The sequence below is a fragment of the Ochrobactrum sp. 19YEA23 genome, from assembly GCF_029909865.1.
Classification (GTDB): Bacteria; Pseudomonadota; Alphaproteobacteria; order Rhizobiales; family Rhizobiaceae; genus Brucella; species Brucella gambitense.
In genome coordinates this window covers 228,375-343,717 of record NZ_JASAMQ010000001.1, presented here as the reverse complement: position 1 = coordinate 343,717, position 115,343 = coordinate 228,375, and the positions used below count along the sequence as shown (strand labels likewise).

Below are 115,343 nucleotides of genomic sequence, written 5' to 3'. Positions count from 1 at the left end.
CGGTCGAGAATTCGATTGCCGGCAATGCCTTCCGCCCGGGCGACGTGCTGCAAAGCCGCAAGGGACTGACCGTCGAAATCGGCAATACGGACGCCGAAGGCAGGCTGGTGCTGGCCGATGCTCTGGCGCTGGCCGACGAGGACGAGCCGGAACTGCTGATCGACATGGCGACCCTGACAGGTGCTGCGCGTGTGGCGCTCGGTCCGGACCTGCCGCCATTTTTCACGCATGATGACACCTTGGCCGAAGCCATCGCCGTCAAGGCCGAGGAAACTGCCGATCCGCTCTGGCGCTTGCCGCTCTGGCAGCCCTATGCGCAGAAACTGTCGTCACGCATTGCCGATATCAACAATGTCACCACGGACGGCTTCGCCGGAGCGGTGACGGCGGCATTGTTCCTCAGCCGTTTTGTCGAAAAGGCCAAGGCGCACGTGCATTTCGATATTTTCGGCTGGGTGCCGGTGGAAAAGCCAGCTTCGCCGGTCGGTGGTGAAGCGCAGGCCATCCGTGCACTCTACCTGCTGCTTAAGGAAAAATACGGGAAACAATAGGTCCGCGGGTTATCACCACAGTTGCAAATTCGTCAGGCCGTGGCGAAAGGAGTGATTTTCGAGTACCGGAGCGGAGCGTACTTCAACGTACGTGAGCACCGGAACGCAGACAAATTGCTCTTTGCAGTCCGGCATCACGAAGAATGCAACTGTAGTGATCAGTCGAAGACTTCACCGGGGTACACACCCCACAGGTCGGACTGTCTGATCCAGCCGCGCACGCCGCTGACATCCATACGGCACCACTGGCCGGTGCACTGGCGTACAGTGCCGACGACACCCGGTTCGATATCGGCGGCGACAGCTGCCGTATCGTTGGCATCGCGGCGCATGGTAATCATCTTGCTCTTGTCGTTCTTCAACCAGGGCGCGGTGATCGCCGTGCGCTTGCCGGACAGAAGCGACTGGTAGACCCAGCCTTCCGTGCCGTCAGCGTCGCGGATGCGCCGCCAGTTGTCATATTCCTGAATGATCTCGACCGGCAGCCCTGACTTCATGAATAGCCACGACACCGGATAGTCGCGCCCGGGGCCGATGCGCAGATTAACGCGTGCTGGCTTGAGGCTGACAAAGCGCGGTACAGGCAGACCGCTGGCGCCTGTCGCCGTGCCATTTGCACCTTCGGTTTCGGCTGCGTTCACACTGGTCGGCATCGCCACGAACAGGAGCGCCAAACAAGCCGCAAAAGCCACAAAAAGGCGCTTTACCCACATGCCCTTAGCCAAAAACCTCTGGGGAAGTACTCTATTCAACTGCGCCTCTCGCCGTCCTGTTCTTAACCCAAGACGACCATGCCTTTAGCGGAAGCGTAAAACAGCAGGAGCTGCCCGGCATCGTGACCGTCTTGTTTATCGGTCCTGTTTTTCTTTGTCTTTGCCCCGCCGCCTTGATAGAGATGAGCAGCCGAAGCAATATCCCATATTGCGCCTTCTTGGTTAAGGAGGTCTCAACATGAAGCTTCAGCATATAAGTTTGCCCGGAAACAGGCTCAAAAAACGGGGTGGAGATGTCGAACAAAAAGAAGCCGCTGGTCGTTCTTACGAGAAAACTGCCGGACCCGGTGGAAACCCGAATGCGGGAACTGTTCGATGCACGTCTCAACATAGACGATCACCGCATGAGCCAGCCGGAAATCATCGCCGCGCTGAAAGAAGCTGATGTTCTTGTGCCTTGCATCACGGATGTGATCGACGCTGCCGCCATCGAACAGGCGGGGCCAAATCTCAAGCTGATCGCCAATTTCGGCAATGGCGTCGACAATATCGATGTCGCAGCAGCCGCAAAGCGCGGCATCACCGTGACCAATACGCCCAATGTCCTGACCGAAGATACAGCCGATATGACGCTGGCGCTGCTGCTTTCAGCACCACGCCGCCTTGTCGAAGGCGCGAATGTGCTCAACGAGCGCGACGGCAAATGGCCGGGCTGGTCGCCGACTTGGATGCTCGGACGCCGCATCTGGGGCAAGCGCCTCGGCATCGTCGGCATGGGGCGCATCGGAACCGCCGTTGCTCGCCGCGCCAAAGCTTTCGGCCTGTCGATCCATTATCACAATCGTAAGCGCGTCAGCCCGCAGGTTGAGGAAGAGCTGGAAGCGACCTATTGGGACAGCCTCGACCAGATGCTGGCCCGCATGGACATTATCTCGGTCAATTGCCCTTCAACGCCCGCAACATTTCACCTGCTATCAGCCCGTCGCATCGCGCTGATGCAGCCGACGGCCTATCTGGTCAATACGGCGCGCGGTCAGATCATCGATGAAAACGCCCTGATCGATCTGATTGAGCAAGGCCGGATCGCCGGTGCGGGACTGGACGTGTTCGAGAACGAACCAGCCGTCAATCCGCGCCTGCTGGCACTTGCGGAAAAAGGCAAGGTCGTGCTGCTGCCGCATATGGGCTCCGCCACGATTGAAGGCCGCATCGATATGGGCGACAAGGTCATCATCAATATCAAGGCCTTCGTCGACGGGCACCGGACGCCGGACAGGGTTCTTCCCAATCGGGTTTAAATTCGGCTGTTCGTTTTTCCATCGATGAATTTCAGGACCGTGTGAGCGTAAAGCCGGGGATTTTCCACCGGCACGCCATGGCCGGAATCAGGCAGGATAATCAGTTCGGCACCGGGAATCTGGCTGGCGATGAATTCCGTATGTTCCCGCGTGATGGCCGTATCGTGATCGCCGATCACAATGGCCGTACGCACGGCGATCTGTGACAGATCTTCATCGGTATAGTTCGGCTCATTCGCCCAAAGCGCGTGAATTTCCTTGTCGATGCTTTCGTAATGGCGAAGCTCAGGGATCGGGCGTCCCTCGGCCCGCGCCTCGATATAGCCGGTATTGCCCTCCGGCGTGACATTGGCAGCCTGCGCGAAAAGGCTCTTCAACCGCTCAGGGTATCGCATGGCGATATCCAGCCCGATAATACCGCCATCGCTCCAGCCAACCAGATCGACCTTGTCGATATGCAGGAAATCGAGGAGCGCCACATAGTCGTCAGCCATCAGGCCGTAGGTGAGCGGTTCGTCGGTGCGGGTCGAGCGTCCCTGCCCGCGACTGTCGGCAACGATTACCGTATGATGACGGGCCAGGATCGGTAATTGCGCGTCCCAGACGTGTTGGTCGGAGAGACCGCCCGGCACCAGCAGGATCGGCGGCCCCTTGCCGACGATCCGGTAATACATTTCGATACCGTTGACCTCGGCAAACGCGGCAGGTGAAGCGGGAATGGTCACGCGCGCTATCCTTTCGGACGAAACCGCTGAAGGGATGAGAACAGCAAGACCAAGCACCACGGCCACGAAGCCTGCACTCTGAAATATCCTGTTTCCCGTCATCGGCCCGACCTTTCATGGACCTGTTTAATGCACTTGCAGCAGCGCAATCAGGGTCTGCGGATCAGCGTCGGCAGATCATAGAGATAAGCGATGCGCTTGATCGCATCCTGCAACGGTTCCAGCGTCACCGTCATGGTGTGGCCGCTGGCATGGATCAGCATGTCGGGCGAAGCATAGATCGCGACATGCCCCTTCCAGAACACAAGATCACCGCGCTGGAGATTGGAATAATCCGCATTCGGCTCCAGAACCGTGCCCAGTGCATTCTGCTGCATGTCGGAATCACGCAGAACCTTGCGGCCAGCCACCCACATGGAAAGCTGCACGAGACCGGAGCAATCGATGCCGAAGCCCGACGTGCCGCCCCACAGATACGGCGTGTGCAGCAGCGTTTCCGCCACTGCCACATAATCCGTGGCGTGTTGCCCGATAGGCACCAGATGGCTTGCGATCATCGCCTCGCCGCTTTCCAGCACGGCATATTGGGTGCCGCGCGTTTCAGCCGAACCCACGATCCGCACGCGAGAGCCAAGTGACAGCGCCTGCGTATGCGGGAAGCGCAAATCCGAGCCGGGATAAACAAAGGTTCGCGGCACGATGACCATATGCGTGGCATCGCCCTGCGGCTTCTCGATGAACGAGGCCGAGACATAGCCCGTATAGCCGTCACGTTCGGCCTGCACCCAGCACCAGCCGTCCATTTCCTCGAAGACGCGCACCGTGTCGCCATAAATGATCTGTGTCTGGGGTCCGCTGTCGGGGCGCGGCTCGCTGCGCAAATCCACGACCGGCGCAGTCACCTGCATCTCGGTTCCTGCTATAAAGCGGGCAGCGTCCACCTTGTCGGTCAGCCGCTCGTCAGCGAGATCGGCGCGATAGGCATTGAGGCGGCGGTCGAGCGTGGTCACATTGAGACTCATTGGCGGACACTCATAAAGGTAACTCTCTGGCTTTGGCGATCACCAGATCGCCCAGTCGTTCAACATAAAGCGCACCGGCGACTGTCCTCTTAACTAGCACATTTCGCCGGTCTTTTTCATCACGATGACGGGATAGAAGGTCGAGCGTGCCCATCGTATCGAGGGCGCGGGTGATCACCGGCTTCGTGACATCCAGTTTTGCCGCAAGCCCGCGCACCGTATGCGGCGGCGGCTCCAGATAGATCGTCAGAAGAATAGCTGTCTGCCGCGTCGTGAGATCGGGCATCTCATCGCGCACCTGCCCCAGCGACAGGGTCTTCAACAATGTCAGCGCCTGTATCGGCTTCAACTCTACCGGCATCCGTTATCCTGCAAGCAAAGGATTGTTTCGGAACCGTTTTATTCAATCCGCTTTTCATCGTTCTGGCAAGAACTTTATGGCAGCTAACAAAAAAGCGGCCGAAGCCGCTTTCTCAAAATCCTTTAAGGATCAATTCCTTACTGCGTCTTGCGACGAAGGCGGACGATAATATCGACATTGACGATTTCCATGCCTTCCGGCGCGTCCGGCATGTTGGCGACGGTCGGCTGACCACGCTCGCCATGCGGAATATCGAACACAACATTTTCCCCTTCGAGGAAGAAGTGCTGATGGTCCGAAATATTGGTGTCGAAATAGGTCTTGGAGCCTTCCACCGCGATGATGCGCAGCATTCCGGCTTCCGTAAACTGGTGCAACGTGTTGTAAACGGTGGCAAGAGACACCGGCACATCGGCCATGACCGCCTGTTCGTGGAGGTCTTCAGCGGACAGGTGGCGATCGCCTTGCGCAAAGATCATGCTCGCAAGCGCAACACGCTGGCGCGTCGGACGCAGACCTGCATCGCGGAGGCGTTCTTCCATAGAGACCGTCGAGTGGGTATGTGTAGACTGCATATTCACCGTTGGTTCCGTTACAAGCTTGTAGCAAATTCGTCAAAGATTGAACGGGCTGTTGCCCATTGCATACTGACATTGATATATGCCGTTGCGAAATAAGTATCAATAGGCTTGGAGTTTGCCCGTTTTTTCGGGAAAATCCATTGCATATTTTTATGGTCGCTAAGGTTTTGTACGGGAACCAGTCTGTGATAGGGGTGTTCCGACTTAACGACCAGAAAGAGATAGAGCGGTTTGGGCGTTTGCGCTAAAACCGTTCCAAATGACAACCGGGCCGGATTGCTGGCCGATATCGAATAAACCTCAAGGGAGGCGAAATGGCAGAACAGAAATCAAGCTACGGGTATGAAGAACTCCTCAGCTGCGGGCGCGGCGAGATGTTCGGCCCCGGCAATGCCCAGCTTCCCCTGCCTCCAATGCTGATGGTGCATCGCATCACCGATATTTCCGAAACCGGCGGCGAGTTCGGCAAGGGCTACATCCGCGCCGAATACGACGTGCGCCCCGATGACTGGTATTTCCCGTGCCATTTCCAGGGCAACCCGATCATGCCGGGCTGTCTCGGCCTCGACGGCATGTGGCAGCTGACCGGCTTCTTCCTTGGCTGGCTCGGTGAACCGGGCCGCGGCATGGCGCTTTCGACCGGCGAAGTGAAATTCAAGGGCATGGTGCGCCCGCACACCAAGCTTCTCGAATATGGCATCGACTTCAAGCGCGTCATGCGCGGACGTCTCGTGCTCGGCACCGCCGATGGCTGGCTCAAGGCCGATGGCGAAGTGATCTACAAGGCCACCGATCTGCGTGTCGGCCTTTCAAAGGACGGCGACGCTTAAACATCGCCTGAATTCACCATCATTCACGGGCGCGACGGCAAAAAATGAACAGTTTTCATGCGGCCGCGCTCAAAACATGCGAAGATCGCACCTATGTAACGGCGACGAGGCAGTCCTGACCCAATCGACTGCCGCTCGACGAGCAAGGGTGTAAAGGAGAACGCGATGCGGCGTGTGGTCGTAACGGGTATGGGGATCGTATCCTCGATTGGCAACAACACCGAAGAGGTGACGGCCTCGCTGCGCGAAGCCAAGTCCGGCATCTCGCGCGCTGAAGAATATGCCGAACTGGGTTTCCGCTGCCAGGTGCACGGCGCTCCGAAAATCGACGTCGAATCCCTCGTGGACCGTCGCGCCATGCGCTTCCACGGTCGCGGCACGGCCTGGAATCACATCGCCATGGATCAGGCGATCGCCGATGCAGGTCTTTCGGACGACGAAGTCTCCAACGACCGCACCGGCATCATCATGGGTTCGGGCGGTCCTTCGACCCGCACTATCGTCGATTCCGCCGACATCACCCGTGAAAAGGGCCCGAAGCGCGTCGGTCCATTCGCTGTACCGAAAGCCATGAGCTCCACGGCTTCCGCAACGCTGGCCACTTTCTTCAAGATCAAGGGCATCAACTATTCGATCTCGTCGGCCTGCGCGACATCCAACCATTGCATCGGCAATGCGTTCGAGATGATCCAGTATGGCAAACAGGACCGCATGTTTGCGGGCGGCTGCGAAGATCTCGACTGGACGCTCTCGGTGCTGTTCGACGCCATGGGCGCGATGGCCACGAAGTATAACGACACGCCTGCCACCGCATCGCGCGCCTATGACAAGAATCGCGACGGCTTCGTGATTGCAGGCGGCGCCGGTGTTCTGGTGCTGGAAGACCTCGAAACCGCGCTTGCGCGCGGCGCGAAGATCTACGGCGAAGTCGTCGGCTATGGCGCAACCTCCGACGGCTACGACATGGTCGCACCGTCCGGTGAAGGCGCGATCCGCTGCATGAAGATGGCGCTTTCGACCGTCAAGACCAAGATTGACTACATCAACCCGCACGCAACCTCGACGCCTGCTGGCGATGCGCCGGAAATCGACGCCATCCGTCAGGTGTTCGGCTCGGGCGACGCCTGCCCGCCAATTGCCGCGACCAAGTCGCTGACCGGCCATTCGCTGGGCGCAACGGGCGTGCAGGAAGCGATCTATTCGCTTTTGATGATGCACAACAATTTCATTTGCGAAAGCGCGCATATCGAAGAATTGGACCCTGCCTTCGCGGACATGCCTATCGTCCGCAAGCGCATCGATAATGCTCAGCTCAATACCGTGCTCTCCAACTCCTTCGGGTTTGGCGGCACCAATGCGACGCTGGTTTTCCAGCGCTACCAGAGCTGAGGGAGAGGGGAATATGGAAGGTTTGATGCAAGGAAAACGCGGCCTCATCATGGGGGTCGCGAATAATCATTCTCTGGCATGGGGCATCTCGAAGCAACTCGCCGCACAGGGTGCAGAACTGGCTTTCACCTATCAGGGCGATGCGCTGGGCAAGCGCGTGAAACCGCTGGCTGAACAGGTCGGCTCTGACCTCGTCCTGCCTTGCGATGTTGAAGACATTGCAACGGTCGACGCGGTTTTCGCTGAAATCGAGAAGAAGTGGGGCAAGCTCGATTTCATCGTTCACGCCATCGGTTTTTCCGACAAAACCGAACTGAAGGGCCGTTACGCAGACGTCACCACGCGCGATAATTTCAGCCGGACCATGGTGATTTCCGCCTACTCCTTCACGGAAATGGCACAACGCGCCGAAAAGCTCATGAAGGACGGTGGCTCGATCCTGACGCTGACCTATGGCGGCTCCACCCGAACCATCCCGAATTACAATGTCATGGGCGTTGCCAAGGCGGCTCTGGAAGCCATGGTTCGCTATCTGGCTGCCGATTACGGCCCGCAAGGCATCCGCGTCAACGCCATTTCGGCTGGCCCGGTGCGCACGCTGGCTGGTGCAGGCATCGGCGATGCACGCGCGATCTTCAGCTATCAGCGCCGCAATTCTCCGCTGCGCCGCACGGTCGATATCGACGATGTGGGTAAATCGGCTGTCTATCTGCTGTCCGACCTGTCGAGCGGCGTGACCGGCGAAGTCCATTATGTGGATTCAGGCTACAACATCGTTTCGATGCCGACACTGGAAGAGCTGAAAAGCTCTGACGCCGAACGCGGCGAATAGAGCATTTCCAGCAAAAGTGCGTAGCGGTTTTGCGTAGGATAATGCGTAAAAAAAAATAGATAGAGCGGCTCCGCGTTTCCATATTAAACGGAACCGCTCTAAGCATTCCGGAATTGAAAAAGCCGCCCTTCGGGGCGGCTTTTTTGTTTCACTTCTTCGCATCGAAGATTTTGAAACCGTCTGCTTCTTCGAGTGTCGTCACCGACTTGAACAGCCCCTTGAGCGTTACCTCATAGGGCAGCTGCCGGTTGGCGACCATCAGCAGGCGTCCGCCGGGTTTCAGACGTGACGCCGCCGCCGAGATGAAGCTCTGGCCAAGCGAAACATCGGTCACGCGCCCTTCGTGGAAGGGCGGATTCATGATGACCGTATCGTAGATACCGGTGACCTTCTCGCTGGTAATATCGAACCAGTTGAATGAAATCGGCACCGAAGCGCCCAGACGCTCCAGATTGCCGCGCGCGGCCTCCAGCGCCTCGTAATCCGCTTCGAACAGATCGATGGACTTGATGCGGTCGGCATATTTCAGGCTCTGCGCGGCGAGATAGCCCCAGCCTGCGCCAAAATCCGCAACATTGCCGAACACGATCTTTTCCATATGCGGGACCAGAAGCGCCGAGCCCTTGTCGATGGCGCCATGCGAGAACATGCCCGGTTCCGTGCGGAACACATCGTCGATGGCACTTTCGAGTGGGCGCAGAGCCGCGATGAAATCATCATCCAGATCGGCAGGGCGCTGAAGCCAGAACGAGACGGCGTGGTTCTTGGACATGCGGTCGCTGATTTCAGCGATATTGCCCACCCATTTGCGGAAACTGTCGACGCCGAGCTTCTTTTCACCGCAAACGACTATCCAGCCGCCGGGCTGAACACGCGCCAGAAGCTCGGAGAACCACGCCTCGTTGCGTCCACGGTGTTTTCCGAGCAGGAGTAGCCCGCCGTCAAAACGGCTCTCTGCGGCCAATCTCGGCTCTGCACGAAAGCCTTCTTTGCCGAGCGCCAGAAAATCGGGACGCCATGGCTGCAGGCAAGTCAGAACCTCTTTCCATTCCGGGTCGAGAAGCCGGTCGGCGGAAAGGCCGCAAGCGAGAAAGGATTGCCCCTCTTCGGGCATATCGAGAATGCCCTGCTCGAAGGGAAGGAAAAGTGTTTTTTGTGCCGGTGTCATCATGATCGTTCTTTACCCCGCAAGATCGCATCCGAAAAGACCGCACGATCCCGATCAATCTCGTGAAAAAACAAAAAAGCGCGCCCAGAGCGCGCTTTCCGGTTTCAAAGAAGATGCAAAGCTTATTCAGCGTCTGCTTCTGCCTTCTTTTCCTGGGCAACTTCCTTGCCGGTTTCCTGATCGACGACCTTCATCGACAGGCGAACCTTGCCGCGTTCGTCGAAGCCCATGAGCTTGACCCAGACCTTCTGGCCTTCCTTGACCACATCGGTGGTCTTGGCAACGCGGTCGGAAGCGAGCTGCGAGATGTGAACCAGACCGTCACGAGGGCCGAAGAAGTTTACGAAAGCGCCGAAGTCAGCGGTCTTGACGACCGTGCCTTCGTAGATTTCGCCGACTTCCGGCTCAGCAACAATCGAGTGGATCCACTTCTTGGCGGCTTCGATTTCCTTGCCGTTCGACGAAGCGATCTTCACCGTGCCGTCGTCTTCGATGTTGATCTTGGCGCCGGTCTTTTCCACGATTTCGCGGATGACCTTGCCGCCCGAACCAATAACATCACGGATCTTGTCGGTCGGGATGTTCATCACTTCGATGCGCGGAGCGAATTCGCCGAGTTCGTCACGCGACGTGGACAAAGCCTTCGCCATTTCGCCGAGAATGTGAACGCGACCGCCCTTGGCCTGTTCCAGAGCGACCTTCATGATCTCTTCGGTGATACCGTCGATCTTGATGTCCATCTGAAGTGCGGTGATGCCGTTGTCAGTACCGGCTACCTTGAAGTCCATGTCGCCGAGGTGATCTTCGTCGCCGAGGATGTCGGACAGGACAGCATAACGGTCGCCTTCCTTGATCAGGCCCATGGCGATACCGGCAACCGGACGTGCAAGCGGAACGCCTGCGTCCATCAGAGCCAGCGAGGTGCCGCAAACGGTCGCCATCGACGACGAACCGTTGGATTCGGTGATCTCGGAAACCGAACGGATCGTGTAAGGGAACTGGTCAGCAGCTGGCAGCATCGGGTGGATAGCGCGCCATGCGAGCTTGCCATGACCAACTTCACGACGGCCTGGCGAACCCATACGACCGGTTTCACCAACCGAATATGGCGGGAAGTTGTAATGCAGCATGAAGGATTCTTTGTACGTACCGGTCAGAGAATCGATCATCTGTTCGTCTTCGCCGGTGCCTAGCGTGGCAACAACGATTGCCTGCGTTTCACCGCGGGTGAACAGCGCCGAGCCGTGGGTGCGCGGCAGAAGGCCAACTTCCGAAACGATTGCGCGAACGGTCTTCAGGTCGCGGCCGTCAATGCGGCTGCCGGTGTCCAGAATGTTCCAGCGAACGATCTTGGCCTGCAGGTGCTTGAAAATGGTCGCGAACTGCTCAGGCGACATTTCCGGCTCTTCAACGCCTTCAGGGAAGAAGTGAGCCTTCGCCTTGGCCTTTGCAGCGTCAACAGCAACGTAACGAGCCTGCTTTTCGGTGATCTTGTATGCATCGCGCAGGTCGTTTTCGACAACAGCGAGCATCTTGGCTTCGAGGTCCGACAGGTCTTCCGGCTGGAAATCGCGTGGTTCCTTGGCAGCAACTTCAGCGAGCTTGATGATCGCATCGATGACCGGCTGGAAGCCCTTCTGGCCGAAAACAACAGCGCCGAGCATGACTTCTTCGGAAAGTTCCTGCGCTTCCGATTCAACCATCAGCACTGCGTCGGCAGTACCGGCAACAACCAGATCGAGCTTCGATTCCGGCATTTCGTCGATATTCGGGTTCAGGACGTATTCGCCGTTGATGTAGCCAACGCGCGCGCCGCCAATCGGGCCCATGAAAGGAACGCCGGAAATGGTCAGGGCTGCGGAAGCTGCAACCATCGACAGAATGTCGGGATTGTTTTCGAGATCGTGCTGAATAACAGTCAGAACAACCTGCGTGTCGTTCTTGTAGCCATCGACGAAGAGCGGGCGGATCGGACGGTCGATCAGGCGCGAAACGAGGGTTTCGTTTTCGCTCGGGCGACCTTCACGCTTGAAGAAACCGCCCGGGATCTTGCCGGCAGCGTAGGTCTTTTCCTGATAGTTGACGGTCAGCGGGAAGAAATCCTGACCCGGCTTTGGTTCCTTGGCAGAAACGACAGTCGCCAGAACGACGGTTTCGCCATAGGTTGCGAGAACTGCGCCGTCAGCCTGACGGGCGATCTTGCCGGTTTCGAGCGTGAGCGGACGACCGCCCCATTCGATTTCCACTTTGTGGGTATTGAACATATCTTGTCCTCATATGGAGACGCCGCGCAAAGCGCTAAGGCATCTCCCGGGTTGGCGGACAGGCCACGGGCAAGACAACGGGAAGCTCAGCCTGATAGTATGATCTTATCCGAAAACCGGTTCCCACTTTTCGGGATCATACTTGTCCCGGGTATTCTCTCATCCGAAAGTCTGCAACTTTTCAGGATCATACCCGCCGAACTACCTGCAATCCTGCCCCATGACTGGTCCAGGTCATGAGCCTTATGGCTCGTCATCGGCATGACGGAATGCACCTTGTGCGCCGTCTCATGCCAGTGGGCATTCGCCCGATACTCTCGCATTCTCTTCTGGAAAGCGGCTATCCGCTCTTCCTCAGAATGCTCAAATCAAACGGGCGACGCTTGTGACGTCGCCCGATTTACCGTTAGCGGCGCAGGCCGAGACGGCCGATCAGCGCCTGGTAGCGCGCTGCGTCCACGCCCTTGACATAGTCAAGAAGACGACGGCGCTGCGAAACCAGCTTCAGAAGGCCGCGACGCGAATGATTGTCATTCTTGTGGCCCTTGAAGTGTTCGGTGAGGTTGGCGATACGCTCGGAAAGAACGGCAACCTGAACTTCAGGAGAACCGGTGTCACCTTCCTTGGTGGCGTATTCCTTGATAAGTGCTTGCTTACGCTCAGCAGTAATCGACATCGTAAACCCTTTCTTGATGAGAGGAAAAACAGACGCCCAGGCCGGGATGTCGTCCAGCGCGGGCCAACTTACACGATCTGATCTGCATTTCTGCATGATCGCTGATGGGGCATATAGTGCAAAAACGGCAAGAATGCCAGCATCAAATATACCCCAGCAATTGCGAAGACTTTTTAGCACCACAGTTGCATTCTTCGTGATGCCGCGCTGCAAAGAGCAATTTTCTGTGTTCCGGTGCTCACGTACCTAAAAGTACGCTCCGCTCCGGTACTCGAAAATCACTCTTTTCGCCACGGCCTGACGAATTTGCAACTATGGTGTTAGTTAGCCGTGAAAACACGCTTCGGCTTGAACTGACCATGCTCGATATAGCCGATGGCGAGCAGCTTTCCGCGTGCTGTGACACAGGCTTCATCGGCTTCCAGCGGGGCATCGCGACCACGCAGGATAACCGGATTGCCGAGGCGAACGCGCTGTGCCTGTTCTTCGGTCAGCGGAATCTGCGGCAGGCAGTCGAGTGCTGCGCCCGTATCGATCACCAGAGCGTCGAGGCCGGAAAAATCGCGGCGCGGCGCAGTTTCAACCACGTTGCCATCCTCGTCCTTCGGCGGCAGTGGCGGCCAGACGGCTTCCAGTTCTGTCAGCGTGACAAAATCTTCTTCCGTGAACGGGGCGACTTCGATGCGGCGCAGTTCGGAAATATGGCCGAAGCAGCCAAGATCGCGGCCCATATCGCGCGCCAGCGAGCGCACATAGGTGCCCTTGGAGCACTCGACTTCGAATGACGTGCGGTTGTCGTCGTGGAATTCGACAATCTCCAGACGATCAATCTCGACTTCGCGCGCCGGAATTTCCACTGTTTCGCCTTCGCGGGCGAGATCATAGGCGCGTTCGCCGTCGATCTTGATGGCGGAGAACTGCGGCGGAATCTGCGAGATGAGGCCGGTATAGTTTGGCAGCAGGGCTTCGACGTCTTCACGCGACGGGCGCTTGTCAGAGGTCTTGGTCGCCTGACCTTCAAGATCGTCGGTCGAACGTTCTTCGCCCCAGGTCACTGTGAAACGATAAACCTTGGTTCCGTCCATGACATAAGGCACGGTCTTGGTGGCTTCACCCAGAGCAATCGGCAGCATGCCGGATGCGAGCGGGTCGAGCGTACCGGCATGGCCGGCCTTCTCGGCGTTGAACAGCCACTTGATCTTCGAGACCGCTTCGGTCGATCCCATACCTTTCGGCTTGTCGAAAATAACCCAACCGGAAACCGGACGGCCTTTTTTCTTACCCCGTCTTGCCATGCTTTATTCGTCTCCATTGCGGGAGGTTTTATCCTCGCCAGCGTCTTCATCGTCATGCGAAAGATCACGCGCCACTTCCGGCGAACGCAGAAGGGCGTCAATCTTCGAAAAATTGTCGAAACTCGTGTCGGAGCGGAAGCGGAACTCCGGCATATATTTCATCTGGCCAAGGACCGGCGCCATGCGACCGCGAATAAATTTCGCGTTTGCGGCCAATGCCTTGACGATGGATTGCGGATCAACATTGCCAAGCGGCATGATGTAACAAGTGGCGATCTTCAGGTCGGGCGACATGCGCACTTCCGAAACGGAAATGACGGTGCGCTCGATCAGATCGTCACGGATTTCTCCGCGTTGGAGCAACTGCGCCAATGCGTGGCGCACCTGTTCGCCAACGCGAAGCTGGCGCTGCGAAAGGCCGCCTGAGCCTTTTGGGTCCGGAGAACGTGCCATAGCTATATCCTCGATAAACAGCCATCAACCGGCGTCCAGTCTCTCAGACCGTCCGACCGCATGACTTGAAAATTATGGGCGTAACTTACCACAATTCAGATGGGAGTCAGACCCTCGGAACCGGGCAATAAAAAGCCGGACCGCCCATGTCGGGCGATCCGGCAAATAGTTGTTAGAGCGTGCGCGTAATATGTTCGACGCGGAACGCTTCGATCGTGTCGCCTGCGCGAATGTCGTCGTAGTTTTCGAACGCCATACCGCATTCCTGGCCCATCGGCACTTCCTGCACTTCGTCCTTGAAGCGCTTGAGCGTCTTGAGCTTGCCTTCGTGGATGACCACGTTGTCGCGGATGAGGCGAACGCCTGCACCACGTTCAACCTTGCCGTCGATAACACGGCAACCGGCAACCTTACCAACCTTGGTGATGTTGAAGACTTCAAGAATCTCAGCATTACCGATGAAGGTTTCACGACGTTCTGGCGACAGAAGACCCGACATCGCTGCTTTCACATCTTCGATCAGATCGTAGATGATGTTGTAGTAGCGGATTTCAGTGCCCTGCTGCTCGGCAGCGTCACGCGCCTGCTTGTTGGCACGAACGTTGAAGCCGATGATTGCTGCATTGGAGGCTTCAGCCAGCGACACGTCGCTTTCCGTGATACCACCTGCGCCCGAATGGACGATGCGTGCACGCACTTCGTCGGTGCCAAGCTTATCGAGAGCCGTAATGATTGCTTCGACCGAACCCTGCACGTCACCCTTGATGACGAGCGGGAATTCCTTCAGGCCATTCACCTGAAGCTGGCTCATCATCTGCTCAAGCGAGCCGCGCTGACCAGTCTGACGGGCAACAGCCTTATCGCGAGCAAGACGCTGGCGATAATCAGCAATTTCACGAGCCTTGGCTTCGTTGGCAACAACTGCGAAGCGATCGCCTGCCTGCGGCGTACCCTGGAGACCAAGGACTTCAACCGGCATTGCAGGTCCTGCTTCCTTGACGTGTTCGCCACGGTCGTTGACCAGAGCGCGCACGCGGCCCCATTCGTTACCAGCAGCGATAATATCGCCCGGATGCAGCGTACCCTTCTGAACCAGAACGGTTGCGACCGAACCACGGCCACGATCAAGCTGCGCTTCGATGACAACGCCTTCAGCCGTACGCTTCGGATCTGCCTTGAGATCAAGGATTTCAGCCTGCAACAGAACCGCTTCAAGCAGCTTGTCGAGGTTGATCTTGTTCTTGGCTGACACTTCGACGTCGAGCACTTCACCGCCCATGGATTCCACGAAGACATCGTGCTGCAGCAGGGCAGTACGAACCTTCTGCGGATCGGCAGATGGCTTGTCGATCTTGTTGATCGCAACGATGATCGGAACACCAGCCGCCTTGGCATGGTTGATCGATTCAATCGTCTGCGGCATCACGCTGTCGTCAGCGGCAACCACCAGAATGGCAATGTCGGTCGCCTGCGCACCACGGGCACGCATTGCGGTAAAGGCGGCGTGGCCCGGCGTATCGATGAAGGTGATCTTCTGGCCGTTCTGTTCGACCTGATAAGCACCGATATGCTGGGTGATACCACCTGCTTCGCCCGACACCACGTTGGCGTGACGGATCGCATCGAGAAGCGACGTCTTGCCGTGGTCTACGTGACCCATGATGGTCACGACCGGAGGACGCGAAACCAGCGCTGCCTGATCGTCCGCAACGTCAAAGATACCTTCTTCAACGTCCGATTCCGCAACGCGCTTGACGGTGTGGCCGAATTCTTCAGCAATCAGCTGCGCCATATCGGCATCGATCACGTCGCCCGGCTTCATCATCTGGCCCTGCTTCATCAGGTACTTGATGATATCGACCGAACGCTCCGTCATACGCTGTGCAAGTTCCTGAAGCGTGATGGTTTCAGGCACAGTCACTTCGCGAGAGATTTTCTCGCGGGTTTCCTGCATCTGCGAACGCTTGAACTTTTCCTGACGGCGACGCATGGCCGACAGCGAACGCGAACGACCTTCGTCTTCCAGATTGCTGGAGATCGTCAGCTTGCCACGACGGCGATCGTCTTCGGTCTTGACCACCTTCGGAGCGCGAGCGTCCGGCTTGGCGGGCGTGCCACGACGAGCAGCGGTTGGGCTGCTGCCACGACGATCGTCTTCATCGCCGGACTGGCCGGGCCTGCGAAGCTGGCTCTGCGGGAGCGGCTTGCCCGGTCCGGGAGCGGCCTCTGCAAGCGACGGAGCCGGACGCGGTGCACCCGACTGCGGACGATTGCCCTGCTGCGGACGGCCAGCGTGCTGCGGACGATTGCCCTGCGGCGCGCCACGCGAATCGTCGCGGCGTTCAGGACGCTCGGTGCGCTGCTCGCCACGTGCTTCCGGCTGTGGAACGCGCTTGGCAGCTTCTTCCTCGGCCTTGCGGCGTGCTTCGGCTTCAGCCTTGAGGCGTGCTTCTTCCTCTGCCTGACGGCGTGCGGATTCTTCACGCTCCTTGGCGCGGCGTGCATCTTCTTCGGCGCGGCGCTTGGCGTCTTCGACGGCACGCGCGCGTTCTTCAACTTCACGCACCTGCGCTTCTTCAAGCGCGCGGCGGCGTGCATCCATTTCGGAGCGCGACAGCGTGTTCAGCACCATGCCGGAGCGATCGGTCGGGCGCGGACGCGGTGCCTGCTGGTTGGGGCGCTGCTGCACGGGGCGCTGCTGTTGCTGCGCGACATGCGGCTTCGCCACCGGAGCAGCAGCAGCTGGCGCTGCGGGCGCCTTCGGCTGCGGCGTCGGCGCAGCGGGAGCAGCTACAACAGGCTTGGGAGCCGCTGCTTCCACTTCCGGCTTGTCGTCTGGCCGTGAGAACTTACGCTTCTTGGTTTCAACGACGACAGCCTTGGTGCGGCCGTGGCTGAAATTCTGGCGCACGGTGCTCTGCTCAACGCCTGGCCGCTTCATGGTCAGGGTCTTCTTGGGGGTGACGCCCAGCGTCTTGTCGTCGTTTGTGTTATCGCTCATTACGTTCCGTTTCCTTCGCGGCTCCGGCCGCTCTACTCGAGCATTATCCAACGCGACCCAGTCGGGTTGGATAATGCTCCAGTCATCCACTCAACGCATAATCCGGTATGAGGCCTGCCAGCCTCGGCAAGATTACGCTCTAATTCGAATCCGTTGCGCTTTCACCGCGATAGCGATGCAGCAATTGCGCCCGCTTTACGAACCCGACAGCCGCCTTTCCTTCAAGCACGGCTGCATGTATCACATTTCCGCCCCCAAATGCCAAATCCATTTCTTCTCCCGTAAAAAGGGTGAAGGCAGGGATTTCGGGACCGTCGAGATGCACCACGGCGCGCCGGGCCTGATCGAGCTTGCGCACGCCATCGGCTGCGGCTTCCTTCGCATGCAATACCATGGCGGCAGTGCCCGTGCGGATCGCCTGATCGACCTTGGTCGACCCCGTCACCACAGCACCGGCCTTGCGAGCCAAAGCGAGACTGCCCAGGGCGGATTTTGTCAGCAGCTGGTCCACCAGCGCGCCAAGATCATCCTGCGGCTTCACGCCTTCCTTCAGCGCCCGCGCAAAAAGCTTGCGCTTGATCGCCTCATCCACCAGACGGCGCTCGGCCTTGACCCAGCATCCCCTGCCCGGCAGGTTTCTTTTCAAGTCCGGCACGACGGAACCGTCTGGCCCTGCAACAAAGCGGATCATGTCATCGGCAGAACCGCTTTCGCGCGTGACGATACAGGTTCTGTCATTCATATCCTGCTCCACGCAAACTCCCGCTCTGCCGTATACGGACTTATACTCAACTTCAAAACTGGCAACGCTTCCGCCGCATTGTTCTCAAATCGGGCGGTTTGTTACCCCGCCGGACATATCGAATGCAACGCGTGGCGCTGTACCAGAGCCGGGGCCTCGCCACAACCCGAAACGTCGCGGAAAGCCCACTGAAACCCGATCTGCCTTACCGAATCTGGTAAATGAGACCCGTTTTCGGCATCACATCAATTGTTGGAGCGGTTTCAATTTCATTGAACCGCTCCCTTGTTTGTCTTTCCGCATCTCCGGGCGCAAAACCGCTTCGCACTTTTGCTGGAGATGCTCGAGGCCGCACAGCTTACTCCTGAATTGCTTCAGACGTAAGAACCCGTGCGGCCCCAGAACTTCTCAGCGCTTCTTACGAAGCAGCTTCTTCTTCACCGGCTTCAGCCTCGACTTCCGCTTCGGCTTCTTCCTGAGCGGCAGCTGCCAGCTCTTCTTCCGTGATCCAGCCAGCCTTGAGGCGGGCAGTCAGAATCATCTGTTCGGCATCGACGCGCGAAACATCGAAAGACGAGAGAATGCCGCTATGGGTGACGGTGTCGCCATCCTTGCGCTCACGCCAGCCGACGAGGTCATCGACAGCGTAACCGGCAAAGTCTTCGATCGACTTCACGCCGTCTTCACCGACAGCAACCAGCATGGCTGTGGTCAGGTTCGGCAGTTCGCGAAGTTCGTCTTCAACGCCCAGTTCCTTGCGGCGCGCATCCAGTTCACCTTCGAGGCGATCCAGATATTCACGAGCACGCTGCTGGATTTCAGAAGCCGTATCGTCATCGAAACCATCGATGGATGCAATTTCACCCGGCTCGACATAAGCCAGTTCTTCAATCGAGGCGAAGCCTTCGGAAGCAAGAACCTGACCGACCATTTCGTCGACGTCGAGGGCTTCCATGAACAGGTTCGAACGCTCGGTGAATTCCTTCTGACGACGTTCGGACTCTTCGTCCTCCGTCAGAATGTCGATGTCCCAACCGGTGAGCTGCGATGCGAGGCGGACATTCTGGCCGCGACGACCGATCGCTAGTGATAGTTGGTCATTCGGGACGACAACTTCAATACGTTCCGCATCTTCATCGAGAACAACCTTGGCAACTTCAGCAGGCTGAAGCGCGTTGACGATGAAGGAAGCCGCATCCGGCGACCACGGAATGATGTCGATCTTTTCGCCCTGAAGTTCGGCAACAACGGCCTGAACACGCGAACCGCGCATACCAACGCAGGCGCCGACCGGATCGATGGACGCATCGCGCGAAACAACGGCGATCTTGGCGCGCGAACCCGGATCACGGGCGACCGACTTGATCTCGATTATGCCGTCATAGATTTCCGGCACTTCCATGGTGAAGAGCTTCGCCATGAACTGCGGATGGGTGCGTGACAGGAAAATCTGCGGGCCACGCTGTTCACGACGCACGTCGTAAACATAGGCGCGGATACGGTCGCCATAACGGAAGGCTTCACGCGGGATCAGTTCGTCACGGCGCACAATGGCTTCGCCACGGCCCAGATCGACGATCACATTGCCGTATTCGACGCGCTTCACGGTGCCGTTGACGATTTCGCCAACGCGATCCTTGTATTCGTCATACTGGCGGTCACGCTCGGCTTCACGCACTTTCTGCACGATGACCTGCTTGGCCGACTGGGCAGCGATACGGCCGAAATCCATCGGCGGCAGCTGATCAGCGATGAAGTCGCCAATCTGCGCATCCGGGTTGCGGTCACGTGCGGTGAACAGCGAAATCTGCGTGGCGTAGTCTTCGACATTCTCGACCACTTCGAGCAGACGCTGAAGCTTGATCTCGCCGGACTTCGCATTGATGTCGGCGCGGATGTTGCTTTCCTGACCATAACGCGAACGCGCTGCCTTCTGGATCGCATCGGCCATGGCCGCAAGAACGATCTCGCGGTCAATCGACTTCTCGCGTGCGACCGCATCGGCGATCTGCAGAAGCTCCAGCCTGTTAGCACTGACTGCCATAGGTCTCTCCTTGGTGTCGCACCCGGCTTCTCCTTGCGCCGAATGCCTGAAACTTGTTTCGTCGGCTTATTTTTCGTCAGCCGTATCTTCTGTCGCCGCTTCTTCCGGCGCATCGCCCAGATCATCCCCGGGGATGCGGCCTTCGCGAAGGGCCTTGTCCTTGCGCAGCGCATCGCGGATCAGATCGTCGGTCAGGACCAGACGCGCATCCGAAATTACGTCGAAGGGAATGCGCACGACCGGTTCGTTGCCGTAAGACACCTGATCGCTTTCGATCACGACTGTCTCGGCATCGCCCAGCACTATACGACCGCGGAACTTCTTGCGGCCTTCATGCACGATGGAGGTTTCCACCTTGGCAATATGGCCCGCCCAATCGGCGAAATCCGACTTGCGCACCAGCGGACGGTCGATGCCCGGTGACGAGACTTCCAGATGATACTTGCCGCTGATCGGATCTTCGACATCAAGCACCGGCGCGACGGTGCGGCTGACCAGCTCACAATCGTCAACCGTCATCGTGCCGTCGGGGCGCTCGGCCATGATCTGCAAGGTCTGGCCGTTGAGACCGGAAAGACGCACGCGCACAAGACGATAGCCCAGCGTATTGAGCACCGGCTCAATAATGCCTGCCACTTTCGCGTCGATGCCCGTTTCGCGAATGATGCGCTCATCCACAGCCACTTCCGGCGTCTCTGCTTCGTTTGCCTGAACCTGTTCCGTCAACTCTAAACCTCTCAAAGGGGTCGAAAAACCTCTATTTCCTGGGTCTAAGTAACAAAAAAGAGCGGGACCGGACGGACCCACTCTTGTTCGTTCGACCAAGAATTTGAGAGTTATATACCAGCGGAAGCGGATTTTTTCAAGTCCCGCTTCCGTAGAGCATTTCCAGCAAAAATGCGCAGCAGTTTTGCGTAGGATAATGCTTAAAAACAGATAGATAGAGTGGTTCCACGATACAGCTTTGATCGGAACCGCTCTAGAAATTCAACGTCGGATAAATGTCAGATAGGCAGCCTTGCGGCCCTCGCGGAAGGCCTTTGCCTCATAACGCGTGCCCGGCCAGCCTTCATAGGCGTCATTCCAGTCCGACGGTCCTTCCGCCTGCCAGTCGAACGCATCGTGACGGCGGCAATGCTGTAGTGTCCAGTTCACATAATGCTCGATATCCGAAGCGAAGCGGAATTTCGCGCCAGGTTTCAAAACGCGGGCAAAGCGATCCAGATTGGCGTCACTGACAAAACGACGCTTCCAGTGGCGACGCTTGTGCCAAGGGTCAGGATAGAACAGGTCGATACCGGACAAAGAGGCATCCGGCAGCCAGTCGAGAACCGCTGTCGCATCCTCATCATAAAGCCGCATATTGGGACGCGGCTCCTGATCGAGCGCCGCCAGCATCTTGGCCATGCCATTGACGAAAGGCTCGACGCCGATGAAACCCGTCTGCGGATAGCGGCCCGTTTCATGATGCAGATGTTCGCCGCCGCCAAAGCCGATTTCCATACGCACGGCGTCAACCGCGATGGGGAACAGCGCGCGCAGATCCTGTGGGGCAGGCTTGGCGAGGTCGATCTTCAGCTCAGGCAGAAGTTCCTCGAACAGGTTCCGCTGATGGCTGCGCAGCGGCTTGCCGTGACGACGGCCAAAAAAGTTTCCGGCACCGCGCAGAGGATGGGTTTCTTCGGTCATGTTCTATCCGTCGGCCTGCAAAATGCAGCTTAACAACACAAACAGAGAGCGCGATTTGAAATCGCGCTCTCTGAAATTTGCCCGGACACATAACGCCAAGCGATCTGTGATGCAACTTTTGGTCTGGTTGTACGCCCAAAAGGACGCACAATGCTCCAAGATTTAAGCGACAGATGCCTTCAATGCCTTGGTAAGATCGGTCTTCTCCCAGGAGAAGGAACCGTCACGGCCCGGCTTGCGGCCGAAATGACCGTAAGACGAGGTCTTGGCATAGATCGGCTTGTTGAGATCGAGATGCTTGCGGATACCAGTCGGCGACAGGTCCATCACTTCGCGCAGCGCGTCTTCAACAGCGGCTTCAGCAACCTTGCCCGTGCCGTGTAGATCGACATAGACCGAAAGCGGCTGTGCAACGCCGATAGCGTAGGCAAGCTGGATCGTGCAGCGGTCGGCAAGATTTGCCGCCACGACATTCTTGGCCAGATAACGCGCAGCATATGCAGCCGAACGGTCGACCTTGGTCGTGTCCTTGCCGGAGAATGCGCCGCCGCCATGCGGAGCCGCGCCACCGTAAGTATCGACGATGATCTTGCGACCCGTCAGGCCTGCGTCGCCGTCCGGACCACCAATGACGAATTTGCCGGTCGGATTGATGTACCAGTTGCAGGTGGCTGCAATCGGGAGCTCGCCCAGCGCATCACGGATATAAGGCTCGACAACCGAGCGAACTTTCTTGGAATCCCAGCTGGCATCCAGATGCTGCGTCGAGAGCACGATCTGCGTGACTTCGGCAGCCTTGCCGTTCTCATAACGCACCGTAACCTGGCTCTTGGCGTCCGGGCCAAGCTTGCCCGCATCGCCTTCGCCCTTATGGCGTGCTTCGGACAGCTTTTCGAGAATCTTGTGCGAATAATAGATCGGTGCAGGCATCAGATCCGGGGTTTCGCGACAGGCATAGCCGAACATGATGCCCTGATCGCCAGCACCTTCTTCGCCCTGACGGTCGGCAGCATTGTCCACGCCCTGCGCGATATCGGCAGACTGCGGATGCAGAAGCACGTCGATCTTCACCGTCTTCCAGTGAAAGCCATCCTGTTCGTAGCCGATTTCGCGGATCGCCTTGCGCGCTGCCGAACGGAAGCGGGCAGGATTGATCAGCGGATGGCCAGCGGCATCCTTGGCGATCGAACCGTCCTTGTTCTTCTTCAGGAAAGTCTCCGGTACGCGGACTTCGCCGGCAATCACCACGCGATTGGTGGTGGCAAGCGTTTCGCAGGCAACACGGACAGACCACGGATCCACACCAGTGCGGCGGGCTTCCTTGTAGATCATGTCGACGATTTCATCGGAGATGCGGTCGCAAACCTTGTCCGGGTGTCCTTCAGACACAGATTCGCTGGTGAAGAGATAAGAACTGCGCGACACGGGTAACCCCTCTTGAAAATCCAACGGAGAACATCTCCGCCTAGGAAACACAGTAGCGCCCGGAACTTTCCGGGCGCGTCAAAGTGTTAGCGAAGTTAGGATCAAACCGTCAATGCATTTTCGTATCGCGACGGGGCGCAGCCGGAAAAATTCATTCCCAACACCGCGAAACCTACGTCAAAAGGGGAAAAAGGCGCATAAACCGCCGAAATACAGGGTGTAGCAGCGGCTGGCTTAGTCAGCGTCGGCTGCGAGTGACTTCACCAGATCGATGATTTTCCGGCGTACTTTCGGATCTGAAATCTTCGTGAACGCGCGGGTGAGCTGAACGCCTTCGTTGGAATTCAGGAAATCGACCACATAGGTTGCTTCATTGTCTTCTGCAAAACCTTCCTGACCGGCAGGGTTCGATCCCGGTGCGTCTTCAAAGAAAAAGGAAACCGGAACGTTGAGAATGGCAGAGATCGCCTGAAGGCGGCTGGCGCCGACGCGATTGGTGCCCTTCTCGTATTTTTGAATCTGCTGAAACGTGATGCCCAGATTCTCGCCGAGCTTTTCCTGACTGAGGCCCAGCATGTTGCGGCGGAGACGAATGCGGCTGCCGACATGTACGTCGATTGGGTTGGGCTTCTTTTTATTCTCAATCATACAGCTGTCACTCCTCGCGGCTGCGAGCTTTCATTCATGTACTGTTCATCTGAACAGGGATAACATCACGTTGTGGGAGGTAGTCTGACGAGCTTCGCACGATTTCGCACGTGGGAACCGTCACCGCGCCGGTATAACATCTTAACAAAATTGCCGTGTCAATGAAAACGCCTACGGAATGACACCCTGAAAGCTGCGTTGACAAAGAGTAAGGTTAACAGGATCGATATCGTCTGTTTCGATCCGGGGGCAGTGCCCCAAAATGGGGCACGAGCTGACGGTAGGGAAGCATCCACCACCCCAACGACGTCCAGCGCAAGACCTTCAGTGATTCGACCGTAGGAATCCGTCACCGCCGAAAGGCCGTTATTGGCCGCACGTATCAGCGGCAAGCCCTGCTCCACTGCACGAACCTGCGCCTGCCTGAAATGCTGGTAAGGCCCCGGCGTATCGCCATACCAGGCATCATTCGTAACATTGACGATAGCGTTGGGGACGATGGCATTGGGCGTACCGGCCTGCGAGCCCGAAAAACCGAGCTCGTCCGGGAAAATGGCTTCGTAGCAGACAAGCGGCAGAAAAGTCTGGCCCGGCTTGACGTTCAAAAGACGCCGCGAGGAACCGGCGGTAAAGCCGCCAGGCATTTCGACCACTTCCTGAAGTCCCAGACCGCGTAGAAAGCTTTCAAAAGGCAGATACTCCCCGAATGGAACAAGATGCACCTTGTCGGCGGCATCCGTAATCTCGCCCCGGTCATTGATCGTATAGATGGAATTATAATAACGCGGCTCGCCATTGCCCGCCGCCTTCTCCTCGCGCACAGCGCCAGTCAACAGCACCTGACCGTCCTGCAATGTAGTGCCGATTTGGGCCAGAGCTTCCGGGGTCGATGTCAGAATATACGGCACCGCAGTTTCGGGCCATATGACGACATCAGGCTTCGGCTTGCCGTCTGCGGGTGCCTCTGCCGTCAGCGCAATCAGCTTGTCGAAGATGGAGCGGCGTTCGGCATTGTCCCATTTCAGGCTTTGCGCGATGGAGGGCTGTACGATGCGGATATTGACCGCGCCCTTCTCATCGCCGACGGCGGGCGCGTGTGACAGGGTCCAAACGCCAAAGCCGACATGGGATGCGGCCAGAAGAATGGCCAGAACGATACCGCTCTTTGCCAAACGTCCACCGATCAGCAATGCGGGCGATGCAAAGATGAACACAGCCAGCGCGCTCATGCCGACAAGACCGACCACGGCGACCGATTGCATCAGCACCGGCACCGGCATGGCCGCATAGCCGATGGCATTCCACGGAAAACCGGTCAGCAGGAACGTGCGCAGCCATTCCGCAAGCGCAAAGCCAAAAGCGAGCGCAAAAATACGTCCCAGTCCGTCGGACCAGAAGATGCGCGCAACCATGGTCGCGAAGGCATAGAAAATCGCCAGAAAAGCGGGCAGGCCCAAAACCGCCAGCGGCAAGGCCCAGGCAAACTGGTCTGCATCGACCAGAAGCGCTGTCCCGATCCACCAGAGACCGGAGACGAAATAACCGAAGCCAAACCACCAGCCAACCATTGCGGCGGGCAGAACACGGCGGATCGGACCAGCATCGGCGCGCGCCAAAGCGCCGTCGATCAGCCAGACAAGGATTGGGAAGGAAACAAACCCGGCAATGAAGAGATCAAAAGGCGGCTGGGTCAGCGTCGCGAAGGCGCCACTCAAAAAAGCGGCCAGCGCACGACGCCAGCCGCTAGAAAGAATGATCCTGCCCGCAAGCCTTTCGATCATCAGGCCTCTTTGAAGGTTTCAGCGTCTTCGGCCGTGGCCGGTGACTGCTCTTCAGGCTTGGTGGTGACGACAGCGCGCTGCTGCCTGCGGCGGTCGGCAGCGGAAAGCGGCACAATGCGTACCTTCTTCACGCGGCGCGGATCGACTTCCAGCACATGGAACTCATAGCCCGGCACGGCCTGCACGACCTCACCACGGACAGGAATCCGGCCAAGAACCGAGAAGATCAGGCCGCCGACCGTGTCGACATCCTCGCCATGTTCGCCCACCTCGAAAGAGGGGCCAATCTTTGCCGCGAATTCATCCAGATCGGCGCGCGCGTCGACGACGAATACGCCATCTGCTTCTTCGGCGATCATGATTTCTTCGTCGTCATGCTCGTCTTCAATATCGCCGACAACCATTTCGACGATGTCTTCCAGAGAGACGAGACCGTCGGTGCCGCCATATTCGTCGATGACCAGCGCCATCTGGATATGGGTTGCCTGCATGCGGGCCATCAGACCACTTGCCATCATCGACGGCGGCACGAACAGCACCTTGCGCATGAGATTGAGTTCGCCAATCGTCTTGGTGAGATCGATGCGGCTCATATCGAATTTCGGCGGCGTTGCCGTCGCTGGCGTCTTGGCCGTCGTGCGGCGGCGCGTTTTCTGGCGCGCCTGACGCGTGATGAAATTCAGAACATCGCGGATATGGATCATGCCGCGCGGATCATCCAGCGTTTCGGCATAGACCGGCATACGGGAGTGACCGGATTCCTCGAAGAGTTCCAGCACTTCCCAGAGCGGCGTGGAAATTTCCACTGCCTCAACATCCGCACGCGGAATCATCACGTCTTCGACGCGGATTTCACGCAGGCGCAGGATGTTGTGCAGCATCGCCTTTTCTTCGGGCGAGAATGCGGAATCCTGTTCGCTCGTCGTACTGGACAGGGCATCGGCCAAATCTTCACGCAAGGAAGACTGCTGTCGCGAGCGGATAAAAGGGAAAATATTTGACAGAAGGGAGCGCTTTTCGGCCGCTACAGGCCGCTGCGTACTTTGCCCTTCGGCATCTTGGGTCTCGCTGCGATTCTCGCCAGCGGACGGAGGTTGTGAGGTTTGATCAGCCATGGTCAATCGTTGTTAATGGTCTCTTCGGATACAGCATAAGGGTCGGGGATGGCAATAGCATGAAGAATTTCGCGCTCGCGGCGCTCCATTTCTTCTGCTTCCTCGTCGGTTTCATGATCGTATCCCAAAAGATGCAGGAATCCATGCACGACAAGGTGTGAGAGGTGATGGTCGAGAGGTTTGCCTTCTTCAACCGCTTCACGCTCTACGGTTTCGCAAGCGATGACGATGTCGCCCAGCATCGGCCCCGGCTGCGCACCGGCCTTGACCGGGAAAGCAGGAAACGACAACACATTGGTGGGCTTGTCCTTGCCGCGCCATTCGGCGTTCAGCTCCTGAATAGACGCATCGTCGGTAAAGAGGATACTCAATTCACTGTCGGCATCCTTGAGGCCGAGATTGGCCCATGCCGCCTCGACAGACTTTTTGACAAGTCCTTCAAGTGTTGTTTCATCCGGCCAATTGCCGGCTTCGATTGTTATATCGATATGGATCGCGTTGTCTGACACGTTCTGCGGCGGCTTCCCCTAACAGCAAGCCGCTTCGTCCTTTCAGTTGTTCGAAAGCCGTCTGCCCCAAAAAGGCAGACAGCATGCTTTTTTACCACGCATTGTCCTACGCAAAACCGCTGCGCACTTTTGCTGGAAATGCTTCAAATCGTCATTCCGACGACCAATTACAAGTCCTTGGCCCCTATTCCGGACGGACCGGCTGCTGAACATGCGTTTTGGCATCGCGGTCATAGGCGTTGACGATTGCCGCAACCAGCGGATGTCGTACCACGTCTTTCTGGGTGAACCGCACCTTGATGACGCTTTCCACATCGTCCAGCACGCGAAGCGCTTCGACAAGCCCGGATTTCTGACCGGGTGGAAGATCGATCTGGCTTGGATCGCCCGTCACGATCATCCGCGATCCTTCACCAAGACGCGTCAGGAACATTTTCATCTGCATGGATGTCGTGTTCTGCGCTTCATCGAGGATCACCGCCGAATGGGCCAGCGTGCGCCCGCGCATGAAGGCCAGCGGCGCGATTTCGATGACGCCTGCGGTGATTGCACGCTCGACCTTGTCGGCGGGCATCATGTCGTAAAGCGCATCATAAAGCGGACGCAGGTAGGGATCGACCTTTTCCTTCATGTCACCCGGCAGAAAGCCCAGGCGCTCACCCGCTTCAACAGCCGGGCGGGAAAGGATGATCCGCTCCACCAGACCGCGTTCCAGCAGCATGGCTGCATGGGCGACGGCCAGATAGGTTTTGCCCGTACCGGCAGGACCGACACCGAACACCAGTTCGGAACGGTCGAGCGCCCGCATATAGGCGTCCTGCGTCGGCGTGCGCGCAAAGATCGTCTTCTTGCGCGTGGAAATCTGGGCAGCGGATAGCTTACCCTTGTTTTCCATCGTCGGCAGATCCAGCTGATCATCAGCCGCAATGGCCATGCGCAAGGCGCCATCGACATCCGATGCCGTCAGTTCATGACCTTTCTGCACGGTTTCATAAAGATGATCGAGCGTGCGGCGCGCCTGTTCGGTCGCGGTTGGTTCGCCCCGGATCGAGAGTTGGTTGCCCTTGGAGCGAACATCGACACCGAGTTTTTGCTCGATACGTGCCAGATTTTCGTCGAACTGACCGTAAAGCGCACTGGCCAGACGGTTGTTCTCGAAAGTGAGCACGATATGGGCCATATCCGAGGCCCCGGTAGTCGGGCTTTTTTGCGTTAGAGTGGTTGGCTTGGCAGGTCTCAGCTTTTCCGTGGCGCTCAACCGTATCTCCTCAAGAGTTCACGCATTGCAATCACAGTTCCGACGGGATCATCGGCCCGACAGGATTATCGGCGCGAGACTCAAGCGCCGAAACATCTGCCTGAACGGTATCATGCCTTCACGCCAGTTTTTGCGCAATAAGGCTATTGGTCCCAGTGGAGGTGATTTTCACATGAATAATTTCGCCGACCTGATCATTGTTGTCGTCGATGATCACCGGGAGGAGCCAGGGCGAACGTCCCACCATCTGTCCCGCCTGACGACCGGGCTTTTCCAACAGCACGTCCATCTCGCGACCGATCATGGATTCCTGGAACGCATATTGCTGTTCCGACAGCAAAGCCTGCAGGCGCTGGAGCCGCTCGTCCTTGACCGCCTCTTCCACATGATCGGACAGATCTGCGCCGGGCGTGCCGGGACGCGGCGAATATTTGAACGAATAGGCCTGCGCGTAATTGACGTCGCGCACCAGCTGCATCGTATCTTCGAAATCCTGATCGGTCTCGCCGGGGAAGCCGACGATGAAATCGCCCGACAGCGCCATATCCGGGCGCACTTCGCGGATGCGCTCGATCAGGCGCCGATATTCGTCCGCCTTGTGACGGCGGTTCATCGCCTTGAGAATACGGTCCGAACCGGACTGTACCGGAAGATGCAGATAAGGCATCAGCTGGCGCAGATCGCGATGCGCAGCGATCAGGCTGTCATCCATATCGCGCGGATGGCTGGTCGTGTAACGCAGGCGCGCCACACCCGGAATGCGTGCGAGACGGAACAATAATTCGCCCAGCCCCCATTCGCGGCCATCGTCGCCCTCGCCATGCCAGGCATTGACGTTCTGACCCAGCAGCGTCAGTTCCCGCACACCGCCATCGGCAAGGCGTTCGGCTTCCGCCACGATCTGCCTGACGCTGCGCGAGACTTCCGAGCCACGCGTATAGGGCACCACGCAGAAAGTGCAGAACTTGTCGCAACCTTCCTGCACCGTCAGAAAAGCGGAAACACCGCGCTTGCGGGTTTCTTCACGCTTCGGCGATGGCAGATGCTCGAACTTGTCTTCAAGCGCATATTCAGTCTCTACGACCTTTTCGCCGCCCCGAACGCGCGCCAGCGCATTGGGCAGGCGATGATAGGTCTGCGGTCCAATCACCAGATCGACATTCGGCGCACGGCGCAGAATTTCATGCCCTTCGGCTTGCGCCACGCAGCCCGCAACACCGATGGTCAGTTCCTTGCCATTGGCTTCGCGCGCGTCCTTCATCTTGCGCAGGCGTCCCAGCGCAGAATAGAGCTTCTCCGACGCTTTCTCGCGAATATGGCAGGTGTTCAACAGCACCAGATCGGCATCATCCGGCGTATCGGTCGCGACATAGCCTTCCGCTGCAAGGCTGTCGGCCATGCGCTGGCTGTCATACACATTCATCTGGCAGCCATAGGTTTTGACAAAAACCTTGCGTGCATTTGGACGCGCATCGGCGTGTTCTGTCGCTGGCACAATATCGGTGATGTTTTCGCTCATGCGGGGCTATCTACAGCTTTTGTCGCCGCATTGGAAGGTGACAAACTGATCGGCTTTTTCGCTATCGCATTTTCGGGCGCAAAGCCGCGCACTAATCGTCGGCAATCTCGCGGCCCAGAAGCGCACTTTGCAGAAGCGCCCTCACCCGACCTTCCATGGTGCGGGCCAGCATCTTGCGGTCTGTGGCCGCCGTGACAACCATCGGCTCGCCAAAGCGGATTTCAACATCAATGGCGCCTTCGCGCAGAATACCTTTCAGATGCGGCATCAACTCAACATCGCCCGGCCAGGATGCAATCGGGCGAAAGTAACGCCCCATGGCCATACCGTGCACGCCGGTATAGGCAATGGCGACCGGCTGGACCAGCACTTCCGGCACACCGGCTTCCTTGATTGCCGCATGGGCTGCGCCGAAGAGAGCGGTCTTGAACGGCAAGACCCGATTGCCATCGGATGTGGTGCCTTCGGGAAACAGCACCATCGCGTCTCCCTCGCTCATCCGGGTCGCAATTTCTGAGGTTTGTTCACCGGTTTTGCCGCGCCGCTCGCGTTCGACAAAAACGGTCCGCTGCAAAACAGCAAACATGCCGAAAATCGGCCAGTTGCGCACCTCGGACTTGGCGATGAAGGACACCTGCCCGACCGAGGACAGAACAACAATGTCGCTCCAGGATGTATGATTGGCGACCAGCAACAACGGGCGACCGCGATGCATTTCGCCAACTGTGCGCACCCGAAAGCCGAACAGTCGCGCAATCATCCGGTGGAACGTGTTGGGCAGGCTGCGTTTCCAACCGTTCTTGAGCTTGAGAAACACATATTGAACCGGGATCAGCGACAGGCTCAGCATGACCATGGCCGCAAGAACGAGAAAGACCCGGATCGCGCCGATCATTGCGGTCGCTTCAGTTCGCGCCGCAGAACGAGCGCTGCCGAGCGTCCATTCGCGGTTTCGTAATAGGCCGGACGATCGCCGACCTTCTGAAACCCGAGACGCCGGTACAGTGCCTGCGCAGCGACATTGGCTTCATCGACTTCAAGAAACAGCGTTTCCGCCCGTTCCTGATAGAGATAGCGCAACACCGCATCCATCAGCGCCCGGCCGACACCCTGCCGCTGTACGTCACGTGAAACCGCGATGGTGAGGATTTCCGCCTCACCGGCCACCAGCCGCGCCAGCACGAAACCGCAGGCGTCATTGGGCTTGCCTTCCGCGCGGGCGACAAAGCCGAAAACCGTATCCTGCGCGATCAGCGAGCGAAAATCGTCGGAACTCCAGCCATGATGAAAAGCGACGGCATGAATACGCTGGATCACATGGCTGTCCTGCGCGCTGAGCGCTTCCACTGAAACCTGTCGGCGTCCGAAGCGACCGAATGGCAAGCCCATCATCGGCTATTCTCCGGCCTGCCTACGCGGCAATGCAAACCCAACTTGCGGCTTGGCATCTGGGCCTCGCATATAAAGCGGCTTCGGCGCATCACCGGGTGTGCGCGTGGCTGCCAGACGGGCGAAAGTGGCAATAGCAGCGGTCGGTTCGACGGGACCGAGCGCAAACTTGTCACCCAAAGCCTCGTTGATTGATCGTGCTGCCGATCCGGCCAGTACGGTTTCGAGGGGCGCATTGCCTGCAAAAGCTTCCGCTTCTTCCCGCGACAGAACCGATGGCTTGGACAAGGCAGCGCCATTGGCGTCGAATGTCTGCGCATAAATCTCGCCGCGATGCGCGTCGAGCAGGATTGTCACCGGCTTCCCCGGCACTTGTGCAAGCGTCTCTTCAGCCAGCGCCTCGAATGCCGTGACGCCAATCGACGGACATTTGAGCGCCAGTGCAAAACCGCGCGCCGCCGAAACACCGATGCGAACGCCCGTGAAAGAACCGGGGCCGATGTTTACCGCCACACGGTCGATGTCTTTTATCGCGACGCCTGCTTCTGCCAACGCGCGCCCGACATAATCCATCAGCACTTCCGCATGCCCCTTGCCGATATTCTCGCTGACCTGAGCGAGAACGACATCACCGTCAGCGTCATAGACGGCTGCGGCGCAATAGGAGGCGGCGGTATCAAGGGCGAGTATCTTCATGCACTTCCGGGTAAATGAGAATTGGTCCCGCGACAAGCCTAACCGTAATGAGCCGACACCAAATCATTGTCAACGAGCAGCGGTTCTTGCGATTTTCGGCATTTCCTGCGGAACAAAATCCCCCGGCAGGCGTTATCTCGCCGGGTGCGGGAAGGTCTTGTTGTTGCCTTTGCGACAGCAAGTTTTGCTGCAATACGGGCCTTTTACAGATTTGACGGTGCCGTTTGTGCGTCCTTTCGACCGCTCCCACGCTGGCGATTTCCCCAATCGCTGCGAGCTGGCCAATCGCTCGCGCCTGATTGTGCAAAGGATATGAGGATAAAATGTCCAATAAGTCGACGCATGCAACCCGCAACGATCTTCCTTCCAATACCAAGACGACCATGATCGCGCTGTTGAATGAAAATCTGGCTGCGACCATTGATCTTGCGCTGATCACCAAGCAGGCGCATTGGAACCTCAAGGGCCCGCAATTTATCGCAGTGCACGAAATGCTCGACGGTTTCCGCACCGAACTCGACGATCATGTCGACACGATTGCAGAACGCGCGGTTCAGCTCGGCGGCACGGCTTATGGCACGTCCCAGATCGTCGTGAAGGAAACGAAACTGAAGCCGTATCCGACCGATATTTATGCGGTTCACGACCATCTGGGTGCACTGATTGAACGCTATGGCGATGTCGCCAACCTGTTGCGCAAATCAATCAAGGATGCGGATGACGCCGGCGACGACAACACAGCGGATATTTTCACTGCCGCATCGCGCTCGCTGGACAAGGCGCTTTGGTTCCTCGAAGCTCATGTGCAGGAAAAGAACTGAGGCTTAGCACTTTCACCGTCAAACAAAAGGCCGGGAGATTTCCCGGCCTCTTTAGTTTCTGCTGTCAGTTCTCAGTTCGCCCATTCGCCGCAGCGCATAACCGGCTCGCGGCTGTCATCGGCTTTAATACCATCGACATCGATTTCGCCAGAACCGATCATCCAGTCTATATGAATGAGGCTGGAATTGCCGCCCTGCGCCTTGATCTGTTCCGGCGTCAACTTGGCGCCATCAATGAAGCACTTGGAATAGCACTGACCGAGTGCAATATGGCTCGCAGCGTTTTCATCGAAAAGCGTGTTGTAGAACAGAAGGCCGCTTTGCGAGATCGGCGAGGAATGCGGCACCAGCGCCACTTCACCAAGCCTGCGCGCGCCTTCATCCGTATCGAGCACTTTCGACAGCACTTCTTCGCCGCGGGTCGCCTTGGCTTCGACGATACGGCCCGCCTCGAAACGCACTGCGATGTTTTCGATCAGCGTGCCCTGATGCGACAGAGGCTTGGTGCTGGCGACATAGCCATCGACACGCAATGCATGCGGCGTGGTAAACACCTCTTCCGTCGGAATATTCGGATTGCAGGTAATGCCGTTCTTGGCGGTCGACGCGCCGCCGTGCCACTCGTGACCATCAGCAAGTCCGACCGTCAGATCCGTGCCCGGGCCCTTGAAGTTCAGGGCGCTATAGGCCTTGCCGTTCAGGAAGCGTGTGCGGGTGCGAAGCGCTGCATTATGTGCAGCCCATGCGCCAATCGGATCTTCGACATCCACGCGCGAAGCGGCGAAGATGGCCTCCGCCAGCTTGCGGGTCGCCACCTCTTCCGGCTCATTCGGGAACATGAGCTGCGCCCATGCCGCATTCGGATAGGAAACGATGTTCCAGTTGATGTCGAAACCAGCGATCTTTTCCAGCGCCGGCTGATAGGCCTTGGAATTGGCGCGATTGGCGCGCGAAACCTTCGCGGCGTCCTGGCTGGATAAAAGCATCGGATTGTCGGCAGCAATTGCAAGACGCGCCGCACCTTCGGAATAAGCCTTGGCCATGCCCTCATAGAGCCAGGTCGAAGCACGGTCGAAGCTTGCATCCGGCGCATTTTCATAGCGGGCCAGCGCAATCTGGTCATCGGCGAAGAATGGCGTCACCAGACCAGCGCCCGCCTTATAGGCATGTTTGGCAATCAGTCGTACCAGCGGCAAGGCAATAACCGGCGCCGTGATGATCAGATCCTGCCCCTCACGCAATTGCAGGCCGACGCGGACGGCCACTTCAGCCAGCCGTTCGAGCTTCACCGGATCAATGACGGGATTTTGCATATCGTGAGCCATGGGCTGCAGACCTCTTTGATGCGAAAGCGCCTCCCTCAAGAAAGGGGGCGTCATGAAAGAATCACTTCTGTACACTCGCCGCCAGTTTATCAGATGGCGCAATTAAACCACGTTCTTTTCAGGATATGGTCTATACTGGATACCGCGGTCAGCAATATGGAAAGCAAAGAGAATGAATAAGAAAGCGCTTGTATTATTGGGACTTGCGGGCCTGCTGGCCGGTTGTGTCACCATGACGCCGGAAGAGCGCCGCGCTGCCGATGAACGGACCTGCCGGGGTTATGGGTTCAAGCCGCAGACCGAAGCATTTGCCAATTGCCTGATGCGCCTCGATCTCGACCGCCGCGCAGATCGCCGCGCCTGGGAAAACCGCGTCGATTTCTACGACCAGCCGATCATGCTCTATCAGCCGATCTATCGTCCAGTTGTGGTTCGCCCCCGGTAGTTACGGCAATTCGCATAGCTAAAATGAAAAATGCGGGCCAATCGGAAAGATCAGCCCGCACCGAAACCGTTCAAATCAACTTATAGAGGCGTTTCCGGCCGGTCCTGCGACAGGAGCAACGCGCCGATTGCATCGGCCTGCTTCTGGTCTGCCGCTGCATATCCGAGCGATTGCGGCGGGCTTGCAGGCGCCGACGTATCGAATTGCGGCTGATAGGACGCAACCTGCTGAATCTGTGGCTGTGCCTGTGCTGTCGCTATACCATTCTGGTGCGAGAGGCGATTGCCACGTGCCTGCGGGCCAAGGCCGCTGCCCCGTATAGAGGTTTCCATCTTTGCGGCATCCGCCAGCGCGACCTGTACGGTGGGCGCTGCTTCCGGCACTGGACCGGCCTGTGGCAGCGTCACGTCATAAGACGGATCTTGCGGCGTGGATGGCGACTGCGGCGAATAGGCGAGAGCCAGATTGTATGGCTCCTGCGGCACCGGGTTCTGCAACGAGCCGTCGCGGTTGCGCTTCTCGTAGAATGAATTACCGCCGGCAACCAGCACGTAATGCATGTTGTTATACGGGAATGACAGACCAGCCGTGTGGAAGAACATGGCGTTCTTCAGCTTTGGATGGCGCTGGCCCTTCAGCACGGCGTCAGCAGCTGCCTGAACGTCGGGCAGCTTGCCCGATTCCATCCTGCGGCTGAGAACGCCCGGTGCGAACTGGTTCTTCTGACCGACAACGCCACAAATAGTATCCGGATAACGGCCCGATGCGAGGCGGTTCATGACGACCGTACCGACAGCCATCAGACCATCAGGGCTGGAACGGTTCGATTCGAAGAACATTGCGCGCTCGAGGCACTCCTTGTCCCTCGCCGTGTAGGTATAGGTCTTGACGCCGTTAACCGACTTGACGTGGCTTGCGGCCGCCGTCTTCTCAGTCTTGGCTGTGGTGCCGGTCGTCGTGCAGCCCGTCATTACGAAGGGCGCTACGAGCAGTCCTGCCAATACAGGCAGCTTCCAATTACCAGCGCGCGTCAACGGCTCAGTCTCATATTCAGGACCCTTAACTGAAGCAGTCGATCCGAAGGCCAATAATGACCGGTACGGGTCTAGCTGCGGTGCAAGTCAAAGCAGGCGAAGATCAAAAATCAAACAACCTGCCGTCGCTCGTCTTCTTCAAGGTTTTGGAATTTTTAGGCCAAAAAAAGGCAATGGGTCAAATTCCGAAATTGCTGAAACCATCGAAACGGCCACAAATGAAACCCGAATCACGAGCGTAATTGCCCACACAAACCATTCAAAACTATTAATAATTTCTTAATGAACCTACAGAAAAGAGATAAACCTTTGATTTGATGGAAATCATAGTTCCTCAATACAGGCCACATCGCTGCCTTAATTCGCAACTGCTGTAAAATTTTGATATATCTTGCTTCATCCGGTTGGGAAAATCTGCGGCGTAACTGTTTTAGCAAGTCCTGCGCCGGTTCCTTCAACTTTGATGCAAGCTACGTAACATTCCGTGAGATTGGCCATTTTTGGCCTTTTCAGCACCTCATCTGACCGAATCGGGTGGAGCAGGCAACTGGCAAAATGGGCACGTCTGAAAGTGATCGAGCCCGCCTTTCGGTCACGAAAGACGGGCTCGAAGAGCAGTTTCTATTGAAGTTCGATCAGCCGAAAGAATAACCGGCGCCGCGTACCGTGCGGATCGGATCAAGCGCGCGACCCAAGTTGATAGCCTTGCGCAGGCGTCCGACATGGACGTCGACGGTGCGATCATCGACATAGATGTCCGGTCCCCAGACACCATCGAGAAGCTGGCTGCGTGAGAACACGCGGCCCGGCGACATCATGAAATATTCCAGCAGGCGGAACTCCGTCGGTCCAAGACGAACTTCCTTTTCTTTGCGGTAAACACGATGCTGCTGGCGGTCGAGCACCAGATCGCCCACCTTCAGCACATGCGACAGCAGGCTTGGATTAGCGCGGCGCAGCATGGCCTTGACGCGGGCCAGAAGCTCAGGCGTCGAGAACGGCTTTACGACATAATCGTCGGCGCCGACGCTCAAGCCGCGAACGCGTTCGCTTTCCTCACCGCGGGCGGTCAGCATGATGACCGGCAAACGTTCCGTCTCCGGCCACTGGCGCAGACGGCGGCACAGTTCGATGCCCGATACGCCAGGAAGCATCCAATCGAGGATGAGAAGATCCGGTACGTTCTCGCGCAGCGCGATTTCAGCCTCGTCGCCGCGTAGCATCGTATCCACCTGATAGCCTTCGGCCTCAAGATTGTAGCGCAGCAGAACGCTCAGCGCCTCTTCGTCTTCCACCACAGCGATTTTGGGTACCTGTGACATCCAATATTCCCTATTAAAATCCAGCGAGCGGAAGATACACGTCCCCCTATCGACCGCGTGCCGCCGCGCTATTCACTCATTCTCCACCGCATTTGGAGCTCCTTTCGGCAAAGCCGTCCTGATGTGCTCCAAACGCAGCGCTTACTCAGGGCTTGCGTGCCTCATCCACGACGATGCCGTGGCTCAGGTCTTCTTTCGGTCGTTCGGCAGGCATCTGCAGGCCGGTCACGATGTAATAGACGGTTTCCGCGATGTTGGTCGCATGGTCGCCGATGCGCTCGATATTCTTGGCGCAGAACAGAAGATGCGTGCAGGCGGAAATATTGCGCGGATCTTCCATCATATAGGTGAGCAGCTCGCGGAACAGCGAGGTGTACATGGCGTCGATCTCATCGTCGCGATCACGCACGATATTGATCTGCTGCACCGAGCGCGACGCATAGGCGTCGAGCACGTCCTTGAGCTGGGTCAGCGCCAGTTCGGCCAGCGTTTCAAGACCGCGATAGAGCTTGACCGGCTGGCGGGACTCCGAAACGGCGGCAACGCGCTTGGCAATGTTCTTGCCCAGATCGCCAACGCGCTCCAGATCGGCGGAGATGCGGATCGAACCGATAATCTCGCGCAGATCGACAGCCATCGGCTGACGCTTGGCGATGATCATCACGGCCTTGTCGTCGATTTCGCGTTCGCTGGCGTCCAGGATCAGGTCGTCTGAAATGACGCGCTGGGCAAGGGCGTTGTCTGCATTGACGATAGCGGCGACCGACTGTTCGACCATACGTTCCGCATGTCCGCCCATTTCGGCGATCTTGTGGGTGAGAAACTTCAGTTCCTCATCGTAGGAACGAACGGTATGCTGAGACGGCATGGTAGACCTCGTAATATAAATTGCGGGGAAGCCGCACTTCTGTTTTTGCTAGCGCAGTCCGCGGGCAAGGGAGGCTTGTCCCCCGCCCTCGTTGTTAGCCAAAGCGTCCGGTGATGTAGTCCTGCGTGCGCTTTTCGGTCGGCGCAGTGAACATCGTTTCCGTGTCGCCCACTTCGACCAGATTGCCGAGATGGAACATGGCGGTGCGCTGCGAAACACGGGCCGCCTGCTGCATGGAGTGGGTGACGATGACGATGGTGTAGTTCTGGCGCAGTTCGTCGATCAGCTCTTCCACCTTTGCCGTAGCAATCGGGTCGAGCGCCGAGCAGGGTTCGTCCATCAGAATGACTTCCGGGCTCACCGCAATCGCACGGGCAATGCACAGGCGCTGCTGCTGACCGCCGGAAAGACCCGTGCCCGCATCGTGGAGGCGATCCTTCACTTCCTCGAACAGGCTGGCCTTCTGAAGGCTCGTCACGACGATTTCTTCAAGATCGGTCTTGGAGCGGGCCAGACCGTGAATGCGCGGGCCATAAGCCACGTTCTCGTAGATCGTCTTCGGGAACGGGTTCGGCTTCTGAAACACCATACCCACACGGGCACGCAGTTCCACCACATCGATCTTCGGATCGTAGATATCCTCATTGTCGAGGGTGATCTTGCCACCGATGCGGCAACCTTCAATCGTGTCGTTCATGCGGTTGAGCGAGCGAAGGAATGTCGACTTGCCGCAGCCGGAAGGACCGATCAGCGCCGTCACCATCTTTTCCGGAACATCCAGGTTGACATCGAAAAGGGCCTGCTTCTCACCATAGAATACGCAAACCTTGTCGCCGCGCATCTTTACGGAACTGGTGTTGGCGTTCATCTTTTCTCCTACGGCTTTCTCGAGAGTACGTTCTGTCATCAAGTTCATAGCTTCGACTCCCGTTTACCAGCGGCGCTCGAACCGGCGGCGCAGAATGATTGCTGCAATGTTCATCACGGCCAGGAACAGAAGCAGGACGATGATAGCGCCGGACGTGCGTTCCACAAAGGCGCGTTCTGCTTCATTGGCCCACATATAGATCTGGACAGGCAAGGCGGTCGCCGGTTCCATCGGGGTGGACGGAACATCCGCCACGAAAGCCACCATACCGATCAGCAGAAGCGGAGCGGTTTCACCGAGTGCATGGGCGAGCCCGATGATGGTGCCCGTCAGAATGCCGGGCGCGGCGAGCGGCAGGACGTGATGGAAGACCATCTGCGTCTTGGAAGCGCCGAGGCCGAGCGCAGCGGCGCGGATCGATGGCGGCACCGCGCGCAATGCGGCGCGCGTCGCGATAATGATCGTCGGCAGTGTCATCAGCGTTAGAACCAGACCGCCGACCAGCGAAGCCGATCGTGGCAGGCCGAAGAAGTTGACGAAAACCGCCAGACCCAACAGACCGAACACGATGGACGGTACGGCTGCGAGGTTGTTGATGTTCACCTCGATCATATCGGTCCAGCGGTTCTTCTTGGCGAACTCTTCCAGATAGATCGATGCGGCGACGCCGATAGGCAGAGCCAGACCCAGCACGATCAGCATCATATAAAGAGAACCGACCAGCGCCACACCGAGACCGGATGTTTCCGGGCGGCTCGATGCGCCATAGGTGAAGAGGCCGGTATTGAAGGCTTCCTTCATGACGCCTTCTTCCGAAAGCGTCTTCATCCAGCCGACCTGACGGTCGGAAACCTTGCGGCTCGTTTCAGGCACGGTCAGGTCGATCTGCCCCTTGAAGGCGGAATCGATGTCTGCGCCTGCCAGAACCGGAACGGTCTGCGTCGTGCCGATGAGCGACGGATTGTCCATCACCATCTGGCGAAGCTGAATGCGCACGCCGTCCGAATAGAAGCGACCGAGATCGCGCATGGCCGGACGGTCCGTGGGCGACACGCCAAGCTTTTCAGCCAGAGCATTGCGCACCAGAAGCGGATAGTTCGCCGTGATCAGCACGTTCGGATCAGTCGCGCGCTTGTTGCCCGGATCGATCACCTGCGCCTCAAGCTTGACCGGCAGGTAAAGCGTCGTCTGCCAGAAGGCGGTGTAGCCCTTGGAGAAAACAGAGAACAGCAGCGCACAGAGGAAGAACACGCCAATCGAGATTGCAGCGATGCCATAGAGGCGGAAGCGGCGTTCGGCAGCATAGCGGCGCTTGAGCCCGATATCGCGGCGCACCGGCTTTGCAGAAACCGCGCCGCTTGCGTTGAAGGTCGTATCGGTCATTATTCGTACTGCTCCCGGTACTTGCGCACGATGTGCAGCGCAAAGATGTTCATGATCAGCGTCAGGACGAAAAGCGTGATGCCGAGCGCAAAGGCAACCAGCGTCTGGGGCGAGTTGAACTCAAGATCGCCGGTCAGCTGATTGACGATTTTCACCGTGATGGTGGTCATCGCGTCGAATGGATTGATATTGATACGTGCCGCAACACCTGCCGCCAGAACCACGATCATGGTTTCGCCGATAGCGCGTGAGGCTGTCATCAAAAGTGCGCCGACAATGCCCGGCAGTGCCGCTGGCAGGACAACGCGCTTGACGGTTTCGGAGCGGGTTGCGCCAAGACCGAGCGAGCCGTCGCGCAGCGTGCGCGGAACAGCGGTGATGATGTCGTCGGAGAGCGACGACACGAAAGGAATGAGCATCACGCCCATGACGAGACCGGCTGTCAAAACGCTCTGCGCCATGATGAAGCCCTGTCCGCCCGCAATCGCGGCGGAAAGGTCACGCAGGAACGGGCCGACCGTCACGAGGGCGAAGAAGCCGTAGACGATACTTGGAATACCGGCCAGAAGCTCCAGCACCGGCTTGACCACCGTGCGCACGCGCGGCGAGGCGTATTCGGCCATGTAGATGGCGGCGAACAGGCCGACCGGAACTGCGAACAGCATGGCGACCAGCGCGATATAGAGCGTACCGGCCAGAAGCGGGATCAGGCCGAACTGGCCCGTTTCGCCACCGGAACCGGCAGCGGCAAAACGCGGATCCCAGACCGTACCGAAGAAGAAGTTCCAAGGGGAAACAGCCTGAAAGAAGCTGATCGTCTGGAACAACATCGAGCAAATGATGCCAATGGTCGTCAGAATGGCGATGCCGGACGCGGCGATCAGCCCCCATAGCACGATGCGCTCGACATTGTTGCGGGCGCGCATGCGGCGGTTGATCGTGGAGAGGCCGAAAATCAAACCGGCAACGGCAATGACCAGCGCCACGGCGGCACCGATTGTGTGTGTCAGGTCCGTCGCCTTCTTCAGATAGAGGGCGATGGGCACCATGTAGTCCTGGCCCTCGGTTGCGAGAGCCACGCCCTTGTTGCCGAGAACCGTGCGCGCATCCTGATAAGTGGATGGGAAGCTTTCCAGCTCCGCCGGCGTCAGGCGCTCAAGACCGTTGGCGAGACCGCGCACCATACCGAGCTGAAGGCTGCGATTGGTATAGGAACCACCCTCGACCGCATCGGGCAGCCGTGAGGAGGCGCTGTGATCGAGATAAACGGACGCTCCGATAGCCCAGACAGCAAGAAACAGAACTGCAGGCAATGCAGAAACGAGGAAAACCCACCAGCCATGATAATGCGGGCGGGAATGCATTTTCTCGGCCGTCGAACCCTGACCAGAACCTTGGGTCGCGACAGGCTGCGCTTTGTCCAGTGCAACAGCGCGCTGACGGCCGATAAAGAAGCCGACTAACCCGATTGCAATGACGCTAACGAGAACCAGAAAGAAGGACATTCAATTTCCCCGGTTGCCCTGAAAAATGCGAAACGACAAAGACATGACCCCTATGACCAGACTGTCAGTTCCGCGCGATTGCGCCTCTCATATTAGAATGGCGCGAAAGGAGAAGAACGCGGGGAGGTTTCATCCCCGCGTTCCACAGTTTTAGTCTTACTTTGCAGCCATCGTCTTACCGTCGGTGAAGGCAGCGCGCTGCGCTTCGCGCTCTGCATCCGGAGCCGGAACCAGACCGTATTCAGCGAGCGGGCCGTCAGGACCGATCATCTGGTCGTTCAGGAAGAAATCAACATATTCCTTAAGGCCCGGAACGACGCCGAGGTGAGCCTTCTTCACGTAGAAGAACAGCGGGCGCGAAACCGGATATTCACCCGAAGCAACGGTGGCAGCCGACGGCGTGATGTCGTTGACGGTCGCAACCTTCAGCTTGTCGGCGTTGTTTTCGTAGAAGTAGAGGCCGAAAACGCCAACGCCGGTCTTGTTGGAGTCGATGCGAGCCAGCGTTTCAGCATAGTCGCCGTCGATGTCGACAGCCTTGCCGTCCTTGCGAACTGCGATACAGGCCGAAGCGGCAGCCTTGTCGTCGAGACCGGCCTTCTTGATTTCGTCCAGAGCGCCCGAGTGCTTGCAGCCGTCAGCAAGAACTTTTTCTTCGAAAACTTCACGGGTGCCGTGCTTTTCGCCCGGGATATAGGCAGCAATGTCCCAATCCGGCAGGTTCGGGTTGACCTGGTTCCACTTGGTGTTTGGATTGTCGACCAGCTTGCCGTCGACAACAACCTTGGCGGCCAGAGCCTTGTAGACGTCTTCAGGCTTCAGCTTCCAATCCGGACCCTTTGCGTCGGTCGCGAAGACGATGCCGTCATAACCGAAGCGCACTTCCTGAACGTCCTTGACGCCAGCGTCGACGCAAGACTTCAGTTCCGTGTCCTTCATGGCGCGCGATGCATTGGCGATATCGATGGTGTTTTCACCGACGCCCTTGCAGAATTCCTTGATACCTGCGCCCGAACCGCCCGATTCAACAACCGGCGTCTTGAAGTTCGGGAAGGTTTCGCCGAAGGTTTCAGCGACGATCTTTGCGTAAGGCAGCACGGTCGAGGAACCGGCAACCTGAATCTGATCGCGCGCCTGGGCAGCGGAAACCGACAGAACGGCAGCAATGGCCAGCGCCGCGGTCGAGGAAATCATCTTGTTCATGAGCAGCAGCTCCTGTTGTAAAAAGCCTATGACGATTAGCGTCAGTAGCCGTCTACGCGCTCTATATTACATTCATATGACAGTAATGTTACAGGTTTGTAGCAATGCTTCGCGCCACCAATTGTGTGGGGTTTCGCAGGCATTGGAAGAGCTGCTGGAACTGTTATGGGAATCAAAGCCGTAGGCCAGATAAACGGGCTCCCGTGGCTTCAATGCCCGCTACATCGGCATTGGCAAAGGCAAAACGCAGAAACGCCTCCTGTCCTTCGCCGAAGAAGACACCCGGCAATGTGACAATGCCCAGCGACTTCGCAAGACGCTCGGCAACCGTCACCGAAGATACGCCGTCGAAGGGATGGCGCACGAAAGCAAAATAGGCCCCCACCGCCTCGACGCGCCAGCCGTCGATACCCGCCATGACAGAACGAAGCGCTGCCGCCCGGCGTGCAATTTCCTTGCGGTTGTCATTGCGCCATGCTTCCAGCGGGGCAAGTGCACGGGCGACCGCCACCTGCGGCGCGCGTGTGGCGCAGATTTGCAGATTGTCCATAACCTTGGCGATATTGGCCACCATATCAGCACCCGCAACAATCGCCCCCAGACGATGCCCCGGAATGCAGAAGGATTTTGAGAAACTATAGAGCTGGATCAGATGCGATGGCCAGTCGGCCTCGCTAAACAGCCCATGCGGCGCATCTACAGCATTCAGCAGAAAATCGCGATAGGTTTCGTCGAGGATCAGCCATGTTCCGTTGGCACGGCAGAGCGCGTAGATCTGGCCAAGCAGTTCCGGCGGATAGACCGCGCCGGTCGGATTGTTCGGAGAAACCAGCGTCAGCGCCTTCACACCGGGATGCAGCGCCGCCCGCACATCCTCGACCGTCGGCACAAAGCCGTTTTCCGCACGGCATGGAAACGAAGCCGGCTTGATGCCGAGCATTTCCAGCGACGAGCGGTGGTTGAAATAATACGGATCGGTGGTCAGCACCGTGTCGCCGCTACCAGCCACACACATGATGGCCGCGATGAAAGCCTGATTGCAGCCGGATGTGACATGCACATTGCGCGCTTCAATCGATGCACCATAGAGCGAAGCGACATGTTCGGCATAAGCCTGACGCAGCACCGCCTCGCCTTGGATCGGTCCGTAGCCAACGCAGGCGAGCGACCCTGCCGCCTCGCCCAGAAACTGCAACATGTCTGGATGCGGCGGATAACCCGGAACCGCCTGCGAAAGATCGATCAGGGGGCCGTGGCTGCCGTCATAATCCCGCGCCCAGGCCTGCACAGCCGGAATGGGCGGTGCGGAGAGTTGATCGATCAGCGGATTGACGGCAGGCAAATTCATTGTTGGCTCCCATGGCAATTGCGCCACTCTTATCGCGAAGGGCCGGTCGGTTGAAGCCGTTTATTCGCTGGGTCGCGAAAGCACATAAGCCGCAGAACCCAGCATGAAGATCGTCACCGCAATCGCCAGCAATGGGCCCGGATGAGCGCCCCACCAGAAAAACCCGTAACCGACAGTCATGCCCAGACAGGCGTAGAGCTTTGCCTTTGGTGGTATGGCGCCACGGTCGCGCCACTTGATGATCAGCGGGCCGAAACGCGGATCGCGAAGAAGCCGCGCTTCAAGCTTGGGCGAAGACCGCGCAAAGAACCATGCCGCCAGAATGATGAAGATCGTTGTCGGCATGACCGGCAAAACGGCACCGATAATGCCAAGCGCCAGCATCACAAATCCGAGCACGAGAAACAGCACCCGCTTGCCGGCGGAGATCGCCGGAACGGAGGCATTCGTGTTCGTGTCGGAAGGATCGTCCTGCATGTTTTCCGTTGGAATCGCACCTGTTCGCCACTGGCTTATAGCAGGATTTCTTCCATAAATTGCACTGGCTGATCGGTCAAAGAAACGTCATAAGCCCCGTTTTCCGGCCTGTGGATAACCAAAAGGCGACCTGTGAAAACTGCCACTCACACGTCAAAATTGTAATTTTGCCCGGAAAAGGCCGCATTTCGACAACTTTTAGAAGGTGCTTCAAAACTTAGTCTACAAATAAAAATTGCAGGGTCAGGCGCAAGCGCAACAAAGGCCGCAAGCAGCTTTTCTTGGATTCCACGCCCGAAAACATGGACGCGTTGAACCCAGCGCCAGATTCCTAACGAATCGTAAACGCTTTTACAGCAATCGAACTGAATCCTTCCAAATATTCCTCAGTTTTGTTTCAGAATATAAGTAAACAACGCATAGTATAGGATGATTTTCCGCTACGGATATAGATTCAATTACCGCACAATGTTCTCATTCGAACCACGTCATCGCCACATTTAGATTCCACTTCGCTCAGGTCTTTCTCAGCAAAACTGTCAAAGCGCCCCGTTAACAACTAGTGGAACTGGTATGAACTTCAAGACCCGTATGGCTATGCTCGGCTTTGCAGCAACCAGCCTTCTCGCTGTCAGTGCAATCGAAGCCTCGGCACAGCAATGCGGCGGTGCCTCCTGGTACGCCCTGACCTCCCGCACGGCATCGGGTGAACGTATGAACCCCGCCGGATTGACCGCAGCGCACCGCTACCTGCCGCTTGGCAGCAAGGTCAAAGTTACCAATCAGAGAAATGGCAAGTCGCTCGTCGTGCGCATCAACGACCGCGGCCCGTTCATCAAGGGACGTGTGCTGGATCTCTCCAAGGGTGCTGCAAGCCGTCTCGGCTTCATTGGCGCCGGACACACCAAGGTCTGCTTCACGCCGATGTGATCGGGCGTAAAGACATCTTCGGATAATAAAGTGATAGCGGCCCGGATCGGGCCGCTATCACTTTATTTGCGATCCAGCCGGTCGGTGAACCACTTGGTCAGGTTGACCCAGACGTCATCCTTTTCCGCCGCATCTTCGATGCCGTGTTCGAGATTGGGATTGTCGTTGACTTCGATCACCACGACACCGTCATCCGTTTCCTTCAGATCGACACCATACAAGCCATTGCCGATGCACCGCGCAGCGCGCAGGCCGGTTTCCAGAACCGCTTGCGGGGCTTCTGCCAGCGTATAGGTGCGAAAGCCGCCCTCAAGCGGCTTACCGCCCGTATCGTGCTTCACGATCTGCCAGTGGTTTTTCGCCATCATATACTGACAGACGAAAAGCGGCTTGCCGTCGAGGACGCCCACGCGCCAGTCGAACCGGGTCGGCATATATTTCTGCGCCAGCAAAAGATCGCTATCCTGAAGCCACAGCATTGCCAGCGCCTTCAGCTCGCCCAGATTGCTCACCTTCTTCACACCGCGCGAGAACGAGGAATCCGGTATCTTGATGACCAGCGGAAAGCCAAGCATATCGGCGGCCCGCTCCAGATCCTCCTCACCCGCAATCATCACGGTCTGCGGCACCGCCACATCATTGGCCTGCATCAGCTCGTGCAAATAGACCTTGTTGGTACAACGGATCATCGAAATCGGATCATCGATGACCGGCATGTTTTCCTGCTGCGCCCGGCGCGCAAAGCGATAGGTGTGGTTGGAAATCGATGTGGTTTCGCGGATGAACAGCGCGTCGTAATTGGCAAGACGCGAGAGGTCCTTCTTGCCAATGGGTTCAACCTCGACGCCAAGCCGCGCCGCAATCTTCGCCCAGTGCTTCAGGGACGCCATGGATGATGGCGGCATCGCCTCTTTCGGATCGCAGAGCGTCGCCACCGAATAACGGGCCGGAACTTTTGGCTTGGCCGCTCGCCATTCGCGCTGAGTATAACGGTCGAGCGCATCCTCAAACCGCTCCTTTTGATGTTTCGAGAATTTCGAAATATTGGAGAAGCCGATTTTCTGGATACGCGCCCAATCGCCGGGCTTGATCGTCACTTCCAGTGACGGCGCACGAAACCAATCAAACAAAAGCCTGCCGAAACGCTCGAATTCCGGGTTCTCGGACAGACCGAAATGGACGTGGATGGTTTCAGGCGCTTTTTCCGGATGCTTGCCGAGTGCCTTGTTGAGCATGTCTTCCAGTTCGGGAATGGCATTCTCATAGAGCCGACGCTCGGAAAGATCGATCATCGTCTCTACGGACGGAATGATGCGATGGCCGCGCGCTTCCGCCAGAAGCGAGGCATAATAGCCGCGGCTCTGATAGGCATAGGTGCGCGACAGGTTGATGATGCGCGGGCGCTGCTGGCCATTGAACAGCGCCGGATGCGCAAGATAGTCACGATTGGTCATGACCTTGTGCGGTGTGGCGCCATTATCGATATCCGAGAGGCGCCCAACGAGAATGACGCAGATCGTCATCAATCTGTCCCTTTTTCGAGAATCACTGCTGCTCTGAGCCCATCGCTGCCGAAACGGGCGATGCGGTCGAAAATGTGGAATGGGACCGGCACATTGGCCGCATCGGCAATGCTTTCGCCTTGTTCCTCTTCCACCCACGGATCATGAATAAAAATATGGCGGCCATCTTCGCCATGGGCGAGAACCCAATGCGGCACCTTGTTGCCGAACATGAGATAACCGCTGATCAGAACGATCACCGATGCGCCGCGCCGCAGCGCCGTGACAATGTCAAACAAGGTGAAGCTGCGATAATCCACTGGAATGCCATAGGCTTCCGTACGCTGGCGAAAATCGGTTTGCGCAAGCTGCATGACCCGGCGTTTTTTCTCCGAACGCACCGATTGCAAAAACAGCATATCCTCGATGGAAACGATGATGGACGCCTTCAATCCATGCTCGTACCCGGCGACGGCAAGGCCGAAAGGTTCGCAGCCGCCCGGCCCAGACATCATGTAAATCGTGGTCGCGTCGCGCCACAGGCGAACTTCCAGCACCGGATCGAGTTGCACGCCGGGCTTGTGATAGGCGAGCGCCATCATCAGGCAGGCCGCTCCGCAGGTGAAGTCTGTCGTCTGCCGGTAATAGGGAAATGTCGTGATCGGGGGAATGCGCCCACGCACCGTCTTTTCAAAGCGCAGGGCGTTGGAATGATCGGCATAATAATCGAGATAGCGCCCGATTGGGCGATAACCGTTGCGTTTATAAAGCGCGATGGCCCGTGCATTGTCCTCGCGCACTTCGAGCCGCAACAGCGGGCGATCGTGCTCATAGGCCGCCGTTTCAGCAGCCTGCAGCAGAAGCGCACCAATACCCCTGGCGCTCGCATCCGGATCGACGGCGATCGAATAGAGCCGCGCCATCGCCGTACCATGCCGAAAAAGGATCATTGCATAGCCGATGATGTTGCCATCGGCTTCCGCAATGATTGTTTCAGCGGTAGGACGCGCAATCAGGGCGCGGAAGGAGCGTCGGGAAATACGGTCTGCTTCGAAGCAACGCTCCTCGATGCGCAATAACGCATCAATGTCGTCTGCCGTGGCCTTGCGCGTGGTTGCGCTTGTCATCCCGTGGCCTTTGCAAATGGACCTCAAAGGTCCTGTGGAATGTGCCAACCATTGGCATATTCGCTGGCAAAAACAAGCTCCCCGAGCATGGCAAAATTATGAGTGGCAACGGGGCGTTCTTGCAGCCCCAAAAACACAATAAATTCAATCTGTGATTGCATATTTACGCATTACCCGCGTTAACCATTAATTAAGATGTTGGGCGATGAAGCGGCAAATCGAATTGACTCCGAAGTGTTTCAGATTTTAACGTTTCGTTAATAAACGAGTATCCGGCAAGGGCCAGATCAAAGGCCCCCACCAAAGGCGTTGAGTATGTTTTGCGTAGTTCGCTCGACCAAGAAAATTATGGCAGCAGCTGCTTTCGCGGCTTCGGTGCTGATGACAGGCTTTGGCGCTGAGGCAGCCTCTGGCGACTTCATGCAGACCGGGAAGGTCACGTCCCAGCCGATCGGCCATTACGAATTCTGCAAGCGCGAAGCACAGGAATGCAATATCGCCAGCCGCGACACCAGCCCGTTGCAGCTTGGCCATGCCAACTGGCAGCGGATTGTCGAAGTCAATCTTTCGGTCAATGAGCGCATCAAGCCGATGACCGACATGGAAATCTACGGCGTCGAGGAATATTGGGCTTATCCAACCACCGTCGGCGATTGCGAAGACTATGTGCTTCTCAAGCAGCGCGAGCTGCAAAAGGCTGGCGTTCCGATCACCGACCTGCTGATCACCGTGGTGCGCAAGCCGGATGGTGAAGGCCATGCCGTCCTGACCGTTCGCACTGATCGCGGCGACTTCGTTCTCGACAATCTGACCGACGAAGTTCTGCGCTGGAACGAAACCGATTATACCTATCTGAAGCGTCAGGCCACGAACAATACCGGTCGCTGGGTCAGCATCGAAGCCCCGGACAACCTGCTGGTCGGCTCGGTTCGTCACTAAATCGTAAGCTTCCAAAAATTGAATTCAGACCCGGAACATGCTAAATAGCCCAGGTCTAAAAAGGAGAGGCCGGTGCGGTTAGCCCGGCTCCTGTGCAACAGCTTTTTGCTTGACGCATGTACGGGTCCTGACCTTCGCGGTTCTGTTCGCAACCCGTCGAGTCCCCTGACCTTCAACTCCGGAGCAATGGTGCGCCGGAGGATTAAGGGTTTGGACAATGAAACAGCAAATCTCCGTTATCACACTTGGCATCGCCGCCTTGGCCCCTTCGCGTCGTTTCTACGTCGAAGGCTTCGGCTGGACGCCGATATTCGAGAATGAAGAGATCGTCTTTTATCAGATGAACGGCTTTGTGCTCGGCACCTTTCTCAAAACGGCACTCGAAGCCGACATGAACCGGAGCGGCCTCTTGCAGCCCGGCGCATTTTCTCTTGCCCATAATGTGGAGCAAACAGCCGATGTCGAGCCGCTGATGGACCGGTTGGTAGCGGCAGGTGGGAAACTGTTACGCGCCGCCGACGCGCCTCAACATGGCGGCTTTCGCGGTTATGTCGCTGACCCCGACGACCACGCCTGGGAAATTGCCTGGAATCCGGCCTGGCAGATCGATGAGAACGGGCTCGTGACCTTCGGGCTCTAAGCCATGCGAGTTTAAAACCAGCCAGAAGCGGCAAATCTGTTTGTCGCTTCTGGCTGACAAATGCTCCGTTCATATTGGTGACCAGCGCAAGAGGCGATTCCGCATCGCCGCTCATTGCGCTATGATCTGATTCTGGCTGCTTCCACGCCTCCCCCCTCCGATCGGGAAAGCATTTTTCATGCGGGAAGTATCAATCATCGAACCAACTGTTCGAGCAAAAAAGCATGAGGAGGGATTGCGATGACCGCTCGCCACAGAAGGTCACAACGATGAAATTGTCGTCTCCCATCTATCACCTGAAGCATCGCGCAAAGCGCCTTTCACGGGATGCCCGGATTCCGCTTCATGCCGCGCTGGATCAGGTGGCTGCGCAAGAAGGCTATAAAAGCTGGAGCATGCTCGCACAGAGGTCATCGGCCTCCATGTCCGGCAAGGACCTGTATCAGTCCTTGCAAGCTGGCGATCTGGTTTTGATCGGCGCTCGTCCCGGCCATGGCAAAACCTTGCTTAGTCTGGAGATTTTGATCGAAGCGATGAAAGATGGAAAACGCGGTTTGTTTTTCTCGCTCGATTACAATGAAAAGGATGTCGCAAGCCGCTTCGACTATCTGGGGACTCGTCCCGCATTGTTCAGCGACCGTTTTGTCTTCGATAGTTCTGATGCGATCAGCGCCAGTTATGTTGCGGAAAGATTGAGCCGCGAACCGGCGGGCAGTTTTGCCGTTATCGATTATCTGCAAATCCTTGATCAGAAACGCGACAAGCCGGAGCTCATGGTGCAAATCAATGCGCTCAAAGCTTTTGCCCGCGAGCATGCGATGACGATCATTTGCATTTCCCAGGTCGACCGGTCTTTCGATGCTGAGGTCAAGCTCTGCCCCGACCTTGACGACGTCCGGCTGCCTAATCCGCTTGATCTTTCGCTGTTCAACAAAACCTGTTTTCTCAACAATGGCACCGTGAGGCTTCAGCTTAACGGCAATTGATCGCCGACCAAGGATCGTTTGCGGCGTGAGCAATCACGCCGCAGAAATCAGCCGTTCTGCACCGATCCGATAGGAAATTGCGCCAGCTAAATGAATGCGGCTGACCTGAGCCACGCCGTCGAGATCGGCCAGCGTCCGCGCAACTTTCAGGATCCGATGATAGGCGCGCGCGGAAAAGCGCATCTGCTCGCTCGCATCGCGCAACAGCTTCAATCCGGCTGCGTCCGGTCGCGCAACGTCCTCGATCAGCTTTGCCGAACAATAGGCGTTCGTCATCGATGGCTCGAAACCCAGCGCTGCATAGCGCGCAGCCTGCAAGCCCCTGGCGCGAGCGACCCGTTGAGCCACAGTTTCGCTGCGCTCCGACTGCGCAGGCTGGATGAGGTCGAGCGCCGATAAGGCGGGCATGTCCACACGCAAGTCGATACGGTCCAGAAGCGGTCCGGAAATCCGCGCCTGATAGTCCGTCTGACAGCGCGGTCCGCGGGCGCAGGTGTGGCCAGGCTCACCCGCCATCCCACACCGACATGGGTTCATGGCGGCAATCAATTGAAAACGAGCCGGATAGCTGGTGCGATGATTGACGCGGGCGATCAGGCATTCCCCGGTTTCAAGCGGTTGGCGCAGTGAATCGAGCACCTGTGGCGAGAATTCGGGAAACTCGTCGAGAAACAGCACACCATTATGCGCGAGCGACACCTCGCCCGGGCGGGCACGCAGACCACCACCCACCATCGCAGCCATGGATGCAGAATGATGCGGCGACCGGAAAGGCCGGCGGTCGGAAAGTTTTCCGCCCGCCAACTCTCCGGCAATGGACGCGATCATCGACACATCCAGCAATTCGCGCGGAGACAAGCGCGGAAGGATTGACGGCAGACGTTGTGCCAGCATCGACTTTCCGGAACCGGGAGGGCCGACGAGAAGCAGGTTATGATTGCCCGCTGCAGCAATTTCCAGCGCGCGCTTTGCCGTTTCCTGCCCCTTGATATCCGCCAGGTCCAGCAGGTGTTCGCTGGAAACCCGCATGGAAGGATCGGGCGGCGTCAAAACCTGCGTCCCGCGAAAATGATTGGCAAGCGCAATCAGGCTGCGCGGCGCGAGGATATCAATATTGGCACCCGCCCAGGCCGCTTCCGGCCCGCAAGCATGCGGACAGATAAGCCCCTTTTCTTCGCGATTGGCACCGATGGCAGCAGGCAGAACGCCCGCCACAGCCGTAATCGAACCGTCCAGTGAGAGTTCGCCCAGAACCAGATAGGATTGAATTGCATCGGCCGGGATAGCGCCGATAGCCGCCATCAGCCCGACCGCGATCGGTAGATCGTAATGCGACCCTTCCTTCGGCAAATCGGCAGGTGCAAGATTGACCGTGACACGCTTGGTGGGCATCGATAGCCCCGAGGCGTGCAAAGCCGCCTGTACGCGTTCACGACTTTCCGCCACCGCCTTGTCGGGCAGGCCGACAATCGACATCCCCATCTTGCCCGGCGCAACCATGACCTGCACGTCGACAGGCACCGCTTCTATGCCCTGAAAGGCAACCGTTCCAACCCGCGCGACCATAAGCCCCCACTCGCCACGCAGCACATCCCTAAAGTGAGAAAATGCTTAAATACAACCAGAGGATTTAAGCATTTTTCCCGAAACGGATCAAGAACGTCGTGTGGCGATTGCGGTTTGGAACTTACCAGGAAATGCGCGCGCCCAAGCGACCGGAAACGACCCGGAAGCGCTCGCCGCCCAGATTGAACTCATAGGATGCATTGGCATAAAGCGAGGTGTTGTCGGCAACCTTGGTTGTGAAGCCTGCACCCAATTCGAGGCTGGTTTCTTCCCAGGATGGATGAACCGAGTCGTTGTTGAAATAGATCGTATCGCTCGCCTTGAACTGGTGCCAGACATTGGCCAGTACGAACGGATTGAATGGCCGTTCATTGATCGTGTAATTGCCTTGCAGACGTGCGCCGATACGGCCTGTCCAGCTATCGTTATTGTCAAAGCGGATCGAAGCACCCGGATCGCTCGTATCGTCGAAATTCTGATACTGCCAGTAGATCTGCGCCTGCGGCTCCAGCACCCATTTATCGGTGATCGAGAATTTCTTGCCGGCTTCGAGAGACGCAGTCCACTCCTTGCCGTGGAAGCTGGAACTATAGTTCGCGACCGATTCCGTATCGATGCTGAGCCAGGAATGCATGATGATGGCGTCGATATAGGCCTCATCCTGCCAGGTATGGGTCCAGTATGCGCCGAGACTATAGGCATCGATATCGATATTTCCGATCTCGATATTATTGCCGTAGATGTTTCTGGCGCGCATGTCGCCCCAACCGCGGGCATAGCTTGCCATGAGGCCGACGGTGTCCAGCTGGCCGTTGTCATGTTCGGCGCGATAGACCGGCACGCCGAACTGCATGCCCCACTGGTTACCCTTGTAGCGCTGATCTGCGAATGTGCTCAGGTTCTGGCGATACTGATCACCGAACATACGCGCCCAGATGACGTTCTTGTTTGCCTCATCGCCAAACCAGGACTGTTCGCCATGGCGTTCGTGGAACGTGCCCAGAGCCACGCGCAGCAGGCCGCGCACGACAGTTGGCGTTGCACTTAAAATCGGAACTTCGGGACGGACCAGCGTAACACTGCCGCCGCCGTCACCACCATCCGATCCGCCGCCGGTTCCTCCACCAGTACCACCGCCAGTTCCGCCACCCGTGCCACCGCCAGAGCCGCCCCCAGTGCTGCCACCATCGCCCTCATCCGGGCCAGGTATCAACCATTCGGCTGGAATGCCCGGGAGACTTGTATCGATGCCTGAGAAATTGTTGCGCAGATACCAGTTATTGTCCGTGCCTGCCGTCACGCCACCCTGAACCAGCTGATATTCATAAATGCCGGCAGAGGCGCGCCGAGCGAGCGTGAACGTGCCCGCACCGGTGGTCGCTCCGTTGACCGCCTCCACAACCAGAATACCGTTCTGCTGGGTCTGCGCGCCTGTCCCGCCCACATTGGTGACCACGATGCCAGTCGAGCCGGTCGTCGTACCGCCTGAAATAACCAGCTTGTCGGACGGTGCATTGTCGCCCGCGAGAACCGTATTCAACCAGAGCTGGCCGGAATTGCCCTGATAATTACCGACAATGGTGAGGCTATCCGACGTGGAATTGGAGTCGTTGGTCAGATCGATCACGCCAGCATTCACCACCTGCGTGAGGCTTCCGCTCACTGCGGGACTGATGGTCCAGGTGCCACTGCCTGCACGCAGATAGCTGGTCGAATCGATCGAGAGCGTACCGGTCGAGGTGCCGCTGTCACCCAGCGTCAGATTGCTGTTCATCGTCAGCTCCGATGCACTCAGAAGCTGGATAAGCTCCCAGTTGATCAGACGCTGCGGATTGCTGCCTTTGGTGTTCTGCCAGACCAGCTGATCTGTGCCGAGCCCGCCATTGATCTGGATGCCTTTCAGCTGCGTATCGGTCAGCCCCTGAAAAACGGCCACGTCATTTTCCGTGCCCATATCGATGCCGCCGATCAGACCGCCGGTCCACAGCATGTAGTCGGTGCCCGCGCCCGCCATCAGCGAGCCGGTGACTTCGCCACCGGACAGCAAGAAGACGTCGTTGCCGTCGTCCTGATTGACCGTTGCGCTGACGCGACCGCCGCGCATGTCGAAAATATCGTCGCCGGAGCCTTGCGAAACATTGCCGTTTATCTGGCCGGGATCGTAGTTGATGATCGTGTCATTGCCGGAGCCAAGCGCGATCGTGCTCTGGATCGTGCCGTAATTTTGTACATAGGTCTGGCTGGCGCCGTTGACGAAAATGCCGTTGTTGAGCGAAGCGCCGGTGGTATTGGTAATGGTGGTCCGGCCATCGCCATTGATGGTGATGCCGTTGTTCAGCGTGCCGTCATTGGTAATGATATTGGTGCTGTTGCCGGTGAAGCTGAAAGCCGAATTGATGTGCGAATTGACGTAATTATGGACCGTATAGGTGCCGTTGCCGCTGATCGTCAGGCCGCCATTGATCGTGGCGCGATTGTCGAAAACGAGGCTGGTCGCGTCGGTTATGACGGCGCTCTGCATATTGCCCGAATTGTCGACGGTCAGCGCCCCCATGCTGCTGGCAGTGAAAGGGCCGTTCAGATTTGTGTTCTGCTGGATCACGACATCGAGGCTGCCAAGTCCGCTGGTGCTGAACCCGTTCGGATTGCCGTTGCAGATGACAGTACCACCGGAAACCGGAGATGCGGGCGTACAATCGGCCAGCGCGGTCTCTGTATAGGGAAAGAGGAAAAGAACCCCGATAACGGGTATGGGCATTTTAAACTGAGGTGCGGTCAAACGCAGTAACGGAAAGGTGCGACTTTTTCTGTTCCCAGTCGAACGACGCATAGAAATCCCCTCGAATACTATTCGTAAATCACTGAATAGATTGAATTCAGCACTAAAGCGCGACATTGGCAATAATATAAATTAGTCGAATCTAATTTTATCAAAAGGTGTTGCGAAAAGCCTCGAATGAGAAAAGCGGGGCGCTTCGAACTTTGTTTTTACAAGTTTTCTCAATGGTCTAGCTGCAACAAGCAATAGGCTGGCTAAAAAAAGAAACGGGCCTCGATTTCTCGAAGCCCGCGGCTTATTACTCATAGTTGTATAATAAAACGATCTCGCCTGAACAGAACGAGAGAGCGTTGTCGATTATCGCTTTGCTTCCACCGCATCCCAGAACAGCGCAGCGATATTGGTTCCGTCGAAACGCTCAATCTCGCGGATTCCGGTCGGCGAGGTAACATTGATCTCGGTCATATAGTCGCCAATGACGTCGATGCCGACGAGAATGAAGCCACGCTCTCGCAAGGACGGTCCGATGCGTTCGCAGATTTCGCGTTCGCGCGGCGTCAGCTTGCTCTGTTCGGCCTTGCCGCCAGCGTGCATGTTGGAGCGGGCGTCGGTTTCAGACGGCACGCGGTTGATCGCGCCCACCGGCTCGCCATCAATCAGGATGATGCGCTTGTCGCCTGCACGCACATCTTTCAGATAACGCTGGGCAATGAACGGCTCCCGGAAGAGCTGTCCGAACATTTCGAGCAGCGACGAGAGATTGCGATCGCCATCGGCCAGATGGAACACGCCCGCACCGCCATTGCCGTAAAGCGGCTTGAGGATGATGTCGCCGAACTCCCGGCGGAAATCCATGACTTCCTGCGGGTCCTTGGTGATGAGCGTTTCCGGCATCAGGTCAGGAAACTCGGTGACAAAAATCTTTTCGGGGCTGTTGCGCACCCAGGCCGGATCGTTGACGACCAGCGTCTTTGGATGAATGCGCTCGAGAAGATGCGTGGTGGTGATGTAGTTCATGTCGAATGGCGGGTCCTGGCGCAGCAGCACCACGTCCATTTCCGACATGTCGCGGCGGATAGGCTCGCCCAGTGTGAAATGGTCGCCCACGACGTCGCGCACGTCCAGCTTTTCGAGACGGGCCGAAACGACGCCGTCGCGCATCGACAGGCGGTCAGGCGTGTAGTGATACAGCTCGTGGCCGCGCTTCTGCGCCTCCAGCGAAAGCGCAAATGTCGTGTCGCCCTTGATGTTGATCGTGCTGATATGGTCCATCTGGACCGCGACTTTGAGAGCCATGATTTCCTCGCGATTCGAAGTTGCGGGAAATCTAAAACGGAATGCACCGGCGATATAGTGCCTTTCTGCCGTCGAAACGGTGCCAATTCAGGCTTTCTGGCGTAAGCGAAACACAAAAAAGTGTTTGCGATAGGGCCTCACTTCCAAAGTACGCGCCCCACCCCATATGATGGATCACAAATAGATCCCCCTAGATTCAAGGGAACCTCATGAAAAAGATCGGCTTTCTCTCGTTCGGCCATTGGTCGCCTTCACCGCAGTCGCAAACCCGTTCGGCTGCCGATACGCTGTTGCAATCCATCGATCTGGCAGTCGCCGCTGAAGAACTGGGAGCCGATGGCGCCTATTTCCGCGTGCACCATTTTGCGCGCCAGCTCGCCTCGCCCTTCCCGCTTCTGGCCGCAGTTGGCGCCAAGACCAGCAAGATCGAGATCGGCACCGCTGTTATCGACATGCGTTATGAAAACCCGCTTTATATGGCGGAAGACGCAGGCGCTGCCGACCTGATATCGGGCGGACGCCTGCAGCTGGGCATCAGTCGCGGGTCACCGGAACAGGTGATCGACGGCTGGCGTTACTTCGGCTACGCACCGGAAGAAGGCCAGACTGATGCGGATATGGGGCGCAAACATGCGGAAGTGTTTCTGCGCACCTTGAAGGGTGAAGGCTTTGCCCAGCCCAATCCGCGCCCGATGTTCCCCAACCCGCCCGGCCTGCTGCGTCTGGAACCGCATTCCGAAGGATTGCTCGACCGCATCTGGTGGGGCGCGTCGTCCAACGCTACGGCTGTCTGGGCGGCCAAGCTCGGCATGAACCTGCAAAGCTCCACGCTGAAAGACGATGAGACCGGCGAGCCGTTCCATATCCAGCAGGCGAAGCAGATACGCGCCTATCGCGAAGCCTGGAAGGAAGCGGGCCACAGCCGTACACCGCGCGTTTCGGTGAGCCGCAGCGTTTTCGCGCTCGTCGACGATCGCGATCGCGCCTATTTCGGTGCTGGCGGCAAGGAACAGGACAGCATCGGCTATATTGATGAAAACACGCGGGCGATCTTCGGTCGGTCTTATGCGGCGGAACCTGAAGACCTCATCAAGGAACTGGCACAGGACGAGGCAATTGCAGAGGCGGATACGCTGCTTCTGACTGTTCCCAACCAGCTCGGCGTCGACTACAACGCCCATGTTATCGAAGCGATTTTGAAACATGTCGCTCCGGCGCTTGGCTGGCGCTAAGCCCTTTCTGATCAGCAGCGGCTTTGCCCCGGAGCGTGGGCGAAGCCGCTTCTTCATGTTTGCCCTATTGGTGCCACGTGAGAGGTTTCCAATTGGCGGGAAACTGGTCTAAGCAGAAAGCTTGCAAGACGCTTTTCGGGAGGAAAAGGTGACGTCCGTCAAAACCGCCATATTCGCCGACCATATCGCCGAGCTGGGCGAAGGTCCGGGTTACGATCCACTGACTGGCCACGTCTGGTGGTTCGACATTCTTGGGCAGAAGCTGATCGAGCGAAACTGGGAGAGCGGCGCGATAGAGGTCCATGACCTCGGCATGAAAACCAGCGCCCTTGCCGTCATCGACCGTGAGCGCCAGCTTCTGGTCAGTGAACACGGGCTGTTCATCCGCGAACGCGCCAATGGCCGCCTGACGATGCATCATCCGCTGGAAGCGGATAATCCGGTGACACGCTCCAATGATGCGCGCGTCCACCCATCCGGGTCATTCTGGATCGGCACCATGGGCCGCAAAGCCGAAAAGGATGCCGGTTCCATCTGGTGGTATCGGGAAGGTCAGGTGAAGAAGCTTTTCTCCGGCATCACGATCACCAATTCGATCTGCTTTTCCCCCGATGGAAAGATCGCCTATTTCGCCGATACCGACCGCAACATTATCTGGCGCGTCGATACCGATCCAGAAAATGGTCTGCCCGTTTCGGAAAAGAGCGTCTTTCACCATCGTGTCGAGGAAGGCGGCGTTGACGGGTCTGTCGTGGATGCAGATGGCGCCCTCTGGAACGCCTGCTGGGGCGGAAGAGCGCTGCACGCCTATTCACCGCAAGGCCGCCTTATCCGCTCCATCGAGCTGCCGGTGACCCAGCCTTCCTGCCCGGCCTTTGTGGGTCCGGATGCGGCGGTGATGATCGTGACCAGCGCCCATGAAGGCATGAACGACGAAGCGCGCAACGCCGACCCCCATGCCGGAAAAGTGCTGTTGCTCGACCTTACATTGGCAGGGCGACACGACCCGCCAGTGCTGCTCTAAAGACAAAGGCCCCTTCCGGGGCCTTTTTACATTCCAGCAGAAAGCGCTCTTTTTGCACGCACATCTTGTCCGAAAACCGCATCGCACTTTTCGGAATGTGCTTTAGCCTTCAAAAGCCTCGACGATGAGGACTTCCCCATCCGCGACTGTCCGGCGGATGGCTGCTGCGGCCTGATATTCCGGCGAATTGAAGCAATCGAGCGCGTGCTGCATGGTCTCGAACTCGATGACGACATTGCGCGCACGGCCCTGTCCCTCGACGGCTTCCGCCTTGCCGCCACGCGCCAGAAACTTGGCGCCATAGCGCTCGAATGCAACCTTGGAGCCTGCCACATAATCCTTGTAGCGTTCCGGGTCGCGAACATCCACGCGAGCGATCCAATAGGCTTTTGTCATGCTATCCTCCTCCAACATTATTCACGCAACCGAGCGCATTTCCTCCAGAATGGCAAGCGCTGACGCTTTACGATCCGTCGCTCCGACAATCGGTCGCGCCACAACGAGATGGCTCGCGCCTGCCCGAAGCGCATCCGCAGGCGTCATGACACGCTTCTGGTCGCCCTTCTCAGCGCCTGCGGGACGGATGCCCGGCGTCACCACGGCCATATCCGGCCCGATTGCATGACGAATGGCGGCGGCTTCAGCTGCGGAAGCGACGATACCACCCATACCGGCCTCGCGCGCCTGACGCGCCCGCTTCAGCACCAGCGTTTCAGCATTGTCGGAATAGCCAGCTTCCCGCAGGTCAGCATCGTCCATCGAGGTCAGCACCGTCACGCCAAGCAGGCAGAGATCGGACCCCTTGGCCGCTTCGACGGCAGCGCGCATGGCTTTCGGATAGGCATGCAGCGTGAGCATCGAGACGCCCATTTTCGCAACATTCTCCACGCCCCTGGCGATAGTGTTGTCGATGTCGAGCAGCTTCATGTCGAGGAAGACTTTTTTCTTCGCCGCAATCAGGCTCTTTGCAAAATCGAGACCGCCCGCAAAAACCAGCTGATAGCCGATTTTGTAAAAGGAAACGGCGTCGCCAAGTTCCTCAACGGCTTTTTCCGCTTCGGCGATAGTTGGCACGTCGAGGCCCACGATCAGCTGATCGCGCAATTCTGTCGTCGTCATGAAATTCTCCGCTGTGATTTTTGTTCTAATCGCACAACAAGGCGCGGTACGAAAGATACCGCGCCTTCAAATCTGGAAATTGAGCGATGAAATCAGCAGATGCCGGTCAGCCGACCTGATTGATCACGCTGTGGCAGACGGCCGTGAGCATTTTGGCGCTGCGCTCATCCTTGAGGGTACCGTCCTCGTTGAATGCCACCGAGGCGCGACCGACTGAACATTGTTCGGTCACGACCTGCGTCCCCACCGCCATGAGTACCGCGCGCAGGTGATAAAGCCCGCGCATACCGGCAAACATGCCGTCCGACGTCGAACACAAACCGACCGTCAGGCCGCTATAGGGCCGAAGCGGCTGGTCACCATCCATGGAAATACGGCTGACCCAATCGAGCGTGTTCTTGAGCAGCGGTGGGATCGACGCATTATATTCCGGCGAGCAGATCAGAAGCGCATCGTGTTCGGCAAAGAGCCGACCGAGCTTCATGGCGTTTTCAGGAACGCCGTGTTCCTTTTCCAAATTCTGGTCCATCAGTGGCAGCGGATAGTCGGCAAGCGTAATGCGTGTGACTTCCGCGCCCTGCGCACGCAATTCCTTTTCGGCGGCATCCGCCATATGCCCCGAGAAAGCGCCGATACGGATCGAACCAGCGAAGACAAGAATGCGTGCGGTCATGGACTACTCCTATGAAGTCAGTGTCTGAATGAAAAAGCGGCATGCCGTGGCGAAAATGGTGATTTCGAGAACCGGAGCGCAGCGTACTTTTGGGTACGTGAGCACCGGAAGCACAGAAATTGCCATTTGCAGACCGGCATGGTGACTTTTGGATCAGACACTCAGCCAAGCGGCTTGCGGTAAACCCACAGCTGCGCAGGCGGAACATTGCGCATGACGAAATCATAGTGCTGAACCGTGTAGTTTCCGCGACCGGCGGGAACCGGCGGCAGAGGACCATAGGTGATCTGCATGAACGGGCGACCGCGCGGAATACGCGTCAGCATGTCCTCAATGAGCTGGACGCGGCGCGCCATCGGGAAGTTGAGCAGCGGCACGGCAGAAACAATACTGTCGAATTGTTGGTCCTTCTTCTCGCCAAGCGTGGTGTCGAGATCGAAGGCATCGCCCTGGATGATGTTCACCTCGGGAAATGTCTTGTTCAGATGCTCGACGAAATCCTGCGAATATTCGATGGAGTATAGATCGGACGGCTTCACGCCATGCTTGAGGATCGCCTTGGTGATGACGCCGGTGCCCGGTCCCAGTTCCAGAACCGGCAGACCCGAATGAATGTCGATCACGCTGGCCATGCGTCGCGCGGTAATGGAGCTGGTCGGCAGAATGGCGCCTACCGCTTTCGGACCGTCAATCCACCCTTTGAAAAAACGGATTTCCTCGTCGAATTTTGCGGCGAGTTTCCTGCCGAGTTGACCTGCCATTCCGCATGCTCCCATTGTCGTTATTGGACAAGTTTATGCCGCTTTCAATTCCCTAAGCAAGGCAGGAATAAGGAAAATACGAAAAAAGGGAGCCGCATGGCTCCCCTTTCTTAATCCCCTATTCCCTCGAAGAATTCCTTCATCCGCGAGAAGAACCCGGCTGATTTCGGGCTGTTCTCCTGCGAGGAGAGTTTTTCGAATTCCTCCAGCAATTCGCGCTGGCGTTTAGACAGGTTTTGCGGCGTTTCAATATCGATCTGGATATAGAGATCGCCCACTGCCTGCTGTCGCAGAACCGGCATGCCCTTGCCCTTGAGGCGGAACTGCTTGGCGTTCTGCGTGCCGTCCGGAACCTTGACGCGGGTCTGGGTGCCGTCCAGTGTCGAGACTTCGAACTGGCCGCCCAGCGCTGCTGTGGTCATCGAGATCGGCACCTTGCAATAAAGGTCGGAACCGTCGCGCTGGAAGAATTCATGCGGCTTGACCGAAAGGAAGATGTACAGATCGCCCGACGGTCCGCCGCGCATTCCGGCTTCGCCTTCGCCTGCAAGGCGAATACGGGTGCCATCCTCGATACCGGCCGGGATATTGACCGACAGCGAACGCTCCTGCGTCACACGGCCCTGACCATGGCACTTGCCGCAAGGGTCCTTGATGACCTGTCCGCGACCATTACACGTCGGGCAGGTGCGCTCCACCGAGAAGAAGCCCTGCGCCGCGCGAACCCGTCCCGAACCCGAACACATGGTACAGGTAGTGGGCTGCGAACCGGCCTTGGCTCCAGAACCAGAGCATTCGTCACAGGTGATGGAGGTCGGCACGCGAATCTGCGCGGTCTTGCCGGCAAATGCTTCTTCGAGCGTCACTTCCATATTATAGCGCAGATCGGCGCCGCGTTCGCGACCATTGCTGGAACGGCGGCGACCGCCACCCATCATCTCGCCAAAAATATCTTCGAAAATATCGGCAAAACCGCCTGCGCCACCAAAGCCATTGCCAAAACCGGCGCCTGCGCCGCCATTTTCAAAGGCAGCATGGCCGAAACGGTCATAGGCAGCCCGCTTCTGCGGGTCCTTCAGCGTTTCGTAAGCCTCGCCGATTTCCTTGAACTTGCGTTCAGCTTCCGGATTATCCGGATTGCGATCAGGATGGTACTGCATGGCAAGCTTGCGAAAAGCCGCTTTCAGCGTCTTGTCATCGCAGGACTTTTCTACGCCCAATGCTTCGTAATAATCGATCTTCATACGTCCGTTACCCCGGCGGCTGGACCGGACTCCCAACCGGAGCCTTCGTTATTATTCGTCATATGCCGAATACAGAAACTGGCAAAAGCCCGGCATGGAGCCGGGCTTTCACTGTCAGCGGCAGATGATTACGACTTCTTCTTGTCGTCGTCGATTTCTTCATAGTCGGCGTCAACGACATCGTCCTTGGACGAAGCGTGTTCTCCGCCTTCGGCCTCTGCACCTTCAGAAGCCTGCGCTGCCTCATACATGGCCTGACCGAGCTTCATCGCCGTTTCAGCAAGCGTCTGGGTCTTGGTCTTGATATCTTCAGCGTCGTCGCCTTCAAGCGAGGTCTTGAGTGCTGCAACAGCACCTTCGATTGCCTGCTTGTCGTCTTCCGAGACCTTGTCGCCATAATCCTTCAGCGACTTTTCAGTCGAGTGGATCAGGCTTTCGGCCTGGTTCTTGGCTTCAACAGCGTCACGGCGCTTCTTGTCGGCGTCGGCATTGGCCTCGGCGTCCTTGACCATCTTTTCGATGTCGGCATCCGACAGACCACCCGAAGCCTGAATGCGGATCTGGTGCTCCTTGCCGGTGCCCTTATCCTTGGCCGAGACGTTCACGATACCGTTGGCATCGATGTCGAAGGTCACTTCGATCTGCGGCACGCCACGCGGTGCAGGCGGAATGCCCACGAGGTCGAACTGGCCGAGGATCTTGTTGTCGGCAGCCATTTCACGCTCGCCCTGGAAGACGCGGATCGTCACAGCCGACTGATTGTCTTCGGCGGTGGAGAAGGTCTGCGACTTCTTGGTCGGAATGGTCGTGTTGCGGTCGATCAGACGGGTGAACACGCCACCGAGCGTTTCGATGCCGAGCGACAGCGGGGTCACGTCGAGCAGCAGAACGTCCTTGACGTCGCCCTGCAGAACGCCGCCCTGAATTGCCGCGCCCATGGCGACGACTTCGTCCGGGTTCACGCCCTTGTGCGGTTCCTTGCCGAAGAACGCCTTCACGACTTCCTGGATCTTGGGCATGCGGGTCATGCCGCCGACCAGAACCACTTCGTCGATTTCACCAGCCTTGAGGCCAGCGTCCTTGAGAGCGGCCTTGCACGGCTCGATCGTGCGCTTGACGAGATCTTCAACCAGGCTTTCGAACTTGGCGCGCGACAGCTTGATTGCAAGATGCTTCGGACCGCTCGCATCAGCGGTGATGAACGGCAGGTTGATTTCGGTCTGCTGGGCAGCCGACAGTTCAATCTTTGCCTTTTCGGCAGCTTCCTTGAGGCGCTGCAGAGCAAGCTTGTCGTTCTTCAGATCGATGCCGCTTTCCTTCTTGAACTCGGTGATCATGTAGTCGACGATGTGCATGTCAAAGTCTTCACCGCCGAGGAACGTGTCGCCGTTGGTGGACTTCACTTCGAACACGCCGTCGCCGATTTCGAGGACCGACACGTCGAAGGTGCCGCCGCCAAGATCGTATACGGCAATGGTCTTGCCTTCGTTCTTGTCGAGGCCATAAGCCAGCGCAGCAGCGGTCGGCTCGTTGATGATACGCAGCACTTCCAGACCGGCAATCTTGCCTGCGTCCTTGGTGGCCTGACGCTGGGCGTCGTTGAAGTAAGCCGGAACCGTGATAACGGCCTGCGTGACGGTTTCACCGAGATAGGATTCGGCCGTTTCCTTCATCTTCTGAAGGATCATCGCGGAAACCTGCGATGGCGAATACTTCTTGCCGTGAACTTCTACCCACGCATCGCCGTTGTCGCCCTTGACGATGTGGTACGGGACAAGATCCTTGTCCTTGGTTACCATCGGGTCGTCGAAACGGCGACCGATCAGGCGCTTGACTGCAAAAAGGGTGCCTTCTGGATTGGTGACAGCCTGACGCTTCGCAGGCTGACCAGCGAGACGTTCGTCACCATCGGTGAAAGCAATAATGGAAGGCGTCGTACGGGCGCCTTCGGCATTCTCGATGACCTTCGCGCTCTTACCGTCCATGACGGCGACGCAGGAGTTGGTCGTTCCCAGATCGATACCAATAACTTTAGCCATATTTCTCTCCATTCAGCAAACCGCCAAGACCTCTACCGAGCGTTCCATGGGCGGTTCCTACGGTTTTCACAATGCCCGCTTCAAGGTTGGGTTCCGGAGGTTTTTTCTAGAGCCTCCGGCCTGTCATCGAAGCCCTGTGCGAGGCGTATATAAGAAAGGCGCTTTTTCACTGCAAGTCAGAACAGCCGGACAGCCTTAAATTCCTTCCCGGCTATTCTGACAGGTCTGTTTCCAGACGGTTCTATACCTCTACGAAACCACTATTTTTGCCCGCGCGATAGATCGCATCGATAAAGCGCTGATTTGCTTTGGAATTCTCCAATGAAAACAAGCCCACATCCTCGCCCTGCACCGCGCGCACGAAGCTCTGCGCCTGCAACTGATAGTGATTTGCGTCCGAAAACGACCATTCCGTCGCTTCGGTGTGACCTGCGTCATAAAGCGTGATGCGGCCATGACCGTATTTTCCGGTGTTGAACGGCGCATGAACTTCAATGAAGCCCTTGTCGCCGTGGAAAACCATGGTCTGGCGTCCGGCAAGCTGAGTCGCGACATAGAAGGTCATGTCGAAGCCGTCGAATCGCGCCGCGACATTGGCATAGCGGTCGGTGCCGAAATTCGGATCGATTTCGACCGAAGCCTGCACGGAGACCGGTTCCTTGCCCGTCACCATGCGCGTCACAACTGTCGGGTAAACGCCGATATCGGGCAGCGCGCCGCCGCCAAGGTCCGGCTGGTTGCGCATGTTGCCCGGATCGACGTTGAAATAGGTGAAAGCGCCCTGAACATGGCGCAAGGTGCCAATGGCGCCTTCCGCCAGCAATGCGCGCACCTTGATCCACTGCGGATGATAATAGACCATGAAGGCCTCGGCGATCGTGACCTTGTGCTTGTCGCGTGCGGCGATGAGCTGATCGATATCATCGGCCTTGAGCGCGATGGGCTTTTCGCAAAGCACATGCTTGCCGGCTTCTGCGGCCTTGATCGTCCATTCGATATGCTGCGATGTCGGCAGCGGGATATAAACGCCGTCCACCTGATCGCTGGCGAGCAATTCCTCATAGGAGCCGAAGGCAAGCGGAGCGCCGAAACGGTCGGCCACGGCACGGGCACGGGCGTGATCGCGGCTCGCGATTGCATGGACAACGCCGTTATCCGACGCGGCGAATGCGGGAATCACCTGCGTGACGCCGATTTTGGCGGTGGAAAGAATACCCCAGCGGAACATGCCGTTTCCTTCGTTCAGATCGTTACTCTCACAACACGCATTGCCGAATCATTCTGGCGCGTCCCAGTCCTGAAAAGTCAGGTCCGGCCAGTATGAAAGCGCGCGGCGCGCCTTGGTTCGGTGCGTTGCGGCGTTATCGATGGCACGATTAGGCCTGAGACGAAACGAAAAAATGTCGTCGAGGCCGAAGGGCATCTGTAACGTCAGCGTGTTGTCTGTTTCCGCCTTGGCCCCGACGCAATGTGCAATGGTTGAAAACCGCCCGATCGATTCCGTGGCAGAGCGCAGCGGTTCGTAAGGCTGACCGAAGCGCTGTTCGAACCACAGATGTACCCGCGCCTGATTGCGTATTTCCACCGGCAGAGGGAAATCGCTGAAAAGAGCCTTTCCGTGCTCGATCAGCCGGTCTTCCGCCCCCCAGGACAGATCACTTGCATCGAAATAGAAAATATCGACATCTTTGATGCCGTGCAGCACGGGGCGTTCGGTCAGGTGATTCCAGACACTGTTATAAAGCGCGCCCGAAACGATCCAGAATTCCGGACTTTCCTCGCCATTTCCAGCTTGCTTACTGGCCGCAGCAAGATCTTGAAGGCGCGAAAAGACGACAGTCAGGAGTGGATTTTGCAGAATGATATTCGTGAAGACCGCACGCTGTTCGTGCTCTGGCAATCCGGCATAGCGCAGATGGTTCATCCTGCTCATTCCTGTCAATTTGGACCTGAATTCAAGTTTCGGCGCCAAAAGCAAGGCGTATAAAGAAGTTCATGAGTACCGCTCTCAATATTATAAATCGCTAATAAGACTTGTTATTCCGTTCTACACATGCTCTCTGCGCGCTATGCAAACAGGATCTGTTACAAAAGTGCTTGGCATTTTTGCCATTGCCGCCGCTGTCATCGCTTGCTTTGCCCTCGTGGGACTGGCCCTGGTCTACGGGATGTATGGCGTCATCTTTATCGATGGCGTTGCAAGCGCCGTTCTCCTTGTCGTCTTCTCCGCGATATTCTGGTTCACCAAGGTCGACTGGCGCAAGCCCGAAGCGGCCGCGATCATGATTTCGTTCATGGCCTTCACTGCCATGTTCTTCGATAGCCGCGGCAACCCGCTCTATAACCAGCCGCTGGCATGGATTTTCGGCAGTCCCGGAAGTCATATGCAGATCAGGGAAATCGTCAGCCATGGCGGCGGGAGCACCGGCGTGAACTATGATTTCCAGCTCATCAACATCTATGGCGCTGTCGAACGTTCCATTAGCGGCTGGATCGTCATCCCGTTCCGCTTCTTCGAATATCTGGTGGTGCTGTCCGTCGCCGTTTCAATCATCACCTTCATCAGACAACGTTCCGGCAGCAACTGGCTGCCGGACAATGCTCGTGAATAATTCGGGACACAGCGTCCGGTTCTTGAAAGAGGAAAAGCACATGAGACGATTTTCGCCGCGCGCAATCCTGTTTGCGTTTCTGGCAGTCCTTCTGCCTGCCACGGCCTTCGCGCAATCCGCCGATGGGGCCGATCAGAATGCCGCCATCGAGAAAATGAACGCCTATGTTTCGCTTCTCAACCGCACGATCCGCGCATCGGAATCGCTCGGCAGATATGACAGCTGGGTCGATATGAAAAAGGGCCCGACCGGCAAGGAGCGCAATGTCTACGGGCTCTATTCACTCTATGACGTGCGCAGCGAAATCGAAGCCGCCGAGGGCGCGACCAAGGCCGACCCGAAAATGCCCGATCTCGATGCGGCCATGGAAAGCTACATCGCGATTTACCAGAAGCTGGCGCCGGTGATCGAAAAAGCCAGCAAATATTATGATCGCAAGGACTATATGTCCGACAAGTTTGCCGAAGCCAAAGCCTTTCACAAGCAGATTGCCGACTATGCGCCGGAATTCCTGAAGGAGCGTAAGCGCGTGGACGCGCTTCTGGATGAAGAAAAGAGCAAGATCGATCTCGCCGAACTCGACGCCATTGAAAAGGCAGAAGGCAAGAAGGCCAACTGGCATGTTCGCAATGTCATGATGCGCGCCAAGTCGGTGGTCGATTTGCTGCCGGACAATGACAAGCCGGTGGTCGACATGGAAGCCTTCGGCAAGGCCATGGATGTCTATGCCGCTGCCGTACGCGAAATGGACGATTACGCTTCGGAGCATCCGAACTCCTTCCACGTCTTTGAATCGCGCCCGGCAAGCCTGCTCGGCAAATTGCGCTCGTTCCAGCAAGCGCTGCAGAAGACCAAGGGCGACGCCCGCAAGGCACGCGTCGGTTCGGATCTCGAATGGATCGTCAACGACTATAATATGATGGTCTCGACCTCACAGTCGGCCACCATGTTCTCCAAGGACTGATCCGCTTACATCTGTAGCGTCAGAAAAAAGCCGGGGCATGCCCCGGCTTTTTATTGTCGTTTTGAATTGCGATTACATGCGCCGCAAGGCGGGCGGAGCCAGCGTCAGTAACCCGGCCAGCGTCATGGCAAAGCCAACCCACAGTGGCGCGTGCAGACCATATCCTGCCTCCATCGCCTGACCACCGATCCATGGGCCGAGGCCAAGTCCGATATTGATGACCGATGCATGCATCGCATTCACCAATGCACCGGGATGGGCAATGCGCATCACGCGTGCCACAAAGGCGGGGTTCAGCGCAATTCCCGTCAGGCCGATCATCACAATGGCAAGGATCGCAGCCGGCTTGAGTTCTGCGAAGAGCGCGAAGATCAGCATGGCTGCGAGCATCACCACCAGACCAGCGAAGATGGTCATGATCGTGTATCGGTCGGCAAAACGACCGGAAACATAGTTGCCGACAATATTGGCGGCGCCATAGACGGCAAGCAGAAACGGAACCTGCATGGCCGAGAAACCGGCCAGCTCCACGGTGATCGGCGACAGATAGCTGTAAACCGCGAAGGACGAGCCGATGACCAGCGCACTTGTCGCATAGGCCGCCCAGAGCTTCGGCTTGCGCATTTCCGCCAGTTCCGAGCGCAGGTCAGCCTGCGGTCCGTCACGGGTCGTTTCGATCTTCAGCGCGATGACCAGCGCGCAAAGCAGAATCAGCACCACGATGCTCCAGAAGCTGGCGCGCCAGCCGAAAGCATTGGTGATTGCCGTTGCAATCGGCACGCCGAGCACGGTGCAGAGCATCAGTCCGGCAAAGACCAGCGACGATGCCCGCCCCCGCAGTTCCGGCGCAACCAGCTGCGCAGTAATGGCCAGCATGAGGCCGAAACTTGTCGCTGCGGCCATACCGGTCAGCACGCGAGCAGCCAAAAGCACATGGAAATTGCTGGTGGAGGCGGCCACGCTCTGGGCAAGCGCGTAGAAGATCAAAAGGCCCAGAAGCCCGCGCTTATTCTCGATCTTCAGGGCGAGAAACAGCACGGTCACCAGTGGGCCGCCGATCATCATGCCCAAGGCATAGAGCGAGATCAGATTGCCGATATCAGCAATGGACCGGCCAAAAGCCTCCTGAAGCGCAGGCATCATGCCCGAGATCATCAATTCGGAGGTCGTCAGCGCAAAAACGCCGAGACTGAGGCAATAGACAACCATCGGTATTGCCCGCGCCTCTTTACGGGACGCAACTGCCCCTTCCGCCGCAAGGGCGGATTCGCACGAATCGTTCATGGAGACGAATCCCTATTTATGTAATAATGATTATATAATTCATATCGACTTGTTCGGAGACGTCAAGCGAATTATATAAGACAGACTATAGAAAGGGAGGAAAAATGGTTTCGCGCGGTCGCCCGCGCAGTTTCGATCGCGATACTGCGCTGGACAAGGTCATGAAGGTATTCTGGGCCAAAGGCTATGAATGCGCCCAGATCAGCGATTTCACGGCAGCCATAGGCATTACGCCGCCGAGCTTCTATGCCGCTTTCGGCAATAAGGAGCAGGCTTTTCGCGAGGCCGTCGATTTTTACCGGCGCACCATTGGCGCCGCTCCCTTTGCAGCTTTGGAAGACGCCGCCACCATTCAGGATGGCATACGCCTCTGGCTCGAATTGAGCGCGGACAGCGCCTTTGCCTGCCCGGCTGGCGGCTGCATGATCAGCGTCAGCTCGATCCAGTGCAAACCGGAGAATGTGCCGGTCAAGGAGTTCCTGACCGCCATTCGCCATACCAATCAGGAACTGCTTTCCAAGCGCCTGCAACGCGCCTTGCGCGATGGCGACCTGCCAGCAGATACCGATATCACCCAGATGAGTGAGTTCTACCACGCAATCCAGCAGAGCCTTTCCTATGAGGCGCGCGACGGAAGCTCGCGTGCGGCAGTGCAGAAGATCATCGACATGGCCATGCGCGCCATGCCTATGCGTGCGGCTACCCCTGCATGAGTGGCACAATATCCGCAGTTCTGATCCACGTCAGCAATGTTGCAGCTGCTATCGAGTGGTATCGCAAAGCCTTTCCGCACGCAGTTCCCAAACATCTCGAAGCGTTTGATTTCAGCTATCTGCAAATCGGTGAGATCGATCTGGAAATTGTTCCGGCGGACGAAAAGGTTTCGTCCGGTGCGGCGGGAAGTATTGTCTATTGGCACGTCGACAGTTTCGATGAATCACTGGCACTTTTGATGGCCATCGGCGGCAAGCTGTATCGCGGACCGCTCGATATTCAGGATGGCATGCGCATGTGTCAGGTCCAAGACCCATGGGGCAATTGCATCGGCTTACGAGGTTAGAAAAAAGCCCGGCTTGAAGCCGGGCTTTTTGTTTTATGCTTATCCGCGCAGCACGCCGCCGGTCTGTTTGGCGACACTGGCCACCACTTGGCGGGACAGCGCTTCCAGGTCTTCGTCAGTCAGGGTGCGATCCTGTGGTTGTAGCAGCACTTCAACCGCAATCGACTTCTTGCCTTCGCCAAGCGATGCGCCCGTGAAGATGTCGAACACCTGCACGCCGACAATTAGCTTCTTGTCGGCAGCGGAAACCGCTTTCACGACATTGCCTGCTTGAACATTCGCATCCACCACAAAGGCATAATCGCGCTTAAGGCTTTGGAACTGCGACAGGTTGAGCGCAGGCTTCGTGCGGGTTGCCTTTGCCTTCGGCTCAGGGATCGCATCGATATAGATTTCGAAGCCGCAGAGATTGCCCGATACATCGAGCGCTTCCAGCGTGTCCGGATGGAACTCGCCGAACGTGCCGAGAACGACCTTGGGGCCAAGCTTCAGCGTGCCCGAACGGCCCGGATGGAACCATTCCGGACCACCGGCTTCGATCTGGATGCGATCAACCGGTGCACCGGCAGCTTCCAACGCCGCCAGCGCATCGGCCTTGGCGTCGAACACACCAACCGTTGCGGCATTGCCGGACCAGAAACGACCAGCGCCTTCAACGCCTGCCGTTCCACGACGGATACCGCCCGCCACACGGCGCTGCTTCTCCGGCGTGTCGCCTTCGTAAATGCCCGACACTTCGAACAAAGCGATATCGCCGAAACCGCGATCCGCATTGCGCTGTGCCGCAGCCAGCAGGCCCGGCAGAAGCGACGGACGCATATCCGACATGTCGGATGCAATCGGGTTGGCGAGCTTCAGTTCCGGCTGGCCGCCGCCAAATGCCTTGGCCTGCGCTTCGGAAATGAAGGAATAGGTCACCGCTTCCAGCATGCCGCGCGAGGCTAGCATACGGCGGGCATGACGCGTACGGATCTGCAATGTGGTCAGGATGCGGCCATTGACGGCGCCATGGTTCGGCAGCGGCTGCGGCTCGATCTGATTGATGCCGTGAATGCGCATGACTTCTTCAACGAGGTCGGCCTTGCCTTCCACGTCTCCGCGCCATGTCGGCACCGTCGCCTTGATAACCTTGCCGTCACCTTCAACACCGAAGCCGAGGCGCTTGAGAATATCCAGCGAGGCGTCGTAGGAAACCTCGATACCCGTCAGACGCTTTACTTCCGTGACCGGGAAATCGATGACGCGCGGCGCAGGAGCCTTGTAACCGACAACGTCGAGAACCGTCGGCTGTCCGCCGCACAGGTCCAGAACGAGCTTGGTCGCAATTTCCGCACCCGGAACCATCATTTCCGGATCGACGCCGCGTTCGAAACGATAGCGCGCATCCGTGACGATGCCGAGTTCACGGCCCGTACGTGCGATCATGCGGGCATCCCACAGAGCGGATTCGATCAGCACATCGACCGTGTTTTCGTCGCAACCCGAATGCTCGCCGCCCATAATACCGGCAATCGATTCGGGACCGTTCTCATCGGCGATGATGTACATGCCGGCGTTCAGCTTGTACTCGCGCTGGTCGAGCGCCAGAATGGTCTCGCCATCCTTGGCGGCACGCACCGTCAGATTGCCCTTGACCTTGGCTGCATCGAAAACATGCAGCGGACGGCCCTGATCGAAGGTCACGTAATTGGTGATGTCCACCAGTGCATTGATCGGGCGCAGACCGATTGCCTTCAGACGCTGCTGCATCCATTTCGGGCTCGGGCCGTTCTTCACGCCCTTGACCATGCGCAGCGCAAAGCCGAGACAGAACGGGTTTTCCGCATTCTGATCGAGAATGATCTTGACCGGCGTTTCGCCTTCGCCCTTGGCGGCCGCAGGCAGCGTGTTCTTCAGCGTGCCGAGACCGGCGGCTGCCAGATCGCGGGCAATGCCGTGAATGCCGGTGCAATCGGCGCGGTTCGGCGTGAGGCCAATTTCGATGATCGGATCATCAAGCCCCATATAGGCCGCAAAGCTGGTGCCGACCGGCGCATCTTCCGGCAGATCGATGATGCCGTTGTGCTCGTCGGACAGTTCCAGCTCGCGCTCGGAACACATCATGCCGAAGCTTTCGACACCGCGAATCTTGCCGACTGACAAGGTGACATCAAGACCCGGAACATAGTCGCCCGGACGGCCCAGAACACCGACCAGACCCGTGCGGGCGTTCGGCGCACCGCAAACAACCTGTACCGGCTTGCCATCGCCCGTATCGACGGAGAGTACGCGCAGCTTGTCAGCATCGGGATGCTGGGTGGCGCTCACCACCTTGGCGATCTTGAAAGCCTTGAAGGCGGCGCGGTCATCGACCGATTCCACTTCAAGACCGATATCGGTCAGCTTCTCGACGATCTGTTCGAGCGTCGCGTCGGTTTCAAGGTGATCCTTGAGCCAGGAAAGCGTGAATTTCATGATCGTGTTCTTTCCTAAATTTCAGCGTTTGAGCACTTCGACAACGCGAAAGCGCTCGCAAAGCAATTCCATATCCGGGGAGAAACCGCCGTTGCGGCGAAAATAGGCTTCGTGCCCCTTTCGCCATTCTTCCAGCGGGCCTTCACCCTCCTGTTCTGCAAAGGCGGCATCAACCTCATCGAAGCGACAGACCGTCAGTTCAACTGTTTCGATCACCGCTGCAGGGCGGCCAAGACCATCCAGAACCACATCGCGACGTCCGACGACCGGCATCGGCTCGCCGTCTTCACCGAAAGAGGCAAGCGCGGCACAGGTCGCAGTCTTGCGACCCGCCAGTACCAGCGCAAGCAACTCATCGGCAAGTTCTGGCGAATCACCAAAGGCGAAAGTCACCGCATCGCGATAAGGTTCGGGCAGTTGCGTCATGCGCTCAGGCCACCGAACAGTGTCGGCAGATCGAGCGGACGGAAACCGTAATGGTTGATCCAGCGCACATCGGCGTCGAAGAAGGCGCGCAGATCCGGCATGCCGTATTTCAGCATGGCGATGCGATCGATGCCCATGCCCCAGGCAAAGCCCTGATAGACGTCCGGATCATAGCCGGAAGCGCGCAGCACATTCGGATGCACCATGCCGCAGCCCAGAATTTCGAGCCAGTCATTGCCTTCGCCGAACTTCACATGCGGGCCGGAGCGGTCGCACTGGATATCCACTTCGACAGATGGTTCCGTGAACGGGAAGAAGCTCGGACGCATGCGCATCGTCACCGACGGCACTTCGAAGAACGACTTGCAGAACTCTTCCAGCACCCACTTCATGTTGGCGACATTGGCCGACTTGTCCACGACCAGACCTTCGACCTGATGGAACATCGGCGAGTGGGTGGCGTCGGAATCCATACGATAGGTCTTGCCCGGGATCACGATGCGGATCGGCTCGTCGCGGCCTTCCTTGTCACGGATCGCAGCGAACTTCTCCATCGTGTGCACCTGCACCGGCGAGGTATGCGTGCGCAGAAGCTTGCGCTCGCCCTTCTCGTCCGGATTGAAGAAGAACGTGTCGTGCATCTCGCGCGCCGGGTGCCCTTCCGGGAAATTCAGCGCTGTGAAATTGTAGTAATCGGTCTCGATATCCGGACCTTCGGCAATCGAAAAACCCATATCGGCGAAGATCGCGGTGATCTCGTCCACCACCTGCGAAATCGGGTGAATGCGACCGCGCGAAGCAGCGCTTTCACGGACCGGCAGCGTCACATCGAGTTTTTCGCGCTCAAGACGGGCCGCAACGGCCGCCTTGCGCAGCGCGGTCTTGCGCTCGGTCAGCGCATCGGTGACGCGGTTCTTCAAACCGTTGATCGCCGGTCCCTGAATCTGGCGCTCTTCCGGGGTCATGGTGCCAAGCAGTTTCAGCTTTTCGGAAACCGTGCCCTTCTTGCCCAGTGCCGCGACGCGGACCGCTTCAATCGCCTGCTCATCGCTGGCGGCGGCGATTTCGCCCATGATCGTTTGTTCGAGTTGTTCAAGATCGCTCATTTTTAGCTTCCCTGTCGTGCCTGCGGCACTCCACGCCTCTTGTTTGCATCCCTCTCGTGTCCAGGGGACACTCGACGCCTCTTGTTTGCATCCCTGTAGCGCCTGCAACGTCCACGCCTCTTCATCGGCGATATTTGCGGTGGGCACCAGATAAGAAAGAAAAACCCGCGCCAGCCAAGCCAGCGCGGGTTCCCCAAATTCACAATATCACTTGGGAAGGGCTGGCTTAGCGGACAGCGCCTTCAAAAGCGTTCGGCGTTTCGGTGTTCTTGAGGTACTCAAGAGCCTTCTTCGCCGATGCAACCAGCGCACCGAATGCATCCGGTTCGTGGATTGCGATGTCGGACAGGACCTTGCGGTCAACTTCGATACCAGCCTTTGCCAGACCGTCGATGAAACGGCCATAGGTCAGGCCCTGCTCACGGACAGCAGCATTGATGCGCTGGATCCAGAGAGCGCGGAAGGTACGCTTGCGATTCTTGCGATCGCGGTAAGCATACTGCTTCGAACGATCAACTGCAGCTTTAGCGGTGCGGATGGTGTTCTTACGACGACCGCGGAAACCGGCAGCCTGATCGAGAACTTTTTTGTGCTTGGCGTGTGAAGTAACGCCGCGTTTTACGCGTGCCATATTATGATCTCCTTAAAGGACAGCGGCTTAGAGGCCGTTAGGCAGGAACTGTTTTACGATCTTCGCATCTGCTTCCGAGAGCACCATGGTGCCGCGTGCATCGCGAATGAACTTGTTCGAGCGCTTGATCATGCCATGGCGCTTGCCTGCAGCCGCAGCTACAACTTTGCCAGTGCCGGTGATTTTGAACCGCTTCTTGGCGGCCGATTTGGTCTTCATCTTGGGCATTTTGCTACTCCTTCTTTGTGATCTCCGTCGTGCCTGCGGCACTCCACGCCTCTTGTTATGGAGGACGCCCGTGCCAGAAACCGACCGAAATCTGTTTTTACTTTCAGGCAGACCGAGCCTGAAAAGCATACGAAACCGCCACGGCATGCCCTGCCGGGCGGTTCGAACGCGGCCTTATAGGCTTAAAGCCCATAAAACGCAATGGCTGAATCGACTGAAATGACTCAATAAAGCCGCAGCAAAACCGGCAAGGCATGAATGTCCTGCAGGTACTCGATGAACTCAAAGAACGGATAGGCTACGAAGAACACCAGACCGTCCGTAAAGGTGCGATACAGGCGATCCGGCTTCACCGTCACCGTCGCGTCATCATTATAGATCGAGAACTTCGGGAAGAAGCGGGGAACATCCCGGCAATAAGCGCGATATGGCTCACCGAAATTCTGCTCCAGAAACTTCTCCTCCGTGCGGATGACGATGGAAAAGGCAACATAGCAAAGGACGCCGAAGCCGACAGCGACGATGACGCTGCCCGTTTGCGCGCCGATGCCCATGGCGCCAAGCGTACTGAACACATAAAGCGGGTTACGCGTCATCGAATAGGGGCCGCTGCGCACAATTTCGGCGCTCTTGCGCCCGCCGATATACAGCGTGCACCACATGCGCCCGAGAATCGCAGCAACGATGAAGCTGAGGCCGATGGACTCGATATACTCATGCACGCGCCCCACAGCGGAAGAGCGGACGAAAAGCAGCGCGATCACCAGAAGCGCAATCACAACGCCAATCGCCAGACGGCGGCGCTGCTGATACTTCCCCAATTCACCTATTGTCTTCATGATCGTTCCACAGTTGCCATATTCATTGCGGCTCAGTTGCTTAATTGCAAAGAAAAACCGCCCGAAGGCGGCTTTTCCAAGACTATGCTGAAAAATCAGCGCGGTGCGAGCACCATCATCATCTGACGGCCTTCGAGCTTCGGCTCGGACTCGACCTTCGCGATTTCGACGGTGTCTTCCTTGACGCGCTGCAGAAGCTTCATACCAAGCTCCTGGTGCGCCATTTCACGGCCGCGGAAACGCAAGGTGACCTTGACCTTGTCGCCTTCCTCAAAGAAACGCAGAGCAGCTTTCATCTTCACCTCATAGTCATGGGTGTCGATGTTCGGTCGCATCTTGATTTCCTTGATTTCAACCGTTTTCTGCTTCTTGCGTGCCTCGGCGGCCTTTTTCTGGTTCTGATACTTCAGCTTACCAAGGTCTACGATCTTGCAAACCGGAGGCTCTGCGTTCGGCACGATCTCAACGAGATCGAGGCCCGCTTCCTCTGCCATGGCGATAGCTTCCTGAATGGAAACATCACCGTGGTTCTGGCCTTCGGCATCGATAAGCTGGACCCGGGGAACCCGGATGTCACGGTTGGAGCGCGGTCCGTCTTTCTGGACCGGCGTCGCTCTGAACGGTCGGCGAATGGTCGTTATCTCCTGATTGTTAACGTTCATACGGCAAGAACTTTTGTCGCTTACACGACATATCCCCGATCCAACCGCAGTTGAACGCGGAAATGTCGTCAAGCAAGCGGCGAAGTCAATAGCATCTTTGACAGGAAAAATCACCCCCACGTGATAAAGAGCTAAATCAGGGGCGAAAAGCGACATATCGGTCACATTTCCTTCAATTTCAAGGTGTGCCAAACGGGTGGGTCAATCGCGCGGGTTTCCTCGCTCCAAAAGACATGGCAAAAGACATCCCAATTATCGGGAGACTCAGATGAGCAATGCGGGGCCTGAACTGGAGCCGGAATTTCTTGACGTGGACGGCGCGAAGATTGCTGTTCGCCATAGAGAGGGCAAAAATCAGCCCGGACTTGTCTGGTTGGGCGGCTATCGCTCCGACATGCTCGGCACCAAGGCCGTGATTCTTGACCAATGGGCCGAAAAGACCGGCCACAGCGCTCTGAGGCTTGATTATTCCGGCCATGGCGAATCCGGTGGCGACTTCAACGAAGGCACGATCTCGCGCTGGCTTAACGAAAGCCTTGCCGTCTACCACCAATATGCCAAGGGTCAGCAGATTCTTGTCGGCTCATCCATGGGCGGCTGGATCGCGCTGCGCATGGCGCAGGAACTGATGAAGGAAGGCAAGTCGCCTGCCGGCATCGTGCTGATCGCCCCTGCTCCCGATTTCACGGCGGCACTTGTCGAGCCAAGCCTTTCCGACGCGCAGAAGCGCGACCTGCAGGAAAAGGGTTATTTTGAAGAGCCCTCCGATTATTCGCCCAACCCTTACGTCTACACGCGCGCATTGATCGAAGACGGCCGCAAGAACCTCGTGCTCAAGGGCATCATCGAAACGGGCTGCCCCGTCCATATTCTGCAAGGCATGCAGGACCCGGACGTGCCATACAAGCACGCACTGACGCTGGTGGAGCATCTGCCCGTTGACGATGTGACACTGACGCTGGTGCGTGACGGCGACCACAGGCTGTCACGGCCGCAGGATCTTGATCTTCTCATCCGCACGGTTTCCGGTCTGGCAGAACGCGTGACCGCAACAGCATAAACGGGGCATTATCATGCGCTTTTCGGTCATCGCGTCATCGGCGGTTGCTGCCATTGTCGGCTTCGGCGGCACGCTGGCGCTGATCATTGCCGCCGCACAGGTTTTAGGCGCGACGCAGGCCCAAACGGCCAGCTGGGTTACGGCCATCTGCCTTGCCATCGCAGCTTCATCGGCCTGGCTCAGCACGCGCTATCGTATGCCCATCATCGCGGCATGGTCGACACCCGGGCTGGCGCTGATCGGCGCGAGCGCCGGCTTCACCATGGCGGAAGCTGTCGGCGCCTTCATCGTGACAGCGCTGGCGCTGATTGCCACCGGGTTGATCCGCCAGCTTTCGGTGCTGGTGTCGCGCATACCGGCATCGGTTGCCTCCGGCATGCTTGCGGGCGTGCTGCTGAGCTTCGTCATCGCCGCTGCAAAGACAGTCCCCTTTGATCCCGTCTTCGTATTGCCGCTGGTCGCGCTTTTCTTCCTGATCCGCCTCTTCAACCCATCGCTGGCGGTCATCGCCGTTCTGGTGGTCGGCATGATCTTCGCGCTTGTCTCAGGCCGTTCGCCAACCCTGCCCGCCCCGGAAATCTCGACGCTCACCCTCGTCTGGCCCGAATTTCATCTGGGCGCGATGATCGGCCTCGCCTTGCCGCTCTATCTCGTGACCATGGCGTCGCAGAACCTGCCCGGCTTCGCAGTGCTGCGCGCATCGGGCTATGAGCCGCCGACCAGCGCCTGCCTGCGCGTGACGGGCCTGTTCTCCATTCTAACCGCACCCTTCGGCGCATCGACCACCAATCTGGCAGCAATTTCGGCAGCGCTCTGCACCAATCCCGACGCGCATCCAGATCCCACCAAGCGCTGGCTGACCGGTCCGGTCTATGCGGCAATCTATGTGGTGTTCGCTTTGTTCGGCGCATCACTGGTCGCGATCTTCGCCGTCCTGCCGACAACGCTGATTGCGCTGGTCGCCGGTCTTGCCCTGACCGGCCCGTTCATCAACGCCATGTCGCTTGCCCTGAAGGACGAACCGGAGCGCCTCGCAGCCACGGTCACCTTCGCTGTCACCGCCTCCGGCATGGCGTTTTTCGGGGTCGGCTCTGCCTTCTGGGCCCTGATTGCCGGGCTTGCCGTTACTTTTCTCGAACATTTTCGGAAAAAAATTTCGAGATAATCACATTGGTTAGCTCTGACTCCCTCTGAATCGGGCTGGAATCGGATTGCGGCATTCTTGAAATGCCGCAATCCCTTCACCAATTCGAAATCAAGCCGCCAAACACAAATGTCCGCATGATGTGGACCTGGCAGGCCTGATTATTATGGAGCAGACCATGACCAATTCCGCATTGATACGACCGGCATGGACGCCAGCCACGATTGCGCTGATGGTGCTCGGCTTCTTTCTCTTCTGGCCGCTGGGCCTTGCCATGCTCGCCTATATTCTTTGGGGCGACCGCCTCGAAGGGTTCAAGCGCGGCGTCAACGAGAAGACCGATTCCATGTTCGGTTCTTTCCGCAACTGCCGCAAAAGCGAGAGCTTCAACTTTGGCAGCGCAACCGGCAACGCAGCCTTCGACGACTGGCGTCGCGAAGAACTGGACCGTCTTGCCGAAGAGCGCCGCAAGCTTGACGAAGCCCGCGCCGAATTCGGATCCTATGCCGCTGAGCTTCGCCGTGCACGCGACAAGGAAGAGTTCGACCGCTTCATGGCCGAGCGACGCGCTGCCGCCAAGAAGACGCCAGCAAAGGGTGGCAAGAACGACATCACCGATCTTTGATGATGTATAACGCCCTGAAATCTCTCGAAACGGCGCGGTAAAACCGCGCCGTTTTGCTTAAAAAAGCTTTTTTGTCTGGCTTTTCGCGCGAATCGCTTATTCTTAGGCAATGGGCTTATCCTTCCTTCGGCAAATCAGCGGCAACAGGGCATCTGCCAATACGGCAACTGTCCGGAGCGAGCACATCCATGCGGTGGCGGGTCGCGAGTTGCCGTTACGTGTGTTCGAAAACCCGCGTGCCAAGCGTCTGACGCTGCGCATCGAAGCTGGCGGAAAAGGTCTGCGCATCACCGTCCCGCCCGGCCTGCCAGAGCGCGAGGTGCAGAGCTTTCTCAAGCGCCATCAAGGCTGGATCGAAAGCCGCATCACCAAACTGCCGGATCAGCCTGCCGTGCGTCCCGGTGTGAAAATTCCCATTCGCGGCGTGCCGCACCTCATCATGCATCAGCCCGGACGCGGCATAGTAGAGCTTCTTGAAGGCCCAGAAGGCAATGTGCTGCTGGTTCATGGTGATCCCAGCCATTTGCCGCGCCGTCTGGCCGATTATCTCAAAGGGCAGGTGAAGCGGGATATCGAAACGCTGGTGGTGCGCCATACGGCGACTGTCGGGCGCAAGGCCAAGGCTGTCCGCTTCAAGGACACCAAGAGCCGCTGGGGTTCGTGCACCTCGGATGGCGTTCTTTCCTTTTCATGGCGTATCGGCATGGCACCGCCGGCCGTCATCAACTATCTCGTCGCGCATGAAGTCGCGCATCTGATCGAGATGAATCATGGGCCGCAATTCTGGAAACTCTGTCAGGAGCTTTGCCCCGATACGGAACGCTGCAAAGCGTGGCTGAAGCGAAATGGCAGCGCATTACAGGCTATAGACTTTACATGAACCCATCAATATTGACCGCCGCCAAGGTGCTGTGGGACTACCACTGCATTTACGATCCCATTCCGGCATCCGATGTCATCATCGGACTGGGCAGCTACGATCTGCGCGTGGCGGAACGCGCCGCCGATCTCTATCTTGAGGGCATGGCGCCGCTGGTGATCTTTACCGGCAAAAGCGGTCACTGGACCGAAAACCTCTATCCAGCCAGCGAAGCTGAAGCCTTTGCCGAAGTGGCGATGCGGCTCGGTGTGCCCGAAGAAGCAATCACCATCGAACCGAACGCCACCAATATTGGCGAAAACATCCGGTTCTCGCTCGCAAAAATGCTGCCCGGCGTGATCAGCCCGATTTTCGTCACCAAGCCGCAGACACAACGCCGTGTGCACGCCACCGTCGCCCGGCAATGGCCGGAAGCAAAGGCCAGCGTGACCGCGCCGCTCCTTTCCTTCGAAGAGCAGCCGACCCCTTCCTATCCGGTGGAGATGCTCATCAACGAGATGACCGGCGATCTGGAGCGCATTCTGGACTATCCGGCCAAAGGCTACCAGATTGCGCAGGCTGTTCCCATGGAGGTCATGGAAGCGTATGATTTCCTGATCGCACGCGGTTTTGACGGACATACCGTCAGAGATTAGCTGCGAATAGGTGCGAACGGCTTGAGAAGCGCCTCGTTTTGTGCGACGGGAAACCCATGGCTTTGGATATCAAGATATGCGGGCTGAAAACGCCTAATACTGTCGCTGCCGCTCTTGACGGCGGTGCGACTCATATCGGCTTTATCTTTTTTCCAAAGAGCCCACGCAATATCGCACCCGATGCCGCAGCTGCGCTGCGCCCTGCTGCAAGTGGCCGCGCGAAAGTTGTCGCCGTGACGGTGGATGCCGACGATGCGACGCTGGACGAAATCGTCGGCGCCGTAAAACCGGATATTCTGCAGCTGCATGGCCATGAAACGCCGGAGCGCGTGCGCTTTGTCAAAGAGCGCTATGGCCTGCCGGTCATGAAGGCCTTTGCGATCCGCAGCGCCGACGATCTGGCCGCTATCGCGCCCTATAAGGGCATTGCCGACCGCTTCCTGTTCGACGCCAAGCCGCCGAAAGGATCGGAATTGCCGGGCGGCAACGGGGTCTCCTTCGATTGGGGCCTGCTCGATGCGCTTGACGCGGATGTCGATTACATGCTTTCCGGTGGATTGAACGCTGGCAACATTGCCGAGGCGCTGCACGAGACGCACGCGCCGGGCATCGACATATCGTCTGGCGTCGAGCGCGCACCGGGCGAAAAGGACGTGCGTCTCATTGAAGATTTTTTCCAGGCTGTCGCCGATGCGGATGTATCACCGTCCGCCAGACGCGCCTGAACATGACGGAGCTGAAGCGTTGAACAAGCCGGTTGAACCCAATTCCTACAAGACAGGCCCGGATGAAGAGGGCATGTTCGGTATTTTCGGCGGACGTTTCGTCGCCGAGACGCTGATGCCGCTGATCCTCGAATTGCAGGAAGCCTATGAAACGGCCAAGAACGATCCCGAGTTCAAGGCTGAGCTTTCTGCCCTTTCGACCTATTATGCCGGTCGGCCTTCCAAGCTGTATTTTGCTGAAGGCCTGACCAAGCATCTGGGCGGCGCGAAGATTTATTTCAAGCGCGAAGACCTGAACCACACAGGCAGCCACAAGATCAACAACTGCCTCGGCCAGATTCTGCTGGCCAAGCGCATGGGCAAGACGCGCATCATCGCCGAGACCGGCGCTGGCCAGCACGGCGTTGCATCGGCCACCGTCGCCGCACGTTTCGGCCTGCCTTGCGTGGTCTATATGGGCGCGACGGACGTTGAACGTCAGAAGCCGAATGTGTTCCGCATGAAGCTGCTGGGTGCTGAAGTAAAGCCGGTCACGGCTGGCAACGGCACGCTCAAGGACGCGATGAACGAAGCGCTTCGCGATTGGGTCACGAATGTTGAAGACACCTATTACCTGATCGGCACGGCTGCCGGTCCGCATCCTTATCCGGAACTGGTCCGCGACTTCCAGTCTGTCATCGGCACGGAAGCGCGCCAGCAGATCCTCGAACAGGAAGGCCGCCTGCCGGATGTCATTATCGCGGCTGTCGGCGGCGGTTCCAATGCCATTGGCCTGTTCCATCCTTTCCTCGACGACGCATCGGTCAAGATCGTCGGCGTCGAGGCAGGCGGGCACGGTCTCGACGGTGACGAGCATTGCGCATCGATGAGCGCGGGTCGTCCCGGCGTTCTGCATGGCAACCGCACCTATCTGCTTCAGAACGAAGACGGCCAGATTCTCGAAGGCCATTCGGTTTCTGCCGGTCTCGACTATCCGGGCGTCGGCCCGGAACATTCCTGGTTGAAGGATTCGGGTCGCGTTGACTATGTGCCGATCCTCGACACGGAAGCACTGGATGCCTTCCAGCTTGCAACCCGCGTCGAAGGCATTATCCCGGCGCTGGAATCCGCCCATGCCATTGCGCAGGCCGTCAAGATGGCCCCGACCATGGGCAAGGACCAGATCATGATCGTCAACCTGTCTGGCCGTGGCGACAAGGACGTCCATACGGTCGGCAAGTTGCTCGGCATGGATATCTGAGGACAGAATGGGCAAAGACGCTGCCGAGCTTTCCACCTACAGACCGCGCGCCGCATGGTTCGACGGGCTGACGGAATGCGGCCCGGCGACGATCAAGCTCAACATCATCGAAGCGGACTCTTCCAATCCGCTTGCCGAAGCTGCGGTGGGCATCGCCCGCAGGCAGATCGCAAATGCTGCGGCAAGGCTTGAAGCCCTGCCGCATCAGGACGCCGGTTTCGCCATTCTCCACCAGGGTGAGGAAAGCCTCTGGCTTCTGCTTCATTGGTGGCTGGAAGGCGGCATCGCAACGGAAATGCTGTGGCAGTCCGAACTCGGCGACGAGATCGAATTCATGCCCGCACAGCCCTTGCTGATGGCCTGCGTCTGGGAACTCGGAATTATTGACTTTGAACGGCGCGCTTGGATGGAGACGGCCATGTCTGGCAAACCCATCGCCGATTATCTTGCGCGCACTTTGCCACGGGGCACGGTATGACCACTCGCATCGACACCAAATTCGCCGCATTGAAGACCGAGGGCCGTCCGGCGCTGGTCACCTATTTCATGGGTGGCGATCCCGACCTCGAAACCTCGCTCAAGGTCATGAAGGCGCTGCCGAAGGCCGGTGCGGATGTGATCGAGCTGGGCATGGCCTTTTCCGATCCGATGGCTGACGGCCCGGCGATTGAAGCTGCTGGCCTGCGCGCCCTGAAAGCCGGACAATCGCTGACCAAGACGCTCTACATGGCTGCCGAATTCCGCAAGGAAGACGACACGACCCCGATCGTGCTGATGGGCTATTACAACCCGATCTATATTTATGGCGTCGAGCGCTTCCTTGCCGATGCCAAGGCTTCGGGCGTCGATGGCCTGATCATTGTCGATCTGCCGTCGGAAATGGATGCCGAACTTTGCGTCCCGGCCATGAAAGCCGGTATCAACTTCATTCGCTTGACCACGCCGACCACCGACGACAACCGTCTGCCGAAGGTTCTGCATAATGCATCGGGCTTTGTCTATTATGTCTCGATGAACGGCATTACCGGCTCGGCCATCGCCGACACGGCGCGCGTCGGCGACGCGGTGCGTCACATCAAGAAGAGCACCGATCTGCCGATCTGCGTCGGCTTTGGCGTCAAGACGCCGGAACAGGCTGCCGCTATTGCCGCCCATGCGGATGGCGTCGTCGTCGGCACGGCAATCGTCAATGCGGTGGCCGGTGAATTGACGCCGGAAGGCGCCCTTAAGGGCGATCCTGTGGCCGCTGTCAGCAAACTTGTCGGTGCACTGGCGCAAAGCGTTCGCACGACACGCCTTGAAGCCGCCCAATAAATCGTCCATTTAAGCGGGTAGAGTTGCTTTTCCGCATGAGCGGGCGCAAAGACGCCCGCACTTTCTGTCGGAAATGCTTGCCGTCGAAGAACAAGAAACGGAACCAAACGTCATGAACTGGATCACCAACTACGTTCGTCCGAAGATCAACTCGATGCTTGGTCGTCGCGAAATGCCGGAAAACCTCTGGATCAAGGATCCGTCGACCGGCGAGATGGTGTTCCACAAGGATCTGGAGAGCAACCAGTTCGTGATCCCGTCTTCGGGCCATCACATGCGCATCAAGGCGAAAGATCGCCTGCGCTTCTTCTTCGACAATGGCGAATATACCACGCTTGAAGCGCCGAAGGTTCCGGTTGATCCGCTGAAATTCCGCGACGAGAAGAAATATATCGACCGTCTCAAGGATTACCGCACCCGCACCGGCATGGACGATGCCATCATCAACGGCCTCGGTACCATCGAAGGCCTGCCGATTGTTGCCACCGTGCAGGATTTCGGCTTCATGGGCGGCTCGCTCGGCATGGGTGCCGGCGAGGCGATCATTCAGGGCTTCGAAAAGGCCATCGAGCTGAAGCGTCCGCTGGTTCTGTTCGCTGCATCAGGCGGCGCGCGCATGCAGGAAGGCATTCTCTCGCTGATGCAGCTTCCGCGCACCACTGTTGCCGTGGAAATGCTGAAAGAAGCGGGCCTGCCTTACATCGTCGTGCTCACCAACCCGACCACGGGTGGCGTGACGGCTTCCTACGCCATGCTGGGCGACATCCATATCGCTGAACCGGGTGCCCTGATCGGCTTTGCCGGTCCGCGCGTGATCGAACAGACCATCCGCGAAAAGCTGCCGGAAGGCTTCCAGAGCGCTGAATACCTGATGGAACACGGCATGGTGGACATGGTTGTTCCACGCACCGAGCTGAAGGAAACGATTGCACGTCTCCTGAAAATCATGACCAAGCAGCCGGCCAACACCGACAGCCCGGTATCGCCAACGCCGGATATCGACAGCAAGGCGGCCTGATATGGGCAGCCAGATCGTGGCAGGCAAGGCGGCTGCCGCTATCGAGCGGCTGATGCAACTGCATCCGAAAGGATTTGACCTCTCCCTGGACCGCATTCGCGGTCTGTTGGAGAGGCTTGGCAATCCGCACCTCAAACTACCGCCCGTGATCCATATTGCCGGTACCAACGGCAAGGGATCTGCGACCGCCTTCTGCCGTGCCATTCTTGAAGCGGGCGGTTTTGACGTCCACGTCCACACCTCTCCGCATCTGGTCAACTGGCACGAGCGCTATCGTCTGGCTGCGCCCGGCGGCGGCAAACTCGTCGAGGACGACGTTCTGGCCGATGCCATCGAGCGCGTCGCAACTGCCAATGGCGGCCAGCACATTACGGTCTTTGAAATTCTCACCGCCGTAGCTTTCGTGCTGTTTGCCGAGCATCCGGCTGATGTCGTCATCATGGAAGTCGGCCTTGGCGGTCGCTTCGACGCGACCAATGTCATTCCCGAACCGGCCGTATCGCTGATCATGCCGGTCTCCATCGACCATCAGGCTTTTCTCGGCGACCGCGTGGAGCTGATCGCCGCCGAAAAGGCCGGGATCATCAAGAAGGATTGCCCGGTTGTTGTTGGCTTTCAGCCTTTCGATGCGGCGCGGGAAGTGCTCGTTTCCACGGCGGATCGTCTGGGCTGCCCGGTTTCGGTCTATGGACAGGATTTCCTGGCCTTTGAAGAACATGGCCGCATGGTCTTCCAGAATGAAGACGGGCTGATCGACCTGCCGCTGCCACGCTTGCCCGGCCGTCACCAGATTGCCAATGCCGCCGCCGCTATCGAAACGGTGCAGCTTGCAGGCTTCAATATCCCCGACAAGGCCGTTGAAAAAGCGCTGATGGTTGTGGATTGGCCCGCGCGCATGCAGCGACTGACGCACGGCACACTGGTCGATCTCGCACCCGCAACGTCGGAAATCTGGCTCGACGGTGGTCACAATCCGGGCGCAGGCGCAGTGATTGCAGAAGCTTTCGGCGATCTCGAAGAACGCAATGCGCGCCCGTTGTTCCTGATTACCGGCATGATCAACACCAAGGACCCTGTCGGCTATTTTGAGGCTTTTGCGGGCATGGCGCGCCATGTCTTCACCGTGCCGATTCCATCCAGCGATGCGGGCATACCGAACGATGCGCTGGCCGTATCGGCCCAAAAGGCCGGCCTGTCAGCCGAACCGGTCCACTCGGTCGCCAATGCGCTGAAGCTCCTGCATGATACATGGCCTGCCGATGAAATCCCACCACGCATCCTGATTGGTGGCTCGCTCTATCTGGCTGGCGAAGTATTGGAAGAGAACAATACGCCACCAACCTAATAAATTTAGAATATTATGAGATAATTATTAATCACTATTTCGCCTTTATTTATATCCATTAATTACTGATTGTATTTTTAATGATGGATATTTAAATGCGAAATACAATTATTATTTCAACAATTCTATTTATGGGCTTTTCGGCTGCGTCTTCTTTTGCTGCGAGTACTACAAACAGAGCCAATGCAAAGGGAACTGGCATCAAGGTAATGCCATTTTGTGCTATCGGCACGAATCCTTCTGCCGACGGCAAATACTATATTCTGGGCACGCATGACGAATGCAAGCCGATTAATACCGGCAACACCGACATCAAGAAGAAGTTGAAATAAGCCCACGCGGGCTTCTTCAAGCAATAAAAAACCCGGCACCAAGGCCGGGTTTTTTATTGGAATGCTGTTATGCCGTCTTAACACGCATCTTTTCCGAAAACCGTATCACACTTTTCGGGATGCGCTTTGATTAAGCGGCAGAAGCCTTGATCCAGTCGGCAAGACGGCTCTTCGGAGCAGCGCCAACCATATTGGCTGCGAGTTCGCCGTCCTTGAACATCAGGAGCGTCGGGATCGAGCGCACGCCGAACTGGGCTGCGAGTTCCGGATTCTCATCGATGTTGACCTTGGCGATCTTGACCTGACCGGCCATTTCCGCAGCGATCTCGTCGAGCGCCGGGGCGATCATCTTGCATGGACCGCACCATTCCGCCCAGAAATCCACCACGACCGGCTCGTTCGACTGAAGAACGTCCGACTGAAAATTGCTGTTATCGACCTTAACGGTTGCCATAGGGCTATCCTCTACATTGGTAAGAACGGCAGACATCTTCACAGACTCACACGCAATCCGCTCTTTCTTCGCTATATCATGTGGCGTGTCCGCTGCCATCCGTCAAGTTCTAGTTGCTCACCTTTCCTTGAGAGTCCTTTAGCGCCTGCATGGCTTCATCAAGCACAGCATCGGGCAGCGGCAACAGGAATGGCCCCTCGGTGAAAAGCAATGCTGTTTCCACCACCCGCCCCGGATAGAGCGGCTCCAACAGCGCCTTATAAAGTGCGAGCTGCGCCCGATAGGCAAAAGGAACCGCCTCAACGGTCTTGGGCGGTGGTCGGTTGGTCTTGTAGTCGATGACAAGCACACGGGTCTCGTCGACACTGATACGGTCGACCTGACCGGAAACGGCGTGATCGCGTCCGCCAAGATTGATCGTGCCCATGATCGCGACTTCGCCACGTGAACCAAGCGCGAAGACCGGCGCAAATTGCTGATCACCCAGTATGGCCTTCACGCTCAAAACGGCATTGTGGCGCTCGATCTCAGGCCAGTCACCCGCTATCCGGGCGAGGTACTCTTCCGCCAGCTTTTCCCGTGCTGCCTCCGGAACCTCCGGCAAATATTGCAGCAGCATGTGGATCGCTGTACCGCGTCGCAAGGCAAAGCCGGGCGCGCCATCACCGACAATGTCGCCAAGCACAGGCGAGCTGGAATCAAGCGGCGGCTCTTCATCCGCCTCGATGAGCGCTGACGCACCGGAGGGGGCCAGAGGGCGTGGGAGACCGGCTTCTGGCTTGACTGGAAGCAGATATTCCGGCGGCAAACCGGGCAACGGCGTCGCCTCCGCCTGATCCGGCTCGATGATTTCCGTCAATCCGCGTGGCGTATTGCGGTAGCGTCGTGCCGCGACGCCCTGCACGGGGTGCACGAAGGTCTCGGATTTGATGGCCAGCGCATCCTCGGCCAGCCTGTGCCATGTCTCGCCGCTCTCGCGCGTGCCGCGATAGCCGCAGATAATCAGGCGATCTTCGGCGCGCGTCATGCCGACATAAAGCAGGCGGCGATATTCTTCCTCAGCGCGGGCTTTCAGCTCTTCAACACGTGCGGCAGTAAAGCCGGTCTGCCAACCACCATTCGGCTGCCAGAGATAGCCTTTCACCGGCGCACCGTCATGCGGAAGATCATAGGGGATCAGCTTGGGCGCTCGGCTGCCAGTCCAGACGGCGCTGCCGGGATCGACAAGAAACACCACTGCGCCCTCAAGGCCCTTGGCCGCATGAACGGTCATGAGGCGCACTTCATTGCGGCCCTGATCCAGCTCGCGTTTGATTTCCGGCGATGCCGCATCCAGCGTTTCAAGGAAAGCCTGCAAGCCCGGCAGCCCCGCACGTTCAGCGGAGAGCGCATAGTTCTGAAACTCGTCAATAATGTCGCCCGCTTCCGGCCCAAGCCGCGCCAGAAGCTTTCGGCGCGCGCCATCGGCGCTTAGAATGCGCGCATAGAACTCGAAAACCGGCATCGTGTCGGCCATGCCGCGCCAACGGCTCAGGGTCTTGTGGATGGCAGCAAGCGTCTCATCCTCGCGTGAGGCGCGATAGAGATGCTCGAACAGCGTCGAGCCTGACCCACGCGGATGAGCGAGCGCAAACAGTCTGTCATCGTCCCAACCAAACAGCGGGCTTTTGAGAAGCGAAGCCAGCGAAAGATCGTCTGAGGGCTGCAGAACGAAACGCCCAAGCGCCATCAGATCCTGAATGGCGATATGGCTGGTGAGGCGTAGTCGATCCGCGCCCGCCACCGGCACGCCGAGATTCTTCAGCGCCCGCGACAAAGCAGGCATGAACTGATCGCGCTTGCGCACCAGCACCATGATGTCACGCGGCGCGATGCGGCGGTTCTGACCCGGTATCGGTTCGCCTCGATCCAGCCAGTAGCGGATGGTGGCGGCGATCTGTTCGGCGAGCCGCACGGCAGGTGCCGCAAGATGATCGACAGGCACGCGCCAGTCATCCGGCTCTTCCACCGCTTCCGGCGTCAGCATATCCCAGATTTCCACCTCGCCCGGCGCATCGGCGCGAATGGCATCATGAACCGTGGCACCCGCAAGCCCGCGATTGGCTTCAGGCCTTGCAAACACTTCATCCACGGCCTGCAACACATCCGGTGCCGAGCGGAAAGAGAAGTTGAGACTGACGCGCTCGAACTTCAATTCGGCGTCGCCCGCACGAAGACTAACCGAGCGACCCTGCGCGGCAAAATCTTCCGGCACGGCCCCCTGGAACGAATAGATTGACTGTTTTTCGTCACCGACGGCAAAGAGTGTGCGTTGCAGATTACGCTGGCCGAGACCTGCAAAGAACTCCTCTGATAACATGCGGATGACCTGCCACTGGTCGGGGCTGGTATCCTGTGCTTCGTCAACGAGGATATGATCGATGCCGCGATCAAGCTTGTACTGCACCCACTGCCCTGCCCCGTCGCGGGCGAGCAGCGCCACGGTACGCGTGATCAGATCTTCAAAATCGAGCAGACCGCGCTTGCGCTTGAGATCGTGATAGCGTTGCAGGAGATCATCGATCAGCGTCAGCGCGGCCAGATTGAGCCGCACAAGACGCAATTCCTTCAGCCGATCGAGCCCCATTTCAACACGGGAAGCAGCTCCATCGAACGCTTCCTCGAATTCCGGCAGTAGTTTCTTTACCGCTGCCGAACCGACATAAGCGCCTGATTTCGGCTCGCCGGTGCTTTTCAGAAACGCAGCGCGCAGTACGGCCTCGCGGTCACGGGTGGTGCTCACCTTGTCGTAGCGCTTCAATTGCAGCGCAAAATCATGGGCGCGCGCCGCGCCCTTCTGGATCGAAAGAATGAGATCGAGCGCGTCGTCAGAAAATTCGGGAACCGGCCAGAGCTCAGCCAGAATATCGCTTTCGCGCTCATCAGGATCGAAGCCGAAGGCGCGATGCAAGGTCTCGACGCGCGTTTCGGCAACGCCCAGTTCGGCGATATAGCGCTGCAAGCCGTTACGTCGGTTCACAGCCTCGTCCAGCAGCGATTGCAACCCTATTTCACCCGACGCCTGCAAGACATCGGCAAAGGCGGCTGCGATATCCACATCGCCACCACCATGCGCCGTTTCGAGCAGCTGACGCCGTGCTTCGCCCACAAGTGCGACCTGCATCAGATCATCCATCATCTCGAAATGACCGGCGATATTCGCCTCAAGAGGAAACTGATGCAGGATGGCTTCGCAAAACGCATGGATGGTCTGGATTTTCAACCCGCCCGGCGTTTCCAATGCACGGGCGAAAAGCCGACGTGCCACCGCCAGGCGGGGCGCGCCCGGCCTGCGGCCTTCCAGCGTTTCCAAACGCTTGGCCAGTTCACTATCCGGCAGAACCGCCCATTCCGACAGACGCGCAAACACGCGGTTCTGCATCACCGCCGCCGCTGCCTTCGTATAGGTGAGGCAGAGGATTTTCGAGGGATCGGTCCCTTCGAGCAACAGGCGGATAACGCGCTCGGTCAGAACATGCGTCTTGCCGGACCCGGCATTGGCCGACACCCAGACCGACGCGGCGGGATCGGCTGCCCGCGTCTGCGCGTCGATGGTTTCCGGCGGGATATAGAGTTTCTTCTTCATTCGCCGCCCTCCCCACCGGCATCACCGCCAGCGGACCATTCCAGTACACGCGCAAGGTGATCATAGTCGCCCGTGAGGTCGGTTTCCCGGAACGGAAGCGCCCGCGAAAGATAACCCTTATCCGGCTTTTGATATTCCCCCAGCAACTGCGCAAGGCGCTGCCATGCCTCCTCACCCAAAGCGGGCGCGGTTTTTTCAGATGGCGGTCTGCTGATCTTCAAGATGGATTCCGGTTTCACCTCACCTCCGGCGCGAAGCCGCACATAGGTGAGATCGGACGCCCGAACACAGCCAACCTCGCTAAACGCACCACGTACCAGAAGAGCAGCTTCGAGCGCCAGCTGCGGCGACAGCAGAACATGCGCCTGACGCGGCGACGGTGTGGAGCCGGTCTTGTAGTCGATGATGTCTGCAGTCCCGTCCCGCATCAGATCGATACGGTCGGCACGCCCAGAAAGCGTAATACCAAGGCTTTCGATTTCCCGTTTTTCCGAAGCGATTTCCGCAAACCGTGTCTGCACATTATAGGCGCGCTCCCGCTCCCATTCGAGAAACTGCGGGATCAGCGCCGTGAAACGCGGCCACCAGACGGCTTCAATCTCGGTCGGCAAATCCATATCGGCAAACAGGATGCGCCCCAGTTCCATCAAGCGCTCGGCGGCATCGGGAGCCATCGGGTCGATATTTTCCTGCGTGAAATGTCCGAGAATATCATGGAAAAGCGTACCACGTTCAGCCGCCGCCGGATCACGAATCAATGGCTCCAGCGGACGCAGTTTGAGAATTTTCTTGGCGAAGATCGCATAGGGATCACGGCGCAGTGTTTCCACTTCGGTGACGGAGAAATGCTTAGGGCGGGCTGCAACCGGCGGCGCAGGCTCAGGCCTTTTGACGAAAGGCACGTCCGGTGCATGGTCAATCTCGCGGGACCAGTGCAGAAAACGCTGGCCACGCTGGCGCATCTCCTTCGTCACATCCGCACCCAGCACAGTTTCTAGCCGCTGCAACCAGCGCGATGTCACCGTCGGCGCATTGTCGGAACGTTGCGAGCGCGACAGCACCACATGGTCCATGCCAAGCGCCATTTGAAAATCATGCGCGGCAAGGCCGGTGCGGCGCTCGGGCGGATCAAGCGCGATCATCGCTTTCATCGGGCGTGACATAAAGGGATCGTTACGCGTCTTGGCAGGCCAGCTGCCTTCGTTCAGGCCGCCGATCACCACCGTGTCGACCGTCTGCAGACGCGCTTCCAGCGCACCCCAGACAAAGACACGCGGATGACCGCCCGGATGCGGCTTGACGGTTTCGCCCGCCATCAACGCATCCAGAATTGCCGGCCATTCGCTGGCTTCGAAATCCAGTTCCGACTCGCTGGAAACAAGACCGCGCAGAAACGAGGCAATTTTTTCACCGCGTTCACCGGAATAGAAGGTAGCGACGCTGCCGTTTTCATCGCGCGCCATATTTTCAATGGCTTCCGCTGTTGCCCGTGCTATCTCAGCAATATTCGTTCGTCGGCTTGTTGTCGCGAAAGGTGCCAGCGGCGCAACAGCCTGGGACAGATTTTCGCAAAGACCGCGCGCGGCTGCGATCATCTCCGGGGTGATACTGTCGTGCCATGCCGGACGCCAAGACTGGTTGGCGCTTTCTTCCAGCCGCCGGTCGAAAAAGGTTGGCAGGTCGATGACCGAAGCGCGCCCTGTGCCGCCACGAAAAGCGACAAGTTCCAGTGTTTCGCCAGCGAGACGCCGATCGATGCGCGGTGTTTCCAGCCGCAACAAAGGATGCTTCACCAGCGCCAGCAAGGCCACCGGATCACCGGGATTGAACACTGTTTCGACGGTCAGCCGCAAAAGCGTCGAGGTCTCAACGTCGCGCAAATGTCGCCCGCCGGAATCATCGGCGTCGATGCCGAAACGCGCCAGTTCTCCAACCACGCGTCGCGCCAAATTGCGGTCGGCTGTCACCAGCGCCGCGATCTTGCCCTCCTCATGAATGGCATCGCGCAGCGCCAGCGCCACCGACAGGGCTTCCTCGCGTTCGTTCGCCGCCTCAATGAGATCGATTTTATGCGCCGAGGCCAGAAGAACATCCGGCTGCATATCCGGGTGTTGGCTGAGCGCACCCCACGCGTCGGTTGTTTCCGCCGGGCGCAACGCTTCGCTTACAACCCGCTCCAGAACCCGCTTCTGACGCGACATGTCTTCGATATGTTCAACATCTTCGCGGAGCGTCCCGATAGCACGCAGCAGCTTGTGCAGGCCATATTGCGGGTGACCGAAGGTCGAAGGATTATCTTCTGCCTCGCCCAGCATTTTCCACGCATCGTTATCAAGATCGCGATCAAGTCCCGGCAGAACGACCGCACCGTTTGGCAAATGGGCGATGACGGAAACCAGTTCGGCGGTGGCAGGAATGGAGCCCGTTGAACCAGCCGCAATGACCGGCCCCGGAGGCGGACTATCGCGCAGGCGCGCCACCTCACCCCAGATCAGTTCGTTGCGGTGCGCCGCCGGGTTGGAGAGCTTGCGCTCGGCCAGGATATCGGGCCACAGCTTGGTAACGATATCGAGGAAACCGAGCGTCACCCGCCACCAGTCGGCAAGATCTTCCGGCGCGATCGTGGCAAGTTCACTCCATTTCGCGCCATCGGTTTCCACCTGATCCATCAGCCCGGCCAGATCGCGGGCCAGCCAGATGGCATCGGCAGTCGTGGCCGGAACCGACACATCGTCAACACCAAACAGCGCGCGCACATGGGCAGGCAGAGATTCACGCCACGGGCGGATCAGACGCGCCAGAAGCAGAAGCCGCTCTGCCTTTGCTATCGGCGGGTTCAGGTCGAACACGCCTGCCGCCCCGGCATTGAAAAAAGCCGCGTCCTCATCGACATCGCCAAGCGGTCTGATGGCGGGCAAAATGGCACTCTTAGCCGGATTCATATCGACGATAACAGATCGCAGAGCGCGAGCTGCACGACGCGTCGGCACGTAAATCGTTGCGCTGGCCAGTGCCAGAGGATCAGCGGGATTACCGGGAAAACCTTCGATCAGCCTCCCCTCAAGCAAGGCCTTGGCAAAGGCTGGCAGGAAAGGCGTTCCGGAAGGAATGGAAAACAGCCTTGGCTTTGTTTTGCTCATGCTGTTTCTCTCCTTCATAAATTACTTCGGCTCAAACCAGTGCGGAAAGTGTTGCCTCCGCTTGCGCTATGGCCTCCGGTGTTCCAACCGTCAGCCAATGCCCGACCATGGGCATACCATAAAGGCGGCCCTCCGCGATGGCCTTATCGAAATATCGATTGAGCGACGCCACTTCAGGCTTTGCACCAGCAAAAATGCGCGGATGAATGATACCGGCCCCGGCATAGATCAGCGGCGTTCCGGCCACATCACGGGCCCGGCGTAAACGGCCTGCATCATCGGCGACAAAATCGCCCTTGCCATCGAATCCGGTGGCCTGATCGAGCCCCGCCGTCATCAGCAGGATATCCATGCGGGCATCGTCCCAGGCTTCACTCAAGGCCGCAAGATTGGGCTTCGACGTATCGCCTACCCAGAACGTATCGGCGTTCAGAAGATAGAACGGAGACGTTCCCAGCTTTGGCAATGCCTTGACGATACCACCCGCGGAATCGAGCAGCAGATCACGCTCGTCGGAAATGACGATATGCGGCTCCGCTCGATCAGCGAGATAATCATCCAGTTGGTCGGCTAAATAATGCACATTTACCACCGCGTTGGGCACACCAACGGCTTCCAGCGCGTCCAGACCCCAGTCAATCAGCGGCTTTCCCGCGACTTTGACCAGCGGCTTTGGAATTGTCTCGGTGATGGGGCGCATACGCTTGCCAAGCCCCGCCGCCAGAACCATGGCCGTCTCAGGCATTTTCATTGCGCACTGGCCCTTCCTGCATCAACCCCAATTCGCGAAACCATGCCGCCACGGGCGCCATGACCGGATGAACAAGCACGCGCCCGAGATAATCATGAATGCGCGGCAGATGGTTGAGATAGGCCGGCTTACCGTCGCGCTCATCAAGCCGCACGAAGAGACCGAGCAGCTTCGCATTGCGCTGCGCGCCCATGGCCGCATAGGCCTTGCGGAACAGAGCTTCGTCGAAAGCATGGCCCAAGCTGCGGCGCTCGTCGCAATAGGCGGCAACGACCGCCTGCTCCAGTTCGACTGAGATGGTCACGCGCGCGTCGAGCGCCAGCGAGGCCACGTCATAGGCAGCAGGGCCGATCATCGCATCCTGAAAATCGATGGTCCCGATCCTGTCCTTACCTTCGGCTTCCGGAAACCAGAACAGGTTCGGCGAATGATAATCGCGCAGTAGAAGGCTTTGTTCGACATCAGCGATATCGGCAATCACCTTGTCCCACGCGGCTTCGTAAGCCTGCTTTTCAGCGTCGGTCAGTTGCCGCCCCATCATGCGCGGCGCATACCACTGCCCGACGAGGCTCACCTCGATCATCATGGCATTCCGGTCAAAGGGTGCAATCAGATGGTCAGGATAACCATTGAGCGGCACACGGTTCGGCCAGTTCACCCCATGCAGATGCGCGAGAAAGCGCCCTGCCGCCTCGTAGCGTTCCGCCACCGGCTCGCCAGATTCAGCACGTACGCCCTCGACTCCCAGATTTTCCAGAACCAGAAAACCTGCGTCCAGATCGGCGGCGCGCATTTCCGGCACGCGAAAACCATGCGCGGCGAGAAGCCCGTCAATGGCCGCGAAAGCCAGAATAGTTTCGGCAAGATGCGCAATCTGCCGATAGGTCTTGCCGTCACGCAGTGGCGGATCATAGGGCATCTGCGGCGCATTCATAAGAATTTCGACACCGTGCGCAGTGCGGATCGTTTCATATTTGCGCGGCGATGCATCGCCTTGCAGGTAACGCCGCTCGGCACTCTGTCGGTCGTGGCGATCAAGGAAAGCGCGAATGGCCAGCGAGCGCTCCAGACGACTGATCGCAGCCTGCGGCCCGGTAATGGCAATACGCCGCCCTGCCCCTTCATGCGAAAGCGTGACCGAGAAATTCGCTTCGGGCAAAAAGCCCTCGCCGCGCTCCGGCCATTCGGCAAGCACAACGCCATCGTCCAGAAATTCGACCAGTCCCAGCTCGTCAAGCTCTTCACCCGACGACAGGCGGTAGAGATCGGCATGGGCGACCGGTAAACGAAGCACATCATAGCTCTGCACCAGCGTGAAAGTCGGGCTTGGCACTTCCAGCCCCTGATCATCAGCAATGGCGCGGATTATCGCGCGCGCCAGCGACGACTTCCCCGCCCCCAGATCACCGGAAAGCGTGACCAGATCGCCCTTCTGCAGAGCAAGAGCGAAGTCATCGCCAAACCGGAGTGTGGCGGCTTCATCGGGTAGGTAGGATTCGAGAATCTGTGTTTGGGCGCTCATAGGCTCAGGACCGGCTAATTTGGTGCAAATGGTGTGAGGCCATCCGTTCGGATACGAGGAGAAAAGACGAAGGAAATGTGGTTCATTTTCGAGCCTTTTCGACGATGTAGCCGGGCGAATGGACCACATCCTTCGGACACCGAAATGACTGGCGATTTGCTGCGTCGAGCTGCTTGACCAGGGGAACCGCCCCGTTCTTCACATCTCTCCTGGCAACTCTTGTCATTTCAGGTGCCATTTCCATCAAATTAGCCGGTCCTGAGCCTAGCACCGTTTACCTTATTCGGCAGCAACACGGAAGCTGCGTGTCTCCGACGGGAAGCGGCAAATCACGGTGGTTCCCCTGCCCGCGCCAGTCTCGATATCGACCTTGCCGCCATGCAGCTCCACGAAGCTTTTAACGATAGCAAGACCAAGCCCCGCACCGCGCTTGCGCCCGCCATTCGGATAGGACTGGAAGCGCTTGAAGACGGTATCCAGAACTTCCGGCGGCATACCGTGTCCATCGTCATGAACGGAGAAGACCACTTCGGACCCTTCACGGGCGACCTGCAATGTGACAGTCGAGCCTTCCGGCGCGTAATTCGTCGCATTCGACAGAAGGTTGAAAAGCACCTGCCGCACGCGATTGGCATCGGCCTTGAAGACGTCCACATCGTCGGCAATATCGACATCAAGGCCGATATCATGGTCACGCAGACGTTCGCTCACCCGCGAAGCAGCGGCCGAAATCGCTTCCACCACCGAAACATCGCCGATCTCCAGCTCCATGATGCCGGCATCGACGGTCGCAAGATCGAGAATATCGTTCACAATGGTCAGCAGGACCGACGAAGACGTGCTGATATGCTCCAGATATTCGACCTGACGCTCGTTGAGCGAGCCGAAGGACGGGGTCTGCAGCAGTTCGGTAAAGCCGATAATGTTGGTCAGCGGCGAACGCAGTTCGTAGGAGACGTGCTGCACGAAATCGTTCTTGATCTGGTCGGCCAGTTCCAGCGCTTCGTTCTTTTCCTTCAGGGCGCGCTCAACGCGCACCGTATCGGTCACATCGATGAAGGTGAGCATGGTCTGCCCCTTGGGCAGCGGCACCACGGCGAAGGAGAGGATCACACCGTCATCCAGCTCCACCTGCCCCATGCGACCATCACGCTGGTCGAGGAAGCCGGTCACCGAAGACACGAAATCGTCCCAGAGACCGTTTCCACCGCGTTCGCGGCAAAGCTTTGAAATCGTGGAGATATGCGTGCCCACTACGGCCATGGCGGCAGGCAATGACCACAGATCCGCAAAGGACGGATTGGACAGGCGCATACGGCCATCGGAACCGAACACCGCAACAGCCTCGGCCAGATGATCCAGCGTTTCGCCCTGAACCTTGATCAGCGTGTTGTAACGGCCTTCGAGCTCGAACTTTTCCGTCATATTCTCGAAGAACCAGGTCACGCCGCCCTGCGGATGCGGATTGGCCACCACGCGCATCGTGCGCGCATCCGGCAGATGCCACATATGCTCCTGCGGCTCGACAGCGCGATAGGCGGACAGCACGCCGTCCTTCCATTTGCGCCATTCCGGCTGTTCCGGCAGCTTGCCTTCGGACCGCAGGCGATCGAAGAGCAAGGTGTTGCTCGGCTGGGTTTCGAGCCAGCCCGTATCGAGCGACCAGAGCTTCGCAAAAGCCTGATTGAAGAACTGGAGCTTCATTTCCGGATCGAAGATCGCCACCGCAGTCGAGAGCTGATCCAGCGTTTCAGCATGGCTTTTCAACGTGCGGCTCAGTTCTTCGCGAACCTGCTCGACTTCGCTCAGATCGAAGCCCAGACCGGCGGAACCGCCCTCGGCGCTCACATCGGTCACATCGAAAATCCGGCGGTCGCCACGCACCACTGTCGGCAATTGCTCATGCAGGTTCGGTTCGGCAAAACGATCCCGCTCAAGACGAAGCCGTGCCTGCGCGCCGAAAAGCTCGCGACCTTCCGCGATTGCCTGGCTGGTATCGGGCATATCAACCGCGCGCGCATAGGCCTGATTGACCCATTCGATGCGGCCATTGCTATCGCGAACCCATACAGGTTGCTCAATGCGTTCCAGCAGGCGGCGCAGGAGTTCAATCCGTTCCGACAATTCGCGATTTTGCGCCTGAAGCGCAGCACGTTCCGCCTGAACGCCCTGAAGGCTCAAGAAGCGGGCAACGGCCAGACCGCCGGACGTGCGGCCATAAACATCAAGCAATGTGCCGTTATTGGTTTCGACCGTCAGATCGAAGGTGCGCGCGTGTTCGCGCAGCGATGCAACGGCGCGTTCGAGCGCCGTGACCGATTGTGGGCGCAACCAGCGACCGAAAGCCAAAAATGCCGAGCGATCCAGCGGCGCGCCGCTTTCATCCGGCAATTGCCCGACCACATCGGCCCGCATCGTATGACCGTCCCAGACGACGATGCGTTGATCCTTGAGATTGAGAAGCGCTTCGTTGCGCTGTGCGGTGAGGCTCAGATCGGAGAGTTTTGAGCGCAGGTCCTTGTTTTCATTGGCCGCCCGCGCGCGCTCGCGAATGAGCCAGCCTGCGGAAAGCAGCGCCGCGCCCATGGCGCCAACAAACATGGAAAACTGGATAACTTCGAAAGCGCCAACGCTGCCGCCGCCAAAAGGCAGCTCGATGCGCGCGCCATCAGCGCCCTGCGCGAAAGCAGGCATTGCGGCAAGAACGGCGGAAACTGACACGGTCGCCATCAAAACGACCTGCCGAAACGGCTTTGCAACACAAGCAAGGGCAACCGTCAGGCTTCTGCCTTTTCCGATTGTGGTATTGCCCCGGGCCTGATCCGGTAAGCCGACTTCTGGCATGTTTCCCTTTTCTCCGCCACCCGACTGTACAATCCGCAAAAACGGACGCACACCCGCATTTCAAACACTTCAACGTCTCGACTGGCCATCATGCACCGCCACAGTGCCCGATAGCCGAACGTGTTTCAGGGACGAAACGACCAGTCGCTTCCCGCCGAAACCGGCAAAAAACGCACAACGCGAACACCCGCCAAAACACATTGTTTCTTCGCATGCCCGAACGCCAAAACCGCAATACACTTTTGCCGGGAATGCTTTTGATTCGTCTTCACAATACCCTTCCGACGAATCCACGTGAAGCGTGTCGCGCGCAAAAAGAAAGATCGGACAGCTTGTCAACTGCCCGATCTCAACATGTAGTAGAATGCTTAACCTATGGTTAATATCTGTAGTGTTCGGACTTGAACGGGCCCTGTGGAGTGACGCCGATATAGGCAGCCTGTTCCTCAGAAAGCACAGTCAGTTTCGCACCCAGCTTGTCGAGGTGCAGGCGCGCGACCTTCTCGTCGAGATGCTTCGGCAGAACATAGACTTCGTTCTTGTAAGCTTCCGGACGCGTGTAAAGCTCGATCTGGGCCAGCACCTGGTTGGTGAAGGAAGCCGACATCACAAAGCTCGGATGGCCGGTTGCGTTGCCGAGATTGAGCAGGCGGCCTTCCGAAAGAAGGATCAGGCGCTTGCCATCCGGGAACTCGATCAGATCGACCTGCGGCTTGACGTTGGTCCATTTCAGGTTGCGCAGAGCGGCAATCTGAATTTCGTTGTCGAAATGGCCAATGTTGCCGACGATGCACATGTCTTTCATCTTGCGCATGTCGTCGAGCGTGATGACGTCCTTGTTGCCGGTCGTGGTGATCACGATATCGGCAGTCGGCGCGGCATCGCTGAGCGTTACGACTTCAAAGCCGTCCATGGCGGCCTGAAGGGCACAGATCGGATCGACTTCCGTCACCTTGACGCGAGCGCCGGCGCCAGCCAGAGACTGGGCGGAACCTTTGCCAACATCGCCGTAACCGCAGACGACGGCGACCTTGCCAGCCATCATCACATCGGTGCCGCGGCGAATACCGTCGACCAGCGATTCCTTGCAGCCATACTTGTTGTCGAACTTCGACTTGGTCACGCTGTCATTGACGTTGATGGCCGGGAAGGGCAGGAGACCCTTCTTCTGCAGCTGGTACAGACGATTGACGCCCGTGGTGGTTTCTTCCGTCACGCCCTTGATGGCATCGCGCTGCTTGGTGAAGAAGCCCGGCGTTGCAGCCATGCGCTTCTTGATCTGCGCGAAGAGAACTTCCTCTTCTTCCGAACCCGGGTTCGACAGAACGTCTTCACCCGCTTCAGCGCGTGCGCCGATGAGGATGTACATGGTGGCGTCGCCGCCATCGTCGAGGATCATGTTGGACGGCTGGCCATCCGGCCACTGGAAGATCTTGTCGGTATAGGTCCAGTATTCTTCAAGGGTTTCGCCCTTGATGGCGAAAACCGGCGTGCCGGTTGCAGCAATCGCGGCGGCAGCATGGTCCTGTGTCGAGAAAATGTTGCACGAAGCCCAGCGCACATCGGCGCCGAGGGCCTTGAGCGTCTCGATCAGAACGGCCGTCTGAATGGTCATGTGCAGCGAACCGGAAATGCGTGCGCCCTTCAGCGGCTGCGACTTGCCGAATTCCGCGCGCGCGGCCATCAGGCCCGGCATTTCGGTTTCAGCAATATCGAGTTCCTTGCGGCCCCAGTCGGCCAGGCTCAGATCCTTGACGACGAAATCTTGGCTTGCGGTCATCGCGTGCTCCAATCAAAAACAATTCCGCTACGGCAATGAACCCGGTTCGGAATGGCGTTGTAGACATGGTTCAGGAGCGGAATATCGTCGATAAAAGCCGCTCCGGCTGCCGCTTTGACTAGCAGATCGCGGGCCGAAGTACAACTTCATATAAACAAATCTTTATACGTGCATATCGAACAATTAGCCGATTGACGGCTCCACCACCGTCAAATCGAGATTGATCCCAAGAATTTCCAGCATTCTGCGGAAGTCCGATGCCGGATAGGCCGTATTCTCGGTCACCAGCGCTACGGTCTGCCCGGAGCCGCCTTGCGAAGAGGGAAGGGCCGAAACGACGCTATCCGCCGGGTCGAGAAACAGCCAATCGGGACGTGCTTTCTCAAAGAACGGCCGCAGCCAAGGCAGGTGCGTACTCGACAAAGTGAGAACGTCGATATGCGGATGCTCGGCAAGGATCATGTCGCAAAAGCGGGCAACGTCTTCGGCCGTTCTTGTCGGGTTTGACAGAAACAAACCGCTTTCCACCAGTTCAACCATGGGAGAGGCGTTGATGAGACTGACCTCTGCCGATCCGCTCGTATGGGCGCGGACGAACACGCTGAGCTCAGCGCTTTCGATCATCGAACGCACGCCCATAACCGCAACATGGCCACTGCGGCTGGCCGCGATTGCCTCTCGAACGGGTGGCGCCACGCCATAGACCGGCACAGCGAACTGATCTTTCAAGGCGTCCAACACCATGATTGATGGCGCATTGGAAGCCAGAACGACGCTCTCCGCGCCGAGACCGATCAGATAGTCGATTGTGCTGCGCATAATGGACAACAGCTCGTTTCGCGTTTTCCCGCCATAGGGAAAACGTGCACGATCTGCAAAATAGATGATGTCGCGGTTCGGCTGTCGGCGTCTGATCAGCTCGACCAGCGCATAGCTTCCAATGCCTGCATCAAAAACCGCGACGGGCGCGGCAAGACCGTTGCGAACGGTCAGCATTCCTCGCCGAACTTGTCAGCAATCAGTACCTGCAAGGCATTGAGCACGGTTTCGGCCTGCTCGCCAGAGGCGCTGACCTCGATGCAGCATCCGGGTGAGGCGGCCAGCATCATCAAGCCCATGATCGAGGTGCCGCCAACCGTCATGCCGTCCTTGGAAACGCGGACATGCGCATCATAGCCATCGACGAGCTGAACGAACTTGGCGGAGGCGCGGGCATGCAGCCCGCGCTTGTTCACGATCTCAAGCGATCGGGAAATGGCAGTTTCGGGATCATATTCGCCAGTAAGGGTGACGCTGGACGGCATATATTACTTTCCTGTCAGAACCTGACTTGCGACATTGATATACTTGCGCCCAGCATCCTGCGCCTCGCGAAGCGCAGTCTTGATATCGCCCCCGACCCGCACGCTCGACAGCTTGATCAGCATCGGCAGATTGACGCCTGCGATGACTTCAATCTTGCCTTCCTGCATGACCGAAATGGCCAGATTGGATGGAGTTCCACCGAACATGTCGGTCAGGATGATAACGCCGCTGCCATTTTCAGCGCGTTCGACAGCTTCGACGATATCACGCCGACGCTGTTCCATGTCATCTTCCGCACCGATGCATACGGTTTCGAAGTTATCCTGCGGGCCTACCACATGCTCAACGGCATGAAGAAACTCTTCGGCCAGCCTTCCGTGCGTAACAAGCACGAGTCCGATCATACTATAAAAGCTCCCGTCGCGCGCCCGCCGCATCACCCCGCCAGATGATCAGATGGCACCTGCTTTGTTCCAGTACGATCATTCCAAAAAACCTGTCTCGTTTTAAGGATCGTACTGCAGCCGGAACCATGCCGGCGAGTTGTGCATCTTGGCAGGGCAAATCCTTATAGCAAGTGAAAAATCTCTACCCCGCCTTGAAAAAAGCAAAATGCCGCAGCGGGGTGAAATCTTCATCGAATCGAAACCATCATCGGCTCAGCGATTCTCCGGCGACCATGGTTCGTAGAATAAAGTCGCCTCTGTCGCCCGCGATAGCGCGTTGGAATCGCCATTTGACGATAGTGACGGCAAAAGCAGCCGCGGCAGACCGATACCCTCAAAGGTCCAGCTTCCCCCGCCGGGATAGCGTTCCGCTTCTTCGCGGGCCACAAGCCAGATCATCAGATCAAGCGTCGCACTGGCGACAACAGGCACCCTGAACAGGCCCGCACCGCGAATCTCCACACCACCCGCTAGGGAAGCGGGAGCGCTGGCGATGAGATGATTATCTTCCACCCGCAGCATCGTGCGGTCATCGCTAACCAGAAACGCCTGCTCGCCGCGAAGGGAAGCGCGCTCGACGAGCGTCAGCGCGAGTTCAGTCTTGCCTGCGCCCGAGCGGCCCATGATCATCACACCCTTTCCGCGCAATTGCACGGTGGTGGCATGCAGGCCGCTTTTGGCTTCTTCCGGGGTCATGCGCTGGCCGGAAGGTCGACGATGAAACGGGCGCCCCTGAATTCATCCGGATTGGCCGGATCGATAATATTTTCTGCCGTCAGCGTACCGCCATGGGCTTCGATGATCTGGCGGCTGATCGATAGACCGAGGCCGGAATTCTGGCCGAAAGCCTCCGATGCCGGGCGATCCGTATAGAAACGCTCGAAAATCCGCTCGATATTCTCAATAGGGATCCCCGGGCCGTTATCCTCGACCAGAACGCGCAGACGGCTGCCTTCGCCCTGCAAGGTCACCACGATACGACCCGTATCGTCCGGCACGAAGGAGCGCGCATTTTCAATGAGATTGCTCACAACCTGACCGAGCCGTAGATCATGACCGGCGACATAGAACGCTTTTTTGCCTGCGGGAAGCTTGCCGGTATTGAAGACGATTTCGGTGCCGATCTTGTTGCGACGCACTTCGCGCGCGGCGGTCACAAGATTGGTGAGCAGCGTCTTCATATCCACGCGGTCGATATGTTCGCGCGCAAGTTCCGCGTCGAGACGGGAAGCATCCGAAATATCGGTGATCAAGCGGTCCAGACGGCGCACGTCATGCTGGATGATATCGAGCAGGCGCTTGCGCGAATCTTCGGACTTGGCGAGCGGCAAGGTCTCCACCGCACTACGGAGCGAGGTGAGGGGGTTCTTCAGCTCGTGACTGACATCGGCGGCAAAGCTCTCAATGGCTTCGATGCGCGTATAGAGCGAGTCCGTCATCTCGCGAATGGAAGTGGAGAGGTGCCCCACCTCATCCTGACGCTCCGAGAAATCCGGAATTTCGACACGGTTCTTGACGCCATGGCGGACACGGTCCGCTGCAGCCGACAATTTGCGCAGCGGGCTCGCGATGGTTGATGCGAGAAACAGCGACAGGATCACCATGACCAGCGCGACGACGCCAAACACACGGAAGACCGCCATGCGCTCGCCCTGCACGATCTTGTCGATATCGTCGCCCTCGGTCGACAGCAGCAACACGCCGAGAATGGCGCGCGAACGCTGGACGGGAACTGCGACCGAAACCACGAGTTCGCCTTTCTCGTTTCGCCGTTGCGCAGTCTGCGGGGAACCCGTCAGCGCCTTGACAATCTCGGGAAAGGCAAGACCATTACCGCCCGGCTGCTCCTGATAGACAGGCAAACCGCCGCCAAAGAAGAAACTGGTGAACCATCGGGTGAAACGCTCCCAAACACTGGGCTTTTCTTCCTCAATGGGCGGCAGATCATAGCGCAGCACAGGCCCGGATGAAGGGAAGCTCGGCGAATAGAGCGCACGCGAATCCAGCAGCATATTGGCGTAGCGATCATAGATGCGCGCACGCGTACTGGTCGGCGAAATCAACCGGCGGAGCAGCGGGGAAACTTTTTCCGGATTGATCGGGAATTCCCAATTGTCGGGAGAGTCGGGCGAGGGGGTCAGGCTTTGCCCGGCCTGCAGCTCCAGAAGCTTTTCAGGATCGATCATCAGCGAGTTGGTGTCGACCGTTGCCGAGGCCGAAATCGCTGCAGCGATGATCTTGCCCTGCGTCAGAAGGCTTTCAATCTTGGCATCGATCAGCCCCTCGCGGAACTGGTTCATATAAAGAATGCCGGAAACCAGCACGCCGAGCGCCGCAAGATTGAGAAACAGGATGCGGCGCGTCAGGCTCGAAAAGAGATATTGACCGAGAAACTTGCGAAAGGGCGCAAACAGGCGACGCCAGAACACCGAGCGCTGTCGCCGTGCTCTGCGCTCGCGCAAGTTCGCTTGCAAACTCGCCTTCAGGCTTTCGTTCCGGGTCTCTGCGACCATCTCGCTTTGGTTACTCGTGCTAGAGCACATCCCGAAAAGTTTGAACCGGTTTTCGGATAAGATGTGCGTCAAATATTCCAGATCAATGCCGGGATATCGCACCCGGCATTGTTAACTTTATCGATCAGGCTTCGCGGAAGCGATAGCCGACGCCATAGAGCGTTTCGATCATCTCGAAGTCGTCGTCAACCACCTTGAACTTCTTGCGAAGGCGCTTGATGTGGCTGTCGATGGTGCGATCATCCACATAGACCTGTTCATCATAGGCCGCATCCATCAAGGCGTCACGGCTTTTCACGACGCCGGGGCGCTGCGCCAGCGAATGCAGGATGAGGAACTCAGTGACCGTCAACGTGACAGGCTCGCCCTTCCAGGTACAGGTATGGCGTTCCTGATCCATGACCAGCTGACCGCGTTCCAGCGACTTGGACGGCTGGCCCGCAGGCTTGGCCGTGCCATCGCGGGCAGCGACGCGGCGCAGAACAGCCTTCACACGTTCGACCAGCAGACGCTGCGAGAACGGCTTGGTGATGAAATCATCCGCGCCCATCTTGAGACCGAAGAGTTCGTCGATCTCGTCGTCCTTCGACGTCAGGAAGATGACCGGCAGATCAGACTTCTGGCGCAGGCGGCGCAGAAGCTCCATGCCATCCATGCGCGGCATCTTGATATCGAAGATCGCAAGATTTGGCGGACGCGCCATCAGACCATCAAGAGCGGAAGCGCCGTCGGTGTAGGTTTCAACCCGATAGCCTTCCGACTCCAGCGCAATGGAAACGGAGGTCAGAATGTTACGGTCATCGTCGACCAGCGCAATTGTCTGCGTTGCCGAGGCTTCCTTCATGCGGACCCTTCTCCTTCATGTTTTGCCATGCCATCCCCATCGGAGCATCCCATGGGGCGTTGACCATCTGGCATTCCACCCGGCGCAACCGGCTGGAGGGCGGTTCGATAATCGAGCGCCTGATTTGCACATCGATACTATTATAGTGATGCAGCTTGTGCAGTACAAATTAGGTACAAAATGTGGCAGCTCTGTAAGAAGCCGTGAAACACGCTTTGGCGAATCATTCTTTGGTTAATGCTCGCGCAGATTGTATTCCACAAATAATACACGCGAAAACGCAATAATTAAACGATTTAAAAAAAATTCAAAATTTTTAAATCGATTAAATATTTGAATTGCCACAATTAATCTGTTTCTGACTCCCCACTCCTCCGAGAACGGAAAAACGGAGGCCAGATTTATTTGTCAAACCAAATGGCGGAGACACCATGAGAGAGACCGGCATTCACAATACGGCCGCTTCCATTGCCACTTCGGGACTGAAGGAACTCTCCGCAGTCTTTTATAATCTTGGGCCTGCTCGGCTCTATGAGGAAACCATCCGCCGTGGCGAAGCCGAACTGACCGCACAGGGCGCGCTCGTCGCCCGCACCGGCCAGCACACCGGCCGCTCGCCGAAGGACAAGTTCGTTGTCCGCGACGCCAATACCGAAGATCAGGTCTGGTGGGACAACAACAAGCCGATGACGCCGGAAGCCTTCGAGCTTCTCTATGCCGATTTCATCGAGCAAGCGAAGGGCAAGGAGCTTTTCGTTCAGGATCTCGTCGGCGGCGCAGATGCCGACAACAAGATCAACGCGCGCATCGTGACCGAATATGCCTGGCACTCGCTGTTCATCCGTAACTTGCTGATCCGCCCAGCGCAGGAAGAACTTGCTTCCTATGTGCCGGAAATGACGATCATCGATCTGCCGTCGTTCAAGGCTGATCCGGAACGTTATGGCGTCCGCACCGAAACAGTGATCGCGGTCGATCTGACCCGCAAGATCGTGCTGATCGGCGGCACTTCCTATGCTGGTGAAATGAAGAAGTCGGTCTTCACCGCGCTCAACTACATCCTGCCCGCCAAGGGCGTGATGCCGATGCATTGCTCGGCCAATGAAGGCCCTAACGGCGACACCGCCGTCTTCTTCGGCCTGTCCGGCACTGGCAAGACCACGCTTTCCGCCGACCCGACGCGCACACTGATCGGCGACGACGAGCATGGCTGGGGCGAGCATGGCATCTTCAACTTCGAAGGCGGCTGCTATGCCAAGACCATCCGTCTTTCCGCCGAAGCAGAGCCGGAAATCTACGCCACGACGCAGCGTTTCGGCACTGTGCTCGAAAACGTTGTGCTCGACGCCAACCGTCAGCCGGATTTCGATGACGGCTCGCTGACCGAAAACACCCGTTGCGCCTATCCGCTCGATTTCATCCCGAATGCATCGAAGACAGGCAAGGGCGGCCAGCCGAAGAACATCATCATGCTCACCGCCGATGCTTTCGGCGTGATGCCTCCCATCGCCAAGCTGACGCCTGCGCAGGCCATGTACCACTTCCTGTCCGGGTACACCGCAAAGGTTGCCGGTACCGAAAAGGGTGTCACCGAACCGGAAGCAACCTTCTCGACGTGCTTCGGCGCACCGTTCATGCCGCGTCATCCGTCGGAATACGGCAATCTGCTGCGCAAGCTGATCGCCGAACACAAGGTCGATTGCTGGCTGGTCAACACCGGCTGGACCGGCGGCGCCTATGGCACCGGCAAGCGCATGCCGATCAAGGCAACCCGTGCGCTTCTGGCTGCGGCTCTCGATAGTTCGCTGAACAATGCGGAATTCCGCATCGATCCGAATTTCGGCTTCGCCGTCCCGGTTGAAGTGCCGGGCGTGGATACGTCCATTCTCGATCCGCGTTCGACCTGGGCCGACAAGGCTGCCTATGACGCACAGGCCAAGAAGCTGGTGGACATGTTCGTCACCAACTTCGAAAAGTTCGAAAGCCACGTCGATCACGAGGTCAACGACGCAGCACCGGCAATCCGCATCGCTGCCGAATAAGCTGCTCAGGAATACTGAGGAGGGAGAGAGCCCGGCCCGCGTGCCGGGTTTTCTTTTGCCCTCAATCCAGCCCCGCACTTTGGCGCGCATGACTTTTCTGCGCATGCCCTCGGCTCAAAACCTCTTCGCACTTTGGGGGGCATGACTTTTCTTCGCATGCCCTTATCCCAAAACCGCTTCGCACTTTTGGGGGGCATGCGTGCGCCGGGTTTTCTTTTGTCCAACAGCACCGAAGCGTGTATGCGTTCTCTCATGGAAGAGAACCGGAACATCATCCGCATCACCAACCGCCTGACGATCCGCGAGGATGATCTGGAGGAGAGCTTCATTCGCGCCTCTGGTCCCGGCGGACAGAACGTCAACAAGGTTTCGACGGCGGTGCAGCTGCGCTTTCATGCGGCGCAATCGGGATTACCGGAAGATATTCTCACGCGCCTTTTCAAACTGGCCGGTCAGAAGGGCACCAAGGACGGTGACATTCTCATCGAGGCCAATCGCTTCCGCACGCAGGAGCGCAACCGCGAAGACGCCCGCGAACGGCTGATCGCCCTGATCGCCAAAGCGGCCGAACCGCCGCCGCCGCCGCGCAAGAAGACCAGACCCACCAAAGGCTCCGTCGAGCGACGCCTGAAGGCGAAATCGGGCCGCGCGGACATCAAAAAAGGACGCGGCAAGGTTTCCTTCGACTGAAGCGCCGCCGCTGAACCTGAATTCCAATCCCGAAAAGACCGCAAGAGCAGGGGAAACGCATGACCACGAAACTCTACGATCTCGAAACCAGCCATGGCAAAATTGCGGTGCGCGAAAGCGCGGGCGAGGGTGCGCCCTTGCTGATGATCCATGGCAATTCGAGTGCGAGCGCGATTTTCCAGAATCAGCTTGAAGGCCAGATCGGCAAGAAGTGGCGCGTGATTGCGCCCGATCTGCCCGGCCACGGCCAGTCAAGCGACGCGATCAACCCAGATCGCAGCTACTCCATGGAAGGTTATGCCGATGCCATGACCGAAGTACTGGAAAAGCTCGGCATAGCGGATGCGGTGGTTTTCGGCTGGTCGCTCGGCGGCCATATCGGGCTTGAGATGATTTCGCGTTATCCCGGCATGCGCGGACTGATGATCACCGGCACGCCGCCGGTCGCCCGCGAGGAAGTGGGGCAGGGCTTCAAAAGCGGCCCCGACATGGCACTGGCCGGACAGGAAGTGTTTTCGGCCCGGGATGTCGAATCCTATGCGCGCAGCACCTGCGGCGAACCGTTTGAACCCTCGCTGCTCGATATCGTCGCCCGCACCGACGGTCGCGCACGCCGCATCATGTTCGAAAAATTTGCGGCTGGAACCGGTGGCAACCAGCGCGACATCGCTGCCGAAGCAACACTTCCCATTGCCGTGGTCAACGGTCGTGACGAACCTTTCGTCGAGCTCGACTTCGTGTCGAAAGTCCGCTTCGGCAATCTCTGGGATGGCAAAACCCACGTTATCGACAATGCCGGTCACGCACCTTTTCGTGAAACGCCAGCAGTTTTCGATGCCTATCTGGCGCGATTCATTGCCGATTGCACCGCATAGAGCTGTTTTCATCGCGCTTGATGCATTCTTTCGGCGGCGCTGCACAGCGCCGCTGAAATTACCGCTACCATCTCCTCATTGGTGCTCTACTTTGAAGACGGGAGTTTCAATGAGGTGATATTATGAGCATGACTGTTGCAGACCTTTTGGCCGAAACCCTCGCTCAAGCCGGAGTCCGGCGCATATGGGGTGTAACCGGCGATAGTCTGAACGGGCTGAACGACAGCCTGCGCCGCCTTGGCAAGATTGACTGGATGCATGTCCGTCACGAAGAGACCGCCGCTTTCGCCGCTGGCGCGGAAGCAGCCGTAACGGGCCAGCTGGCCGTCTGCGCCGGCAGCTGCGGCCCCGGTAATCTTCACCTCATCAACGGGCTTTTCGACTGCCAGCGCAATCGCACGCCCGTTCTGGCCATCGCCGCCCATATTCCTTCGTCGGAAATCGGCCTCGACTATTTTCAGGAAACGCATCCGCAGGAACTGTTCCGCGAATGCAGCCATTTCGTCGAACTCGTCTCCAATCCCGCCCAGATGCCGGAAGTCCTGCACCGCGCCATGCGCGCGGCAGTAGGACAACAGGGCGTGGCTGTCATCGTTCTGCCAGGTGACGTCGCGCTGAAACAGATCGATGAACCTGCAGCGAAAACCTGGGTCCAGGTCGCGCAACCGCGGATCATCACGTCCGATGATGATATCGGGCAGCTCGCCGATCTTCTGAATAGCTCCGAAAAGATCACAATCCTCGCGGGGAGCGGCTGCGCCGGTGCGCATGATGCCGTGGTGGCGCTTGCCGACCGTCTTGCCGCGCCTGTGGTGCATGCGCTCCGCGGCAAGGAGCATATCGAGTGGGACAATCCCAACGATGTTGGCATGACCGGCCTGATCGGATTTTCATCCGGCTACCACGCCATGCTGAATTGCGACACGCTCCTGATGCTGGGTACCAGTTTTCCGTATCGGAATTTCTATCCCGAGAAAGCCAAGGTGGTTCAGATCGATCGCGATCCATCCCAGCTTGGCCGTCGCGCGCCGATCACGCTTGGCGTCGTCAGCGATGTGAAAGAAGCCGCCAACGCCCTGTTGCCCAAACTGAAATCGAACCGCAGCGCCACGTTCCTGAATTCCGCCAAGGCGCATTATGTGAAAGCGCGCAAGGATCTGGACGATCTCGCCCAGCCATCAAAGGCGGGACAGCCCATTCATCCGCAATATCTCACGCGTCTGATCGATCAGGCTGCGAAGGATGATGCCATTTTCACCGCCGATGTCGGAACACCCACCGTCTGGGCGGCGCGCTATCTCAAGATGAACGAAAAGCGCCGCCTGCTCGGCTCGTTCAATCACGGCTCCATGGCCAATGCCATGCTGCAAGCACTTGGCGCGCAGGCCGCAGCGCCGGACAGACAGGTCATCTCCCTGTCCGGGGATGGCGGCTTCACCATGATGATGGGCGATTTTCTATCCCTCACGCAGCTGAAACTGCCGGTGAAAATCATCGTCTATAATAATGGCTCGCTTGGCTTCGTCGCCATGGAAATGAAAGCGGGCGGCTATCTCAGCACTGGCACCGATCTGGACAATCCGAACTTTGCCGCCATGGCGGAAGCCATCGGCATCAAGGGGATCCGGGTGGAAGAATCCGCCGACCTGCCGGGCGCGCTGCAACAGGCTTTCGATCACAGGGGACCGGTTCTGGTCGATGTGGTCACGGCCAAGCAGGAGCTTGTGATGCCGCCGAAGATCAAAGCCGAGCAGGCGAAGGGCTTCAGCCTCTATATGCTGAAGGCCATCATCAACGGGCGCGGCGATGAAATCGTCGAACTCGCCCGCACCAATCTCGGGCGTTGATCTATTTGTTTTCACGCATTATCCGACGCATCGAAGCGGGGTCAGAAATCAGTCCAGTGGACTGATTTCCCCGCGTAGGCGCTTCGCACTTTTGCTGGAAATTCTCTAGCAAAGAGGCCGGGTTTCCCCGGCCTCTTTTCATATCTTCCTGAGTGCGACCTCTTCGATCAGATGATCGCTGCCCTTGCGCAGGATCAGGTCCGCGCGCGGTCGGGTCGGCAGGATATTTTCATTGAGATTGCGCAGATTGATATTCTGCCACAGGCCTTCGCCGATGGAGCGTGCCGCATCTTCCGAAAGCTGCGAGTAGCGATGGAAGAAGGATTGCGGATCGCGGAAGGCCGTTTCGCGCAGGCGCATGAAACGGTCGATATACCATTTATGGATCAGTTCCGGATCGGCATCGATATAGATCGAGAAGTCGAAGAAATCCGAGACGAAAGGCACCATCTTGCCATCTTCCGGCAGATCGCGAACCTGAAGGACATTGATGCCCTCGAAAATCAGAATGTCCGGCTTGTCGACCACCTGGAAATCGTTCGGCAGCACATCATAGCTCAGATGCGAATAAAGCGGCGCGCGCACATGGCTCATGCCCGCCTTGATCGCCGACAGAAAGCGCAGGACAGCGCCGATATCGTAGCTTTCCGGGAAGCCCTTGCGCTCCATCATGTTCTGCTCACGCAGCGCCGCATTGGGATAAAGGAAACCGTCCGTCGTCACCAGATCGACCTTCGGGCTGGACGGCCAGCGGGCGAGCAATTCTTTCAGAATACGCGCTGTCGTGGACTTGCCGACCGCCACCGAACCGGCAACGCCGATGATGAAGGGCGTCTTGAAGGATTCCTCCATATTGAGGAATTGCTGGCGCTGGCGAAACAGAAGCTGGCTGGCCTCGACATGCGCATAAAGCAGCCGCGACAGCGACAGATAGATGCGGCGGACCTCATCGAGATCGATGGGATCGCCGAGCGAACGCAACCGCTTGACCTCTTCATAGGTCAGGGTGAGGGGGGTATCCGCGCGAAAGCCGGCCCATTCCTCTGCCGAGAAAAAGCGGTAGGGCGAATATCTGGAAGGGGTGAGCTGATCCACTTTTTCCCACATGAACTGTCGTCTCTCTAGAGCATTTCCAGCAAAAGTGCGAAGCGGTTTTGCGCAGGATAATGCGTAAAAACAAATAGATAGATCGGCTCCACGATTCCGTTTTAACCGGAACTGCTCTGGCCTTCTATTCAGCGCGATCCTTCGCAGGATCACGCCTTCGGGCGAGCAGCCTTTTCTTCAAGGCCAGTCTGGCCCGTGCGACGGTCGAGTTCCTGGAGAACCTCTTCCAGCGGCACACCGGCAATTTTCCAGACCACCATCAGGTGATAAAGCAGATCGGCGCTTTCGGAAACCACGCCTGCGCGGTCGCCGGAAACGGCGGCAATCACCGTTTCCACGGCTTCTTCGCCCAGTTTTTGCGAGGCCTTGTTCGGGCCTCTGGCAACAAGGCTTGCCGTATAGGACGATCCATCGGTCACGCTGGCGCGTTCGGCCACGATGCGTTCAAGATCTGCGAGCGTAAACTGGCTCATCGGGGTTCCTCCCGTCATTTATAGTCTGTTCAGCGAACCGGATCGAGCCGCATCGGAATTCCGGCTTCGGCCATATAGCGCTTCGCTTCCCCGATCGAATAGGTGCCGAAGTGGAAGATCGAAGCGGCCAGCACAGCCGTTGCATGGCCGTCGCGGATACCCGCCACCATGTGATCCAGATTGCCGACGCCGCCGGAAGCGATCACCGGCACACGCACGCTGTCAGCCACAGCGCGGGTGAGCGCCACGTCGTAACCAGCCTTGGTGCCATCGCGATCCATCGAGGTGAGCAGGATTTCGCCTGCACCCAGATCGACAACCTTGCGGGCGAATTCCACCGCATCGATGCCCGTCGTCTGGCGACCGCCATGGGTGAAGATTTCCCAGCGATCTGCTTCGCCTTCGCCAGAAACCTTCTTGGCGTCGATAGCGACGACGATGCACTGATTGCCAAACTTGTCCGCCGCCTCGGCAACGAATTCCGGGTTCTTCACCGCCGCCGTGTTGATCGACACCTTGTCGGCGCCAGCCAGAAGCAGTTTGCGAATGTCGGCAACCTGACGCACACCGCCACCAACGGTCAGCGGCATGAAGCACTGTTCTGCTGTCCGGGCCACCACATCGAAAATTGTCTCGCGATTGTCCGAGGACGCCGTGATGTCGAGGAAGCACAATTCGTCTGCGCCCGCCGCATCATAGGCGCGGGCAGCTTCCACTGGATCGCCCGCATCGATCAGATCGACAAAGTTGACGCCCTTGACGACGCGGCCATCCTTCACATCGAGACAGGGAATTACGCGTGCTTTGAGTGTCATACTGTGGCCCTCAACAATGAAAGCGCTTCCGCCGGATCGATGCGACCGTCATAAAGCGCACGGCCCGAAATCGCGCCTTCGAGCTTGCGCGCATCCGGTGCGGCCAGACGCTTGATATCGTCCATCGAAGCAAGACCGCCCGATGCGATCACCGGAATGGAAACCGCCTCGGCAAGCGCCAGCGTCGATTCCCAGTTGATGCCAGCCAGTACGCCATCACGATCAATATCCGTGTAGATGATGGCAGCAACGCCAGCGCCTTCAAACTTCTTCGCAAGTTCGACCACGCCAAGCTGGGAGGCTTCGGCCCAGCCTTCAACGGCGACCTTGCCGCCCTTGGCGTCGATGCCAACCGCGACCTGTCCCGGAAAAGCCTTGCAGGCTTCGATCACCAGCGCCGGGTCGCGCACGGCAACCGTGCCGAGAATGACGCGACGCAGCCCCTTGGAAAGCCAGCTTTCAATGTGCTGCAGGGTGCGAATGCCGCCGCCCAGCTGCACCGGGTTTTTGGTGGCCTTCAGGATTGCTTCGACCGCAGCGCCGTTGACGCTTTCGCCCGCAAATGCGCCGTTGAGATCAACCACATGCAGCCATTCAAAGCCCTGATCTTCAAAAGCTTTGGCTTGTGCAGCCGGGTCGGTGTTGTAGACGGTGGCCTGATCCATGTCGCCCAACTTCAGGCGCACGCATTGACCGTCTTTCAAATCGATGGCGGGAAAAAGGATCATGTCTTCAAGGCTTCCATTTCAGGAAATTGGCAATGAGCGAAAGGCCGAGCAGCTGGCTCTTTTCCGGGTGGAACTGGGTTCCCACCATATTGTCGCGACCGACAGCAGCGGTAACATCGCCACCGTAATCCGTCACAGCCAGCACCTCGCCCGCCTTCTTCGCGTCGAACATATAGGAATGGACGAAATAGGCGTGCAAACCGTGTTCACCGGTCTCGATTCCATCGAAAATCGGATGCGCCTGATGCGATTGTTTCACGTGAATCCGATTCCAGCCGATCTGCGGAATCTTCAGCGTCGCATCCGAGGGCGTCATTTCGCGCACATCGCCCGCGATCCAGCCGAGACCTTCCGTCACGGTCTTTTCCAATCCGCGCTCGGACATGAGCTGCATGCCGACGCAGATACCGAGAAACGGATGGCCCTTCTCGATGACAACCTCATCAAGCGCTTCAACCATGCCCGACACGGCATGGAGACCAGCGCGGCAATCGGCATAAGCGCCAACGCCGGGCAGCACCACGCGGT

Annotated in this window: 110 protein-coding genes (2 of these 110 cut by a window edge); 35 read left to right on the top strand and 75 right to left on the bottom strand. The window is 57.9% G+C overall.

Annotation, left to right across the window (positions count from 1 at the left end; all coding sequences use genetic code 11):
• Positions 1-551, top strand: partial view of a leucyl aminopeptidase family protein gene (locus QBD01_RS01575; protein ID WP_280991341.1) — the 3' end only. 832 nt of this gene lie to the left of the window's left edge; 551 of the gene's 1,383 nt are visible here — the last part of the coding sequence; its start codon lies beyond the left edge, outside the window; the stop codon is at positions 549-551.
• A 158-nt stretch (positions 552-709) separates the two neighbouring features.
• Here the strand turns inward: QBD01_RS01575 and QBD01_RS01570 are convergent, their stop codons facing one another.
• Positions 710-1,204 (bottom strand): SH3 domain-containing protein, encoded by a 495-nt coding sequence (locus QBD01_RS01570; RefSeq protein ID WP_280992081.1) that lies wholly within the window; start codon positions 1,202-1,204, stop codon positions 710-712.
• Between the two features lie 353 nt (positions 1,205-1,557).
• Here QBD01_RS01570 and QBD01_RS01565 point away from each other — a divergent pair, with 353 nt between their 5' ends.
• Positions 1,558-2,562 (top strand): D-glycerate dehydrogenase, encoded by a 1,005-nt coding sequence (locus QBD01_RS01565; RefSeq protein WP_078337743.1) that lies wholly within the window; start codon positions 1,558-1,560, stop codon positions 2,560-2,562.
• On the opposite strand, the gene QBD01_RS01560 is transcribed toward QBD01_RS01565, so the two are convergent.
• From QBD01_RS01560 to irrA, 4 genes are all read right to left on the bottom strand, one after another.
• Positions 2,559-3,389, bottom strand: coding sequence for an alpha/beta fold hydrolase (locus tag QBD01_RS01560; RefSeq protein WP_182519046.1), 831 nt, complete (start codon positions 3,387-3,389; stop codon positions 2,559-2,561). The genes QBD01_RS01565 and QBD01_RS01560 overlap by 4 nt on opposite strands.
• A 47-nt stretch (positions 3,390-3,436) precedes the next feature.
• Complete coding sequence (locus tag QBD01_RS01555; RefSeq protein ID WP_280991340.1) at positions 3,437-4,309, bottom strand: NlpC/P60 family protein; 873 nt, start codon at positions 4,307-4,309, stop codon at positions 3,437-3,439.
• A 10-nt stretch (positions 4,310-4,319) separates the two neighbouring features.
• Positions 4,320-4,670 carry a MarR family transcriptional regulator gene (locus tag QBD01_RS01550; protein ID WP_078337740.1) on the bottom strand — a complete coding sequence of 117 codons (351 nt, stop codon included), beginning with the start codon at positions 4,668-4,670 and terminating at the stop codon, positions 4,320-4,322.
• A gap of 137 nt (positions 4,671-4,807) precedes the next feature.
• Positions 4,808-5,245, bottom strand: a complete 438-nt coding sequence (gene irrA, locus QBD01_RS01545) for an iron response transcriptional regulator IrrA (protein WP_138784028.1) — start codon at positions 5,243-5,245, stop codon at positions 4,808-4,810.
• A 320-nt stretch (positions 5,246-5,565) separates the two neighbouring features.
• Here irrA and fabA point away from each other — a divergent pair, with 320 nt between their 5' ends.
• The 3 genes from fabA (at position 5,566) to fabI (ending at position 8,302) form a co-directional block, all read left to right on the top strand.
• Positions 5,566-6,081 (top strand): 3-hydroxyacyl-[acyl-carrier-protein] dehydratase FabA, encoded by a 516-nt coding sequence (gene fabA, locus QBD01_RS01540; RefSeq protein ID WP_182519043.1) that lies wholly within the window; start codon positions 5,566-5,568, stop codon positions 6,079-6,081.
• A gap of 165 nt (positions 6,082-6,246) precedes the next feature.
• Positions 6,247-7,470, top strand: coding sequence for a beta-ketoacyl-ACP synthase I (fabB, locus tag QBD01_RS01535; RefSeq protein WP_280991339.1), 1,224 nt, complete (start codon positions 6,247-6,249; stop codon positions 7,468-7,470).
• A gap of 13 nt (positions 7,471-7,483) precedes the next feature.
• The gene (gene fabI / locus QBD01_RS01530) at positions 7,484-8,302 is read left to right on the top strand and encodes an enoyl-ACP reductase FabI (RefSeq protein WP_078337735.1); all 819 of its coding nucleotides are present in this window, start codon (positions 7,484-7,486) and stop codon (positions 8,300-8,302) included.
• A gap of 148 nt (positions 8,303-8,450) precedes the next feature.
• On the opposite strand, the gene QBD01_RS01525 is transcribed toward fabI, so the two are convergent.
• From QBD01_RS01525 to tsaB, 20 genes are all read right to left on the bottom strand, one after another.
• On the bottom strand, positions 8,451-9,473 hold the full coding sequence (locus tag QBD01_RS01525) for a class I SAM-dependent methyltransferase (RefSeq protein ID WP_280991338.1): 1,023 nt from the start codon (positions 9,471-9,473) through the stop codon (positions 8,451-8,453).
• 119 nt (positions 9,474-9,592) lie between these two features.
• Positions 9,593-11,734: a polyribonucleotide nucleotidyltransferase gene (pnp, locus tag QBD01_RS01520; RefSeq protein WP_280991337.1), complete on the bottom strand. Its 2,142-nt coding sequence runs from the start codon at positions 11,732-11,734 to the stop codon at positions 9,593-9,595.
• A 406-nt stretch (positions 11,735-12,140) separates the two neighbouring features.
• Entirely contained in the window at positions 12,141-12,410 is a 270-nt protein-coding gene (rpsO, locus tag QBD01_RS01515; RefSeq protein ID WP_078337732.1) for a 30S ribosomal protein S15, read from the bottom strand.
• A gap of 320 nt (positions 12,411-12,730) precedes the next feature.
• Complete coding sequence (gene truB, locus QBD01_RS01510) at positions 12,731-13,705, bottom strand: tRNA pseudouridine(55) synthase TruB (RefSeq protein ID WP_280991336.1); 975 nt, start codon at positions 13,703-13,705, stop codon at positions 12,731-12,733.
• A gap of 3 nt (positions 13,706-13,708) precedes the next feature.
• On the bottom strand, positions 13,709-14,158 hold the full coding sequence (gene rbfA, locus QBD01_RS01505; protein WP_280991335.1) for a 30S ribosome-binding factor RbfA: 450 nt from the start codon (positions 14,156-14,158) through the stop codon (positions 13,709-13,711).
• 172 nt (positions 14,159-14,330) lie between these two features.
• Complete coding sequence (infB, locus tag QBD01_RS01500) at positions 14,331-17,159, bottom strand: translation initiation factor IF-2 (protein WP_280991334.1); 2,829 nt, start codon at positions 17,157-17,159, stop codon at positions 14,331-14,333.
• A gap of 139 nt (positions 17,160-17,298) precedes the next feature.
• The gene (locus QBD01_RS01495; protein ID WP_182519036.1) at positions 17,299-17,901 is read right to left on the bottom strand and encodes an RNA-binding protein; all 603 of its coding nucleotides are present in this window, start codon (positions 17,899-17,901) and stop codon (positions 17,299-17,301) included.
• A gap of 418 nt (positions 17,902-18,319) precedes the next feature.
• Positions 18,320-19,945, bottom strand: a complete 1,626-nt coding sequence (nusA, locus tag QBD01_RS01490) for a transcription termination factor NusA (protein WP_078337725.1) — start codon at positions 19,943-19,945, stop codon at positions 18,320-18,322.
• 66 nt (positions 19,946-20,011) lie between these two features.
• Positions 20,012-20,671, bottom strand: a complete 660-nt coding sequence (gene rimP / locus QBD01_RS01485) for a ribosome maturation factor RimP (RefSeq protein WP_280991333.1) — start codon at positions 20,669-20,671, stop codon at positions 20,012-20,014.
• A 261-nt stretch (positions 20,672-20,932) separates the two neighbouring features.
• Positions 20,933-21,634 carry a tRNA (guanosine(46)-N(7))-methyltransferase TrmB gene (locus QBD01_RS01480; protein ID WP_280991332.1) on the bottom strand — a complete coding sequence of 234 codons (702 nt, stop codon included), beginning with the start codon at positions 21,632-21,634 and terminating at the stop codon, positions 20,933-20,935.
• A gap of 162 nt (positions 21,635-21,796) precedes the next feature.
• Positions 21,797-23,059 (bottom strand): methionine adenosyltransferase, encoded by a 1,263-nt coding sequence (gene metK, locus QBD01_RS01475; RefSeq protein ID WP_280991331.1) that lies wholly within the window; start codon positions 23,057-23,059, stop codon positions 21,797-21,799.
• A gap of 234 nt (positions 23,060-23,293) precedes the next feature.
• Positions 23,294-23,707, bottom strand: coding sequence for a helix-turn-helix domain-containing protein (locus tag QBD01_RS01470; RefSeq protein ID WP_280991330.1), 414 nt, complete (start codon positions 23,705-23,707; stop codon positions 23,294-23,296).
• 158 nt (positions 23,708-23,865) lie between these two features.
• Positions 23,866-25,488 (bottom strand): apolipoprotein N-acyltransferase, encoded by a 1,623-nt coding sequence (gene lnt / locus QBD01_RS01465; RefSeq protein WP_280991329.1) that lies wholly within the window; start codon positions 25,486-25,488, stop codon positions 23,866-23,868.
• Positions 25,488-26,603: a hemolysin family protein gene (locus QBD01_RS01460; RefSeq protein WP_078337714.1), complete on the bottom strand. Its 1,116-nt coding sequence runs from the start codon at positions 26,601-26,603 to the stop codon at positions 25,488-25,490. The genes lnt and QBD01_RS01460 overlap by 1 nt, the downstream gene beginning before the upstream one ends.
• Before the next feature lie 2 nt (positions 26,604-26,605).
• On the bottom strand, positions 26,606-27,112 hold the full coding sequence (ybeY, locus tag QBD01_RS01455; RefSeq protein ID WP_280991328.1) for an rRNA maturation RNase YbeY: 507 nt from the start codon (positions 27,110-27,112) through the stop codon (positions 26,606-26,608).
• Positions 27,113-27,296: 184 nt separating this feature from the next.
• Complete coding sequence (locus QBD01_RS01450) at positions 27,297-28,370, bottom strand: PhoH family protein (RefSeq protein ID WP_171058692.1); 1,074 nt, start codon at positions 28,368-28,370, stop codon at positions 27,297-27,299.
• Positions 28,371-28,488: 118 nt separating this feature from the next.
• Entirely contained in the window at positions 28,489-29,889 is a 1,401-nt protein-coding gene (gene miaB / locus QBD01_RS01445; RefSeq protein WP_280991327.1) for a tRNA (N6-isopentenyl adenosine(37)-C2)-methylthiotransferase MiaB, read from the bottom strand.
• A 91-nt stretch (positions 29,890-29,980) separates the two neighbouring features.
• On the bottom strand, positions 29,981-30,784 hold the full coding sequence (locus QBD01_RS01440) for a lysophospholipid acyltransferase family protein (protein WP_182519026.1): 804 nt from the start codon (positions 30,782-30,784) through the stop codon (positions 29,981-29,983).
• A complete protein-coding gene (gene rimI / locus QBD01_RS01435; RefSeq protein WP_280991326.1) occupies positions 30,781-31,281 on the bottom strand; it encodes a ribosomal protein S18-alanine N-acetyltransferase in 501 nt (166 codons plus the stop codon). The genes QBD01_RS01440 and rimI overlap by 4 nt, the downstream gene beginning before the upstream one ends.
• A gap of 3 nt (positions 31,282-31,284) precedes the next feature.
• Positions 31,285-31,974: a tRNA (adenosine(37)-N6)-threonylcarbamoyltransferase complex dimerization subunit type 1 TsaB gene (tsaB, locus tag QBD01_RS01430; RefSeq protein WP_280991325.1), complete on the bottom strand. Its 690-nt coding sequence runs from the start codon at positions 31,972-31,974 to the stop codon at positions 31,285-31,287.
• A gap of 323 nt (positions 31,975-32,297) precedes the next feature.
• Between tsaB and dps the strand changes: the two genes are divergently transcribed.
• Positions 32,298-32,795, top strand: coding sequence for a DNA starvation/stationary phase protection protein Dps (gene dps, locus QBD01_RS01425; protein WP_280991324.1), 498 nt, complete (start codon positions 32,298-32,300; stop codon positions 32,793-32,795).
• Positions 32,796-32,866: 71 nt separating this feature from the next.
• Here the strand turns inward: dps and QBD01_RS01420 are convergent, their stop codons facing one another.
• A complete protein-coding gene (locus QBD01_RS01420) occupies positions 32,867-34,120 on the bottom strand; it encodes an aminopeptidase (RefSeq protein ID WP_280991323.1) in 1,254 nt (417 codons plus the stop codon).
• Between the two features lie 172 nt (positions 34,121-34,292).
• On the opposite strand from QBD01_RS01420, the gene QBD01_RS01415 reads away from it, so the two are divergent.
• Positions 34,293-34,565, top strand: a complete 273-nt coding sequence (locus QBD01_RS01415; RefSeq protein WP_280991322.1) for a hypothetical protein — start codon at positions 34,293-34,295, stop codon at positions 34,563-34,565.
• Positions 34,566-34,645: 80 nt separating this feature from the next.
• On the opposite strand, the gene QBD01_RS01410 is transcribed toward QBD01_RS01415, so the two are convergent.
• Entirely contained in the window at positions 34,646-35,599 is a 954-nt protein-coding gene (locus QBD01_RS01410; RefSeq protein WP_280991321.1) for a cell wall hydrolase, read from the bottom strand.
• A 56-nt stretch (positions 35,600-35,655) separates the two neighbouring features.
• Here QBD01_RS01410 and QBD01_RS01405 point away from each other — a divergent pair, with 56 nt between their 5' ends.
• Positions 35,656-35,841: a hypothetical protein gene (locus tag QBD01_RS01405; protein WP_280991320.1), complete on the top strand. Its 186-nt coding sequence runs from the start codon at positions 35,656-35,658 to the stop codon at positions 35,839-35,841.
• Between the two features lie 393 nt (positions 35,842-36,234).
• Here the strand turns inward: QBD01_RS01405 and phoB are convergent, their stop codons facing one another.
• From phoB to QBD01_RS01365, 8 genes are all read right to left on the bottom strand, one after another.
• A complete protein-coding gene (gene phoB, locus QBD01_RS01400; protein ID WP_078337701.1) occupies positions 36,235-36,921 on the bottom strand; it encodes a phosphate regulon transcriptional regulator PhoB in 687 nt (228 codons plus the stop codon).
• 145 nt (positions 36,922-37,066) lie between these two features.
• Positions 37,067-37,789 carry a phosphate signaling complex protein PhoU gene (gene phoU / locus QBD01_RS01395; protein WP_182519020.1) on the bottom strand — a complete coding sequence of 241 codons (723 nt, stop codon included), beginning with the start codon at positions 37,787-37,789 and terminating at the stop codon, positions 37,067-37,069.
• Between the two features lie 94 nt (positions 37,790-37,883).
• Complete coding sequence (pstB, locus tag QBD01_RS01390; RefSeq protein ID WP_280991319.1) at positions 37,884-38,705, bottom strand: phosphate ABC transporter ATP-binding protein PstB; 822 nt, start codon at positions 38,703-38,705, stop codon at positions 37,884-37,886.
• Positions 38,706-38,720: 15 nt separating this feature from the next.
• Positions 38,721-40,040, bottom strand: a complete 1,320-nt coding sequence (gene pstA, locus QBD01_RS01385) for a phosphate ABC transporter permease PstA (protein WP_182519018.1) — start codon at positions 40,038-40,040, stop codon at positions 38,721-38,723.
• The gene (gene pstC, locus QBD01_RS01380) at positions 40,040-41,545 is read right to left on the bottom strand and encodes a phosphate ABC transporter permease subunit PstC (protein WP_280991318.1); all 1,506 of its coding nucleotides are present in this window, start codon (positions 41,543-41,545) and stop codon (positions 40,040-40,042) included. The genes pstA and pstC overlap by 1 nt, the downstream gene beginning before the upstream one ends.
• A gap of 156 nt (positions 41,546-41,701) precedes the next feature.
• Positions 41,702-42,748, bottom strand: a complete 1,047-nt coding sequence (locus QBD01_RS01375; protein WP_078337697.1) for a PstS family phosphate ABC transporter substrate-binding protein — start codon at positions 42,746-42,748, stop codon at positions 41,702-41,704.
• Positions 42,749-42,920: 172 nt separating this feature from the next.
• Positions 42,921-44,090: an aminotransferase gene (locus QBD01_RS01370; protein WP_280992080.1), complete on the bottom strand. Its 1,170-nt coding sequence runs from the start codon at positions 44,088-44,090 to the stop codon at positions 42,921-42,923.
• Between the two features lie 66 nt (positions 44,091-44,156).
• Positions 44,157-44,573, bottom strand: coding sequence for a YbaN family protein (locus tag QBD01_RS01365; protein ID WP_280991317.1), 417 nt, complete (start codon positions 44,571-44,573; stop codon positions 44,157-44,159).
• A gap of 573 nt (positions 44,574-45,146) precedes the next feature.
• Between QBD01_RS01365 and QBD01_RS01360 the strand changes: the two genes are divergently transcribed.
• Positions 45,147-45,503, top strand: coding sequence for a septal ring lytic transglycosylase RlpA family protein (locus QBD01_RS01360; protein ID WP_280991316.1), 357 nt, complete (start codon positions 45,147-45,149; stop codon positions 45,501-45,503).
• A gap of 62 nt (positions 45,504-45,565) precedes the next feature.
• Here QBD01_RS01360 and QBD01_RS01355 read toward each other — a convergent pair whose 3' ends face one another.
• The 3 genes from QBD01_RS01355 to QBD01_RS01345 are packed head-to-tail and all read right to left on the bottom strand — an operon-like array spanning position 45,566 to position 48,293.
• The gene (locus tag QBD01_RS01355; protein WP_280991315.1) at positions 45,566-47,026 is read right to left on the bottom strand and encodes a RimK family protein; all 1,461 of its coding nucleotides are present in this window, start codon (positions 47,024-47,026) and stop codon (positions 45,566-45,568) included.
• Positions 47,026-48,132, bottom strand: a complete 1,107-nt coding sequence (locus tag QBD01_RS01350) for a GNAT family N-acetyltransferase/peptidase C39 family protein (protein ID WP_280991314.1) — start codon at positions 48,130-48,132, stop codon at positions 47,026-47,028. The genes QBD01_RS01355 and QBD01_RS01350 overlap by 1 nt, the downstream gene beginning before the upstream one ends.
• A 23-nt stretch (positions 48,133-48,155) precedes the next feature.
• The gene (locus QBD01_RS01345; protein ID WP_280991313.1) at positions 48,156-48,293 is read right to left on the bottom strand and encodes a hypothetical protein; all 138 of its coding nucleotides are present in this window, start codon (positions 48,291-48,293) and stop codon (positions 48,156-48,158) included.
• A 154-nt stretch (positions 48,294-48,447) separates the two neighbouring features.
• On the opposite strand from QBD01_RS01345, the gene QBD01_RS01340 reads away from it, so the two are divergent.
• The 3 genes from QBD01_RS01340 to QBD01_RS01330 all read left to right on the top strand — a co-directional run bounded on the left by QBD01_RS01340 (position 48,448) and on the right by QBD01_RS01330 (position 50,697).
• Complete coding sequence (locus QBD01_RS01340) at positions 48,448-49,071, top strand: transglutaminase-like cysteine peptidase (RefSeq protein WP_078337692.1); 624 nt, start codon at positions 48,448-48,450, stop codon at positions 49,069-49,071.
• A gap of 217 nt (positions 49,072-49,288) precedes the next feature.
• Positions 49,289-49,711, top strand: coding sequence for a VOC family protein (locus QBD01_RS01335; protein ID WP_280991312.1), 423 nt, complete (start codon positions 49,289-49,291; stop codon positions 49,709-49,711).
• 269 nt (positions 49,712-49,980) lie between these two features.
• Positions 49,981-50,697 carry a DNA helicase gene (locus QBD01_RS01330; RefSeq protein ID WP_280991311.1) on the top strand — a complete coding sequence of 239 codons (717 nt, stop codon included), beginning with the start codon at positions 49,981-49,983 and terminating at the stop codon, positions 50,695-50,697.
• 33 nt (positions 50,698-50,730) lie between these two features.
• Here the strand turns inward: QBD01_RS01330 and QBD01_RS01325 are convergent, their stop codons facing one another.
• The 3 genes from QBD01_RS01325 to gshB all read right to left on the bottom strand — a co-directional run bounded on the left by QBD01_RS01325 (position 50,731) and on the right by gshB (position 56,338).
• Positions 50,731-52,263, bottom strand: a complete 1,533-nt coding sequence (locus QBD01_RS01325) for a YifB family Mg chelatase-like AAA ATPase (RefSeq protein WP_280991310.1) — start codon at positions 52,261-52,263, stop codon at positions 50,731-50,733.
• Between the two features lie 121 nt (positions 52,264-52,384).
• Positions 52,385-55,021 carry an autotransporter outer membrane beta-barrel domain-containing protein gene (locus tag QBD01_RS01320; protein ID WP_280991309.1) on the bottom strand — a complete coding sequence of 879 codons (2,637 nt, stop codon included), beginning with the start codon at positions 55,019-55,021 and terminating at the stop codon, positions 52,385-52,387.
• Positions 55,022-55,399: 378 nt separating this feature from the next.
• A complete protein-coding gene (gene gshB / locus QBD01_RS01315; RefSeq protein ID WP_182519008.1) occupies positions 55,400-56,338 on the bottom strand; it encodes a glutathione synthase in 939 nt (312 codons plus the stop codon).
• Positions 56,339-56,547: 209 nt separating this feature from the next.
• On the opposite strand from gshB, the gene QBD01_RS01310 reads away from it, so the two are divergent.
• A complete protein-coding gene (locus QBD01_RS01310) occupies positions 56,548-57,570 on the top strand; it encodes an LLM class flavin-dependent oxidoreductase (RefSeq protein ID WP_078337688.1) in 1,023 nt (340 codons plus the stop codon).
• Positions 57,571-57,718: 148 nt separating this feature from the next.
• On the top strand, positions 57,719-58,594 hold the full coding sequence (locus QBD01_RS01305) for an SMP-30/gluconolactonase/LRE family protein (protein ID WP_280991308.1): 876 nt from the start codon (positions 57,719-57,721) through the stop codon (positions 58,592-58,594).
• Positions 58,595-58,696: 102 nt separating this feature from the next.
• Here QBD01_RS01305 and QBD01_RS01300 read toward each other — a convergent pair whose 3' ends face one another.
• From QBD01_RS01300 to QBD01_RS01265, 8 genes are all read right to left on the bottom strand, one after another.
• Complete coding sequence (locus QBD01_RS01300) at positions 58,697-58,990, bottom strand: DUF1330 domain-containing protein (RefSeq protein ID WP_078337686.1); 294 nt, start codon at positions 58,988-58,990, stop codon at positions 58,697-58,699.
• A gap of 21 nt (positions 58,991-59,011) precedes the next feature.
• Positions 59,012-59,713 carry an orotidine-5'-phosphate decarboxylase gene (gene pyrF / locus QBD01_RS01295; RefSeq protein ID WP_280991307.1) on the bottom strand — a complete coding sequence of 234 codons (702 nt, stop codon included), beginning with the start codon at positions 59,711-59,713 and terminating at the stop codon, positions 59,012-59,014.
• 106 nt (positions 59,714-59,819) lie between these two features.
• Positions 59,820-60,386, bottom strand: a complete 567-nt coding sequence (locus QBD01_RS01290; protein ID WP_280991306.1) for an NAD(P)H-dependent oxidoreductase — start codon at positions 60,384-60,386, stop codon at positions 59,820-59,822.
• Between the two features lie 161 nt (positions 60,387-60,547).
• Positions 60,548-61,147 carry a phospholipid N-methyltransferase PmtA gene (pmtA, locus tag QBD01_RS01285; protein WP_182519004.1) on the bottom strand — a complete coding sequence of 200 codons (600 nt, stop codon included), beginning with the start codon at positions 61,145-61,147 and terminating at the stop codon, positions 60,548-60,550.
• A 110-nt stretch (positions 61,148-61,257) separates the two neighbouring features.
• On the bottom strand, positions 61,258-62,391 hold the full coding sequence (dnaJ, locus tag QBD01_RS01280; protein WP_182519003.1) for a molecular chaperone DnaJ: 1,134 nt from the start codon (positions 62,389-62,391) through the stop codon (positions 61,258-61,260).
• A gap of 128 nt (positions 62,392-62,519) precedes the next feature.
• Positions 62,520-64,430, bottom strand: a complete 1,911-nt coding sequence (dnaK, locus tag QBD01_RS01275) for a molecular chaperone DnaK (protein WP_280991305.1) — start codon at positions 64,428-64,430, stop codon at positions 62,520-62,522.
• 241 nt (positions 64,431-64,671) lie between these two features.
• Complete coding sequence (locus tag QBD01_RS01270) at positions 64,672-65,658, bottom strand: Gfo/Idh/MocA family oxidoreductase (RefSeq protein ID WP_280991304.1); 987 nt, start codon at positions 65,656-65,658, stop codon at positions 64,672-64,674.
• A 48-nt stretch (positions 65,659-65,706) separates the two neighbouring features.
• A complete protein-coding gene (locus QBD01_RS01265; protein ID WP_280991303.1) occupies positions 65,707-66,354 on the bottom strand; it encodes a nucleotidyltransferase family protein in 648 nt (215 codons plus the stop codon).
• A 169-nt stretch (positions 66,355-66,523) separates the two neighbouring features.
• Here QBD01_RS01265 and QBD01_RS01260 point away from each other — a divergent pair, with 169 nt between their 5' ends.
• Together QBD01_RS01260 and QBD01_RS01255 are read left to right on the top strand one after the other, a co-directional pair.
• Complete coding sequence (locus tag QBD01_RS01260; protein ID WP_280991302.1) at positions 66,524-67,042, top strand: hypothetical protein; 519 nt, start codon at positions 66,524-66,526, stop codon at positions 67,040-67,042.
• Between the two features lie 40 nt (positions 67,043-67,082).
• On the top strand, positions 67,083-68,006 hold the full coding sequence (locus tag QBD01_RS01255; RefSeq protein ID WP_280991301.1) for a YiiG family protein: 924 nt from the start codon (positions 67,083-67,085) through the stop codon (positions 68,004-68,006).
• 72 nt (positions 68,007-68,078) lie between these two features.
• Here the strand turns inward: QBD01_RS01255 and QBD01_RS01250 are convergent, their stop codons facing one another.
• Positions 68,079-69,290, bottom strand: a complete 1,212-nt coding sequence (locus tag QBD01_RS01250; protein ID WP_280991300.1) for an MFS transporter — start codon at positions 69,288-69,290, stop codon at positions 68,079-68,081.
• A gap of 104 nt (positions 69,291-69,394) precedes the next feature.
• On the opposite strand from QBD01_RS01250, the gene QBD01_RS01245 reads away from it, so the two are divergent.
• Entirely contained in the window at positions 69,395-70,003 is a 609-nt protein-coding gene (locus tag QBD01_RS01245) for a TetR/AcrR family transcriptional regulator (protein WP_280991299.1), read from the top strand.
• The gene (locus tag QBD01_RS01240) at positions 70,000-70,350 is read left to right on the top strand and encodes a VOC family protein (RefSeq protein ID WP_280991298.1); all 351 of its coding nucleotides are present in this window, start codon (positions 70,000-70,002) and stop codon (positions 70,348-70,350) included. The genes QBD01_RS01245 and QBD01_RS01240 overlap by 4 nt, the downstream gene beginning before the upstream one ends.
• A gap of 39 nt (positions 70,351-70,389) precedes the next feature.
• Here QBD01_RS01240 and pheT read toward each other — a convergent pair whose 3' ends face one another.
• From pheT to infC, 7 genes are all read right to left on the bottom strand, one after another.
• Positions 70,390-72,804 carry a phenylalanine--tRNA ligase subunit beta gene (gene pheT / locus QBD01_RS01235; protein ID WP_280991297.1) on the bottom strand — a complete coding sequence of 805 codons (2,415 nt, stop codon included), beginning with the start codon at positions 72,802-72,804 and terminating at the stop codon, positions 70,390-70,392.
• A 21-nt stretch (positions 72,805-72,825) separates the two neighbouring features.
• Positions 72,826-73,230, bottom strand: a complete 405-nt coding sequence (locus QBD01_RS01230; RefSeq protein ID WP_280991296.1) for an ASCH domain-containing protein — start codon at positions 73,228-73,230, stop codon at positions 72,826-72,828.
• The gene (gene pheS, locus QBD01_RS01225; RefSeq protein WP_280991295.1) at positions 73,227-74,336 is read right to left on the bottom strand and encodes a phenylalanine--tRNA ligase subunit alpha; all 1,110 of its coding nucleotides are present in this window, start codon (positions 74,334-74,336) and stop codon (positions 73,227-73,229) included. Before pheS ends, QBD01_RS01230 begins: the two co-directional genes overlap by 4 nt.
• A gap of 226 nt (positions 74,337-74,562) precedes the next feature.
• Positions 74,563-74,967: a 50S ribosomal protein L20 gene (gene rplT / locus QBD01_RS01220; RefSeq protein WP_078337671.1), complete on the bottom strand. Its 405-nt coding sequence runs from the start codon at positions 74,965-74,967 to the stop codon at positions 74,563-74,565.
• Positions 74,968-74,994: 27 nt separating this feature from the next.
• Positions 74,995-75,195, bottom strand: a complete 201-nt coding sequence (gene rpmI, locus QBD01_RS01215; RefSeq protein ID WP_024898386.1) for a 50S ribosomal protein L35 — start codon at positions 75,193-75,195, stop codon at positions 74,995-74,997.
• A 224-nt stretch (positions 75,196-75,419) separates the two neighbouring features.
• Positions 75,420-76,034, bottom strand: a complete 615-nt coding sequence (locus tag QBD01_RS01210) for an isoprenylcysteine carboxylmethyltransferase family protein (protein WP_280991294.1) — start codon at positions 76,032-76,034, stop codon at positions 75,420-75,422.
• A gap of 95 nt (positions 76,035-76,129) precedes the next feature.
• Positions 76,130-76,582 carry a translation initiation factor IF-3 gene (infC, locus tag QBD01_RS01205; RefSeq protein WP_377514034.1) on the bottom strand — a complete coding sequence of 151 codons (453 nt, stop codon included), beginning with the start codon at positions 76,580-76,582 and terminating at the stop codon, positions 76,130-76,132.
• On the opposite strand from infC, the gene QBD01_RS25400 reads away from it, so the two are divergent.
• From QBD01_RS25400 to QBD01_RS01145, 13 genes are all read left to right on the top strand, one after another.
• Positions 76,559-76,750, top strand: a complete 192-nt coding sequence (locus QBD01_RS25400; RefSeq protein ID WP_318282643.1) for a hypothetical protein — start codon at positions 76,559-76,561, stop codon at positions 76,748-76,750. The two genes, infC and QBD01_RS25400, sit on opposite strands and share 24 nt — an antisense overlap.
• A 214-nt stretch (positions 76,751-76,964) precedes the next feature.
• Positions 76,965-77,756 carry an alpha/beta hydrolase gene (locus QBD01_RS01200; protein WP_280991293.1) on the top strand — a complete coding sequence of 264 codons (792 nt, stop codon included), beginning with the start codon at positions 76,965-76,967 and terminating at the stop codon, positions 77,754-77,756.
• Positions 77,757-77,769: 13 nt separating this feature from the next.
• Positions 77,770-78,921, top strand: coding sequence for a benzoate/H(+) symporter BenE family transporter (locus QBD01_RS01195; protein ID WP_280991292.1), 1,152 nt, complete (start codon positions 77,770-77,772; stop codon positions 78,919-78,921).
• A gap of 157 nt (positions 78,922-79,078) precedes the next feature.
• A complete protein-coding gene (locus tag QBD01_RS01190; protein ID WP_280991291.1) occupies positions 79,079-79,525 on the top strand; it encodes a DUF2852 domain-containing protein in 447 nt (148 codons plus the stop codon).
• Positions 79,526-79,634: 109 nt separating this feature from the next.
• Positions 79,635-80,405 (top strand): M48 family metallopeptidase, encoded by a 771-nt coding sequence (locus QBD01_RS01185; protein ID WP_280991290.1) that lies wholly within the window; start codon positions 79,635-79,637, stop codon positions 80,403-80,405.
• On the top strand, positions 80,402-81,040 hold the full coding sequence (locus QBD01_RS01180) for a YdcF family protein (protein WP_280991289.1): 639 nt from the start codon (positions 80,402-80,404) through the stop codon (positions 81,038-81,040). Before QBD01_RS01185 ends, QBD01_RS01180 begins: the two co-directional genes overlap by 4 nt.
• Before the next feature lie 56 nt (positions 81,041-81,096).
• Positions 81,097-81,765 (top strand): phosphoribosylanthranilate isomerase, encoded by a 669-nt coding sequence (locus QBD01_RS01175; protein WP_280991288.1) that lies wholly within the window; start codon positions 81,097-81,099, stop codon positions 81,763-81,765.
• Positions 81,766-81,784: 19 nt separating this feature from the next.
• Complete coding sequence (gene trpB, locus QBD01_RS01170; RefSeq protein WP_113533760.1) at positions 81,785-83,005, top strand: tryptophan synthase subunit beta; 1,221 nt, start codon at positions 81,785-81,787, stop codon at positions 83,003-83,005.
• A 7-nt stretch (positions 83,006-83,012) separates the two neighbouring features.
• Positions 83,013-83,483 (top strand): hypothetical protein, encoded by a 471-nt coding sequence (locus tag QBD01_RS01165; protein ID WP_280991287.1) that lies wholly within the window; start codon positions 83,013-83,015, stop codon positions 83,481-83,483.
• Positions 83,480-84,319: a tryptophan synthase subunit alpha gene (gene trpA, locus QBD01_RS01160; RefSeq protein ID WP_182518981.1), complete on the top strand. Its 840-nt coding sequence runs from the start codon at positions 83,480-83,482 to the stop codon at positions 84,317-84,319. The genes QBD01_RS01165 and trpA overlap by 4 nt, the downstream gene beginning before the upstream one ends.
• A gap of 112 nt (positions 84,320-84,431) precedes the next feature.
• The gene (gene accD, locus QBD01_RS01155; RefSeq protein ID WP_280991286.1) at positions 84,432-85,337 is read left to right on the top strand and encodes an acetyl-CoA carboxylase, carboxyltransferase subunit beta; all 906 of its coding nucleotides are present in this window, start codon (positions 84,432-84,434) and stop codon (positions 85,335-85,337) included.
• Positions 85,338-85,389: 52 nt separating this feature from the next.
• Positions 85,390-86,682, top strand: a complete 1,293-nt coding sequence (locus tag QBD01_RS01150; protein WP_078337819.1) for a folylpolyglutamate synthase/dihydrofolate synthase family protein — start codon at positions 85,390-85,392, stop codon at positions 86,680-86,682.
• Between the two features lie 95 nt (positions 86,683-86,777).
• On the top strand, positions 86,778-87,014 hold the full coding sequence (locus tag QBD01_RS01145; RefSeq protein WP_280991285.1) for a hypothetical protein: 237 nt from the start codon (positions 86,778-86,780) through the stop codon (positions 87,012-87,014).
• A 130-nt stretch (positions 87,015-87,144) separates the two neighbouring features.
• Here QBD01_RS01145 and trxA read toward each other — a convergent pair whose 3' ends face one another.
• The 13 genes from trxA to QBD01_RS01080 all read right to left on the bottom strand — a co-directional run bounded on the left by trxA (position 87,145) and on the right by QBD01_RS01080 (position 106,238).
• Positions 87,145-87,468 (bottom strand): thioredoxin, encoded by a 324-nt coding sequence (gene trxA, locus QBD01_RS01140; protein WP_078337659.1) that lies wholly within the window; start codon positions 87,466-87,468, stop codon positions 87,145-87,147.
• A gap of 109 nt (positions 87,469-87,577) precedes the next feature.
• Complete coding sequence (gene addA, locus QBD01_RS01135) at positions 87,578-91,093, bottom strand: double-strand break repair helicase AddA (protein WP_280991284.1); 3,516 nt, start codon at positions 91,091-91,093, stop codon at positions 87,578-87,580.
• Positions 91,090-94,233 (bottom strand): double-strand break repair protein AddB, encoded by a 3,144-nt coding sequence (gene addB / locus QBD01_RS01130; protein WP_280991283.1) that lies wholly within the window; start codon positions 94,231-94,233, stop codon positions 91,090-91,092. Before addB ends, addA begins: the two co-directional genes overlap by 4 nt.
• Before the next feature lie 31 nt (positions 94,234-94,264).
• Entirely contained in the window at positions 94,265-94,984 is a 720-nt protein-coding gene (locus tag QBD01_RS01125; RefSeq protein ID WP_280991282.1) for a nucleotidyltransferase family protein, read from the bottom strand.
• Complete coding sequence (gene tsaE, locus QBD01_RS01120) at positions 94,971-96,506, bottom strand: tRNA (adenosine(37)-N6)-threonylcarbamoyltransferase complex ATPase subunit type 1 TsaE (protein WP_280991281.1); 1,536 nt, start codon at positions 96,504-96,506, stop codon at positions 94,971-94,973. The genes QBD01_RS01125 and tsaE overlap by 14 nt, the downstream gene beginning before the upstream one ends.
• A 279-nt stretch (positions 96,507-96,785) precedes the next feature.
• The gene (locus QBD01_RS01115) at positions 96,786-99,236 is read right to left on the bottom strand and encodes a PAS-domain containing protein (RefSeq protein WP_280991280.1); all 2,451 of its coding nucleotides are present in this window, start codon (positions 99,234-99,236) and stop codon (positions 96,786-96,788) included.
• A 493-nt stretch (positions 99,237-99,729) separates the two neighbouring features.
• Positions 99,730-101,130: an adenosylhomocysteinase gene (gene ahcY, locus QBD01_RS01110; RefSeq protein ID WP_182518973.1), complete on the bottom strand. Its 1,401-nt coding sequence runs from the start codon at positions 101,128-101,130 to the stop codon at positions 99,730-99,732.
• Between the two features lie 183 nt (positions 101,131-101,313).
• Positions 101,314-102,126, bottom strand: coding sequence for an aspartate/glutamate racemase family protein (locus QBD01_RS01105; RefSeq protein WP_280991279.1), 813 nt, complete (start codon positions 102,124-102,126; stop codon positions 101,314-101,316).
• On the bottom strand, positions 102,120-102,434 hold the full coding sequence (locus QBD01_RS01100) for an HPr family phosphocarrier protein (protein WP_078337652.1): 315 nt from the start codon (positions 102,432-102,434) through the stop codon (positions 102,120-102,122). Before QBD01_RS01100 ends, QBD01_RS01105 begins: the two co-directional genes overlap by 7 nt.
• A gap of 3 nt (positions 102,435-102,437) precedes the next feature.
• The gene (locus tag QBD01_RS01095) at positions 102,438-102,839 is read right to left on the bottom strand and encodes a PTS sugar transporter subunit IIA (RefSeq protein ID WP_078337651.1); all 402 of its coding nucleotides are present in this window, start codon (positions 102,837-102,839) and stop codon (positions 102,438-102,440) included.
• A gap of 255 nt (positions 102,840-103,094) precedes the next feature.
• On the bottom strand, positions 103,095-103,577 hold the full coding sequence (locus QBD01_RS01090; protein ID WP_280991278.1) for an HPr kinase/phosphorylase: 483 nt from the start codon (positions 103,575-103,577) through the stop codon (positions 103,095-103,097).
• Entirely contained in the window at positions 103,574-105,394 is a 1,821-nt protein-coding gene (locus tag QBD01_RS01085) for a stimulus-sensing domain-containing protein (RefSeq protein ID WP_280991277.1), read from the bottom strand. Before QBD01_RS01085 ends, QBD01_RS01090 begins: the two co-directional genes overlap by 4 nt.
• Positions 105,395-105,518: 124 nt before the next feature.
• Positions 105,519-106,238, bottom strand: coding sequence for a response regulator transcription factor (locus QBD01_RS01080; RefSeq protein WP_078337648.1), 720 nt, complete (start codon positions 106,236-106,238; stop codon positions 105,519-105,521).
• 431 nt (positions 106,239-106,669) lie between these two features.
• Here QBD01_RS01080 and QBD01_RS01075 point away from each other — a divergent pair, with 431 nt between their 5' ends.
• The 4 genes from QBD01_RS01075 (at position 106,670) to poxB (ending at position 111,692) form a co-directional block, all read left to right on the top strand.
• Positions 106,670-108,280, top strand: coding sequence for a phosphoenolpyruvate carboxykinase (locus QBD01_RS01075; RefSeq protein ID WP_280991276.1), 1,611 nt, complete (start codon positions 106,670-106,672; stop codon positions 108,278-108,280).
• 240 nt (positions 108,281-108,520) lie between these two features.
• Positions 108,521-108,970 (top strand): alternative ribosome rescue aminoacyl-tRNA hydrolase ArfB, encoded by a 450-nt coding sequence (gene arfB, locus QBD01_RS01070; RefSeq protein WP_171058694.1) that lies wholly within the window; start codon positions 108,521-108,523, stop codon positions 108,968-108,970.
• Positions 108,971-109,029: 59 nt separating this feature from the next.
• On the top strand, positions 109,030-109,845 hold the full coding sequence (locus QBD01_RS01065; protein WP_280991275.1) for an alpha/beta hydrolase: 816 nt from the start codon (positions 109,030-109,032) through the stop codon (positions 109,843-109,845).
• Between the two features lie 122 nt (positions 109,846-109,967).
• Positions 109,968-111,692 carry a ubiquinone-dependent pyruvate dehydrogenase gene (poxB, locus tag QBD01_RS01060; protein ID WP_280991274.1) on the top strand — a complete coding sequence of 575 codons (1,725 nt, stop codon included), beginning with the start codon at positions 109,968-109,970 and terminating at the stop codon, positions 111,690-111,692.
• Between the two features lie 138 nt (positions 111,693-111,830).
• On the opposite strand, the gene coaA is transcribed toward poxB, so the two are convergent.
• The 5 genes from coaA to hisH all read right to left on the bottom strand — a co-directional run.
• Positions 111,831-112,799, bottom strand: a complete 969-nt coding sequence (coaA, locus tag QBD01_RS01055; RefSeq protein ID WP_280991273.1) for a type I pantothenate kinase — start codon at positions 112,797-112,799, stop codon at positions 111,831-111,833.
• A 149-nt stretch (positions 112,800-112,948) separates the two neighbouring features.
• Positions 112,949-113,272 carry a phosphoribosyl-ATP diphosphatase gene (locus QBD01_RS01050; protein WP_078337643.1) on the bottom strand — a complete coding sequence of 108 codons (324 nt, stop codon included), beginning with the start codon at positions 113,270-113,272 and terminating at the stop codon, positions 112,949-112,951.
• Positions 113,273-113,301: 29 nt separating this feature from the next.
• The gene (gene hisF / locus QBD01_RS01045; protein WP_078337642.1) at positions 113,302-114,087 is read right to left on the bottom strand and encodes an imidazole glycerol phosphate synthase subunit HisF; all 786 of its coding nucleotides are present in this window, start codon (positions 114,085-114,087) and stop codon (positions 113,302-113,304) included.
• Positions 114,084-114,815, bottom strand: coding sequence for a 1-(5-phosphoribosyl)-5-[(5-phosphoribosylamino)methylideneamino]imidazole-4-carboxamide isomerase (hisA, locus tag QBD01_RS01040; protein WP_280991272.1), 732 nt, complete (start codon positions 114,813-114,815; stop codon positions 114,084-114,086). Before hisA ends, hisF begins: the two co-directional genes overlap by 4 nt.
• Before the next feature lie 4 nt (positions 114,816-114,819).
• On the bottom strand, positions 114,820-115,343 hold the 3' portion of the coding sequence (gene hisH, locus QBD01_RS01035) for an imidazole glycerol phosphate synthase subunit HisH (RefSeq protein ID WP_280991271.1). Its footprint extends 136 nt past the window's final position; the window shows 524 of its 660 coding nt (coding positions 137-660); its start codon lies off the right edge, out of view; it ends in the stop codon at positions 114,820-114,822.

Coding starts and splice junctions, on each gene's coding strand:
- QBD01_RS01180 (WP_280991289.1), top strand. CDS start 80,402: ATGAACCCATCAATATTGACCGCCGCCAAGGTGCTGTGGGACTACCAC.
- trpA (WP_182518981.1), top strand. CDS start 83,480: ATGACCACTCGCATCGACACCAAATTCGCCGCATTGAAGACCGAGGGC.
- QBD01_RS01550 (WP_078337740.1), bottom strand. CDS start 4,670: ATGCCGGTAGAGTTGAAGCCGATACAGGCGCTGACATTGTTGAAGACC.
- QBD01_RS01065 (WP_280991275.1), top strand. CDS start 109,030: ATGACCACGAAACTCTACGATCTCGAAACCAGCCATGGCAAAATTGCG.
- accD (WP_280991286.1), top strand. CDS start 84,432: ATGAACTGGATCACCAACTACGTTCGTCCGAAGATCAACTCGATGCTT.
- QBD01_RS01095 (WP_078337651.1), bottom strand. CDS start 102,839: ATGATCGGACTCGTGCTTGTTACGCACGGAAGGCTGGCCGAAGAGTTT.
- truB (WP_280991336.1), bottom strand. CDS start 13,705: ATGGCAAGACGGGGTAAGAAAAAAGGCCGTCCGGTTTCCGGTTGGGTT.
- nusA (WP_078337725.1), bottom strand. CDS start 19,945: ATGGCAGTCAGTGCTAACAGGCTGGAGCTTCTGCAGATCGCCGATGCG.
- QBD01_RS01495 (WP_182519036.1), bottom strand. CDS start 17,901: ATGAATGACAGAACCTGTATCGTCACGCGCGAAAGCGGTTCTGCCGAT.
- gshB (WP_182519008.1), bottom strand. CDS start 56,338: ATGGCTCTCAAAGTCGCGGTCCAGATGGACCATATCAGCACGATCAAC.
- addB (WP_280991283.1), bottom strand. CDS start 94,233: ATGAGCAAAACAAAGCCAAGGCTGTTTTCCATTCCTTCCGGAACGCCT.
- QBD01_RS01335 (WP_280991312.1), top strand. CDS start 49,289: ATGAAACAGCAAATCTCCGTTATCACACTTGGCATCGCCGCCTTGGCC.
- poxB (WP_280991274.1), top strand. CDS start 109,968: ATGAGCATGACTGTTGCAGACCTTTTGGCCGAAACCCTCGCTCAAGCC.
- QBD01_RS01405 (WP_280991320.1), top strand. CDS start 35,656: ATGACCGGTACGGGTCTAGCTGCGGTGCAAGTCAAAGCAGGCGAAGAT.
- QBD01_RS01415 (WP_280991322.1), top strand. CDS start 34,293: ATGAATAAGAAAGCGCTTGTATTATTGGGACTTGCGGGCCTGCTGGCC.
- QBD01_RS01185 (WP_280991290.1), top strand. CDS start 79,635: ATGGGCTTATCCTTCCTTCGGCAAATCAGCGGCAACAGGGCATCTGCC.
- tsaE (WP_280991281.1), bottom strand. CDS start 96,506: ATGAGCGCCCAAACACAGATTCTCGAATCCTACCTACCCGATGAAGCC.
- QBD01_RS01555 (WP_280991340.1), bottom strand. CDS start 4,309: ATGAGTCTCAATGTGACCACGCTCGACCGCCGCCTCAATGCCTATCGC.
- pstB (WP_280991319.1), bottom strand. CDS start 38,705: ATGAACTTGATGACAGAACGTACTCTCGAGAAAGCCGTAGGAGAAAAG.
- QBD01_RS01210 (WP_280991294.1), bottom strand. CDS start 76,034: ATGAAGACAATAGGTGAATTGGGGAAGTATCAGCAGCGCCGCCGTCTG.
- rimI (WP_280991326.1), bottom strand. CDS start 31,281: ATGATGGGCTTGCCATTCGGTCGCTTCGGACGCCGACAGGTTTCAGTG.
- QBD01_RS01420 (WP_280991323.1), bottom strand. CDS start 34,120: ATGGCTCACGATATGCAAAATCCCGTCATTGATCCGGTGAAGCTCGAA.
- rpmI (WP_024898386.1), bottom strand. CDS start 75,195: ATGCCCAAGATGAAGACCAAATCGGCCGCCAAGAAGCGGTTCAAAATC.
- QBD01_RS01440 (WP_182519026.1), bottom strand. CDS start 30,784: ATGATCGGCGCGATCCGGGTCTTTCTCGTTCTTGCGGCCATGGTCATG.
- QBD01_RS01560 (WP_182519046.1), bottom strand. CDS start 3,389: ATGACGGGAAACAGGATATTTCAGAGTGCAGGCTTCGTGGCCGTGGTG.
- pnp (WP_280991337.1), bottom strand. CDS start 11,734: ATGTTCAATACCCACAAAGTGGAAATCGAATGGGGCGGTCGTCCGCTC.
- QBD01_RS01125 (WP_280991282.1), bottom strand. CDS start 94,984: ATGAAAATGCCTGAGACGGCCATGGTTCTGGCGGCGGGGCTTGGCAAG.
- QBD01_RS01290 (WP_280991306.1), bottom strand. CDS start 60,386: ATGACCGCACGCATTCTTGTCTTCGCTGGTTCGATCCGTATCGGCGCT.
- QBD01_RS01350 (WP_280991314.1), bottom strand. CDS start 48,132: ATGACAAGCGCAACCACGCGCAAGGCCACGGCAGACGACATTGATGCG.
- QBD01_RS01310 (WP_078337688.1), top strand. CDS start 56,548: ATGAAAAAGATCGGCTTTCTCTCGTTCGGCCATTGGTCGCCTTCACCG.
- QBD01_RS01075 (WP_280991276.1), top strand. CDS start 106,670: ATGAGAGAGACCGGCATTCACAATACGGCCGCTTCCATTGCCACTTCG.
- QBD01_RS01330 (WP_280991311.1), top strand. CDS start 49,981: ATGAAATTGTCGTCTCCCATCTATCACCTGAAGCATCGCGCAAAGCGC.
- pyrF (WP_280991307.1), bottom strand. CDS start 59,713: ATGACGACGACAGAATTGCGCGATCAGCTGATCGTGGGCCTCGACGTG.
- fabA (WP_182519043.1), top strand. CDS start 5,566: ATGGCAGAACAGAAATCAAGCTACGGGTATGAAGAACTCCTCAGCTGC.
- rplT (WP_078337671.1), bottom strand. CDS start 74,967: ATGGCACGCGTAAAACGCGGCGTTACTTCACACGCCAAGCACAAAAAA.
- QBD01_RS01150 (WP_078337819.1), top strand. CDS start 85,390: ATGCAACTGCATCCGAAAGGATTTGACCTCTCCCTGGACCGCATTCGC.
- QBD01_RS01100 (WP_078337652.1), bottom strand. CDS start 102,434: ATGCCGTCCAGCGTCACCCTTACTGGCGAATATGATCCCGAAACTGCC.
- pstA (WP_182519018.1), bottom strand. CDS start 40,040: ATGACCGATACGACCTTCAACGCAAGCGGCGCGGTTTCTGCAAAGCCG.
- QBD01_RS01360 (WP_280991316.1), top strand. CDS start 45,147: ATGAACTTCAAGACCCGTATGGCTATGCTCGGCTTTGCAGCAACCAGC.
- QBD01_RS01460 (WP_078337714.1), bottom strand. CDS start 26,603: ATGGCTGATCAAACCTCACAACCTCCGTCCGCTGGCGAGAATCGCAGC.
- QBD01_RS01375 (WP_078337697.1), bottom strand. CDS start 42,748: ATGAACAAGATGATTTCCTCGACCGCGGCGCTGGCCATTGCTGCCGTT.
- QBD01_RS01320 (WP_280991309.1), bottom strand. CDS start 55,021: ATGCCCATACCCGTTATCGGGGTTCTTTTCCTCTTTCCCTATACAGAG.
- QBD01_RS01300 (WP_078337686.1), bottom strand. CDS start 58,990: ATGACAAAAGCCTATTGGATCGCTCGCGTGGATGTTCGCGACCCGGAA.
- dnaK (WP_280991305.1), bottom strand. CDS start 64,430: ATGGCTAAAGTTATTGGTATCGATCTGGGAACGACCAACTCCTGCGTC.
- QBD01_RS01050 (WP_078337643.1), bottom strand. CDS start 113,272: ATGAGCCAGTTTACGCTCGCAGATCTTGAACGCATCGTGGCCGAACGC.
- pheS (WP_280991295.1), bottom strand. CDS start 74,336: ATGAGCGATCTTGAACAACTCGAACAAACGATCATGGGCGAAATCGCC.
- QBD01_RS01355 (WP_280991315.1), bottom strand. CDS start 47,026: ATGACGATCTGCGTCATTCTCGTTGGGCGCCTCTCGGATATCGATAAT.
- QBD01_RS01190 (WP_280991291.1), top strand. CDS start 79,079: ATGACCAATTCCGCATTGATACGACCGGCATGGACGCCAGCCACGATT.
- rpsO (WP_078337732.1), bottom strand. CDS start 12,410: ATGTCGATTACTGCTGAGCGTAAGCAAGCACTTATCAAGGAATACGCC.
- QBD01_RS01195 (WP_280991292.1), top strand. CDS start 77,770: ATGCGCTTTTCGGTCATCGCGTCATCGGCGGTTGCTGCCATTGTCGGC.
- QBD01_RS01175 (WP_280991288.1), top strand. CDS start 81,097: ATGGCTTTGGATATCAAGATATGCGGGCTGAAAACGCCTAATACTGTC.
- QBD01_RS01365 (WP_280991317.1), bottom strand. CDS start 44,573: ATGCAGGACGATCCTTCCGACACGAACACGAATGCCTCCGTTCCGGCG.
- QBD01_RS01230 (WP_280991296.1), bottom strand. CDS start 73,230: ATGACGCAACTGCCCGAACCTTATCGCGATGCGGTGACTTTCGCCTTT.
- phoU (WP_182519020.1), bottom strand. CDS start 37,789: ATGCCGTCTCAGCATACCGTTCGTTCCTACGATGAGGAACTGAAGTTT.
- QBD01_RS01270 (WP_280991304.1), bottom strand. CDS start 65,658: ATGTTCCGCTGGGGTATTCTTTCCACCGCCAAAATCGGCGTCACGCAG.
- QBD01_RS01255 (WP_280991301.1), top strand. CDS start 67,083: ATGAGACGATTTTCGCCGCGCGCAATCCTGTTTGCGTTTCTGGCAGTC.
- hisA (WP_280991272.1), bottom strand. CDS start 114,815: ATGATCCTTTTTCCCGCCATCGATTTGAAAGACGGTCAATGCGTGCGC.
- fabB (WP_280991339.1), top strand. CDS start 6,247: ATGCGGCGTGTGGTCGTAACGGGTATGGGGATCGTATCCTCGATTGGC.
- pmtA (WP_182519004.1), bottom strand. CDS start 61,147: ATGGCAGGTCAACTCGGCAGGAAACTCGCCGCAAAATTCGACGAGGAA.
- rbfA (WP_280991335.1), bottom strand. CDS start 14,158: ATGGCACGTTCTCCGGACCCAAAAGGCTCAGGCGGCCTTTCGCAGCGC.
- QBD01_RS01200 (WP_280991293.1), top strand. CDS start 76,965: ATGAGCAATGCGGGGCCTGAACTGGAGCCGGAATTTCTTGACGTGGAC.
- infB (WP_280991334.1), bottom strand. CDS start 17,159: ATGAGCGATAACACAAACGACGACAAGACGCTGGGCGTCACCCCCAAG.
- dps (WP_280991324.1), top strand. CDS start 32,298: ATGTCCAATAAGTCGACGCATGCAACCCGCAACGATCTTCCTTCCAAT.
- lnt (WP_280991329.1), bottom strand. CDS start 25,488: ATGATCGAAAGGCTTGCGGGCAGGATCATTCTTTCTAGCGGCTGGCGT.
- QBD01_RS01480 (WP_280991332.1), bottom strand. CDS start 21,634: ATGACCGAAGAAACCCATCCTCTGCGCGGTGCCGGAAACTTTTTTGGC.
- dnaJ (WP_182519003.1), bottom strand. CDS start 62,391: ATGAAGATCGATTATTACGAAGCATTGGGCGTAGAAAAGTCCTGCGAT.
- QBD01_RS01565 (WP_078337743.1), top strand. CDS start 1,558: ATGTCGAACAAAAAGAAGCCGCTGGTCGTTCTTACGAGAAAACTGCCG.
- fabI (WP_078337735.1), top strand. CDS start 7,484: ATGGAAGGTTTGATGCAAGGAAAACGCGGCCTCATCATGGGGGTCGCG.
- QBD01_RS01250 (WP_280991300.1), bottom strand. CDS start 69,290: ATGAACGATTCGTGCGAATCCGCCCTTGCGGCGGAAGGGGCAGTTGCG.
- QBD01_RS01525 (WP_280991338.1), bottom strand. CDS start 9,473: ATGATGACACCGGCACAAAAAACACTTTTCCTTCCCTTCGAGCAGGGC.
- QBD01_RS01570 (WP_280992081.1), bottom strand. CDS start 1,204: ATGCCGACCAGTGTGAACGCAGCCGAAACCGAAGGTGCAAATGGCACG.
- QBD01_RS01090 (WP_280991278.1), bottom strand. CDS start 103,577: ATGACCCCGGAAGAAGCCAAAAGCGGCCTGCATGCCACCACCGTGCAA.
- ahcY (WP_182518973.1), bottom strand. CDS start 101,130: ATGACCGCAAGCCAAGATTTCGTCGTCAAGGATCTGAGCCTGGCCGAC.
- pstC (WP_280991318.1), bottom strand. CDS start 41,545: ATGTCCTTCTTTCTGGTTCTCGTTAGCGTCATTGCAATCGGGTTAGTC.
- QBD01_RS01085 (WP_280991277.1), bottom strand. CDS start 105,394: ATGGTCGCAGAGACCCGGAACGAAAGCCTGAAGGCGAGTTTGCAAGCG.
- coaA (WP_280991273.1), bottom strand. CDS start 112,799: ATGTGGGAAAAAGTGGATCAGCTCACCCCTTCCAGATATTCGCCCTAC.
- pheT (WP_280991297.1), bottom strand. CDS start 72,804: ATGAAATTCACGCTTTCCTGGCTCAAGGATCACCTTGAAACCGACGCG.
- QBD01_RS01325 (WP_280991310.1), bottom strand. CDS start 52,263: ATGGTCGCGCGGGTTGGAACGGTTGCCTTTCAGGGCATAGAAGCGGTG.
- hisF (WP_078337642.1), bottom strand. CDS start 114,087: ATGACACTCAAAGCACGCGTAATTCCCTGTCTCGATGTGAAGGATGGC.
- miaB (WP_280991327.1), bottom strand. CDS start 29,889: ATGAGCGAAAACATCACCGATATTGTGCCAGCGACAGAACACGCCGAT.
- QBD01_RS01080 (WP_078337648.1), bottom strand. CDS start 106,238: ATGAAGGAAGCCTCGGCAACGCAGACAATTGCGCTGGTCGACGATGAC.
- QBD01_RS01265 (WP_280991303.1), bottom strand. CDS start 66,354: ATGAACCATCTGCGCTATGCCGGATTGCCAGAGCACGAACAGCGTGCG.
- QBD01_RS01115 (WP_280991280.1), bottom strand. CDS start 99,236: ATGGCGACCGTGTCAGTTTCCGCCGTTCTTGCCGCAATGCCTGCTTTC.
- QBD01_RS01470 (WP_280991330.1), bottom strand. CDS start 23,707: ATGATTGAGAATAAAAAGAAGCCCAACCCAATCGACGTACATGTCGGC.
- QBD01_RS01340 (WP_078337692.1), top strand. CDS start 48,448: ATGTTTTGCGTAGTTCGCTCGACCAAGAAAATTATGGCAGCAGCTGCT.
- QBD01_RS01165 (WP_280991287.1), top strand. CDS start 83,013: ATGGGCAAAGACGCTGCCGAGCTTTCCACCTACAGACCGCGCGCCGCA.
- QBD01_RS01145 (WP_280991285.1), top strand. CDS start 86,778: ATGCGAAATACAATTATTATTTCAACAATTCTATTTATGGGCTTTTCG.
- irrA (WP_138784028.1), bottom strand. CDS start 5,245: ATGCAGTCTACACATACCCACTCGACGGTCTCTATGGAAGAACGCCTC.
- arfB (WP_171058694.1), top strand. CDS start 108,521: ATGCGTTCTCTCATGGAAGAGAACCGGAACATCATCCGCATCACCAAC.
- tsaB (WP_280991325.1), bottom strand. CDS start 31,974: ATGAAGATACTCGCCCTTGATACCGCCGCCTCCTATTGCGCCGCAGCC.
- addA (WP_280991284.1), bottom strand. CDS start 91,093: ATGAAGAAGAAACTCTATATCCCGCCGGAAACCATCGACGCGCAGACG.
- QBD01_RS01105 (WP_280991279.1), bottom strand. CDS start 102,126: ATGCTGACCGTTCGCAACGGTCTTGCCGCGCCCGTCGCGGTTTTTGAT.
- trxA (WP_078337659.1), bottom strand. CDS start 87,468: ATGGCAACCGTTAAGGTCGATAACAGCAATTTTCAGTCGGACGTTCTT.
- phoB (WP_078337701.1), bottom strand. CDS start 36,921: ATGTCACAGGTACCCAAAATCGCTGTGGTGGAAGACGAAGAGGCGCTG.
- QBD01_RS01245 (WP_280991299.1), top strand. CDS start 69,395: ATGGTTTCGCGCGGTCGCCCGCGCAGTTTCGATCGCGATACTGCGCTG.
- QBD01_RS01345 (WP_280991313.1), bottom strand. CDS start 48,293: ATGCAATCACAGATTGAATTTATTGTGTTTTTGGGGCTGCAAGAACGC.
- QBD01_RS01240 (WP_280991298.1), top strand. CDS start 70,000: ATGAGTGGCACAATATCCGCAGTTCTGATCCACGTCAGCAATGTTGCA.